Source organism: Mucilaginibacter kameinonensis (genome assembly GCF_003675385.1).
Lineage (GTDB): Bacteria > Bacteroidota > Bacteroidia > Sphingobacteriales > Sphingobacteriaceae > Mucilaginibacter > Mucilaginibacter kameinonensis.
The window spans coordinates 230,687-346,029 of the sequence record NZ_RCWZ01000005.1 but is presented as its reverse complement, the minus strand read 5'-3'; the positions used below and the strand labels follow the sequence as shown (position 1 = coordinate 346,029).

General features: G+C 41.9%; 110 protein-coding genes, 1 tRNA gene, 2 pseudogenes and 1 riboswitch (2 of these 114 running past the window's edge). Of the genes and pseudogenes, 69 read left to right on the top strand and 44 right to left on the bottom strand.

The features are described from left to right. Nucleotides 1-339 carry the 3' portion of a hypothetical protein gene (locus EAH55_RS24650; RefSeq protein ID WP_121811998.1) on the top strand. It extends 219 nt beyond the left edge of the window, so 339 of the gene's 558 nt are visible here — the last part of the coding sequence; its start codon lies beyond the left edge, outside the window; it ends in the stop codon at nucleotides 337-339. A gap of 1,177 nt (nucleotides 340-1,516) precedes the next feature. Continuing rightward, a complete protein-coding gene (locus tag EAH55_RS24645) occupies nucleotides 1,517-2,386 on the top strand; it encodes a hypothetical protein (RefSeq protein ID WP_121811997.1) in 870 nt (289 codons plus the stop codon). Between the two features lie 378 nt (nucleotides 2,387-2,764). Here the strand turns inward: EAH55_RS24645 and EAH55_RS31565 are convergent. Together EAH55_RS31565 and EAH55_RS24625 are read right to left on the bottom strand one after the other, a co-directional pair. Beyond that, nucleotides 2,765-3,148: pseudogene (locus tag EAH55_RS31565) on the bottom strand (transposase); the annotation flags it as partial. Between the two features lie 369 nt (nucleotides 3,149-3,517). Continuing rightward, nucleotides 3,518-3,847 carry a transposase gene (locus tag EAH55_RS24625; RefSeq protein WP_121811993.1) on the bottom strand — a complete coding sequence of 110 codons (330 nt, stop codon included), beginning with the start codon at nucleotides 3,845-3,847 and terminating at the stop codon, nucleotides 3,518-3,520. Between the two features lie 1,494 nt (nucleotides 3,848-5,341). Here EAH55_RS24625 and EAH55_RS24620 point away from each other — a divergent pair. Both EAH55_RS24620 and EAH55_RS24615 read left to right on the top strand, forming a co-directional pair. Next, a complete protein-coding gene (locus EAH55_RS24620) occupies nucleotides 5,342-6,457 on the top strand; it encodes a hypothetical protein (protein ID WP_121811992.1) in 1,116 nt (371 codons plus the stop codon). Nucleotides 6,458-6,470: 13 nt separating this feature from the next. Further along, a complete protein-coding gene (locus EAH55_RS24615; protein WP_121811991.1) occupies nucleotides 6,471-7,469 on the top strand; it encodes a hypothetical protein in 999 nt (332 codons plus the stop codon). A gap of 72 nt (nucleotides 7,470-7,541) precedes the next feature. Here EAH55_RS24615 and EAH55_RS24610 read toward each other — a convergent pair whose 3' ends face one another. Next, nucleotides 7,542-8,009 (bottom strand): hypothetical protein, encoded by a 468-nt coding sequence (locus EAH55_RS24610; RefSeq protein ID WP_121811990.1) that lies wholly within the window; start codon nucleotides 8,007-8,009, stop codon nucleotides 7,542-7,544. A gap of 252 nt (nucleotides 8,010-8,261) precedes the next feature. On the opposite strand from EAH55_RS24610, the gene EAH55_RS24605 reads away from it, so the two are divergent. Both EAH55_RS24605 and EAH55_RS24600 read left to right on the top strand, forming a co-directional pair. Next, nucleotides 8,262-8,984, top strand: a complete 723-nt coding sequence (locus EAH55_RS24605; RefSeq protein ID WP_162997022.1) for an N-6 DNA methylase — start codon at nucleotides 8,262-8,264, stop codon at nucleotides 8,982-8,984. After that, nucleotides 8,959-10,890 (top strand): AIPR family protein, encoded by a 1,932-nt coding sequence (locus tag EAH55_RS24600; RefSeq protein ID WP_121811988.1) that lies wholly within the window; start codon nucleotides 8,959-8,961, stop codon nucleotides 10,888-10,890. The genes EAH55_RS24605 and EAH55_RS24600 overlap by 26 nt, the downstream gene beginning before the upstream one ends. Before the next feature lie 71 nt (nucleotides 10,891-10,961). Here the strand turns inward: EAH55_RS24600 and EAH55_RS24595 are convergent, their stop codons facing one another. Further along, the gene (locus EAH55_RS24595; RefSeq protein WP_121811987.1) at nucleotides 10,962-12,098 is read right to left on the bottom strand and encodes a S1/P1 nuclease; all 1,137 of its coding nucleotides are present in this window, start codon (nucleotides 12,096-12,098) and stop codon (nucleotides 10,962-10,964) included. A gap of 92 nt (nucleotides 12,099-12,190) precedes the next feature. On the opposite strand from EAH55_RS24595, the gene EAH55_RS24590 reads away from it, so the two are divergent. The 3 genes from EAH55_RS24590 to EAH55_RS24580 all read left to right on the top strand — a co-directional run bounded on the left by EAH55_RS24590 (nucleotide 12,191) and on the right by EAH55_RS24580 (nucleotide 13,548). Next, a complete protein-coding gene (locus EAH55_RS24590) occupies nucleotides 12,191-12,607 on the top strand; it encodes a hypothetical protein (RefSeq protein ID WP_121811986.1) in 417 nt (138 codons plus the stop codon). A 249-nt stretch (nucleotides 12,608-12,856) separates the two neighbouring features. After that, on the top strand, nucleotides 12,857-13,312 hold the full coding sequence (locus EAH55_RS24585; RefSeq protein ID WP_121811985.1) for a hypothetical protein: 456 nt from the start codon (nucleotides 12,857-12,859) through the stop codon (nucleotides 13,310-13,312). An 11-nt stretch (nucleotides 13,313-13,323) separates the two neighbouring features. Beyond that, entirely contained in the window at nucleotides 13,324-13,548 is a 225-nt protein-coding gene (locus EAH55_RS24580) for a hypothetical protein (protein WP_162997021.1), read from the top strand. A gap of 28 nt (nucleotides 13,549-13,576) precedes the next feature. Here the strand turns inward: EAH55_RS24580 and EAH55_RS24575 are convergent, their stop codons facing one another. Then, complete coding sequence (locus EAH55_RS24575) at nucleotides 13,577-14,179, bottom strand: hypothetical protein (protein ID WP_121811983.1); 603 nt, start codon at nucleotides 14,177-14,179, stop codon at nucleotides 13,577-13,579. 196 nt (nucleotides 14,180-14,375) lie between these two features. Between EAH55_RS24575 and EAH55_RS24570 the strand changes: the two genes are divergently transcribed. The 7 genes and pseudogenes from EAH55_RS24570 (at nucleotide 14,376) to EAH55_RS31435 (ending at nucleotide 19,589) form a co-directional block, all read left to right on the top strand. Continuing rightward, nucleotides 14,376-15,098: a PAS domain-containing protein gene (locus tag EAH55_RS24570; protein WP_121811982.1), complete on the top strand. Its 723-nt coding sequence runs from the start codon at nucleotides 14,376-14,378 to the stop codon at nucleotides 15,096-15,098. Between the two features lie 1,075 nt (nucleotides 15,099-16,173). Beyond that, the gene (locus tag EAH55_RS24565) at nucleotides 16,174-16,467 is read left to right on the top strand and encodes a helix-turn-helix domain-containing protein (RefSeq protein WP_121811981.1); all 294 of its coding nucleotides are present in this window, start codon (nucleotides 16,174-16,176) and stop codon (nucleotides 16,465-16,467) included. A gap of 103 nt (nucleotides 16,468-16,570) precedes the next feature. Further along, the gene (locus tag EAH55_RS24560) at nucleotides 16,571-16,951 is read left to right on the top strand and encodes a plasmid mobilization protein (protein ID WP_121811980.1); all 381 of its coding nucleotides are present in this window, start codon (nucleotides 16,571-16,573) and stop codon (nucleotides 16,949-16,951) included. Further along, nucleotides 16,899-18,116 carry a relaxase/mobilization nuclease domain-containing protein gene (locus tag EAH55_RS24555; RefSeq protein ID WP_121811979.1) on the top strand — a complete coding sequence of 406 codons (1,218 nt, stop codon included), beginning with the start codon at nucleotides 16,899-16,901 and terminating at the stop codon, nucleotides 18,114-18,116. The genes EAH55_RS24560 and EAH55_RS24555 overlap by 53 nt, the downstream gene beginning before the upstream one ends. A gap of 298 nt (nucleotides 18,117-18,414) precedes the next feature. Further along, nucleotides 18,415-19,380, top strand: coding sequence for a conjugative transposon protein TraJ (gene traJ / locus EAH55_RS24550; RefSeq protein ID WP_262707313.1), 966 nt, complete (start codon nucleotides 18,415-18,417; stop codon nucleotides 19,378-19,380). After that, nucleotides 19,326-19,451, top strand: a pseudogene (locus tag EAH55_RS31465) (hypothetical protein); the annotation flags it as partial. The gene traJ and the pseudogene EAH55_RS31465, both read left to right, overlap by 55 nt. 12 nt (nucleotides 19,452-19,463) lie before the next feature. Beyond that, the gene (locus tag EAH55_RS31435; RefSeq protein ID WP_262707312.1) at nucleotides 19,464-19,589 is read left to right on the top strand and encodes a hypothetical protein; all 126 of its coding nucleotides are present in this window, start codon (nucleotides 19,464-19,466) and stop codon (nucleotides 19,587-19,589) included. 133 nt (nucleotides 19,590-19,722) lie between these two features. Here EAH55_RS31435 and EAH55_RS24545 read toward each other — a convergent pair whose 3' ends face one another. Next, nucleotides 19,723-20,064 carry a hypothetical protein gene (locus EAH55_RS24545; protein ID WP_162997020.1) on the bottom strand — a complete coding sequence of 114 codons (342 nt, stop codon included), beginning with the start codon at nucleotides 20,062-20,064 and terminating at the stop codon, nucleotides 19,723-19,725. A gap of 51 nt (nucleotides 20,065-20,115) precedes the next feature. Beyond that, nucleotides 20,116-20,502 carry a helix-turn-helix domain-containing protein gene (locus EAH55_RS24540; protein WP_121811977.1) on the bottom strand — a complete coding sequence of 129 codons (387 nt, stop codon included), beginning with the start codon at nucleotides 20,500-20,502 and terminating at the stop codon, nucleotides 20,116-20,118. A gap of 139 nt (nucleotides 20,503-20,641) precedes the next feature. Here EAH55_RS24540 and EAH55_RS24535 point away from each other — a divergent pair, with 139 nt between their 5' ends. After that, nucleotides 20,642-22,096 (top strand): HEPN domain-containing protein, encoded by a 1,455-nt coding sequence (locus tag EAH55_RS24535; protein WP_121811976.1) that lies wholly within the window; start codon nucleotides 20,642-20,644, stop codon nucleotides 22,094-22,096. Between the two features lie 626 nt (nucleotides 22,097-22,722). On the opposite strand, the gene EAH55_RS31185 is transcribed toward EAH55_RS24535, so the two are convergent. Beyond that, nucleotides 22,723-23,286, bottom strand: a complete 564-nt coding sequence (locus EAH55_RS31185) for a transposase (protein WP_208644927.1) — start codon at nucleotides 23,284-23,286, stop codon at nucleotides 22,723-22,725. Then, nucleotides 23,267-24,004 (bottom strand): IS110 family transposase, encoded by a 738-nt coding sequence (locus EAH55_RS31180; protein WP_208644926.1) that lies wholly within the window; start codon nucleotides 24,002-24,004, stop codon nucleotides 23,267-23,269. Before EAH55_RS31180 ends, EAH55_RS31185 begins: the two co-directional genes overlap by 20 nt. A gap of 170 nt (nucleotides 24,005-24,174) precedes the next feature. Here EAH55_RS31180 and EAH55_RS31430 point away from each other — a divergent pair, with 170 nt between their 5' ends. The 10 genes from EAH55_RS31430 (at nucleotide 24,175) to EAH55_RS24475 (ending at nucleotide 36,044) form a co-directional block, all read left to right on the top strand. Next, the gene (locus EAH55_RS31430; RefSeq protein WP_262707311.1) at nucleotides 24,175-24,300 is read left to right on the top strand and encodes a hypothetical protein; all 126 of its coding nucleotides are present in this window, start codon (nucleotides 24,175-24,177) and stop codon (nucleotides 24,298-24,300) included. A gap of 61 nt (nucleotides 24,301-24,361) precedes the next feature. After that, entirely contained in the window at nucleotides 24,362-24,631 is a 270-nt protein-coding gene (locus tag EAH55_RS24515; RefSeq protein ID WP_162997019.1) for a hypothetical protein, read from the top strand. Nucleotides 24,632-24,913: 282 nt separating this feature from the next. Next, a complete protein-coding gene (locus EAH55_RS31050; protein WP_162997018.1) occupies nucleotides 24,914-25,096 on the top strand; it encodes a hypothetical protein in 183 nt (60 codons plus the stop codon). 64 nt (nucleotides 25,097-25,160) lie between these two features. After that, nucleotides 25,161-28,646 carry an RHS repeat domain-containing protein gene (locus EAH55_RS24505; RefSeq protein ID WP_162997017.1) on the top strand — a complete coding sequence of 1,162 codons (3,486 nt, stop codon included), beginning with the start codon at nucleotides 25,161-25,163 and terminating at the stop codon, nucleotides 28,644-28,646. Between the two features lie 20 nt (nucleotides 28,647-28,666). Then, the gene (locus EAH55_RS24500; RefSeq protein ID WP_121811970.1) at nucleotides 28,667-29,371 is read left to right on the top strand and encodes a hypothetical protein; all 705 of its coding nucleotides are present in this window, start codon (nucleotides 28,667-28,669) and stop codon (nucleotides 29,369-29,371) included. A gap of 4 nt (nucleotides 29,372-29,375) precedes the next feature. Continuing rightward, on the top strand, nucleotides 29,376-30,425 hold the full coding sequence (locus tag EAH55_RS24495) for a hypothetical protein (RefSeq protein ID WP_121811969.1): 1,050 nt from the start codon (nucleotides 29,376-29,378) through the stop codon (nucleotides 30,423-30,425). After that, nucleotides 30,422-31,306, top strand: a complete 885-nt coding sequence (locus EAH55_RS24490; RefSeq protein ID WP_121811968.1) for an AAA family ATPase — start codon at nucleotides 30,422-30,424, stop codon at nucleotides 31,304-31,306. Before EAH55_RS24495 ends, EAH55_RS24490 begins: the two co-directional genes overlap by 4 nt. Nucleotides 31,307-31,337: 31 nt before the next feature. Next, nucleotides 31,338-35,084: a DUF6443 domain-containing protein gene (locus tag EAH55_RS24485; protein ID WP_121811967.1), complete on the top strand. Its 3,747-nt coding sequence runs from the start codon at nucleotides 31,338-31,340 to the stop codon at nucleotides 35,082-35,084. 1 nt (nucleotide 35,085) lies between these two features. Further along, complete coding sequence (locus EAH55_RS24480; RefSeq protein WP_121811966.1) at nucleotides 35,086-35,853, top strand: hypothetical protein; 768 nt, start codon at nucleotides 35,086-35,088, stop codon at nucleotides 35,851-35,853. After that, nucleotides 35,850-36,044: a hypothetical protein gene (locus EAH55_RS24475; RefSeq protein ID WP_121811965.1), complete on the top strand. Its 195-nt coding sequence runs from the start codon at nucleotides 35,850-35,852 to the stop codon at nucleotides 36,042-36,044. Before EAH55_RS24480 ends, EAH55_RS24475 begins: the two co-directional genes overlap by 4 nt. Nucleotides 36,045-36,094: 50 nt before the next feature. Here EAH55_RS24475 and EAH55_RS24470 read toward each other — a convergent pair whose 3' ends face one another. After that, the gene (locus EAH55_RS24470) at nucleotides 36,095-36,448 is read right to left on the bottom strand and encodes a helix-turn-helix domain-containing protein (RefSeq protein ID WP_121811964.1); all 354 of its coding nucleotides are present in this window, start codon (nucleotides 36,446-36,448) and stop codon (nucleotides 36,095-36,097) included. A gap of 144 nt (nucleotides 36,449-36,592) precedes the next feature. On the opposite strand from EAH55_RS24470, the gene EAH55_RS24465 reads away from it, so the two are divergent. Next, nucleotides 36,593-37,369: a P-loop NTPase family protein gene (locus EAH55_RS24465; RefSeq protein ID WP_121811963.1), complete on the top strand. Its 777-nt coding sequence runs from the start codon at nucleotides 36,593-36,595 to the stop codon at nucleotides 37,367-37,369. A gap of 109 nt (nucleotides 37,370-37,478) precedes the next feature. Here the strand turns inward: EAH55_RS24465 and EAH55_RS24460 are convergent, their stop codons facing one another. The 7 genes from EAH55_RS24460 to EAH55_RS24430 form a co-directional block, all read right to left on the bottom strand. Next, nucleotides 37,479-38,672 carry a site-specific integrase gene (locus EAH55_RS24460; RefSeq protein WP_317127600.1) on the bottom strand — a complete coding sequence of 398 codons (1,194 nt, stop codon included), beginning with the start codon at nucleotides 38,670-38,672 and terminating at the stop codon, nucleotides 37,479-37,481. Nucleotides 38,673-38,896: 224 nt separating this feature from the next. Further along, nucleotides 38,897-38,983, bottom strand: a tRNA-Ser gene (locus EAH55_RS24455). Between the two features lie 98 nt (nucleotides 38,984-39,081). Continuing rightward, nucleotides 39,082-40,062, bottom strand: a complete 981-nt coding sequence (locus EAH55_RS24450) for a YihY/virulence factor BrkB family protein (RefSeq protein WP_112566793.1) — start codon at nucleotides 40,060-40,062, stop codon at nucleotides 39,082-39,084. A 10-nt stretch (nucleotides 40,063-40,072) separates the two neighbouring features. Continuing rightward, nucleotides 40,073-40,480, bottom strand: coding sequence for an acyl-CoA thioesterase (locus tag EAH55_RS24445; RefSeq protein ID WP_121811961.1), 408 nt, complete (start codon nucleotides 40,478-40,480; stop codon nucleotides 40,073-40,075). Next, nucleotides 40,480-41,532 carry an endolytic transglycosylase MltG gene (gene mltG, locus EAH55_RS24440; protein WP_121811960.1) on the bottom strand — a complete coding sequence of 351 codons (1,053 nt, stop codon included), beginning with the start codon at nucleotides 41,530-41,532 and terminating at the stop codon, nucleotides 40,480-40,482. Before mltG ends, EAH55_RS24445 begins: the two co-directional genes overlap by 1 nt. Nucleotides 41,533-41,563: 31 nt before the next feature. Further along, nucleotides 41,564-41,872, bottom strand: coding sequence for a rhodanese-like domain-containing protein (locus EAH55_RS24435; RefSeq protein ID WP_121811959.1), 309 nt, complete (start codon nucleotides 41,870-41,872; stop codon nucleotides 41,564-41,566). After that, on the bottom strand, nucleotides 41,850-42,644 hold the full coding sequence (locus tag EAH55_RS24430; protein ID WP_112566804.1) for a PASTA domain-containing protein: 795 nt from the start codon (nucleotides 42,642-42,644) through the stop codon (nucleotides 41,850-41,852). Before EAH55_RS24430 ends, EAH55_RS24435 begins: the two co-directional genes overlap by 23 nt. 240 nt (nucleotides 42,645-42,884) lie before the next feature. On the opposite strand from EAH55_RS24430, the gene EAH55_RS24425 reads away from it, so the two are divergent. The 3 genes from EAH55_RS24425 (at nucleotide 42,885) to EAH55_RS24415 (ending at nucleotide 45,727) form a co-directional block, all read left to right on the top strand. Then, nucleotides 42,885-43,868 carry a D-alanine--D-alanine ligase gene (locus EAH55_RS24425; protein ID WP_121811958.1) on the top strand — a complete coding sequence of 328 codons (984 nt, stop codon included), beginning with the start codon at nucleotides 42,885-42,887 and terminating at the stop codon, nucleotides 43,866-43,868. A 114-nt stretch (nucleotides 43,869-43,982) separates the two neighbouring features. Further along, a complete protein-coding gene (locus EAH55_RS24420) occupies nucleotides 43,983-44,618 on the top strand; it encodes an ABC transporter ATP-binding protein (protein WP_121811957.1) in 636 nt (211 codons plus the stop codon). Then, nucleotides 44,618-45,727 (top strand): hypothetical protein, encoded by a 1,110-nt coding sequence (locus EAH55_RS24415; protein ID WP_121811956.1) that lies wholly within the window; start codon nucleotides 44,618-44,620, stop codon nucleotides 45,725-45,727. The genes EAH55_RS24420 and EAH55_RS24415 overlap by 1 nt, the downstream gene beginning before the upstream one ends. On the opposite strand, the gene prmC is transcribed toward EAH55_RS24415, so the two are convergent. Beyond that, nucleotides 45,724-46,590 carry a peptide chain release factor N(5)-glutamine methyltransferase gene (prmC, locus tag EAH55_RS24410; protein ID WP_121811955.1) on the bottom strand — a complete coding sequence of 289 codons (867 nt, stop codon included), beginning with the start codon at nucleotides 46,588-46,590 and terminating at the stop codon, nucleotides 45,724-45,726. The genes EAH55_RS24415 and prmC overlap by 4 nt on opposite strands. Before the next feature lie 33 nt (nucleotides 46,591-46,623). Between prmC and ribD the strand changes: the two genes are divergently transcribed. The 5 genes from ribD to bioB all read left to right on the top strand — a co-directional run bounded on the left by ribD (nucleotide 46,624) and on the right by bioB (nucleotide 51,789). Then, nucleotides 46,624-47,679: a bifunctional diaminohydroxyphosphoribosylaminopyrimidine deaminase/5-amino-6-(5-phosphoribosylamino)uracil reductase RibD gene (ribD, locus tag EAH55_RS24405; RefSeq protein ID WP_121811954.1), complete on the top strand. Its 1,056-nt coding sequence runs from the start codon at nucleotides 46,624-46,626 to the stop codon at nucleotides 47,677-47,679. After that, nucleotides 47,680-48,558, top strand: coding sequence for an EamA family transporter (locus EAH55_RS24400; RefSeq protein WP_121811953.1), 879 nt, complete (start codon nucleotides 47,680-47,682; stop codon nucleotides 48,556-48,558). Between the two features lie 9 nt (nucleotides 48,559-48,567). Continuing rightward, a complete protein-coding gene (locus EAH55_RS24395) occupies nucleotides 48,568-49,182 on the top strand; it encodes an IMPACT family protein (protein ID WP_121811952.1) in 615 nt (204 codons plus the stop codon). Between the two features lie 92 nt (nucleotides 49,183-49,274). After that, complete coding sequence (mgtE, locus tag EAH55_RS24390; RefSeq protein WP_112566828.1) at nucleotides 49,275-50,630, top strand: magnesium transporter; 1,356 nt, start codon at nucleotides 49,275-49,277, stop codon at nucleotides 50,628-50,630. Nucleotides 50,631-50,781: 151 nt separating this feature from the next. After that, the gene (gene bioB / locus EAH55_RS24385; RefSeq protein ID WP_121811951.1) at nucleotides 50,782-51,789 is read left to right on the top strand and encodes a biotin synthase BioB; all 1,008 of its coding nucleotides are present in this window, start codon (nucleotides 50,782-50,784) and stop codon (nucleotides 51,787-51,789) included. A gap of 79 nt (nucleotides 51,790-51,868) precedes the next feature. On the opposite strand, the gene EAH55_RS24380 is transcribed toward bioB, so the two are convergent. Continuing rightward, nucleotides 51,869-52,360, bottom strand: a complete 492-nt coding sequence (locus tag EAH55_RS24380; protein WP_121811950.1) for a YajQ family cyclic di-GMP-binding protein — start codon at nucleotides 52,358-52,360, stop codon at nucleotides 51,869-51,871. Between the two features lie 193 nt (nucleotides 52,361-52,553). Here EAH55_RS24380 and ppk1 point away from each other — a divergent pair, with 193 nt between their 5' ends. From ppk1 to EAH55_RS24360, 4 genes are all read left to right on the top strand, one after another. After that, complete coding sequence (ppk1, locus tag EAH55_RS24375; protein WP_114937816.1) at nucleotides 52,554-54,599, top strand: polyphosphate kinase 1; 2,046 nt, start codon at nucleotides 52,554-52,556, stop codon at nucleotides 54,597-54,599. A 2-nt stretch (nucleotides 54,600-54,601) separates the two neighbouring features. After that, nucleotides 54,602-55,480, top strand: coding sequence for a Ppx/GppA phosphatase family protein (locus EAH55_RS24370; RefSeq protein ID WP_114937817.1), 879 nt, complete (start codon nucleotides 54,602-54,604; stop codon nucleotides 55,478-55,480). A gap of 173 nt (nucleotides 55,481-55,653) precedes the next feature. Then, the gene (locus tag EAH55_RS24365; protein ID WP_208644925.1) at nucleotides 55,654-56,217 is read left to right on the top strand and encodes a UbiX family flavin prenyltransferase; all 564 of its coding nucleotides are present in this window, start codon (nucleotides 55,654-55,656) and stop codon (nucleotides 56,215-56,217) included. 45 nt (nucleotides 56,218-56,262) lie between these two features. After that, complete coding sequence (locus tag EAH55_RS24360) at nucleotides 56,263-56,760, top strand: DUF6265 family protein (protein WP_121811949.1); 498 nt, start codon at nucleotides 56,263-56,265, stop codon at nucleotides 56,758-56,760. A gap of 47 nt (nucleotides 56,761-56,807) precedes the next feature. Here the strand turns inward: EAH55_RS24360 and EAH55_RS24355 are convergent, their stop codons facing one another. Continuing rightward, nucleotides 56,808-58,307: a malate:quinone oxidoreductase gene (locus EAH55_RS24355; protein ID WP_121811948.1), complete on the bottom strand. Its 1,500-nt coding sequence runs from the start codon at nucleotides 58,305-58,307 to the stop codon at nucleotides 56,808-56,810. Nucleotides 58,308-58,610: 303 nt separating this feature from the next. Here EAH55_RS24355 and EAH55_RS24350 point away from each other — a divergent pair, with 303 nt between their 5' ends. Further along, nucleotides 58,611-59,141, top strand: coding sequence for a hypothetical protein (locus tag EAH55_RS24350; protein WP_162997016.1), 531 nt, complete (start codon nucleotides 58,611-58,613; stop codon nucleotides 59,139-59,141). A 3-nt stretch (nucleotides 59,142-59,144) separates the two neighbouring features. On the opposite strand, the gene EAH55_RS24345 is transcribed toward EAH55_RS24350, so the two are convergent. Next, nucleotides 59,145-63,440, bottom strand: a complete 4,296-nt coding sequence (locus EAH55_RS24345; RefSeq protein ID WP_121811946.1) for a hybrid sensor histidine kinase/response regulator — start codon at nucleotides 63,438-63,440, stop codon at nucleotides 59,145-59,147. A gap of 174 nt (nucleotides 63,441-63,614) precedes the next feature. On the opposite strand from EAH55_RS24345, the gene EAH55_RS24340 reads away from it, so the two are divergent. After that, nucleotides 63,615-63,827 carry a VF530 family protein gene (locus EAH55_RS24340; protein ID WP_114937822.1) on the top strand — a complete coding sequence of 71 codons (213 nt, stop codon included), beginning with the start codon at nucleotides 63,615-63,617 and terminating at the stop codon, nucleotides 63,825-63,827. A 72-nt stretch (nucleotides 63,828-63,899) separates the two neighbouring features. Here the strand turns inward: EAH55_RS24340 and EAH55_RS24335 are convergent, their stop codons facing one another. From EAH55_RS24335 to EAH55_RS24320, 4 genes are all read right to left on the bottom strand, one after another. Then, nucleotides 63,900-65,198: a DEAD/DEAH box helicase gene (locus tag EAH55_RS24335; RefSeq protein ID WP_121811945.1), complete on the bottom strand. Its 1,299-nt coding sequence runs from the start codon at nucleotides 65,196-65,198 to the stop codon at nucleotides 63,900-63,902. Nucleotides 65,199-65,280: 82 nt separating this feature from the next. Beyond that, the gene (locus tag EAH55_RS24330; RefSeq protein WP_121811944.1) at nucleotides 65,281-66,078 is read right to left on the bottom strand and encodes a tRNA pseudouridine synthase A; all 798 of its coding nucleotides are present in this window, start codon (nucleotides 66,076-66,078) and stop codon (nucleotides 65,281-65,283) included. A 109-nt stretch (nucleotides 66,079-66,187) separates the two neighbouring features. Next, entirely contained in the window at nucleotides 66,188-66,412 is a 225-nt protein-coding gene (locus EAH55_RS24325) for a CDGSH iron-sulfur domain-containing protein (protein WP_121811943.1), read from the bottom strand. 99 nt (nucleotides 66,413-66,511) lie between these two features. Continuing rightward, nucleotides 66,512-66,739 (bottom strand): hypothetical protein, encoded by a 228-nt coding sequence (locus EAH55_RS24320; RefSeq protein WP_121811942.1) that lies wholly within the window; start codon nucleotides 66,737-66,739, stop codon nucleotides 66,512-66,514. A 147-nt stretch (nucleotides 66,740-66,886) separates the two neighbouring features. On the opposite strand from EAH55_RS24320, the gene EAH55_RS24315 reads away from it, so the two are divergent. The 4 genes from EAH55_RS24315 (at nucleotide 66,887) to EAH55_RS24300 (ending at nucleotide 72,027) form a co-directional block, all read left to right on the top strand. Next, nucleotides 66,887-67,918, top strand: coding sequence for an aldo/keto reductase (locus EAH55_RS24315; RefSeq protein WP_121811941.1), 1,032 nt, complete (start codon nucleotides 66,887-66,889; stop codon nucleotides 67,916-67,918). Between the two features lie 180 nt (nucleotides 67,919-68,098). Continuing rightward, nucleotides 68,099-68,917: a peptidoglycan-binding domain-containing protein gene (locus EAH55_RS24310; RefSeq protein WP_121811940.1), complete on the top strand. Its 819-nt coding sequence runs from the start codon at nucleotides 68,099-68,101 to the stop codon at nucleotides 68,915-68,917. A gap of 275 nt (nucleotides 68,918-69,192) precedes the next feature. Beyond that, complete coding sequence (locus tag EAH55_RS24305) at nucleotides 69,193-70,524, top strand: Gfo/Idh/MocA family protein (protein WP_121811939.1); 1,332 nt, start codon at nucleotides 69,193-69,195, stop codon at nucleotides 70,522-70,524. A gap of 141 nt (nucleotides 70,525-70,665) precedes the next feature. Beyond that, nucleotides 70,666-72,027 carry a 3-keto-disaccharide hydrolase gene (locus EAH55_RS24300; RefSeq protein WP_121811938.1) on the top strand — a complete coding sequence of 454 codons (1,362 nt, stop codon included), beginning with the start codon at nucleotides 70,666-70,668 and terminating at the stop codon, nucleotides 72,025-72,027. Between the two features lie 137 nt (nucleotides 72,028-72,164). Here EAH55_RS24300 and EAH55_RS24295 read toward each other — a convergent pair whose 3' ends face one another. The 4 genes from EAH55_RS24295 to EAH55_RS24280 all read right to left on the bottom strand — a co-directional run bounded on the left by EAH55_RS24295 (nucleotide 72,165) and on the right by EAH55_RS24280 (nucleotide 76,929). Beyond that, nucleotides 72,165-73,193, bottom strand: a complete 1,029-nt coding sequence (locus EAH55_RS24295) for a GntR family transcriptional regulator (protein ID WP_121811937.1) — start codon at nucleotides 73,191-73,193, stop codon at nucleotides 72,165-72,167. A 123-nt stretch (nucleotides 73,194-73,316) separates the two neighbouring features. After that, a complete protein-coding gene (locus tag EAH55_RS24290; protein ID WP_317127596.1) occupies nucleotides 73,317-74,327 on the bottom strand; it encodes a cytochrome d ubiquinol oxidase subunit II in 1,011 nt (336 codons plus the stop codon). Between the two features lie 2 nt (nucleotides 74,328-74,329). Further along, on the bottom strand, nucleotides 74,330-75,646 hold the full coding sequence (locus EAH55_RS24285; protein ID WP_121811936.1) for a cytochrome ubiquinol oxidase subunit I: 1,317 nt from the start codon (nucleotides 75,644-75,646) through the stop codon (nucleotides 74,330-74,332). 251 nt (nucleotides 75,647-75,897) lie between these two features. After that, nucleotides 75,898-76,929, bottom strand: a complete 1,032-nt coding sequence (locus EAH55_RS24280) for a LacI family DNA-binding transcriptional regulator (protein ID WP_114937831.1) — start codon at nucleotides 76,927-76,929, stop codon at nucleotides 75,898-75,900. A 130-nt stretch (nucleotides 76,930-77,059) separates the two neighbouring features. Here EAH55_RS24280 and EAH55_RS24275 point away from each other — a divergent pair, with 130 nt between their 5' ends. From EAH55_RS24275 to EAH55_RS24245, 7 genes are all read left to right on the top strand, one after another. Then, nucleotides 77,060-78,535, top strand: coding sequence for a xylulokinase (locus EAH55_RS24275; RefSeq protein ID WP_121811935.1), 1,476 nt, complete (start codon nucleotides 77,060-77,062; stop codon nucleotides 78,533-78,535). A 105-nt stretch (nucleotides 78,536-78,640) separates the two neighbouring features. Next, complete coding sequence (xylA, locus tag EAH55_RS24270; RefSeq protein ID WP_121811934.1) at nucleotides 78,641-79,969, top strand: xylose isomerase; 1,329 nt, start codon at nucleotides 78,641-78,643, stop codon at nucleotides 79,967-79,969. Between the two features lie 48 nt (nucleotides 79,970-80,017). Beyond that, entirely contained in the window at nucleotides 80,018-81,724 is a 1,707-nt protein-coding gene (locus EAH55_RS24265; protein ID WP_112575560.1) for a sodium/sugar symporter, read from the top strand. Nucleotides 81,725-81,934: 210 nt separating this feature from the next. Further along, nucleotides 81,935-83,335, top strand: coding sequence for a glucuronate isomerase (uxaC, locus tag EAH55_RS24260; RefSeq protein ID WP_121811933.1), 1,401 nt, complete (start codon nucleotides 81,935-81,937; stop codon nucleotides 83,333-83,335). After that, nucleotides 83,336-84,367: a sugar kinase gene (locus EAH55_RS24255; protein WP_121811932.1), complete on the top strand. Its 1,032-nt coding sequence runs from the start codon at nucleotides 83,336-83,338 to the stop codon at nucleotides 84,365-84,367. Beyond that, a complete protein-coding gene (locus tag EAH55_RS24250) occupies nucleotides 84,364-85,026 on the top strand; it encodes a bifunctional 4-hydroxy-2-oxoglutarate aldolase/2-dehydro-3-deoxy-phosphogluconate aldolase (RefSeq protein ID WP_121811931.1) in 663 nt (220 codons plus the stop codon). Before EAH55_RS24255 ends, EAH55_RS24250 begins: the two co-directional genes overlap by 4 nt. 19 nt (nucleotides 85,027-85,045) lie before the next feature. Next, nucleotides 85,046-86,356, top strand: coding sequence for an MFS transporter (locus EAH55_RS24245; protein WP_121811930.1), 1,311 nt, complete (start codon nucleotides 85,046-85,048; stop codon nucleotides 86,354-86,356). Nucleotides 86,357-86,409: 53 nt separating this feature from the next. Here EAH55_RS24245 and EAH55_RS24240 read toward each other — a convergent pair whose 3' ends face one another. Continuing rightward, nucleotides 86,410-86,646: a hypothetical protein gene (locus EAH55_RS24240; RefSeq protein WP_121811929.1), complete on the bottom strand. Its 237-nt coding sequence runs from the start codon at nucleotides 86,644-86,646 to the stop codon at nucleotides 86,410-86,412. 165 nt (nucleotides 86,647-86,811) lie between these two features. Here EAH55_RS24240 and EAH55_RS24235 point away from each other — a divergent pair, with 165 nt between their 5' ends. The 3 genes from EAH55_RS24235 (at nucleotide 86,812) to msrA (ending at nucleotide 88,766) form a co-directional block, all read left to right on the top strand. Continuing rightward, entirely contained in the window at nucleotides 86,812-87,747 is a 936-nt protein-coding gene (locus EAH55_RS24235; protein WP_121811928.1) for an MBL fold metallo-hydrolase, read from the top strand. 36 nt (nucleotides 87,748-87,783) lie between these two features. Then, the gene (locus tag EAH55_RS24230; protein WP_112575553.1) at nucleotides 87,784-88,035 is read left to right on the top strand and encodes a DUF3820 family protein; all 252 of its coding nucleotides are present in this window, start codon (nucleotides 87,784-87,786) and stop codon (nucleotides 88,033-88,035) included. Nucleotides 88,036-88,109: 74 nt separating this feature from the next. After that, entirely contained in the window at nucleotides 88,110-88,766 is a 657-nt protein-coding gene (gene msrA, locus EAH55_RS24225; protein WP_121811926.1) for a peptide-methionine (S)-S-oxide reductase MsrA, read from the top strand. Between the two features lie 275 nt (nucleotides 88,767-89,041). On the opposite strand, the gene corA is transcribed toward msrA, so the two are convergent. Together corA and EAH55_RS24215 are read right to left on the bottom strand one after the other, a co-directional pair. Then, the gene (gene corA, locus EAH55_RS24220; RefSeq protein ID WP_121811925.1) at nucleotides 89,042-90,166 is read right to left on the bottom strand and encodes a magnesium/cobalt transporter CorA; all 1,125 of its coding nucleotides are present in this window, start codon (nucleotides 90,164-90,166) and stop codon (nucleotides 89,042-89,044) included. Continuing rightward, nucleotides 90,167-90,778, bottom strand: a complete 612-nt coding sequence (locus EAH55_RS24215) for a WbqC family protein (RefSeq protein WP_121811924.1) — start codon at nucleotides 90,776-90,778, stop codon at nucleotides 90,167-90,169. A 35-nt stretch (nucleotides 90,779-90,813) separates the two neighbouring features. Between EAH55_RS24215 and EAH55_RS24210 the strand changes: the two genes are divergently transcribed. Continuing rightward, a complete protein-coding gene (locus tag EAH55_RS24210) occupies nucleotides 90,814-91,698 on the top strand; it encodes a lysophospholipid acyltransferase family protein (RefSeq protein WP_121811923.1) in 885 nt (294 codons plus the stop codon). Then, nucleotides 91,695-92,729 carry a glycosyltransferase family 2 protein gene (locus EAH55_RS24205; RefSeq protein ID WP_121811922.1) on the top strand — a complete coding sequence of 345 codons (1,035 nt, stop codon included), beginning with the start codon at nucleotides 91,695-91,697 and terminating at the stop codon, nucleotides 92,727-92,729. Before EAH55_RS24210 ends, EAH55_RS24205 begins: the two co-directional genes overlap by 4 nt. Here the strand turns inward: EAH55_RS24205 and EAH55_RS24200 are convergent. Together EAH55_RS24200 and aroQ are read right to left on the bottom strand one after the other, a co-directional pair. Beyond that, nucleotides 92,701-95,241, bottom strand: coding sequence for a mechanosensitive ion channel family protein (locus EAH55_RS24200; RefSeq protein WP_121811921.1), 2,541 nt, complete (start codon nucleotides 95,239-95,241; stop codon nucleotides 92,701-92,703). The genes EAH55_RS24205 and EAH55_RS24200 overlap by 29 nt on opposite strands. Before the next feature lie 79 nt (nucleotides 95,242-95,320). Next, nucleotides 95,321-95,740, bottom strand: a complete 420-nt coding sequence (aroQ, locus tag EAH55_RS24195; protein WP_121811920.1) for a type II 3-dehydroquinate dehydratase — start codon at nucleotides 95,738-95,740, stop codon at nucleotides 95,321-95,323. Nucleotides 95,741-95,780: 40 nt separating this feature from the next. Here aroQ and xerD point away from each other — a divergent pair, with 40 nt between their 5' ends. Beyond that, nucleotides 95,781-96,680: a site-specific tyrosine recombinase XerD gene (xerD, locus tag EAH55_RS24190; protein WP_121811919.1), complete on the top strand. Its 900-nt coding sequence runs from the start codon at nucleotides 95,781-95,783 to the stop codon at nucleotides 96,678-96,680. Nucleotides 96,681-96,683: 3 nt separating this feature from the next. Here the strand turns inward: xerD and EAH55_RS24185 are convergent, their stop codons facing one another. Continuing rightward, nucleotides 96,684-97,106, bottom strand: coding sequence for an acyl-CoA thioesterase (locus tag EAH55_RS24185; RefSeq protein WP_112575544.1), 423 nt, complete (start codon nucleotides 97,104-97,106; stop codon nucleotides 96,684-96,686). A gap of 18 nt (nucleotides 97,107-97,124) precedes the next feature. Continuing rightward, entirely contained in the window at nucleotides 97,125-98,279 is a 1,155-nt protein-coding gene (locus tag EAH55_RS24180; RefSeq protein ID WP_162997015.1) for a serine hydrolase domain-containing protein, read from the bottom strand. A 122-nt stretch (nucleotides 98,280-98,401) separates the two neighbouring features. Between EAH55_RS24180 and EAH55_RS24175 the strand changes: the two genes are divergently transcribed. After that, the gene (locus EAH55_RS24175; RefSeq protein ID WP_121811917.1) at nucleotides 98,402-98,758 is read left to right on the top strand and encodes a response regulator; all 357 of its coding nucleotides are present in this window, start codon (nucleotides 98,402-98,404) and stop codon (nucleotides 98,756-98,758) included. A gap of 82 nt (nucleotides 98,759-98,840) precedes the next feature. Here EAH55_RS24175 and EAH55_RS24170 read toward each other — a convergent pair whose 3' ends face one another. The 4 genes from EAH55_RS24170 to EAH55_RS24155 all read right to left on the bottom strand — a co-directional run bounded on the left by EAH55_RS24170 (nucleotide 98,841) and on the right by EAH55_RS24155 (nucleotide 102,648). Next, entirely contained in the window at nucleotides 98,841-100,517 is a 1,677-nt protein-coding gene (locus tag EAH55_RS24170; protein ID WP_121811916.1) for a lectin, read from the bottom strand. Nucleotides 100,518-100,843: 326 nt separating this feature from the next. Beyond that, nucleotides 100,844-101,620, bottom strand: a complete 777-nt coding sequence (locus tag EAH55_RS24165; protein WP_112575540.1) for an HAD-IIA family hydrolase — start codon at nucleotides 101,618-101,620, stop codon at nucleotides 100,844-100,846. A gap of 30 nt (nucleotides 101,621-101,650) precedes the next feature. Next, nucleotides 101,651-102,034 carry an SRPBCC domain-containing protein gene (locus EAH55_RS24160; protein WP_121811915.1) on the bottom strand — a complete coding sequence of 128 codons (384 nt, stop codon included), beginning with the start codon at nucleotides 102,032-102,034 and terminating at the stop codon, nucleotides 101,651-101,653. A gap of 23 nt (nucleotides 102,035-102,057) precedes the next feature. Continuing rightward, nucleotides 102,058-102,648 carry an acetate uptake transporter gene (locus EAH55_RS24155; RefSeq protein ID WP_121812437.1) on the bottom strand — a complete coding sequence of 197 codons (591 nt, stop codon included), beginning with the start codon at nucleotides 102,646-102,648 and terminating at the stop codon, nucleotides 102,058-102,060. 104 nt (nucleotides 102,649-102,752) lie between these two features. On the opposite strand from EAH55_RS24155, the gene gpmA reads away from it, so the two are divergent. Further along, entirely contained in the window at nucleotides 102,753-103,442 is a 690-nt protein-coding gene (gpmA, locus tag EAH55_RS24150; protein WP_112575538.1) for a 2,3-diphosphoglycerate-dependent phosphoglycerate mutase, read from the top strand. An 88-nt stretch (nucleotides 103,443-103,530) separates the two neighbouring features. Next, nucleotides 103,531-104,013, top strand: coding sequence for a hypothetical protein (locus EAH55_RS24145; protein ID WP_121811914.1), 483 nt, complete (start codon nucleotides 103,531-103,533; stop codon nucleotides 104,011-104,013). A gap of 75 nt (nucleotides 104,014-104,088) precedes the next feature. Here EAH55_RS24145 and EAH55_RS24140 read toward each other — a convergent pair whose 3' ends face one another. The 3 genes from EAH55_RS24140 to EAH55_RS24130 form a co-directional block, all read right to left on the bottom strand. Next, complete coding sequence (locus tag EAH55_RS24140) at nucleotides 104,089-105,324, bottom strand: homoserine dehydrogenase (RefSeq protein WP_112575536.1); 1,236 nt, start codon at nucleotides 105,322-105,324, stop codon at nucleotides 104,089-104,091. Further along, nucleotides 105,324-106,379, bottom strand: coding sequence for a homoserine O-acetyltransferase family protein (locus EAH55_RS24135; protein WP_121811913.1), 1,056 nt, complete (start codon nucleotides 106,377-106,379; stop codon nucleotides 105,324-105,326). Before EAH55_RS24135 ends, EAH55_RS24140 begins: the two co-directional genes overlap by 1 nt. A gap of 92 nt (nucleotides 106,380-106,471) precedes the next feature. Then, nucleotides 106,472-107,791: an O-acetylhomoserine aminocarboxypropyltransferase/cysteine synthase family protein gene (locus tag EAH55_RS24130; protein WP_121811912.1), complete on the bottom strand. Its 1,320-nt coding sequence runs from the start codon at nucleotides 107,789-107,791 to the stop codon at nucleotides 106,472-106,474. A 246-nt stretch (nucleotides 107,792-108,037) separates the two neighbouring features. Next, nucleotides 108,038-108,148: riboswitch (SAM riboswitch) on the bottom strand. Between the two features lie 169 nt (nucleotides 108,149-108,317). Between EAH55_RS24130 and EAH55_RS24125 the strand changes: the two genes are divergently transcribed. Continuing rightward, nucleotides 108,318-109,433 carry a hypothetical protein gene (locus EAH55_RS24125; RefSeq protein ID WP_121811911.1) on the top strand — a complete coding sequence of 372 codons (1,116 nt, stop codon included), beginning with the start codon at nucleotides 108,318-108,320 and terminating at the stop codon, nucleotides 109,431-109,433. Here the strand turns inward: EAH55_RS24125 and EAH55_RS24120 are convergent. Beyond that, nucleotides 109,430-110,545 (bottom strand): trans-sulfuration enzyme family protein, encoded by a 1,116-nt coding sequence (locus EAH55_RS24120; RefSeq protein WP_121811910.1) that lies wholly within the window; start codon nucleotides 110,543-110,545, stop codon nucleotides 109,430-109,432. The two genes, EAH55_RS24125 and EAH55_RS24120, sit on opposite strands and share 4 nt — an antisense overlap. Before the next feature lie 98 nt (nucleotides 110,546-110,643). Between EAH55_RS24120 and EAH55_RS24115 the strand changes: the two genes are divergently transcribed. The 6 genes from EAH55_RS24115 to EAH55_RS24090 all read left to right on the top strand — a co-directional run. Beyond that, complete coding sequence (locus EAH55_RS24115) at nucleotides 110,644-111,162, top strand: hypothetical protein (RefSeq protein ID WP_121811909.1); 519 nt, start codon at nucleotides 110,644-110,646, stop codon at nucleotides 111,160-111,162. 92 nt (nucleotides 111,163-111,254) lie between these two features. Beyond that, on the top strand, nucleotides 111,255-112,448 hold the full coding sequence (gene mqnE / locus EAH55_RS24110) for an aminofutalosine synthase MqnE (RefSeq protein WP_121812436.1): 1,194 nt from the start codon (nucleotides 111,255-111,257) through the stop codon (nucleotides 112,446-112,448). A gap of 89 nt (nucleotides 112,449-112,537) precedes the next feature. Further along, nucleotides 112,538-113,170: a histidine phosphatase family protein gene (locus EAH55_RS24105; protein WP_121811908.1), complete on the top strand. Its 633-nt coding sequence runs from the start codon at nucleotides 112,538-112,540 to the stop codon at nucleotides 113,168-113,170. A 7-nt stretch (nucleotides 113,171-113,177) separates the two neighbouring features. Beyond that, a complete protein-coding gene (locus tag EAH55_RS24100) occupies nucleotides 113,178-113,921 on the top strand; it encodes a menaquinone biosynthetic enzyme MqnA/MqnD family protein (RefSeq protein ID WP_121811907.1) in 744 nt (247 codons plus the stop codon). A 149-nt stretch (nucleotides 113,922-114,070) separates the two neighbouring features. Continuing rightward, complete coding sequence (locus EAH55_RS24095; RefSeq protein ID WP_112575529.1) at nucleotides 114,071-114,883, top strand: SDR family oxidoreductase; 813 nt, start codon at nucleotides 114,071-114,073, stop codon at nucleotides 114,881-114,883. Between the two features lie 225 nt (nucleotides 114,884-115,108). Then, nucleotides 115,109-115,343 carry the beginning of a hypothetical protein gene (locus EAH55_RS24090; RefSeq protein ID WP_112575528.1) on the top strand. Its footprint extends 242 nt past the window's final position, so only the first 235 of its 477 coding nucleotides appear in the window; its start codon is at nucleotides 115,109-115,111; its stop codon lies off the right edge, out of view.

Here is a 115,343-nt window from a genome sequence, read left to right as displayed (position 1 = left end):
ACCCCGGCCGGTAACGATAAAGACAACCCGTCGCAAATGGCGGGAGATAATAATGCCTATTTTAACCGCATCCAACCAGCCGAAGAGCATCCCGAAAACAGTAATTTTAAAGATCCCAATCAGGCTGGTAATGCCAATTACAGCGATGCGATCAATGCTTCACAAAACGGAAGATCGGACGAAGATACGGGCGAAGAGAAAACCAGCGACGGCAAACCAAATCCACAGCAACCATACCAGAAAGGTACTGCCGATGATGATGGAGATAGCGATAAAGAGCAGAGGGCAAATATCCCAGGGCCTAATGAGATACCTGATCAGCAGAAGGTAGGGGAGTAATCCAGAAAAAGGAAGGGGCTGTGCGATTTCCTCCCTTGGAAGCTACAGTGTGTACACATCTTTTGAGTTATAATCTTGAAATAGTAACCATCCTTCATATACATTATAGAATTTAGCCAGGTCCTTTTGTAATACAATAGGACCTGGTTTTCTTTGCGATGTATAACCTTTCCAACTGCCTGGCGCAAAAGATCTGCCCTCTAAGATAAACCTTACGGGTTCCTTTTTACAAAATCGCGATAAGCTTTAATACATGATTTGACAGCCAGTCCATAATTTGTACATAAATAGGTTTTAAGCGAAACATTGAAAGCTGCATTGACCAACCCGGTTGAGAGTTTAAGAAATGAATAATCGCTCGGTCCAAGCGAAAAAAAACATTAGCCTTTTTACTAAGCCGTTCCTTTTGAGTGTTTTCAATGGGTTCGAACCTGTAAAAGATTTAAAAGAAAATTGTTCTTTTCAACTGCAATAATTTTTTCTGGTTCAATTGAAAACGGGTTAGATATTTCAAATCCACCTCAAATATCAAACAGAGTGGCAAAACGTTTCAAATCATCAATAAATTGGTTCGTGTAGACGACGGTTTTGAGTACAGAGAGTAGATTTAAAAGCCTTACCATACTGATTGTTAAGTCTACACTCTTTTAAAAAAATCTTTGAACCACTATAAAATCGACGACCTTTACTATTTTTATTTCATTAATAATCCGAAAATCAGCATACTGGCAAATTTACATTTTCAGCACTCTGTGGTCAAAATACCGTAACCAATTGATTTACTTTTGATTGAAAACACGCCCACTAAAACCCCTTAAATTATAATTTTTTCATTTTCGCTTTGAGAGGTGAATTGCTTTTATTTTGTGAGTCACTTTCATCTTCCATTTCTTCATCGCGGTTTATTTCAACTATCGCGATCGCGGCAATTATTTTAGCTATTAATGTCAAAAGTGGTTTTTCTTACTCGGAGACCTCGTTCTTAGTCCTTCGGTAAGCTATTCTTTTCGCTCGTCTTTTATCCATTCGGTAGTTTTTATTTCTTGACTTAATGTAATAGTTATTCGTGTGTCCGATATTGAGTTAATATTAAAAAACGCATCAAATTCAACTGTTTCTATGTATATATTTGAAATACATAAACTATTCACAAACTATCTTAAAGGATAATCCATAAATGGGAACTTGGGGCATAGGTATAAAAGATAACGATGCATTCGCGGATGTTTACAGCGAGTTTTTTGATGAGTACAATAAAGGAGGCGACCCGGGTAAAATCTCAAAAAATATAATTGAAAAGAACTGGGAGATTTTAGAAGTTGAAGAAGAACGTAATAGTCTTTGGTTTGCTATCGGATTAGCTCAATGGGAAACAAAATCGCTCGATGCGGAAATATTAAAGAAAATAGAAAATATTATTTCTACCGGTGATGAGCTAAATGTTTGGCTTAATCTTGGGGCAACTAAAAATGATATTAAAAAGCGCCGAACCGTCCTTGAGAAATTTTTAGAAAAGTTAAAAAGTGATCGCCCGACAGCGAAACCAAGAAAAAAAGCCAAGCTAAAAACTCCAGTATTTGCAACAGGTGATTGTTTAACATTCAAAATGTATAACGGCAATTATGGTGGTGCCGTGGTAATAGCGACAGACAATAATCCTGAAACAGCGTATAATTTAGTAGCAACAACCAGGATTAATCAAACAACTAAGCCAACTATTAATGATTTTGAACAGTCTGAAATATTGGTTTGCAATTTTGCCAGTTGGCAAGATAAAGTAGAAGTTACGTGGTATATGCCAGACCTATATTTCAAAGACTATTCTCACATCTATGAAGTTGTTGGTAGTATGGTCATTGATATTGAATATGATATAAAAAATCGTCTTGGTGAAGGTTACTTATTTAAGCCTTCGTTTACTTCAGGCTGGAAAATGAATTATATGATAGAAAGGCAATTGGAATCTGAAAATTCCAAACCTAAACCGATCAAATCTGTAAGTTTAAAACAACTGATCAGAAAAGATAAATGGTGGAAGCTATGGTAAACTATCAGGAATTAATAGAACCAGGAGAATCTAAAGTCATAACGGTAAGGACAATAATTAACAGAATCAAAACCGCACATATGATCGATTTTTTAACAACGCTCTATTATCATCTCGACTCTAACTTGATGGTTGAGGTCACTACATTCCAAAATGACAACGAGACATTCTGTAACCCTCCCTTAGTTCGGACTGATGTTTAAAAGACTAAATATATGTTATTTATGTCTTCTCCTTATTAAATAAATTACCAAAATAATAACAGCAATCACTGTCAAGATCTGCCACCCTTTGACTTTGAAGTAAACGAAGTAATCATTTAATGCGAGGCTAGCTAATAGAACTGTATCTAAAATAATTTTCATTGTGAAATTGTTATTAATTCATTTTTTGTCGCTTGTATAGGTTTGGCGTTACACCTCCCAATGCTTCATGGGGCCGACTGTAATTGTAATCTTTCATCCATTCATTAGCTAGTACCTGTACCTGGTTTATGTCTTCAAATAAGTAAGCATCTAGTATGTTTTCCCGGAACGTTCTATTGAACCGTTCGATATAGCCGCTTTGCATAGGCTTGCCGGGCTGTGTGAATTGCACGGTTATACCTTTGTTCTCACACCAATCCTTAAATTCCTTACTATTAAACTTCGGTCCGTTATCTAACCTGATGCAGTTTGGTTTACCTTGCTCATGAATAGTTCGCTCTAACATCTGAGTCGCCCGTACGGCTGGCATAGAATAAGCTGCCTCTACGGCGATAGCTTCCCGGTTATATCATCGATAATATTTAGCGTTCGAAACCTTCTTTTGTTCATTAGCACATCACACATAAAGTCCATTGACCAGGTATCTCCAGCTTGCTCAGGCACGATCAGTGGCACTTTAACCCGTGAGGGCACGGGTCTGCGGACCTTTCTGCGGCGATTCATGCCTAATAACAGATAGACTCGTCGTACACGTTTATAGTTCCACTTGAGGCCCTGATGGCGGATTCTGCTATAATAAAGATCCTGATCCTCAGTGGGATACTTTTCAGCAAGTTCCACTAACTTATTTATAGTTTCAGAGTCATCACGAACGTTCTTGTAGTAAAACATGGATTTGGGCAGCTTTACTACCCGGCAAGCCCTGCTAAATACTTACTTGACGGAACTCCATTAAGTAAGTAACCATGTCCTTGCGCTGGCAGGGCTTCAGAACTTTTTTGAAAGCACGTCTTTTAAAAGGCTGTGATCTAAAGCCAGTTTCTGCATACATATGCTTCAGCTTACGGTTCTCGTCCTCCAGCTCTTTCAGACGTTTCAGTTCCTGGCTATCGATGCCGGCATACTTTTTACGCCAATTGTAAAAGGTTGATTTGTGCACGCCGAGTTCGCGGCATACATCGTTTAGCTCACGGCCACCGTCATATTCTTTGATGGCCTTGACAATCTGTGCTTCGGTAATAATTGAGTTCTTCATTGTTTGACTGTTTAAAGTTAAGACTTTTCGTCCTTTAAGCAGTCCGGTTTTTAGGAGGGGTTACAATTCATATTGATGAATCTTTTCAATGATGAACCTCGATTAAACTATCTTATTGAGCCTTGGTGCAGCCACATGCGCGATGTGCTGATTAGTAATGTAATGACATATGGCAAAAAATAGGACGTGGACTTAGCGAAGGCTTCACTCTTTGACATTGAACCGTCCAGAAGGGCAATCGTTGAAGTGCTCAATCAAACCCCAATTGCTAAAGAGCCGATAAAGAAGCCTTTCTGGAAGATCTGGTGACGAGTTGTATCGATTTTGCGAACAAATCTAACTTCGGGCAATTCAAGTTTTCAACAAAACCGCGTTTCGAGGCTATTTACAAGCATTTTAACAACTTTCTTGTGGAGAAACTTTGATTAATATATTTGCATTAATCTAATAAAGTTGCCAAATTTGAAACATAGCGAAGAAATATTAACGGTTTAAAAAAGGAAACCCCGAAGGTACGAACTTCGAGGCTCCCCAGAATTGACCACATTAATTGCATTTAATGTGTTTAGTCCCTACTTAAATCGGTCTTGCAAAACCTATCTTCAGATGAAAGTTAAAAGGGAGCGAACGTTCCCTTTTGCGTTCTAGAGCAAAGTTAATGTTTGAGTTGTGTACTTGTAAACGATAGTTTTTCACAAATACCCGAGTTATCAACACTCCTTTTGCCACAAAATGTTAATATGTTAGTTATTTGCATTTGGCATTATTCTTTAAATTCACCATTGGTTATACACTCATTTTCAACTCGATACATAAGCCTCATTTGCCTTTCCCGCTTTCGGTTGCTTATACCGACAAAGGCAGGTTCTGCTTATGCCTGTCGCTCGGTTAGGCCACCACACCAGGCCCATCGGTGTTCTTCACTCCTAAGCTCCTCACAATATCACGCCAAGCTTCGTTACGCTCTATAAGCTTTCAGCACATCTCGCTACACCGCATCTTTATGCCAGTGAAATTGACTCCGCACATTATTTATTTATAAGGTATACTTTGTATATGATTGGTTTATTAATGTGCGGATGTTATGCCAACGCACAGATGCGGCTTGTCATGCTATTTGATGTCGCAAAGTCGTTCATCACATGAGCTCTCCCTGTCTTCATTAACCTTTCTCTTATGCTGCGCTTCCACTTGGTCTATTCGACCAGGTGAGCTTGCAACGCTCAAGATTAATTCAGCCAGCCGCTCATATTGTTTGGCTCGCCTGCGCCATCGCAAAAGGCTTCAGCCTTGTCACGGCTTTTGATAGGCCGTACACACTATCCAGTTGTTCAAAATCAGCGCCAAGGCTTTGTGAAGCATTCTGTGAAGCCGCTGCTTTGCAGCTTTCTCTTCCCAGACCTTTTGCTCAACTCGCAAGGCGGCTCGGAGAAATCACTGATTTGTTTATCGAATTAATAAAAAGTACATTTATATTTAACTTACAACCTTAACATGAGTTATTTTGAAAATAATGACTATTCTGAAGACGAGAGAAGGTTCGCAGCTTTCACAGCGGCAAAAGCTATACGTGAATCTGTTAGCTTAGCAAGAAGAGCACAGAATCCAATAACGTATGAGACCGCTTTAGGATTTGTTCAAGATGTTAACCCGGATGCATACGCCGGAATCAAAGACTTATTATTAGGCAAGAACGAAAGTGAAATAGTGAGACTTTATAAAGAAAAGGCTGCAGCTATGTCTGACGACTTTAACGAAGTAAAACCAATAGACCTTCTTGATAAAGAGATCGCTGAAATAGAGCCATTAAGTAAAAACGCGCAGGAAAAAAAGTCACTAAAAACATATTTGATTAACTTAAAAGCTGCTCGGGAATATTTCGCACCAGTGAAATTATCAGAGCATAAGATATTAAATCATGATTTTTACTTGGCTGATAGGTCCAAGATAATTAGTGATCCAGGTTATTCTCAAGATGATTATAAAGATTACAGATTAGACAAAACAAGACTTTTGCGTTTGAGACTTCTACATCCAGATAAGCCCGAAGCAATCTTGGGAACTGATCTAATCTATGAACAATTTGATCTGCTTCGCGAAAGGGTAAGGTTTGTGCACTTACAGTATAAGATGTGGGATAACGATACGATTTACTTTTCAAAGGGAAGTATTAAAGAACAAATCGAAAAGCTCGAATCTAAATTGTGTTCAACTGGCTTTTGCTGCGATCAAAATGGTAAAGGACATGGAGGAGGCTTTAGATTTCCCCATTGCTCTGCTTTCTTTAGACCAACAGAAAAATTAGTTGCAGCCGATAGTAAACTTGTTTCTAATGGAATACATATTCCTATATGCACAATAAAAGGGATTAAGGACAACGATACGAAACTTTCAAGAAAAAACACGAGAGAATCAGGAGTAACCAGCAAGATTTTCGAAGAATTATTCATCGGAAATTTTATTGGCTCGAGATGGATGTCGTTAGATGAACTTGACGCTTTTTATGCCTCGAATGACATTCCAAATCTTACAAACTCAATCCGTGTTCATGCTCAGGAAGTGATTACTGCAACGGAAGAAGAAATGGACAAACGGAACTACATAATTTGATAAGCCTTAAAACATGAATGGCATAACGTACACCAACACTAAAACAACTATACCAAGATGGACAAATGAGTTGCATTTAAACTACCCCTTAGGATATGCTTATGAAACAGACACTCACTTTGTCCATATGTTTGGAAACGGAAATGGTTTTTATCCTATTCAAATTGGTCTGACGGCCATCGAAAAAAAGCAAGGGAACCTAAATGACTGGGTACTAAAAACCTTTGGTGCGACAAACATACAGCCCCTTACTATCGAAATCGGTCGATCAATCGAAGGTGTATGGAGGCCTTCTTTGTATTTTGCCAACGATGTTCACCAAGCTTTAAACAATTCGCCTGTTGAAATGAGGTTAGCTCAGCAATCTCTACGTTTGTTAATCGATAAACTTGACGAACTATTCTTATACATAGAACCTGATTATACTTGCCTCGATACCTATAGTCATAAAAACAGGGAACTATTGATCTTAGCTTGTACTGAGGTTGAGAACGGTTGGAAATCGTACTTCTCAAAGTCCTCTACCGCACCTACAAATGGTAGAATGCATACTACAAAAGATTACGTAAAATTGTCTGATAAACTACACTTGAATGAGTTCCGATTTAAACTAAAGGCTTATGAAAACTTAGGTTGGTTTAGTCCATTCATAAACTGGGATATTGCCGCTCCTTCCACGTCATTAGTATGGTATGATGCGTATAATAAAACTAAACACGATAGAACTTCCCATTTTTCAACAGCAACACTTCGTAATTGCATAGATGCAGTTGTGGCCAATTTAACACTACATTGCACAAAGTTCGGCCCATGGAGTATGTTTGAAGGGAATGATTTTTTTTCGTCTTTGATAAATCAACATTTTACTGGCGAACTTGTCAATCCACGAACAACCTCATTCTACGTACATCATTTTGAAGTCAAAGCTGGGACTAGAAACGATCTGTTCATTTTTGATCTACATCGTGAAGGGTGGGCTAAAAAATTCCAAGTGGATCAATTAGTGTTATAGAGTATTCTTCTTACAAAGTTAGCTGATACATCAGCACATAGTCGTTTCAAGATGGTACACATAAAATGTTAGTTAATCTTCGCTATGAGATATCTGCAAATTCTTTAGATCATTTAGTTTCATAGCGGCATTTCCTTTGTAGTGGATTACCCAACCCAATACAGTTATTGTCTTGCCCAATAGCGATATCTCGGGGTGGTCGAACTTAGCCCTATACTTGTTTTTAATAATGATTGTGACTCTTTCGACTGCACGCTCATTCCCAAGACTTAATAGTACCGCGTTGCTCTTTAAATCAACATGAGCATCGTAAACCTTACCTTGAGTAAAAACCTTTTCATTAACGTGATACTGTAATTGCTGCGGTAGAATCATTGGTGTAAATGCACCATAGATATAGATATCAGGATTGAATGCTGGTGTATCTAACATTAGCATCACCGGTCGGAAGGAGATATTACTATTACATCGCTTAGCGGCCAATGCCCATTGCGAGGAAAAGCAAGCGATTATGAGAGTATATATTAAGAGTTGCTTCATGTTTAGGTTCTTTTAAGTAAAGTTAAGCACTTTTCTCATCACTATAATAGTGGTTTAACGATGAATGTTGAAGATTCTCATCACAAAGTTAGCTGATAAGTCAGCACATAGTTCAACTTCGTTTCAAGCTAGTATCTCGCAATTGGGTGTCCCAAAGGGAACCCTCCACAATTACTCAATCTCCACCTTGCCTTAGTGCTGCTGATCAGCAGTGAGTCGTTCGAGAATTCACTCGACATAAAACTTACTGCTATGACAGAATTTAAACAGCTACTAACTGCATTTGAACGATTTGCTTATGGGCAATCTTTACACTCTGCCTTTGTTGAACTTTTAGATTGGGCGCTGTTACCTTTTAGGAAATGGGACGATGCAGAATCGCAAAACATTGCACTCGAAAAGTACCGAACACATCCCAAAGCACAACAACTGGTTACTCTCATTACACTCATTGGCGACCTCTCAGAGGACTTCAATGACCCTATCGGTGAGCTTTATATGCAAGCAATTTCCAATGGGTTTCAAGGTCAGTATTTCACACCAACTCCAATATGTGATATGTTAGCTATAATGAATCTTGGAAACGATACAAAGCCAGGGCAATCAGTTTGTGATTGTGCATGCGGTTCAGGTAGAATGTTATTGGCGGCTGCTAAAATTAATCGCCATTTACATCTATATGGTGCAGACCTTGATATTACATGCTGCAAAATGGCATTGTTAAACATGCTGCTTAACTCACTAACCGGTGAAATTGCATATATGAACTCATTGAGCAATGACTTTTATATTGGCTATAAAGTTGCTACCGTATTGGTAAATGGCTTTTACTACCCCTATTATGTTGAGTTCACAGAGCCTGAACAAAGCTACATCTGGTTACATGATTTAAAAGGTAATGAAGTCAATGATAAAACATTTGAAGCTTTAAAGTCTTTACAACCGATTAATGGCATACAAGGTAGCTTATTTTAAAGCGACCTATTTGTATCGCATGTGTCAACGGAAATTATATGATAAATATATATATTCGTTATATAATAATAATAATAATAATAATCCTATGGATCGTATCACTAAATCTCTGCTCGAGGAGTTTGTCAAGCAAAACGACTTGGGGCTTCTCCCTGAGGAAACCGCATTCGAACATTTTACTGGATATCTTGTAACGTCAAACCATTTTACTGAAACCTTCTCCTCAGAAGATATACATATTGGAGCTGGTGGTGATGGAGGAATCGACACGATTTCAATTATAGTAAACGGCTGTTTGATAACCGATGCCATTGAGATTGAAGACCTCGCAGAGACAAACGGGTATCTAGATGTAACATTGATATTCAATCAAGCTGAACGTTCCAGTAGCTTTGATACTTCTAAAACAGGACAATTCAGCTTTGGTGTATTAGATTTTTTATCCGCAACGCCGGCACTCTCCCAAAATAGACATCTAAAAGCGAAGTATAAGATTGTTAGCGAGATATTTAACAGAAGCAGTAAATTCAAGAAGGGGAACCCTCAGTGTTTCTTGTACTATTCTACTACTGGAAAATGGGTTAATGATGCTAATTTAGTAGCTCGTCGAGCAAGTGTCTTAGAGGATATAAGGGCTTTAACACTATTCAGAAAAGTTGAATTCGAGTTTATAGACGCTGAACGCATTCAAAAATTATTTCGAGAATCTAAGAACGCTATTTCTACGGAAATTAATTTCCCCCAAAAGACTGCTCTGCCCGAGTTGCCTAATATAGAGCAGGCTTACATTGGTCTACTGAGCTCAATTGAGTACTTAAAGCTAATTCAAAATAACAACGAGGAAGTGATTACATCACTGTTTTATGACAATGTAAGGCATTGGCAAGAATGGAACGCAGTAAATAAAGAAATAAAAGAAACTTTGGAAGATCCGAACTCGAAGATCTACTTTCCTTTATTAAACAATGGCGTCACCATCATTGCCCGCCGGATTATACCAACAGGTAATAAGTTTGTTCTGGAAGACTATCAAATTGTAAATGGCTGTCAAACTAGTTTTGTGTTATATGAATCTAGAATGTATCTAAATCCCGACGTTCTTGTACCTGTCCGAATTGTGGCTACTGATAACACCGAAGTTCGTAATTCAATTATAAAAGCGACAAATAGGCAAACTGAAGTTACTCAGGAGCAGCTATTTGCTTTGGCCGATTTTCCTAAGAAGCTTGAAACATACTTCCCAACATTTGAAGGGACTAAGCGTTTGTATTACGAACGGCGATCACGGCAATATAATTCAGACGAAACGGTTGAAAAGGTTAGAGTGATCAATATGACCATTTTAGTCCGCTCCTTTGCGTCCATTTTCCTTGAATTTCCCCACAGGACGACAAGGAATTATAAGGCACTCTTAAAATCGATTGGAACGGAAATATTTTACATAGACCATAGATTAGAGATGTATTATGTATCAGCTTATGCTTATTACAAACTCGACTATCTATTTAGAGTTGGTGCTATTCCACCTGCTTTTAAACCAGCTCGATATCATCTTCTTTATGTATTTCGTTGCTTGTTAATGTCCAGTCAAAAATCTTTGCCACGTTTCAACTCAAACGACATGCTTAAGTATTGCGAAGGTTTGATGAATGTATTATGGGACGACACGTTAGTAAAGCAAAAGTTTCAAGAGGCCGCTGGTATCGTTTATGAGGTAGCAGAAGGTGACTTGGATAGGGACATAATCAGAACAGAGCCATTTACAGAACAGATCAAGTTAGCACTCGGAATCGGTACTAATCAAAATCAAAGACCTTCAAATGATCAACCCCCCAAAATAGACTTTGAAATCACTGTAAACCCGTCTATTGACATAGACGACGCGGGACAGTTAGGGTTGTTTTAAATAGATAAAAACAATACAGAACGCCAGGCTTGATCAGCTTGGCGTTCTTCATTAACATCTATTTAAAAGACTTATTTTCCGATGGTAATTGACTCCTTATCTGTAACTACAATTTCCGGCTTGCCTTTAAAGTCAATAACTTTTCCTAACACTGTTATGGTCTTATCTTTTACTTGACCAGCCAATTGCTTAGCGTCACCTTTTAATACAACAGTTAGCAATTGATTTGGATAGGCAGCTCCTAAGTTTACAAGCACCATACTACCGATATCCTTAACACTATATACTTTACCGCTAACAGCTACATCTTTTTGCAGGAAATCCTTTACATCTTTTAACTCGATCAGTGGTGCTACCGAATCTTGTGTAACATCAATTTTCTTATTACTAGAAGTTGCAACCGTCTTCAGTGAAGACACAGGAGCAACGCCACCTTTAGCGTCTTTTAGTAACCGGTTAAGTTCACCGGCTAATCTAATACCAGCCTGGTCTATGCGGAGGTGAATAGTTTGAATGTATTTCTTGTAATAAGCCTCGTTAATTTGCTGCCCTGGCTTAATGTCTGCATATAGCTCACTACTGATTTGGTAACTTTCCCAAAGCCATTCCATAGGACTACTATCTTGCCATTTCTTGATTTGAGCCTCATTAGCCCAATCATATTGCTTTGCGATTTGTTCCTCACTTAATCCCTCGTGATCTATTAGTTTGCTATCCCAAAGACTATGCAGATTAGTACCGGCATTATCAAAACGCAACTGTATAGTATTACCGCCTTTATCTTCGGCACGACTAATGTGCATAGGCTGATGGGCATCTCCAACTAAATGTATAAGGTACTTTAGCGCATTGTTAAGTTGGTCGGGCGTTGAAGCTTTGTCTTTTATAATAGCCTCTTCTTTGAGGATGGCACCATATACGTTATCATTGCTTTGCTGATTAACGAAGTCTACAAACTGTTGATGGTTTAATCCTAAAGGCAAGTTTAGAAAGTGCCATTTACCTGTTGTGGGATTGCGATGATCGTCTGCCCACGTGCTTACATCGGCCATGCTTTCACCCTTTAAATAAGCTGAAACTGCATAAGCGGTGTTAGCGGTTAAATGCTTTTGCGCTATCGTTGCAACGGCTCTATGACCTTTATATCCCCATGAAACTAAAGCCGCCGAAATGGCTATCAATGCTACTGATAATACTTGTTTTCTCATATGGCAAATGTATGAAAGCAAATGAGAGGTGGAAATCTTTATTTGACTTTTTACTAATTATTTTAGCAAGTTTGTTTTATAATTGATGGTGTATGACAGAGCATTCAATAGGCAAGTTTTACGAGGTAGTACAACAAAACCTCATTAGATGGATAGAGGATAACCCAAAGCTAAAGGACAAAATCACCGCACATGACCTCAAATATCTGTTTGAGTTTCATAGCCGTAGAGGTCTGTCAATTGACTTGTGCCGCTTTGATTTGACCTATTACAATGAGGTATTCTTTCCTCCTGAAGAGAAGAAGCCAATGATCGATGAGTTTGTCAGAAAGGTTTGTATCATCATTAAAGCCACACTGATTGGTATGGGCAAAGAGAAAGTCCATATAACTGTAACTGTTCGTCATAAGGTTTCACAGATAAGTCATTGGCATACATTTTATCTCGACCAAGAATACAACATAACGAAAGCTGCGCTACTATCTCGTAAACAGAATGATTGGCTTTGATATGTCATAAGTATTTATTAGGTTTATAAAGACAACCTAATACAGTTATGAAAAGACACCTTATCATCCTCAGCCTGGCTGTTGGAACTCTATTGAGCACAACCAGCTTCAACCCATCCTCCTCATCAACAAGCAAAGCCTTTGCAACATGCAAAGGTGAAAACCCATGCCGTGCTTGCAAAAACTGCAAGTATTGTAAACGCTGTGCTAAGCAAGGTTTAACATGTGGTGTTTGTAAAAAGTAACGAAATGAAAGCCTTCATAACTACTAAGCAATGGCTTCAAGTATGTTGCTTAAACCTATTTTTGATGCTTAACAGTTCGTGTTTATCACCGGATAAGTCAAAATCAGAAACTGAGCCAAGCGACCCAGTAGCTGTAAGTCCACCGGCTTATACACCAACGCAATCAAGTTCAACAAGGAAACAATCGTTAGACAGTGACGATGATGAAGATAAGGAGTCAGGCGTTATCTCGGATGGCAGTTATAATGCAACCGTCGACTATTCAAATCCTAATACGGGCTATTCAGCAACTTATACATTATCCGTTGAAGTAAGTGATGGTCAAGTAATTCAAATAAACTTCCCTAATGATGGGTATTTGGACGAAGATCACATTAGCCCCGCAGACGTTGACGAAGACGGGAACGCATCTGTTGAAGGTGAAGAAGGTAAAACCTACGATGTTCATATTGATCTATGATTACTAAGCTTATGGCTAAACTAACACAACGCGAAAATCTTGTAAAGGAAGAGCAATCGTTGATGGCCTTAATTGAAAGCTATCAGGACGAAATCGATGACTATAGTATAGATCTTGCACACGCCCGAAGGCTATTAAAAGAACACGATGAAGGTATTAATGATAATCCTTGGGAAGAGTACAAGGTTTTGATACATGCAGACCCGGAAGACGAATGGCCAACTTCAGATAAGTGACAGTTTTTGCCGTAAAAGGGAAGTCCGCTTATAACTGAAAACCTTTTAGCAACTCGTCCTTAACTTTATTCATGTCACTGGCAAGAATATCATAAACAGCATCATATTGGCTACAGAGGTCGAAGATGGCAACGCTATATTGACCAATTAAGCGCTCTCTATCTTCTTCATCATCACTCGCCTCTCGTATTTTACTCTCGATATCAAGTACTTTTAAATACAACTCATGCGATTTATTGTTAGCAGCAATTAGTTCATCATAGGACAAGGTAACGTTGAAGTAAAGCCCGATGAGGTTGTGTTTCCAGTTATCAATATTCATTTGCTTCAAGCGAGCATCAGCTTCCTTTAAACTATCAGACATTGATTTATAACTAGCCTCACTACGCTGTATGTTTCTGCCTTTCCATAGCTGAACGCTTTTCTTGAGGATGGACATCGTCTCACCGGTAACGTAGTAGTAGTTCTCTACAATCTCGACCTGCTTGCTCCTGTATTGATTCTTAAGTTCAGTTTCTGCTTTCCGTTTATCCCCAAAGTAGGCGAACAAACCAGTTAATGCCTGGGATATCAAAGCACCTGCAAGCCCTGAAAATGCGCTAACAATTAAAGTAGTATGTTCCGTCGCCATAAGTTTATTATGATAACTACACTTGACACAAGAAAACGTTTTAATGTTGTTTTACAAACCTTAGCTTTCGCACCCGCAGTCCATAATGATTAAAAGTTAATCAGGGAATTGTAATTTAACTATTAATGGGTGTTTAAACGGGTTGTTATAGCTAATAGGAATAATTACCTTGCATTATTATTTGCCGACACCTATCATGAATGACAACATCTTCCATACCTTCGAACTCCTTATCAAGTCCCTTAGCGTAGGGTCACCACTACAAAACATTTTGTTTTACACTTTTATTTTATTGCTTCTATCAATAAATATCTTTTTAATAAGGCGAAAGCGTGATGTATCAACGAATAAACTTGCAGATGCTGATCAGATTAAAATAGACCGAAATACCGCTGAAAAGAAACACCCCGACTATGAACGGCTATATCAACAAAGTAAAGATTTGGAAGCGGAAAATGCTTCTTTAAAAGCTGAACTATTAGCTTTAGGTGAGGAATTAGAATTATCCTACAATAAATCTGATAAGCTTAACGAACAGTTAATGGACATATTAGAGTGTTTAGACTTAACCATATCGTATGATGAATACTTATGGGACTGGTCGATTGATGTTGCCAACAACCAGCTTACCTTATCTGAATATGGTTTGAGGGTTCGCGGATACCCTCCGGGAACGAAGCTAACTTGGATAGATGCCCTTGATATAGTTAGTGATGATTATAGGAAGCAAGTCGAAACAGCTTTAACCATTTCGTTAAATACAGGAGCCGATTTCTCAATGGTCTATAAGATTACGCCGATAAATGGAACTCGTGAAAGATGGGTGAGTTCGTTCGGCAAAATGATCTTCAGAGCTGATGGAACCCCATTAAGATTAAAAGGAAAATTTACGTTTACATATAACGATCAAATGGTGTAAGCCATTAACTATTATCGTCTGCTGCTTTTATTAAAAGGTAACTGATGATTATTCCCTTTAAAATCTCTTGATAGATGTTGCAATGTATCGGATTCAGTAACCTTTTAGAGCGAGTGGTTGGAAGAGCCATTCCCCAATCCTTAAATAGCCAATCAAACTAACAGTACAACTTCATTCTAAAGTTCTAACTTTTCCAATACTTTGACTTTATATAGGGTAGTTACAAGATCACAAGAAAAATTAGAAGTGCCGTTGTAAGACGTAACTTTCGACTCATGATGATTAAATGACTTCCATTGCTTCATGTTGCAATATGAAGTTTTACCTGTTTTTATAGTGGTATTAATTTTATAGGGGTAGGTACAAGATTTCGAGAAAAAACAGAAAAGTATCGCAGATGGACTTAACTTTAGGTATAAACTAATCGCGTTAAGGATTATTCCCATTACGCACATTTTAGATGACAAGGGTATAGTATATAAGGAAGTTGAAAGAAAATGTGAGGTGTTATGGACGAGGAGTATAGAATGAATTATTGAGCAAAGTTACGCTCATAGCTGCTGAAGCGTTGCAAGGAACTACGGCATAAACACAATCCAACACACAGGCTATCATTTATTCCGTTCCTCCTTGCACTTGATTGCTATAAGCGTGCATGGGCGTCATAATTCATAATCTCAATTAACAATATGCGCCAAAAGTGCGCCAAAATACACCGATAAAACATCAAAACACGAAACAGAAAGTCTAAATTAGCAAATCACCAATCCACTCAATTAATTAACTAATAACTATCAAAAACAGCGTTAAGAGTATCAATAGCCCGTTTTAGCCCACAAAAAAGCCCCTTAGATAAACTAAGAGGCTATACAAGATGTGATCCCATTTGGATTCGAACCAAAGACCTACAGATTAGAAATCTGTTGGTCCGACTCGGATGACATCGGATAAAATTAATCTGCTATTCACTCAATTTTGTACCAAGGCATCGCAATAAAAAGTGGCGAGCCGAAAATTAAGCTCTTTTCAGCAACAATGAGCTTAAGTGATCAACAACAAAACAAAATTGAGTATTATGGCAACAGAAATTATTACCAGAGAAGACTTGGAGGCATTCGGCGAAAAGCTGATAGGCCAGTTCAAAGCATTAATTGGCGGTGGTTCACCGGAGGGTGAACGACCAAAGTGGCTCAAGAGTTACCAGGTCAAGAACCTGCTTAAAATCTCCAGCAATACCCTTCAAACATTACGGGACAACGGTACGATCCCATTCACAAAAATTGGAGGTATCCTATACTACAATTTTGAGGACATTCAGAAAGTCCTCAAAGGAGAAGCGCAAAGTAAGCGCATCAGGTTAAGCAGATAAGACTGTCTTTCTGGTATGGAGCAAGCCATGTTTTCGCTACGCTTAAACGGCTTGCTCCCTCCCGGGAGTGCAGTGCATCGTTCACTTCGTTACACGATCAATCATGGGAAGACCAGCGGCAAATGAGGAAGACAAAAGGATCGTCCAGGTCAACATTAGGCTGACCATTTCTGAAAACGAAAGGGTGACTACCTGTGCCGAAGCTTCGGCCATGACACCCGCGAACTGGATCAGGCAGAAGATATTTACAGGCAAATTCCCGCAGGTAAAAGTATCGCCGGTAACGGCGGCGATGTACCGGGAACTGCATAAGATCGGAGTCAACCTCAACCAGATAGCCAGGCAAATGAATGCAGGCAAGCAACCCAATTTTATCGGAGTGATATCGGAGCTTGGCAGGCAGCAAACATCTATCCTTAAACATTTGATCCATGACAGCAGACCAGGTAAAAGGGAAGGGATTCAGGGGAGCACTGAACTATAACTTTGAAAAGGTAAGCAAGGGCAAGGCAGAACTGCTGGATATGTCATTTGCAGAGCTAAAGGCGCAGACGATTATAGATGAGGTCAGAATGGTCAGGCTGCAGCGCCCAAACCTGGCCAAATATTTTTATCATACCTCGCTCAACTTTCCTGTAAACGAAGACCTGGACAATAAGCAAATGAAGGTCATTGCCCATGATTATCTCGATGCTATGGGATTTAAAGGCAATCAGTACATGATATTCCGGCATTATGATGCCGATCACCCGCATTTGCATCTCCTGGTCAACCGGATCGGCTATGATGGCTCATTGGTTTCGGACAGCAATGATTATCAGCGCAGCGAAGCTGTCCTTAGAAAGCTGGAAAAGGAATATGGCCTTACGCCGGTAATATCCAGCAAACAGGCGCAGGAGCGGGCCATGACGAAGAATGAACTGGAAATGATGAAGCGGACAGACGCGCCTTCCACGAAAATGAAATTGCAGGTTATCCTTAAAGAGGTACTCAGGCAAAGACCCACAACAGCAGAATTTATTCAGGCACTTGAGGCGAAAGGTATCAACGTACGGTTCAACCAAGCAAATACAGGCCTTATCAGCGGGATATCGTACGGAATTGAAGGTATGCAGTTCAAAGGACAGCATTTAGGGAATGCCTATAAATGGTCATCAGTAAAAAACAGTATCGGTTATGAACAAGAAAGAGATCGCGCAGCAGTTCACGAAGCAAATATTAGGACAGGAGCAGGACAAACAACCGGAACCTCGATCAATATCGGAGGCGGAACAAGACCTCCAGACATTACAAAAGGAAATCGAAAAGTCCAGAAAACTGCATCAGAACCTGGAGTTATTAAGCCTCAGAGCACAGGACAATTACAGGAAACGATCGGAAAAGCAAATAGCGGAGACCGTTTACAGGTTCAGGGAACTGGATACTTTAACCAAAAACATCGCATTCCAGATCAAAATGACGATATCAGTCGCCGAACAGATCAGGCGAGACAACAACAGGGTTGGCAGCAGGTGGCTGCTGCGGGTTTACCTGATCGCAGTCTTATCAGCGATCTGCTCGGCACTGACAACCCTGATGGCGGTATGGCTGATATGGCACTGACCGGACTGCGAAAGAAACGCAAAAAGAAAAGGAGGTTGTCCCTGTGAATTTGACTTTGAATAAATCTACATATGCACAAATACAGATCTCTGCAAATACAGAAATGTAGATATCTGGAATTATACAAATATATAAATGCAAGAATATAGCAATGTAGTAATGAAGAGTTCTGCATTTGTACAAATGCAGAATTACATAAATGAATAAATGCAGTAATAAAGATTTGTACAACTCTATAATTACAGATAGAGGAAAGGGTATCTGATAAGTGTCATATGATCAGTGCTCATAAACCAAGTTCTTATTTACAATTCCGTTCAATAATCACCGTTAAATTGAAATTCTATGAAAAAGAAATGGATGTACGTTTTAGCAACTGGATTGCTTTTCGTTTGCCTTCCGCATTTTTCTCATGCAGAAGGAATAGCTGACAGTATCCACGGCCTTCAGGACACACTCGACAAGGTTTATGACGATATGATGCCAATGTGCAGCCAGCTGACAGACGCAGCCAGGGCTATCGCCGGGTTTGCTGCGCTTCTTTTTATCAGCGCACGGGTGTGGCGGCAGATCGCATCGGCTGAGCCTGTCGATTTTTACCCTTTACTGCGCCCTTTTGCCCTCGGAATAGCTATTACATTTTTTCCGGCAGTGATCGCGGTCATCAATGGTGTCATGAAACCTGTGGTTACCGCGACACAAAGCATGGTACAAAACTCAGATGCTTCGATTGACCGGCTGCTCAAAGCCAAAGAGGAAGCGCTGAAAAGCAGCGAAGAGTGGCAGGCCTATGTTGGCGATGACGGAGATGGCGATGAAAAGCGATGGTATAAATATACCCATCCCGATGATAAGACCGGCAGCGGTAATGACGGTATGATCAATGGTGTGACCAATGACGTGAAATTCTGGATGGCCAAACAGCGCTACGCCTTTAAAAACAATATCAAACAATGGCTGTCCCAGGTTCTTGAAGTCGTATATGAATTGGCAGCATTATGTGTTAATATGATTAGAACGTTTGTCCTGATCGTACTCGCCATTCTCGGGCCCTTGGTATTTGGGCTGAGCGTCTTCGATGGATTTCAGCAAACGCTGACCCAATGGTTAGCCAGATACCTCAATCTATTTCTTTGGCTGCCTGTGGCGAATATATTCGGGGCTATCATCGGGAAAGTGCAGCAAAATATGCTGGCGATCGATATTGCCCAGGTTCATGAGAATGCCAGCACCTTTTTTAGTTCGACGGATACCGCATATATCATTTTCCTATCATCGGCATTGCCGGGTATTTCTGTGTACCATCAGTAGCGGGCTATATCGTCCACGCGGCAGGAGGGAACGGTTTACTTCAAAGGGTAAATACAATTGTAGTTCAAAGCACAAGGAGCGCCATGAATACTTCCTACCAGGCAGGTTCGGCTGTAGTAAAACAAGTGGGCGGCTGGTTTAGCGGGTGCAGTTTTAGCAAAGGAAATGCTGATCCTTACCTTGCAGAAAAACTCAGCGGGAAGAAATAGACCTCAGAAGTCTGGTTAAACCGCGAAAAACAAGCTTTGCTGATTGATACAAGTGACTACTTGTGTCAATCAGCAAACTAGCCGGTTACACCGGCGATTATTCGTGAAACACGTAGGAATTTACGGCAACAAATTATTGTAAGAGAAGCAGCGGCTTAAGATTGCCACAAAGTTGGGAGACAATGCTACTTATAAGTAATTGAGGGTAGCCCATATCGATCATATCTTTCAGTAAAGTAGTTGTAGCTATTTCCAGCCTGAATACAAAAAACTTGTCCCTGATAAATTCATGAATATCTTTCTTCAGCCATTTATGGCCATAAGTAAATGCTGCATGACGCATCTCATCGACGATCTGTTCATCTGATTTGGCGGCAGAATAGGCTTCCAATAGTTTTGCAAGAATGGGGTCAGCATTAAAAGCGAAGCAATTCTGAAAAGCGGTATGATCAAACCTGGATTTTGTGCTCCTCAATATGATTCCATATAATAGTTGCTGCTTTAAATCCATCCTGCCGGCAGTGAACTATTTCTTACTCAATAATTCGTTTTTTTCTTTTTCGGCTTGAAGTAGGCGTTCGTAGAGTTTTTTATTTTCCTCAACTAACTCCATTAACTTGTCTAAAGGGTTGAAAGTACAATGATGACGAAAATCGCCTGTGCTGTTATCGTGGAAATTATTGAAGTAATTAAAGACTGCCTCTTCAGTAAAATTCTTAATAGCTTCAGACGTAACACCAAGGGCTCGCGCGATCTTATCTAATGCAAGGTCTTCTACTTCAGGGCTCTGTTCGATTTTTGATATAGCCTGTTGACTGATACCCAACAAAGCCGCCAAAGCTTCTTGTTTTATTCCTTTTAACTCCCGGACTTTACTGATCTTTCTTCCTATGTGTGGGGTGGATTCTGTCATGTTTCAAAGGTATCGTTTACTTGTAAATGTACGAAACAAGCCGCTATTTGTGAAATACAACTGATTTTGGTTCGGTACGCCTTGCTTGGCATTTTATTTTGCATAACCGGTAAATGTTTGCCGGATAAACTTTTGAGTGATGGAAGCAAAGCAAAATAGCAATCAGCCTTTCTATTCGAAATTTCTGAACCGGAATGAGATAGCGTCGCCGATCGCTGTCATCGGCGACTTCTTTTCAGCTGACTGGCTGCCTGGTCACCTTGGCAAATTAAAGGAATGGCGGCAATTTGTGATTGAAGACGGTTTCTATACAGGAAAAAGTCCTGCCAGCCTTTTAATGACACATCAATTAAGCGCCCGCTTACTGGAAGCAATGTACCTGCTGATCAGAAGTAAAGCTGCAAAAAAGCGTTTGAGAACAATTCATATTAACTTTGATGAGCAGCTTGCACAGGAAGAACGCGAATGGCTTCATTACCCCGTTTTTCTCTCACCGTTGGAGCGAATCAACCCGTACCTGGCAATTAGCAATCTATTCGAGATTTATACGATAGATCAATACCTAACCTTTCTGTATGAATGGTTGGAGGCAGGATTGTCGGTAAGCACGATCGATGATGACCTGGATATGAGCGATGTAATTTACTTTTACGAAAATATGCAAAAGCTTTATGAAGCTGCATGGATCATTCACCAGCGCGAGATCAGGCCTGTCCTAAAGAACAGCGTTTCGGATAAAAATGCCGCCGCATTTCCACCGCAAACAGCAACACAAAATCTATCGCTGGTCAGTAGCAATTGCACTTTTAACGATCGGCTCAGTCCGGAAACGGCTTTAGGATTAGATCAGCTTGTAAAATTTATCGTGAGCAAGATACCAGCTGTTCAACTCATTAGCTGCCTGGGGACACATCCCAGCCCTTCGACTTTTTATTTACTGGTGGTTGTCTCCGATAATAATCAATCTCCTGAACATGAGATTGCGAATAGAATAGAGGATAGTTGCAGACAGTATGTGAACATATATGTCATTTTATCCAAAGCAAATCAATTTATCCAAGGGCTTGAAGAAGGCAACAAGTTTTTCACAAATGCGATGGTCAAATCCAAAATCTCATACCAGCCCGATGAGTTTTTTGAGCCACAATTAAAGCCTATTGATAATGAGGTTAGCATCAAAGAAATTGAAACAGACTGGAAAATGTGGGGAGGACAGGGCAGAGAATTCCTTGATTCAGCTTGGCATTGTATCAATAAAGGGAGTAACGGTATTACGCTGTTTCTTTTACATCAGGCAATGGAGAGCACCTTAAGTGCTATCATCCGCATCGTCCTTGGTTATCGCCTTACTGTTCATAACCTGTCAAAATTGCTTAGGTTAACGCGATTGTTTACCGATGACTTGGCCGGTGTATTCGATTATTCATCCGATGAGGATGTCAGGTTACTGGCTTTGCTGCAATCAGGTTATTATTCCGGCAGGTACAAGGATTTATTTGCACCGGATATTAACTGTATTAATATACTGGCAGATAAGGTATCCGATCTATTCGCGATTGCTGAAGAAATTTATCGGAAAGCGGTTATGTCCTGAGTACTTTTTATCACCGTTCCTGAACTTTCTACACATAGCAAAAGGCTCTCCGCGTAAGAAACTTTAATGATTTGAAAAAAAAGGCGACCTATTATAAAGCCATAGATGTCTCGAAAAATTACCCCCTGCATGGAGGCAGGCAGCTTAATTGCGCCACACTCTGTCGCTCTGGGTTACATTCGCTGCCAGCATCCATGCCGCTCGCGCAAAACTGTGATCCACTAGGCTCCTCACAGATTTGCTTCTTCCATCCGCATGATTAACCATCTCTTTCCATTCCACATGAACTCTCACATGCTATAAAACTTGTGTACCACCAGTCAATTGAATCCTATTTTCAACGAAAACGGATAAAAAGGACAGCGAAGGTGTTGCCCGCGACAAGAAAGACTGCTGTCATATCCGCAAAAGACTACGGCATAAACGGCCGCCTCCCCAAAGGGTCCCGTCCAATTATTCCGTTTCCTTTTTGCCTGGTGCGGGCACACTGGTTTGCTTTCTTTTTTTCCGTTTTTTCTTTTGAAAAATTAAGTTTTTTGTTCTTTGAAATAGTTTAATAAAACGCCAGATAATTAAATTTTCTTCTGCGTGCTCATGGCAACAAGTGTTTGTTCTAGCGTTCGGTGTCAATTTCTTTTTGGGGTTACCTTTGTCCATCCAGTAAAAGTCGACCTTTGTAATTGGATAGCGGTTATTTCAACCGACACACCCAAAATCCTTAATTTATCCAAGTAGGACTGTACCTGATTGGTTTTTCGTCGTGCATCCACATAGTCATAGCCTAATTCTTTGTAGGCTACTTTATCTTTAATAATATGGTAGGCTGCAATTAGAATCTTGTGGCAAACAGCTATAAGTGCTCGCTTTTCCCTTCTGCCAACCAGGCTCTCATATTTTCTTCGCAGATAACAGTCTTTAACCCGTGTAGCAGACCATGCACATTCGACTAGTGTTGGTTTAAGATACTGATTGCCCTTGGTAATTCTGCCCGACATGATACGTCCCGCACTTTCATTATTACCGGGGCATATACCGGCCCAGGATGCTAAGTGATGAACAGTTGGAAATGTGCTCATATCTGCACCGATTTTAGAAAGCAGGCAGGCGGCACTTATACTGTTATGCCTGGGATAGTTTGCAACATTGCTAATTCTGTCCTTTAAGGGCTGGCTATACTTGTATTTGCGCATCAATCATATCGATCTTGCTCATCATAGCATACAAGTTTTGCCTGATAGTGGTTAACATATACTTGTGATGTACAGTCAGTTTGCCCATTAGTGATTCCCGCAGGATATCTTTCTTTTTCTGAATGCGGCCGTGGCATAACTGATACAAGGTGTCAAAGTCGGTCGTGTCATTTAATAATGCATCGATCAGTTTCATGCCTGATATGCCGAAAATGTCAGTTATAACATTGCTGATCTTGAAATTGGCATCCTGTAAAATACGTTCCAAGCGATTTCGATCGGCTGTGGCTTGCCGAACTAACTTCTTGCGGTAGCGGGTAAGGTCACGCAGATTCCGAATCACTTTACAGGGGATAAAGCTTGCTTTAAGCAAGCCGCTTAATAGCAGTTTTGCTAACCAATGGCTGTCTTTCTTATCTGTCTTATGGCCGGGTATGTTTTTTACATGGCTGGCATTGATCAGGATAACCTCGAAGTCGTCTTCAAGAATGTTACATATAGGCTTCCAGTAAATCCCAGGGCTTTCCATGGCAAGGTGCGTAACCCCAACTGACAATAGCCATTCGCGCAATTTGTATAAATCGTTCGTATAGGTGGTATAAGTGCGTGTTTCGATCGAAACGCCAACGCCTGAACCGGTGGCAACTACCGTGTCTCTGTGTACATCCATGCCACAACCCCTTTCAATTATCTGAGGAAACGATACTTCGTGCTTCATAACAAAATCTATTGAGTAAATCACAAAGGTAGCGCGCCATCACCGACATGCTTTTTCATGTGTGTTTGTGACCAGATGTTTTGTCATGACTATTTCTTTTGAAAATAATTATCAAGCAAAGGCTCCGGAAAGAAAGGGAAACAGAAAACAAATTTTTAAACCATTTAAAAATGAAAACCGCAGAAAAAAATGGTACAGCATCCCAAGGTATTGCAACAAAAGCAAACGAAGCAACAAACGGAATTTCAAACCGCCCAAGCTTAACAGGAAAGGAGGCCAAAGATGCAACCACATAAGATCAAGCACCTGCCCAAGCTCCACAAACCGGGAGCGCCGAAGCTGCCACCGCCAAGGCCAGTGGTCCAGCTGCAATGGATAACCAACCCGCAAACCCTGCACCCGGAACAGGAAGTAAGCCACGAAACGGAAAACTCAACACTCAAAAACAGCGAACAGATAAAACCCGAACTACCTAAGAAACCGGCTTTGAACTTAGAACAAACTTTAAGGTCTGTCGGTGACCTGCACCGCTTGAGCGTTCAGCGATACACCGCTTGGCCTGGCACTGGGGCATTTTTGGAGTTCGACTACAACAACTGCCGGGTATGCATGGTGCTTGGGAACTGATGCCATTACTGATACTCGTGACAAGTTTCTTATCTCCGGTTATGCGACTGTGTGTTCGGTGCGGAGCTTTTAATACCCTGTTTAAAATATGCAAGCAGAGTATATTGTAATTCCATTGATGTAGTAATAATTGAATAATATTTGAGGGGAATCAGTGTTTATACGGAGTCATTTACAGTTAAAACACCTATTTATTTTCTTGAATTTTTATAACTATCTTCGGTAGCGACTTAATACTATTTGTAAAAACTATCTGCAAATAAATCTAATCTGCTTATCACAATGATCAAAACAAGGCGTCCTGGCATATTTATGCTTCGTTTGCTCTATCAGAATTTAAATGACCTGTTGCGCAAACCAAATATGGTCTCTAAAATCGACCGCGTCACAATGCTTTTGACGCAACCTCTTTATACTGGCTTTGCAAAAAACAACGTTGGCTTTCGTGGCGCCGTTACGCTATAACAAGCATAGCATTCATCCACTCGTTTGACATTAAATCACTATAGGAATTTATTAATATAATCTCATGCATAAAAAACTGTACCTCTTGGTGCTGGCGTGTTCTTTACTCTTTAAAGCGAACGCCCAGTCATTAGCTGAAATCAATGCCCCCAGGATAACTCCTCCCCCCCCGGAAGCAGCCGCTTTGGGTAAATACGGACAAATTCCCGTTGATAAGAGTACCGGAATACCATCTATCTCGATTCCGCTATATGAAATTAGTACTCCGCGATTTAAAGTCCCTCTTTCCTTATCGTACCATGCCTCTGGGGTAAAAGTTGATGAAATGGCAACCTGGGTGGGCACCGGATGGTCGTTAAATGCAGGAGGAGTAATTACCCGGAGCATTGTCAACATGCCAGATGATTATGGCGGCTTTCTCTCGACAACATTGAAAACCACTGCACAGATTTACAACACCAATGATGAAAATTATGTTAAGGAAGCAACAAACCACACCGCAGGATATGATACTCAGCCGGATAATTTCTTCTACAATTTCCTTGACAAATCTGGCGCATTTGTGTTTGGGGCCGATAAACAGCCGGTAATTACACCCTATAAACCGATAAAGATCCAGTTCACAACAAATGCTAATCCGATGCTTGGCTCTTTCAAGGTGCTTGATGAAAATGGTAATACGTATATTTTCAACGACACAGAAAAAACAGCAAGCAGCATCAGTGAAACCCTTACCGGGGTCTCAAGCTGGTACCTGAGTCAAATGATATCCGCCGACAAGTCTGACACAGTGAAATTCATTTATCAGAATGACCCTCAGGGCTATAATCAATACTCGTATAGCTTCAGCCAAAATTATGGCACGTTGTATAACGATAATGGGTGCGGTGCAGTGCAATTATGGCCAATGAATAAGTCAATGAACATTAGCAGCCCCATAGCACCGCTGTATATCAAAACAATTTTATTCAAAAACGGCAAAGTTGATTTCGTAACCAAAAGTGGTCGGTTAGACGGCATGCATTTGTCCCTCGATTCGGTGATTGTTTCAAATTACAACTACAAACTGAAACAATATAGTCGGCTCAAAAGCTTTAAGATACACACCGGATATTTTTATAGCAACCTGGATCTGCCGACAGGAAACCAGTTCAATACTGGCAGTAAATACCGGTTACGGCTGGACAGTCTTGCAGAAAACGATGCGACTAATGCCCGGGTCAACGTGCATAAATTTGATTATGATCCTGTTAGCCCTCCTCCCGTAAACTTCTTCGCGCAGGATTATTGGGGATATTATAATGGAAAATATGGCAATAAAACCCTTTTACCAGCATTACAACAATATGGTACGGGCAATACGGTCTATACCGTCGGCGGTTCTGAAGGAGCTGACAGGACACCCGATCCTAACTATATGAAGGCCGGGATGTTAGAAAAGATCACTTACCCAACTAAGGGGTATACTACCTTTACCTACGAACCGCATAAATTCACGTACCTTTATCAAACACCTACTCAAAACACCTATTCCGCCGCTTCCGCCGGCTACTATCACGAAACCCAGGCAACCCTCTTTACTACTGATGCGACTGCCGTAACTGCTACTGTGACCGTGTTGCTAAAGCACACCAGTGGATTTCCCGGATCGTTGCCGGAAACGCCGTATGTGCAGATTGTAAAGGTCTCAAACGGTGCTGTGTTATACAATCAATACGCGAACTACAGTACTGATATAAACACGACTTTTTCTTTCCCATTGGAGGCCAATACCCAATACAAGCTATATTCACTGGCCCGCGGAGGTAATATGTCCATGAGTACCGATGTGATTCCCACCGCCAATATTAGTATTACCTATGCCGGACCACCTAGCAGTGTACCAACGATCATGGCAGGAGGCGGCCTGCGCATCAACGCCATAAAGCACTATACCAATTCAGGCAGTCTGGCATCGTCGGAGACGTATCAGTATGGGCCAGGGAACAACGGTATAGGTGATATCATGGGCGGGCGTTTGCAATTTGTCAATACCACCACAAGGACCTTTTATAATCAGTACTATCCGGCTGGCAGTTCAACATATGATGTCTGTACGGGCTCAAATATTACTTACTCAAGCAGCTCTGTTTATTCGTTGTCTTCGCTTAGCGGAAGTCCTGTGAGCTATTCCGGTGTTACTGTATTCCAGGGTGATAGTGTCACAAATGCAGGTAAAAGCGTATATGCATACACCTCGTTTCCGGATAGCCTCTTAACTGTAGATCAGGCGTATCAAAACGGAGTAAAGCCTATCGCGGTGGGGTGGAAGAACGGGCAGCTGTCTTATGAAGCGCATTACAGAAACGCTGGGAGCAATCAGTACCTGTTGGTGCAAGAGAAGTATAACGACTATTATAATTACGCCCGTACGGCAGGACTCGGAGTATATATCGGACAGCGGTTTGAGTTGCGTAATATCAATACCTATGCATTGCCCAATAATCCATTGGCAAATTATTGCTTTTTCGATTATCCGGTCTCTTCCGGTAGCCGTGTACCGAAGCAAACTATCACCATCAATTACGATACAGATGGCATAAAAAAATTGGTGCAGGACACTGTTAACTACTATTATGACAATTTAAATCACGTCTTTCCAACACGGATTATACAAAAAAGTAGTAGAAGTGAAACGCTGCAAAAACAGATCAGTTACCCGCAGGATATGGTTAATGCAAGTAAAGATCCAACCGGGATTTATACAACGATGACAACAGCCAACATGATTAGTCCAACCATTGAGTTTACCGAGTCAAAAAACGGCACGCAGTTAATGAAGTCAAAGACCAATTATGCCCTTACAAATAATGTAATAGAACCCCAAACGGTCGAACTACAAACCATGGCTAATCCTTCAGAAGTACGGTTGAATTATCAAAAGTATGACACCAAAGGCAATCTGTTAACCGTCTCCAAACAAGGAGGGCCAACCCAACGATATATTTGGGATTATCAAAAAGCGTTTCCGATAGCACAGAGTATCAATGCTGGCACTGACACCATTGCATTTACCAGCTTTGAGGCTGACGGTACGGGGAATTGGACTATTGCTTCTACGCAACGCGACGGTACGACAGCCTCTACAGGTGTTAGGTCTTACAATCTCTCCAATGGAAACATTACCAAAAGCGGCCTAACGGCTGCAAACGTTTACGTCGTGACATATTGGACGCGAAACGCCTCACCGTTAACGATTGCAGGAACTACAAGTGGATATCCCATTAAAGGCAGTACAACTAATGGGTGGACATATTACGAACATCAAGTAACTGGACAAACAACGGTAACAGTTTCAGGAGCTGGGAATATAGATGAGTTACGACTTTATCCCAAAGGAGCACAAATGTCTACCTATACTTTTGCGCCATTCATCGGAATTACTAGTGCCACTGACCCAAAAGGAGAGACGATATTTTACGAATATGATAACTTCCTGCGATTACAAAATATCAGGGATAAAGACCAAAATATAATCAAGCATTACGATTACCACTACATCGGACAATAACCGTTTTAAAGACCAATCACGTGAAAACACTATTTATATCTGCCATTCTGTTGGTGGCCTGTTGCTCACATTTACACGCTCAAAATACTTTCCCATCTACAGGAAATGTCGGAGTAGGAACGACCGGGCCTGCCGCCGTTTTAACAGTAACCAATGCGACCCCGGTAATTCAGTTATTCGACAAAGATGTTAATCCACATGATGGAAGTAGTTTGGGAAAATTGGCTTTTGGTTCCGGGGCCAACGAATTGGCATCCATTGATGCAATGCGGTTTTCAACTAATTACGATGATGTCACTAATATCTTATTTAGAACAAGCTGGGCGACTGGAGCCGGAGGGGACGGCGCAAATATCGAGCGAATGAGAATCAGTTATACCGGCAATGTAGGTATCGGTATAGCCAATCCTCAAAACAAGCTGGACGTAAATGGCACAATTCATTCCAAGGTTGTCTTGATCGACCTGAATGGATGGCAAGATCGTGTGTTTAAAAAAGAGTATCAGTTGTTGCCGTTAACAGAGGTCAAAACATACATCGACAAAAACCAACACTTGCCAGAAATCCCTTCGGAACAGGACATGATCAAAAACGGGCTTGACGTGGGAGAGATGAACAAGCTGTTGATGAAAAAGGTGGAAGAACTGACGCTATATCTTATAGAACTAAAAACCGAAGTGAGCCAACTCCAAAAACAAATCAAAACACCAGTTAAATCTAATTAATCCTATGAAAATATTTTCACTTTTATTGCTGGCAGGAAGTTTATTCATGGTATGCTCAGCCAATGCGCAAACCAAGACGGTGACAGTCGATGCGAATGACGTGCTAAATAACAATACAAAGATTGTCGCGCAGACCTCTTCTGGACAGGTTTTCTTTACGGGCCACCAAATTGGGACAGGCTATTATTATCCCGCGGGCATCTTTCGTGCTATTACTGACAATAATAACAATGCAGCCAATTACTATTTTGACGGTATAACGAACGGTACAACCAATTTTAGTGTGAGGGCTGATGGACAGGGTTATTTTGCGGGGAATTTAGGAATTGGCAACTCCAATCCTGATGCCAAACTAACAGTATACTCGCCTATACCATTGGGCGGTGTCGCTAAAAACGCAGTACTAGTAAGTTCAATTGGCGGCACCTCGGGTACCAACTACTTCAAAAATAACTTGTGGCTGGTAAGAAATTCTGCCGGGAGCGATTGGGTTACTGCCCGGCTACACGATGGCATTTCTATTGATGTGTCATTTTTAAACCCGCAAACAAATACCAGAACATGGTGGGAAAGAGATCCGAATCAGGATGTTCAATCATGGGGAACATCAGCCAATACGTATATGACGATTGTTCAAGGCAATGTAGGCATTGGTATAACTAACCCAGCGAATAAACTGGATGTTAACGGCACAATACATTCTAAATCGGTATTGATTGACCTGAATGGCTGGGCGGATTATGTATTTAAGCCGACGTATCAACTCCGTCCGTTAACAGAAGTAAAAACTTTTATCGATCAACATAAGCATTTACCAGAAATTCCTTCCGAACAAGAGATTGTTAAGGATGGATTGAACCTTGGGGAAATGAATAAGCTGTTAATGAAAAAGATAGAGGAACTAACGCTGTACCTGATAGAGAAAGACAAGGTGGAAAAGGAGCAAAAGAAAATCAATCAAAATTACGCTACTCAAATAGAAACGCTTACCCAACATCTCGAATTACTGACTAATCAACTTAATGCCTTCAAATCACAAACTTCAAACAAATGAAAAAGCTATATCTGGCCTTATCCGCATTGCTGTTTTCGGTAAGCGCCTTCGCGCAAAATACATTTCCCGCCGGTGGAAACGTTGGAATTGGAACCTCAAGCCCAACAAGTGGATTGGAAGTACATACAGAAGGTTCGAATGTGAATGATGGGGCGCTATTTCTGGTCGGTGGAGTCAATGCCGGGTTTGGCGGGGGCGCTACTTTGGCCGGAATCAAGACCATTGCGGGCGACGGCGGACAATACAACCTGTTCAAAGTTCAAAATGCCGCGGGTCTTAAATTCCTGATCAATGGGTTGGGCAATGTTGGCATAGGTACGGGATCACCGCAAACCAAATTAGATGTTGTAGGCGGCATTACTGCATCTGGCGAGTCCCATTATTATTTGGGCAGCTATGTTGATCCGCTTGTTGGTGCTGGGTTTGCAATAAAGGTGGGATCAAGCGGCATCGCAGTAAACGGAAACTCCGTTTTTAACGACGGTATCAGTATCGGTACGAGTACTTTACCTACAGGTTACAAGTTTGCAGTAAATGGTGGTGTAATCGCGAGTACCGTAACTATTAAACTCTATTCCCAATGGCCTGATTATGTTTTTAAACTAAACTATCAACTTCCATCTTTAACAGAAGTTAAAACCTATATCGACAAGAACCAGCATTTGCCTGAAATTCCCTCAGAGCAGGAGATCGCCAAAGCCGGCCTGAATCTTGGCGAGATGAATAAGCTCCTGATGAAGAAAGTGGAAGAGCTGACGTTGTACGCGATAGAGAACGAGCAAAAGGATAAGGAAAAAGACAAACTGCTTACGACACTCCAGAAACAGATCGACGCGCTAAAAGAGCAACTGACGGCTGTTCAAAAGGAAATAAAAAAATAACCCAACCTGATCACACTTTAATACCAAAGGCATGAAAAGAAATGCTTACCACAAAAGCTATTTTGCGGTTTGTTTGCTGCTATTGCTGCTCATAGGCAGCATGCGCGCATCGGCACAAACCTACCTGGCACCGCCGGTAACGTTAACTACCGCACCGGCACCAGGTTCTTATTATAACAACACGGGCATCACGCTGACCCCAAACTTCAGTTTCACAGCAGCATCTGGTAGCAGCTTGAATTTTTACATTACAGCTCAAGATTGCGTTCCTCAAACAATAGCGCTGAGCAATACCCAGAACTATATCCTAACCTCGGTGCCACGGACAAAGGGTTTGACAAGCAATACCATGCTTGCCGGCCGGATGACCTGCGAGCTGATGCAGACGGTACAATATATAGACGGGCTGGGCAGGCCGCTGCAAACCATACAGATCAAAGGCTCGCCGTTGAAAAAAGATCTTGTGCAGGCATTTGCGTATGACCCGTACGGGCGGGAAGCGATGAAATACCTGCCGTATGCGGCCACCACTACCGACGGCAGTTATAAAAGCGACGCTCTGACCGGGGCGCTCACCACTTTTTATAACCCTGGCAATACCGGAGCTACCCAGCAAACCAATGGTATACCCAATACCTCGTATCCATTCGCGCAAACAGGCTTTGAGCCCTCGCCGCTGAACCGGGTGATTGAGCAGGGAGCGCCGGGGGTGGCCTGGCAGCTGGGCACAACACCCGATGCCGGCAGCAGCAGCCACTCGGTAAGGATGGTATTTACTACCAATGACCAGAGCAGCACTTTTAATACGGCAGTAACAGGAAACAACGGTAGCCGGATAGCAGCGTTGTATACAGCTGGCATCAACACCAATCAAAGCCGTACCTTAAGCCGGGCAGGCAACAATGCCACCTACAGCCCCAACCAATTATCGGTTACCATTACGCGTAATGAAAACTGGCAACCGGCAAATGGTTGTTTTAACACCACCGAAGAGTATAAGGACAAGGAAGGGCACGTGGTACTGAAACGTACTTATAACATCAAGGGCACGACAGCCGAAGAGCTCTCGACCTATTATGTGTATGACGATCTGGGCAACCTGAGCTTTGTATTGCCACCGGGAGCCAATCCGGATGCCCCGGCAGTTATTTCCCAAACAACGCTTGATAACCGCTGCTACCAGTACCGTTATGATGCCAGGAACAGGCTGGTGCAAAAGAAGGTGCCGGGCAAAGGCTGGGAGTATACAATCTACAATAAACTCGATCAGCCGGTTGCAACCCAGGATTCGGTGCAGCGGATGAAATCACCGCAGGAATGGATGATCACTAAATATGACGCGATAGGCAGAACGGTGCTCACCGGCATTTATCAGCATACAGGCAGTACAGCGGGAACGGATATCCATGCCACGATCCAGGGGCTTGTTGATGGCCAGGCGGCGCAATGGGAAACGCCTGTAAACACCGGCAACGGTTATACCACCAACAGCTGGCCGGGTACCAACCTGGCAACCACGCTAAGTGTGAACTATTATGACAGCTATACCGGTATCCCAAGCTTTCCCGGGGCCTATGACCAAACGGCTAATCCCGCGTTCAGCAAACAAACCACAGGGCTGCTTACCGCTTCCAAAACATTGGTGCTGAATACTACCGGAGACTATTTGTGGAGCGTGCCGTACTATGATAACGAAGGGCAAGTGGTCAAATCATTCACACAGCATTATGTGGGCGGAGGCTCATCGCTGAGCATGTATAACTATGATGCCGACAGCACGGTATATAACTTTGTTAAACAGCCCACGCTGGTACAACGGAAGCATTACCTGAAAAACACCAATGGCACTGCCGGTGTGCTTACCCTGACCGAACGGAGCAGTTATACCTATGACCACATGGGGCGTAAGCTAAATACGATTCACCAGCTACAGGATGGCAGTAATGCTGCGCAGGATTCGGTGATCCTGACCCGGAGTGATTATAACGAAGTTGCCCAGCTAAAAACAAAAGGGCTGCATTCAAAGAACGGTGGAACAACCTACCTGCAAACCATCGACTACCGTTATAACCCGAGGGGCTGGCTGAGCAGTATCAACAATGCCAACCTGAACAGCGATGGCGGCCTGACCAACAACGACAGCAATGATAAGTTTGGCGAGGAGCTGAGCTATGACGGTGCTACCACGGCAGCCAAACAATACGGCGGCAATATTGCCACCGCGGTTTGGAAATCGGCACCAATTGTTATCGGCGGAACAACCATAACACCGGTTAAACAAACCTATGATTACGGCTACGATAACCTGAACCGGCTTCGCTCGGCGGTATCCACCAGCAGCACGGCTAAAGATAACCTGTACGGGGAGAACGTGACCTATGACAATATGGGTAACATTACTAACCTGGGCAGGTATGATAACATTCCTGGTCAGGGCAGAAAGCAGATCGATACGCTGACCTATACGTATAACCATTACCAGGTAAATCAGGTAGATGATGCTTCAACCTATTCCGGGCTGTTCGGTTTCCAGGACCCGGTGAAGGTAGCGAATGAATATACCTATGATGGTAACGGCAATGAGCTGAAAGACCAGAACAAAGGGATCAGCAGTATTACCTACAATATGCTCAACCTGCCGCAAACCATCAACAAGACGGATGGCAGCACAGTGACCTACGTGTACAGCGCGGCAGGCAACAAGCTAAGAAAGATATTGGTAGCAGGCGGTAACACCACAACCACCGAATACGAGAACGGTATAGAGTATGACAACAGCACCAATACCATCGCGTTTATCCAGACCGAGGAGGGCCGGGCAAGAAAAAGCGGCAGCAATTATGTGTACGAGTACGACCTGAAAGACCATTTGGGCAACACCAGGGTAACGCTGACACCTGATCCGAATGACGCTACCCAGCAAACAGCAAAACTGTTACAGATGAATGATTACTATGCCTTTGGGTATGGAATCCAGTCTACACAGCAAACCATTTCTCCTAAAAATGAATATCTTTATAACCATAAGGAGTTGCAGGAAGAGACTGGGCTGTATGATTACGGTGCACGTTTCTACGACCCTGTGATAGCAAGATGGACAACGGTTGATCCGTTTGCGGAGAAAGGAAGAAGGTGGTCGCCTTACGCCTATGTCTTCAATAATCCGATGCGCTTCATTGACCCAGACGGCATGTGGGGTGATATTTATAATCTAAATGGAACCCATGTTGGTAACGATGGCGTAAAAGACGACAAGGTTTATGTTCAAAAGAATAAGGACGATACTCAATTGACAAAGGAACAGTCACTTGCAGCTGAAAAGTCTGGTGCAGTTCAAAAATTAGACATTGGTGAAAAGGAACTTGAACATTTCGCAGCTAACGTATATAATGAAACGCCGGGACTCGGTAAGACAGAAAGTGATAAAGTTGCCAGCGCAATGGTAAATAGGGCGAAATCACATAAACAAAGCATTATGGTGATGCTGAATAATGTAATGTTTAATGGTGATAGCGAGGAAAAGAAGATGTCAGAAACATGGAGAAATACAGATTCTAAAGGAAAATATCCCGGACACAAGTTCCCAATAAGAAACGTTGCAACGAATAATTATCGTGAATTCATGAATACTTCGGTAGATGGCAGAAATAGCGTGCCCGCTTTCAAAACTGCCGTTAGATCAACAGTAATTCAGTTCACCTTTGGTGTTGACTTAGTTAATGGAGATGACTCGTGGCGAGGAGATGGACAGCATAATCATTATTCTAAAGGGAACTAATATGAAAAATATACTCTTAATCTGTATGCTTTTTACATTGGCTAAAAGCCGAGAAATAAGCAGTTTAGCAACAATTGACAATAGTAAAAAACCGAATTATAGCATGATCGTTGATAGTAGCTCTATTATCAACGGTCTTTATAAAAATCTTAAAGTCATTCCTTCGATCGATGGGTATGCATTCAGCTATAAACACACTTACAGCCCCAAAAGTAAAATCATAAAAATTGTGTGTACAAAAAAAATTGATGGCACCAATGTGGAATATGATGTGGAATTGAAAGATACCAAAGGTGTGTACAATCGAAATTCCTTTTCTATAGGGGATGATTATAAATACATCACGAGTTATTTCCTATTTGACGGCATAAAGCTATCTCTTAATAAAGTACATGCCTTAAATAGCGAAGATGACTTTTTAACCCAGATTAGCAATATTTGGAGCGGTGATAAAACCTTTGCCACCACAAAATATTACAGTATCAAAAAAAAGAAGATCATTCTAATCAAAGGAATAGACCCTTTTTGTAATGGACATAATTGTACAGATTATGTGGTTTATGTATTACAAAAAGAGAATGGTAAGGGAAGTGTAAATGCTATACATTTTGATGGCACAAACGGCCCTTATGACTTTAATAACTTCAAATTGTTTTATGATGCGGATGGTGTTAATACAGCCATGTTGATACCTAAAAATAGCCGTCCTGTTAAATCAAAACATGATGTCGATATGTACAAAATCAACTTCGACAGTATAAAAAGATGAAAAGCATAAGCGTAATAATATTGCTAAGCATTGCTTACACCGCAGGAGCACAAACCGTAAAACAGGACAGCGCGCACCGCGCCTACCACTTGATGCATAAAAAAGACCCCAAACAGCATAACCCTTATGCGTTTGCGGACAGTGCAAAAGGCAAAAAGCCAGCGGCAAAGCCAAAGAAAAAAACAAACTGATATCAAATGACGAAGCCCCTGAAAAGGGGCTTTGCTCGTTATATTGGCCTTTACTTGACCAGTTCCTGGATATGCCTTTTCGTGATAAAGGCATCAATAAAAATCTTAACAACCTGCTTATCCTCTGCACTGAACTGTTCCACTTCTTTAAACTGTTTAAGCAACTCCCGGTCGGTCAGTTGCGCCGTTACTGACGCATCGTTCACATCATCATTTACCAGGTAATCGGTCGTAGTATCTAATGCTTTAGCCAGCTTAGAAAGCATGTCAGCTGCGGGCTTGGCCTTGCCTGTCTCATAGCGGCCAATCTGTACATAGGAGTTCAGGCCGACGATCTCGGCAAGCTCTGCTTGCTTCAGTCTTTTTTGGGTACGTAGCTCCCTGATCCGGGTTCCTAAACTCATTATTCCTTTATTCCTATCTCATCAAAAATACTAAGAATGATACATAAAGTGCGTGGTAAAATACAAATGGGTATCACTTGCGTTTCTGCAAATGCCATACTTATTATTGTAAAATAAAAAAGTAGTTATAAAACATCATTTACAATGAATATAGTACCTAAGCTTATTGTTGATAATCCTGAATTGTTGCTTTATATCGATGGCAAATTGCATACAACCGTCCTGGGCGGCATTAAGCTGACCGGCTTTGACCGCTTAAAAGTAACATTGAAGATAGTCAGCGGTAGCAATACTAACAGAGCCTTTCGCCACAACCTCGATCTATACAACAGTGTCCAGGCGGAGCAGTTGATTGAGAAGGCCGCCGATGCGCTGGATGTGGCTGCTGCTGAACTGGCCGGGGCCATCAGCCGCCTGACGACTGCCCTGGAAGACTACCGCTCTGAACGGCTGGAAGCTATGAAGCCTAAGCAGGCAGAAAAGAAACAGCTTACCGAGGCCGAGCGTAAGATCGCCCTGCAATACCTCAAAGCGCCCGGCATGCTCGGACGGACCCGGCAGGCGATCTCGGCCAGCGGCATTATCGGCGAGGAAGTGAACAGCCTGATCGCCTACCTGGTCTATATATCAAGAAAGCGGAATACGCCGCTGCACCTGATGTGCCTGGGGCCGTCCGGCACCGGCAAGACCTGGTTACAGGAAAGGGTCAGCGAACTGATCCCGGAAGAAGATAAGCTGGAGATCACTATGCTGTCCATGAATGCCTTTTACTACTTTGGTAAAGATGAATTGAAGAATAAGTTATTGCTGATCGAGGATATGGACGGCGCTGATAATGTGCTGTACCCGCTCCGGGAACTGCAAAGCAAGCGCCGGATCAGTAAGACGGTGACCCTGAAAGACTGTTTTCACGCGGTATAACTCTGCAAGATCAAAATCAAACATGACCTTTTGATTCCTTACCTGGTAGATGCTATAGATCACTATTTCGTTCGAAATAATATTCATCATTTCATTTTAAATTTAAGTGTTAGACGATAGCTAATTTAGATCTCAGTATTTCCATATCTTCACTTACCCTCGCATCAAGGATTTTTGCATAATGCTGTGTCGTGCGGATATTTTTATGGCCAAGCATTTTAGAAACACTTTCAATAGAAACGCCATTGGCCAGGGTTACAGATGTAGCGAACGTATGTCGGGCGATGTGATAGGTCAGTTCTTTCTTTATTCCGCACAAGTCTGCGATTTCTTTTAGATAGCTATTCATTTTTTGGTTTGATAACACCGGCAACAACCTATCCTTGTGGAGGCATTCAGCGTTATCCTCGTACTTGGACAATATCTTTAATGCGATCGGTAGCAAGGGTATGCGGGAAGGAGAATCCGTTTTTTGTCTGCTAGTAAAGATCCATTGTTGTTTATCAAGTCCAACATTGAGCTCTGATCTTTTGAGTTTCTTGACATCAGCATAAGCCAAGCCTGTAAAACAGCTAAAAAGGAATATATCCCTTACCTGGTTAACCCTTTCGCTGACAAACGCTTTGTCGGCCATAACCTGTATTTCATCCCTCGTGAGGTACTGTCTTACTACTTCTTTTACCTTCGCCTTGTAGTTGATAAATGGGTCTTTATCCAGCCATCCGTTAGCTATACAAATCCTAATTATCTTCTTAAAATTCTTGATGTATTTTACAGCGGTATTATTGCTGCATTTACATTCTGAACGGAGATAATAATCATAAGAGGTTATAAACTCATGATCGATATCAGTAATATCGATATCGCTTTTTTGATATTGCCATTCCATGAAGGCAACCGTGTGTTTTAAGCTGGTCTCATAGCGCTCCAAAGTACCGCTTGCATATTCTTTGCCAACGAGAGACTTAATACGGCGATTGTGTTCTTTAAAAATCGGTACAAGCATCTTTGCGCGTTTAACATCCGGCGTCCCAAGTAATCTATCTCTTAAGTTTGCTGCAGTCAGAGGAACTTTGCCATCAATCATGAGGCGGTGCTCTTCAAAGACTTTTTGTTCCAAGGTTTTGAGATAGTTGTTGAATACGCGAGCTTCATCATTGGTGCCGTTCATCTTTTGAGTGTTTCCATTCCAGCGTTCAGGTTTGATATACCTTCGAGTAGTGAACTCAACACGTTCCCCGGAAACGGTAAGCCGGAGATAAATAGGAGCCGTCCCATTGGTCAGGGTTTTGCTTTTTTTCAAAGAAAAGTTTATACAAACAGTTCTGATCATCGCTTTAACAATTAAAGGTTAATAAATAAACATTTAGCGGTTTAGCGAGACCTAAAATTAGGAGACTGAAACAGGTCCCGCAAGAGGTCTCGATCAGATTGAGAAGCATTGCGTTTGGATGCGTAGCCTGTAAACAAGAAACGCCCCAAATCCTATGATTTGAGGCGTTTTACAAAAACTTTATTCACTTGATGCGGAGAGTTAGGGATTCGAACCCCAGGAACCTTTCACAGTTCAACAGTTTTCAAGACTGCCGCAATCGACCACTCTGCCAACTCTCCGGCGACAAAAGTACAAATCTGAACCGAATTGCCAAATTTGAATTGTACTTTTTTTGATTTAATTAAATAATCTATATAAATTACTGATTAACAGAAAGTTAATTTTTAATCTGAGTGACTTTTTTCGTCCGAAAAGTGTTAAAACGAGGTTTTACGATGCGGATTGTACGCTTGGAAAGCTCCACGGACGCGTTTAATTCGAACCCGATGATCAAAATTAATGAGTTTATATACATCCAGATCATTACTACGATAAGTGTTCCTATCGATCCATAAACTTTATTATATGACGAGAAATTATTGATGTAGTACGAGAAGCCGAGGGAAGTTAAAACCGCCAACGCTGTAGCCAATATAGAACCGGGGTTTACGAAGTTCCACTTCTTTTTGTGTGCAGGCGCATAACGGTACAAGCAACCTATGGTAACAAAAATAATCACCACGATAATCACCCACCTGAACAGCATCACAGGGTATACCCAAAAGTGATTTTCGGAGGCTACGTGCGATTGAATAAACTTAATAATAGATTGTCCCAATATGAGGATAGAAATTGCCAGTAGTAATGCAAAACTTATAGCAACAGTAATACCGGTGGCTACTAAACGGCGTCGGAGCCAGGTCCGCTTATCTTCAATTAACGAAGATTTGTTAAACGCCTTCATAAGGTTAATAACGCCGTTGGTTGCAAAATACAGGGTGGACAGGAAACCGAATGAAAGTAATTTGCCGTTTTGATTGCTCACGATATCAAAAAGGGTTTCCCTGAAGGCCATATAAGCATTTGTAGGCATTACAGAGGCCAGAACCATCATCAGGTTACCCCTGAAATGCTTAATGGGTACATAGGGGATAAGCGTAAACAAAAAGATGGTAGCCGGAAAAATGGCCAGCATAAAACTATAAGCCAACGCGTAAGCCCGGTTAATGAGCGAATTGTTGGTGATTTCCTTAACAAAGAAATCAATAACAGTATAAAGCGGCAACGGCCTGAATCCCGGGATAATGACAGATTTTGTCCACTCGATGATGTACCTGTAGAACCTAAACCGAAGTAAAAAGCGGTGCAGCCATTTCATTTACCCAAATTTACTTAAAAAAGGGCATTAATCTATCTGTAAAATCTTGCGGCGGCAAACACGGGCGATTGGTTTTCATATTGATGAACACCAGCAGTGTTTCACCTGTATTGATAAGCTCGCCTTTCGGGTTTGAAAGCTCATACCTAAAATGAATACGAATGCCCGGCAATTTATCCATGATTACCCTGATGCTGATCTGTTCGTCGTACAAAGCAGGTTTCAGGTACTTACAGTTCAGTTCGAGTACGGGCATCATAATGCCCGATTCTTCCATGCCTTTGTAGGTGAGACCAAGGCTCCGGAGCATTTCTACACGGCCAACTTCATAAAACTCGGCATAATTACCGTAATACATATAACCCATCTGATCGGTTTCGCCGTAGCGCACCCGTATTTTGGTGGTGTGCTCAAACATTACCTGAGGATCTTACGTTCGTTAAGGGCTTGTTGAAATTTATGAGCATTAACCAAATGGTCGGCTACATTTGTTGCGAAAGCATGGTAACCCGAAAAATCAGCTTTGGCGCACATATAAATGTAATCGTTCTTCTGATAGTTGAGCACTGCCTTTACAGCATTTACCGATGGCATCATGATAGGTCCCGGAGGTAAACCTTTATGCAGATAAGTATTGTATGGCGAATTGTATGAAAGGTAACGGGTAAGTACACGTTTTATAGTAAAATCATTCATCGCGAAGATCACTGTAGGATCGGCGTCCAGCGTCATGCCTCTTTTTAAACGGTTAAGATATAAACCCGCCACGGCAGGCATTTCATCATCATGCAGCGCCTCGGCATCAACTATCGACGCCAGGATAGATACTTCCTGGGGAGTCAGATTTATAGCAGTCGCTTTCTGCTTCCGTTCAGCAGTCCAAAAGGCTTCGTAGTGATCATACATCCTTTTAAAGAATTTCTCCGGACTTGTGTTCCAGTACATCTGGTACGAATCGGGCATGATCACCGTATACACGTTATCGGTAGTAAAGCCATATTTACTTACAAAACTTGCCGAATCAAGCAGCCTGATAATTGCCATTGAATCAGGTTCTATCTTTTTGGAAATAAAACCGGCAAATTGCTCCTTAAGCCTCAAGCCATGAAATTCAACCTTAACGGGCTCCTGGGTACCCGATGCCAGCATATTGATAAGTTTACGGTTACCCAAACCTTCATGCAAACGGTATTTACCCGGCTTTACACGGGTAGTATAATTCATGTTACGGGCTGCCCACGCAAACGATGCGGTATCTTTAACAATACCTTCATCCTGGATAGTTTTAAAAACATCGTTAAAAGTTGCGCCGGTGTGTATATATAAATATTCCTGCTTACCGGTAACGTTGGGGCCGAAGTACTTAAGGTAATAATTAAATCCTGTAAAACCTAAAAGCACTACGATAACGACAACCAGTGCTATGATAAATTTTTTGAGCATGCCTGATCCTTGTTTTTTCGCGGTCATGATATTGAATAGATAGTGTGTTTTCTTGTATTTATTTTAGTTTTTGAACAGCTATTAACCCGCCGCTTAAATTGCGCACATTACTATAGCCATGCTGTTCCAATATGGTTTGTGCCGTTTCACTCCTCAAACCAACCTTGCAGATAACGATTATCTCATCGGTTTTGTTGTAGCTTAAACTGTTAAGCGTGCTTTCCAGTTTTGACAAAGGAATATTGCTACCTCCTATATTATAAGTGAGATATTCAATAACCTCGCGCACATCAATCAGGTTAAGGCTTTCACCTCTATTTAAGCGCTCAATCAGTTCTGTTGCTTTAATTTGCCGGTGGGGCTGCATCTGTTTTTGTACCTTGTGAAACAGTAAGGTTTATACGCGTACCAATACTTGTTTTGCTTAACGAATCGGTTTTCATTGGGTATTGCGAAACAACTACAACGTTTGTCGAGTCGGTAATAGTACCCTGATAAGTAATGATACCTACGGTTAATCCGGCACCTTTAATTGCAAAACGGGCAGCATCAAGGTCGAGGTTTACCAGCTCCGGGATTTCCACTTCACTTGCGCCTTCGCCATCACCCAAAACGAGGTCAATTCTTGAGCCTTTTGGAATTTTGGTACCCGGTTTTATAACCTGGCCGCCAAAACGCACTTCAAGGATTCTGTCTCGGGCAATATCCGAGCGGTAAGTAGTGTCACCAACTTTTAATCCGTAGTTTGATATCGTGGCGATGGCTTCGCGGTAATTGCTTTGTTCAAGATCGGGGAGGGCTACGTTTGGCGCCTGTAAAGTAACCATAGTAAGGTAAATCACACGATTTTCCTTAACGTTGGTTCCCGGATCGGGATCCTGCTCAACAATAGTTCCGGGGGCTACATCCTGTACATAAACAGAATCTATTTTATAGCCAAATCCCTGTTCTTTTAAAATATCCATAGCCTTATCAATGGTAAGGCCCTTAAGCTTTGGTACAGGTATGCCCGAACCATGGCGGGTATAATAACCAAGACTAAAAAATGCTATTAAAACAACAGCTATCACTGTAACAATAGCCATTAATAAGTTATTCCGGAATGATTTTGATTTTAAGTAAGCCCCAAATTTGCTCATCAGTATATATAAGGATAAACCTTTTAATTAAGTATCAAACATAGGAATTATTTTGTTAGCCGTAAAGTTTTAAAGTTGTCCGCCAGTCGGTAAAGTCCGTAAGTCAGCAAGTTAATTTCATGTTGATTTTATTGCCGGGATGTTCAGAAAAAATTATGACCGCATCATCTAATTACTAAATTTGGGGGTCTGCTTCCGGCTTTCGGACTTTACCGACTTTCGGACTTTCTGACTATAATCATGAAAAATATAGCCCTTTTGGCCGGAGGTTTTACCGGCGAATATGAAGTATCCCTTAACAGTGCAAAAAACATTGCCGCTAACCTGGCGTCAAATAGTAATTATAAAGTTTATACCATATTAGTTACCCGCGACAGGTGGTTTTTTGAAGCTGATGACACTACAGTTGATGTAGATAAAAATGATTTCACCATTACCCTTAACCAGGAAAAGATAAAATTCGACTTCGCTTTCATCACCATTCACGGAACCCCTGGCGAGGATGGCAAACTGCAAGGCTACTTTGACATGCTTGGCATTCCATATAATACCTGCGATGCCACAACATCGGCCATTACCATGAATAAGGCTTATACAAAAGCCATTGTAAATGGTATTCATGGCTTACATACCGCACATTCCATGCGTTTATTTGAGCGCGATGTACATGATGTTGCTACTATTGCCGCCAATTTGAAATTCCCGCTATTTGTTAAGCCAAACAATGGTGGCAGCAGCGTGGGTATGAGCAAAGTACAAAACATTGCAGGCTTACCCGAGGCATTGAACAGGGCATTTCAGGAAGATGCACAGGTATTGGTTGAAGAATTTATAAAAGGCCGCGAGTTTAGCATTGGCATAGCCCGTTTGCACGGCAAAATAAAAGTTTTGCCTGCTACCCAGATCATTACTTCAAAAGATTTTTTTGATTACGAGGCAAAGTATACCTCGGGCGTAACCCAGGAGATAACCCCTGCAGATCTGGCTCCCGAAAAAGTTCAGGAAATTGCCGGTATAGTTACCGAGGTATACACCCGCCTTAACTGCCGCGGCATGGCAAGGATTGATTTTATTTTGCTGGAAGGCAGTAACGATTTTTATTTCATCGAGATTAACACAACACCTGGCCAATCGGCTGCCAGCTTGATCCCGCAACAAGTTCGGGCTGCCGGCATGGACGTTGGCGAGTTTTATAGCGCGCTGATTGAAGGAGCAGCCTTGTAATTTTGGAACTGGGATTTTCGATTTCGGATTTATTTAGAATTCAAATTAAAGAAGACGCTTTTGATGCGTCTTTTTTAATGTAACAACGTATTCATTTTTTTATCAAAACCGACGATGCTGCAATTTCAAAACTTTAAAAAATCATACGGCAATTATCCTGCCTTAAAAGTTGAGGACCTTAGGCTTGAAGCCGGTATCTATTGGATAAAGGGAGTCAATGGATCGGGTAAAAGCACCTTGCTGAAATCAATTGCAGGTATACTGGCATTTGACGGTGATATTTTGCTTGCTGATCATATCAGCATTAAAAAGCAGCCGGTACCTTACCGTAAACTTGTGAATTTCGCCGAAGCTGAACCGGTGTTTCCTGATTTTTTAACCGGCACAGAAATGATAGCCCTGTTTGCTGATGCTAAAGATGCACCGACAGGCCAACAGGATCACTATATTAAAAGTATGGGTATGCAAAGTTTTGTTGATCGGCCGGTTGGTACCTACAGCAGCGGCATGATGAAAAAAATATCGCTGTTATTGGCCTTTTTGGGTAAACCGAAGCTGATCCTGCTTGATGAACCTTTAATCACCATTGACACAGCTTCATTAGCCATACTAAACAATTGGATACGTGAAAAACATGAACAGGAGGGAACCAGTTTTTTGCTATCCTCACATCAAATACTGGAGGATGGTTCGCTACCAGTATCCGGTGAACTTTTAGTTGAGGATCAAACCCTAAAGTTTATCAATTAATGAAGTCGCTAACCAATGTTTTGTTAAAAATATTTGCCGGTGGCTTTTTCAGGGTACACGCGGGGATTTTACTGTTTGTTTTCCTGGCGATGGTTGGTGTGGTGCCACCTCAATACCTAATAGGTTATCACAAAGCGTTGATGCTGGCAATGGATAGCAGCTCGGCAGTGATGGCAATTGTATTTGTGATCTGGCTTATCTACGCCATCAAAAGCTGGCATTATGTATCCGGGCAGATCTTTGCTGCCGGACAACACTTCTTGTTTTACAGCAGCAACTCATTAAGTAAACAAAAGCAATTAAAAAGTTGGTTTTGGGCACAGGCGGCGATACTGTCACCAATAATAGTTTATGCATTCATAACAATTAGTGTTGGTTTTGCCAACCATTATTATGTGTTGCCCGTTTGTATTTTCTTATACCTTTTGATACTTAGCTATTCGAGCGCGGTTATTTATGTAAAACAGATCAATAGACTGATTGACGGCAATAATCAATCGCTATTGTTGAAGCTAAGCAGCAAATGGCGCAAACCTTATTTCAGTCTGTACATTTATCACCTGTTTGATAAACGCAAGGTTCCTTATCTGATCACCAAAGGGCTTTCATGGCTTATTATTACCGGGGTGTTTTATGTATTTGCCGATGTAAAAACTGATGTACGGGTTGCCGGTATAGCCGTACTCGCTGTTGTGACCGCGCATATCGTTTTAATATTTGAGGAAAGAAAGTTTGAGGAAAACGCACTTAGCTTCTCCCGTAATTTGCCTTACAGCAGGAAAAGGCGATTTCTGAACTTCATTGGTGTCTATTTTGTTCTGCTACTCCCCGAAAGCATCTGGCTCTTTAGCAGATTTAAGCCGTTGATGGCCATTGAGCTATTGTTTTTAGCGTTAAGCATTGTAATGCTCTTCCATTGCCTGCTTTACTGGTTCGGGTTAAATATGGATAAATACCTGCAATGGATATTAGGGTTATTTATTGTACTGTTCTGGATTATCATGTTTAAGCTGCTATGGGTACTTATACCTCTAAACACGGTTATAGCTTATTGGCTATTTTATAATAACTATTATAGGTTCCAGGGAGTGGTAAGCGATAAGCTTTAAACTTCAGCTTTTACCATCCTGTCCCTGCCACTCATATCCTTTCTTAATTCGATATTTTTAAATCCTTTATCAGCTAATAAAGCTACTGTTTGTTTACCCAGATTTTCATTGATCTCAAAATACAGCAAACCCTCAGCTATTAAATTATTCAAAGCAAAATCGGCGATAGCCCGGTAAAATATCAGCGGATCATGCTCGGGGACAAACAATGCGGTATGCGGTTCAAAATCCGTAACGCTAGTATGCATCTGCTTTTTATCCTCAAGTGTAACGTAAGGGGGATTACTTACAATGATATTAAACTTCGGAAACACGTTGTCAGGTTTGATATTCAAAATATCGGCATGAATAAAATTAACCTCAACCTCATTTAACTGAGCATTTCCCTTAGCTGTTTGCAAAGCTCCCTCAGATATATCTATCGCTGATACGTCAACATTCGATAAATTCTTTTTCAGGCTAACTGCGATACAACCACTGCCTGTACCTATATCCAGAATAGAAAACCTTTCACCTTTAGCCTTTAGCCTTTCACCTGAAGACAAAATCCATTCCACCAGTTCCTCAGTCTCCGGGCGGGGGATCAACACGAAAGAGTTTACTTTAAAAGGTAAACCATAAAACTCGGTAATACCCAAAATGTATTGAACCGGCTTTCCTGTTTTTAGTTCTGTAAGGATATTTTTGATTTGATCGGCCTGTTCTGCAGTAAGTTCTCTTTCAGGAAAAGCCTTAATGGATGCCCTTGACAAGCCGGTAACCTCGGCAATAACCAACAGCGTAAGGGCTTCTGTTTCATTAATATCGTAAACGCCGTTTATCTGCTGCCTGTAAACTTCAAAAACATCCTTAATCGTAATCATGCAACAAAGTAACATAAAAGCTACTTTTGCAGCATGCTTGAACATGAAAAATATATGCGCCGCTGTTTGGAGCTTGCCGAATCAGGAGCCGGCTATGTTAGTCCTAACCCTATGGTTGGTGCAGTTGTGGTTCACGATGGTCAAATAATAGGAGAGGGCTATCACCAAAAATACGGTCAGGCCCATGCCGAGGTTAACGCCATTGCGCAGGTTACCCAAAAGTTTGATAACCATGCCGAATTGCTCAAAAACTCCACTATATATGTTTCGTTAGAGCCATGCGCGCACTATGGCAAAACCCCGCCTTGTGCCGATTTGATCATTAAGCATCAAATTTCTAATGTAGTAGTGGGCTGCCGCGACCCTTTTGCCCAGGTTGACGGTAAAGGCATCGAAAAATTACAGGCAGCAGGCATCGAAGTAATAACCGGCGTGCTTAAACAGGAATGCCAGCGGCTTAACCGTCGTTTTTTTACCAAAGTACAAAAACACAGACCTTATATCATATTAAAATGGGCGCAAACCCAGGATGGATTTTTTGCTCCTGCCAACGGTAGCCAATTTTGGATCACCGGCCCTGAATCGAAAAAACTGGTACACAAATGGCGCAGCGAAGAAGATGCCATTCTGATAGGCAAAAACACTGCACTGAGCGATAACCCACAGCTAAATGTGCGTTATTGGGATGGCCCATCGCCGAAACGTGTGGTAATTGACCGCCGGCTTGAGCTAAATAAAGGGTTGAATATATTTGATCAATCTGCCGAAACGCTGATCTTTAACGAGGTGAAATTTGATTTGGATGGCAAAAACAGGTACATAGCGCTTGAAGATTTTGAACGCTTTGTGCCTCAATACATTTTGTACCAGTTATACCTTCAGGATATTCAATCCGTTATTATTGAAGGCGGCGCCCGCACGCTTGAGTCATTTATTGAAGCCGGTTTGTGGGATGAAGCCAGGGTATTTACCGGCGATAAAGTTTTAGGAAAAGGTATAAAAGCCCCACAAATAACCGGTATACTTGCGGACGAATATACTGTAGGTGCCGATCGCCTGCAATTGTTATACAATAAGCCAGTTATATAAATGCTGTTCGTTTTTTTAAGTATTTGCTGTAGTGTTATCGTTTCTATTTTGCTAAAACTGGCAAAACGTTACCATGTAGATGTTTACCAGGCCATCACCTGGAATTATTCAATGGCTATTTTGCTCACCTGGTTCTTTTTTAAGCCTCAGTTAAGTATCATTCAAAACGCCCCTGTTTATAACTATCTTGCTCTGGGCATCTTATTCCCGTCGATATTTGTTATCATGGCTACATCGGTACGCAAAGCCGGTATAGTACGTACAGATGTGGCACAGCGCCTGTCACTCTTTATTCCTATCCTTGCAGCGTTTGTTTTATTTGGCGAGGCCACAGGCACTGTAAAGGCAATAGGTATTGTACTGGCGTTCATTGCTATTATCTGCTCTGTTCCCTGGCAAAAATCAGCCGGTAACAAAGTTGAAAAAGGTTCATGGATTTACCTGCTAATAGTATTCCTGGGCTTTGGAGTTATTGACGTATTACTAAAACAGCTTACCAAGGTTAGCAATGTACCTTTCACTACAGCCATATTTGTGATCTTCATCATAGCCTTTGTGTTAACCTTTATAGGACTGCTTTACCGGGTATCCATAAAAAAAACAAAATTCTCGCTGCCTCAGATAATTATTGGCTGGATCCTGGGGATAGCAAATTTCGGCAATATCCTGTTTTATTTAAAAGCACACCAGGCTTTGGCCAATAGTCCGTCGGCGGTGTTTTCCTCGGTGAATATCGGTGTTATCTTGGTAGGCACGTTGGTCGGCATCTTTGTATTCAAGGAGAAACTGAGCTTGCTTAATAAGATCGGTATTCTTGTGGCAGTGCTGGCCATTGTTATTATTTATTTCCCGCAGACATTGAGTTTTCTGCACCTGTAATATTTCTGAATGCTGTTTGACGATACTTATAAAACTATAGAAAATCCTGCCGAAGGCATTTTTCGAGACCGGGGCAGCAAGTTCCTGGCTTATGCTTATCCTATCAACTCTGAAAACGATATCAAGGCCATCGTTGCCCAGTTAAAATCGGAGCATCCTAAAGCCAATCACCATTGCTGGGCAATGCGTTTAACCATCGACCGCTCTGTGTTCAGGGTTAATGATGACGGAGAACCTTCGGGTACAGCAGGCCGACCAATTTTAAACACCCTGCTATCAAAAGATCTTACTAATATCCTGGTTGTAGTTGTGCGCTACTTTGGCGGTACTTTATTAGGCGTTCCCGGTTTAATTAATGCTTACAAAGTCGCTACTGAAGAAGCATTAAATCAGGCTGTTATTATTTCAAAAACGGTAAATGACCTGTACACGGTATCATTTGATTACCTGCAAATGAACGATGTGATGCGGATCATCAAAGAAGAAAACCTGATAGTACTTGGTCAGGTTTTTGATAATGACTGCAGCATTCAGCTTTCTATCCGTAAAACGCAGGTTGAACAAGCCCTTTTTAAAATAAGCAAGGTAAGCGGGACAAAGGTCAAGTACGATCATAGCATCTAACAGTTGCACCCTTTTATTTTACCACTTTGGGCACTGTTTTTGTGCCGATTTAATTCCTTAATTGTGGTGTAATTGTTTTAATTTAGTCGGGTATGCAATCTTTTGACTTAGATAAAACCGACCTGCTCCGCATTAAAACAGCGCTCGAAGCCGATGATGCTGAGTTAGAGAATGTTCTGAAGGAATATCACGCCTCGGAGATTGCTATACTATTTGAAAAACTTCAGCAGGAGGAAAAAGAAAGGATCATCAATATCCTTCCGGCCGACGTTGCTTCGGAAGTTTTATCTGAAATGGACGAGGAGCACGGCCCTGCCGAACTTTTGGTAAACCTCGACCCGGAGAAACGTACCGAGATAGTTGAAGAACTTGACTATGATGATGCCACCGACATCATTTCCCAGCTTGATGAAGAAGACCAGCAGGAGATCTTAGAAGATCTTGACCATGAAGATGCCAGCAGCATCCGCGCGTTGATGACGTACGCTGAGGATACCGCAGGTGGTTTGATGAACTCCGAGATCATCAAGGTAAACATCAACATGGATAAGAAGGATGCCCTTGATGAGATCATCCGTCAATCTGAAGAGATGGAGGAGTTTTATACCATCTGCGTGGTCGACAATAATGATATCCTAAAAGGGATCCTTTCTATTAAAACTGTCATCAAAGCCCGCGCCGATGCCCGCATCAGCGATCTCGTAACTACCGATTTTGTTTACGTAAAAGCGGAGCTTGACCAGGAGGAAGTGGCCCGCTTGATCAAGCAGTATAACCTTACCAGTATCCCGGTAGTTGACGACGACATGAAATTGCTCGGTCGTGTTACGGTAGATGATATCATCGACGTAATGGAGGAAGAGAACACTGAGGACATTCTGAAAATCTCCGGTGTATCTGAAGATGAGGAACTAAGTGGTAACTGGGTAGAAGCTGTAAAAAGCCGCCTGCCATGGTTGGTGATTAACCTCGGTACGGCGTTCCTGGCGGCATCCATCATCCGGACGTTTGATGATACGGTTGCCAAACTTTCTATAATCTCTGCGTACATGACCATTATAGCAGGTATGGGCGGTAATGCAGCAACTCAAGCGCTGGCGGTAACGGTAAGGCGTATTTCATTAAGTGATCTTTCGGATAAACAAGCTTACAATACCGTATTAAAAGAGTTTTTGGTAGGTATGATCAATGGTGCTGCTAACGGCATTATCGTTTTTATTGTAGCCTTCTTTTACGATGCAAACCCTATGCTTGGCCTGGTGTTATTTTTAGCCATGACCGGCAATCTAATTATAGCTGGTTTAACCGGAGCTTCTATTCCGCTGATATTAAAAAGGGTAGGGATAGACCCTGCAGTAGCATCGTCTATAATTATCACCACTTTTACAGATTGTATTGGCTTCTTACTACCCCTGTATCTCGCCACAAAACTGCTGTTAAAGAATTAAAGCCGGATAGCGTTAAATATTTAAAGTCTTGTTATATAGTTAGTTTCTTTTCGGGAACTATCAAAAGTTCTATATTTATAAATAATCTTTGAATATTTGCGTGTTTACAATAACTTAATAACATTGTTGGGACGAATTTAATCTGAAACTGATGACAGAAGTTAGACATAACTGGACTAAAGAAGAAATAGCTGAAATATATCACACGCCGTTGCTGGATCTTGTATACAAGGCAGCCACAATCCATCGTGAAAATAAGGATTATGCCGAAGTGCAAATCAGCTCGTTAATCTCTATCAAAACAGGCGGTTGCTCTGAGGATTGTGCTTATTGCCCGCAAGCAGCACGTTACAACACAGGTGTAAACGTACATGCCATGATGCCTAAAGATGAAGTGATTGCCGCTGCCGAAAAGGCAAAAGCCGGTGGTGCATCACGCTTATGTATGGGTGCCGCATGGCGCGAAGTTCGCGACAACCGCGATTTCGATAAGGTTATCGATATGGTAAAAGCGGTTAATGAATTGGATATGGAAGTTTGCTGTACCCTGGGTATGCTTACCGAAGCTCAGGCACAACGTTTGGCCGATGCCGGTTTATATGCCTACAACCATAACCTTGACACCTCTGAAGAAGATTATAAACGTATTATTACTACCCGTACATACGATGAGCGTCTTAAAACGCTTGAACACGTACGCAAAGCAAAAATCACCGTATGCAGCGGTGGTATCATTGGTTTAGGTGAGACTGTAGAAGATAGGGTATCAATGCTGAAAACTTTATCAAACCTGCCTAAACACCCGGAATCAGTGCCAATCAATGCCCTGGTACCTGTAGCAGGAACCCCGCTGGCCGACCAGCCTCGTGTGTCTGTTTGGGACATGGTGCGTATGGTTGCTACTACCCGTATCATCATGCCTAAAACTGTAGTTCGTTTATCTGCAGGGCGTACAGAAATGAGCACTGTTGAGCAGGCATTTTGCTTTATGGCAGGCGCCAACTCTATTTTTGCAGGCGAAAAATTGCTTACCACACCAAACCCGTCATTTGATACCGATATGGCTATGTTTGAATTGCTTGGTTTATCACCGCGTAAAGCATTTAAAAACGGCCGCCCTAACGAAGTTAAAAAAGAAGAGGTTGAAGTTGCAGGTTAAAGCTACTTTAAGATTAAAAAGAAAAAGCCGGGTAAACACCTGGCTTTTCTTTTTAAGAATGTTTTAATTATGTAGCCGACTAATCACGCATATTGATGTATTGTAATGGCTGTCCAAAATCATCGGCACGGCAAAGGCTGATAACTGCTTGCAGGTCATCAATTTTTTTTCCCTGTACACGAACCTGGTCGTCCATGATAGAAGCCTGTACTTTAAGACCACTGTCTTTTATCTTTTTTACAATCTTTTTCGCGGCTTCCTTATCAATACCTTCTTTAATTTTGATCTCCTTGCGGATCATGTTGCCTGATGCGTATTGCTCTTTGCCAAAATCCAGGGCTTTAGGGTCAAGGTGCTGTTTAACTATACGACTTATGATGCTGTCTTGTATGGCTTTAAGGCGCATATCGTTTTCGGTAACAATAGTTACTTCATTGGTCTTTTTATCTAAATCGATAGTACTTTTTGAATCGTTGAAATCGTAACGATTAAGGATTTCTTTTTTGGCGGTATTTATCGCGTTATCAAGCGTTTGTCCGTCTATTTTACTAACTATATCAAATGTAGGCATACGTGGTATATTGGTGGTAAATGTTTTGCAAAACTAATATATTGTTAACACAGATCGCAATTTCGCAACAAATTGTTTAATTTCTGCAATAAATAATGGTGAACGAAAACAGGTTAATTCCTCATGAGTTAATATTAAGTTAACAAATAAATAAGCAGATTTGTAACATCTGGCTGTAAAGCAAGAAATTCTTATGGATAAACAGGCTCCCTTAATTAACAGAGAAATAAGTTGGTTATATTTTAATGATAGGGTTTTGCAGGAAGCTGCCGACCCGACAGTCCCGCTGATTGACAGGATCCGTTTTTTAGCCATATTTTCATCTAATCTCGACGAATTTTACCGGGTAAGGGTAGCCACTTTAAGCCGCTTAGCAGCCCTTAACGAAAAGTCAAAAGAAATATTAGGTTACAACCCTAAAAAGGTACTTAACCAGATCAAGAACATCGTAGTAAGGCAGGAACGTAAGTTTAATAACCTTTATGAAAATATTATTGTTAAGCAACTGGCCGAAGAAAAGATCTTCATCCTGAACGACAAGCAGCTTAACGTAACCCGTGGTACCTTCGTGAAAAATTATTTCAGGGAGAAGCTGCTGGCTACACTGGTGCCTATCATGCTTAATGATACCCTGCCGCTCCCTGAACTTAGGGACAGGGCCGTTTACTTTTTTGTAAAGCTTACTACAAATAAAAAAACGCGGTTTGCGCTTATTGAATTTCCGGATAACCTTTCGCGCTTTGTTAAATTGCCCGATACCAACAACCTGAAGTTCATCATTCTGCTTGATGATATTATCAGGTATAGCCTGGAGGATATCTTTTTCATTTTTGAACACGATAGTATTGAGGCGTACTCCATCCAGCTTACCCGCGACGCGGAACTTGACCTGGACAAGGAGGTGAGTGAAAAGTTTGTGGACTCACTGGCCAAAAGCCTTCAGAAACGAAAAAAAGGCAAACCGATGCGTTTACTGTACGACTCGGAAATGCCTATGGACATGCTGAAGTACCTGGTGAATAAAATGGGATTACATGGCGAAAGCCTTATTCCGGGCAACAGGTACCATAACTTCAAAAACTTTATTTCGTTCCCCAACGTAGGCGGGCCGGAGTTGGAGTACAGCAAGTATATACCCCTGCCGGTTTCAGACCTCTCGTTCGGAAAAAGCCTTATCGACCTTATTGCCAAGAAGGATTATTTGGTTAGCACCCCTTACCAATCATATGACTATGTGATCCACTTTTTACGAGAGGCCGCCATCGACCCAAAAGTAAAAGAGATCAATATTTCTGTATATCGCTTAGCCGAAAATTCACGGGTAATTCACGCGTTGATCAACGCGGCCAAAAATGGTAAAAAAGTAAATTGTTTGGTGGAGTTGCGTGCCCGTTTTGATGAGCAAAACAATATCCACTGGAGTAACAGGTTGGAAGAAGAGGGCGTAACCGTACTTTATGGCGTTCCAGGCTATAAAGTGCATTCAAAAATTTGTTTGGTTAGCCGTACCGAAAAAGGGAAGCTGGCTTACTATGCTTGTCTTTCAACCGGAAACTTTAACGAAAAAACCGCCCAGATCTACGCTGATCATACCTTGCTTACAGCAAATAAAAAGATCACTGACGACCTGGTAAATGTTTTCAAAGCAATTAACCGCGGTCAGTTAGCTAAAGGCCTAAAAAGCCTTATCGTATCGCCAATTGATTCAAGGCCTGCAATTTACAGGTTGATTGATAATGAGATTAAAAACGCTAAAGCCGGCAAACAGGCATACATGATCCTAAAAATGAACAGCCTTGCCGACGAGGATATGATCAACAAACTTTACCAGGCCAGCAACGCCGGTGTAAAGATTAAAATGATCATCAGGGGCATGTGCTGTTTAATAGCCGGGGTAAAAGGCTACAGCGAGAATATTGAAGTGATCAGTATTGTAGATAAGTACCTTGAGCATGCACGTGTACATATTTATTGCAACGGGGGCAAGGAGCTGATCTATCTTACCTCGGCCGATTTTATGTCTCGCAATATTGATAACCGTGTTGAGGTTGGCTTCCCGATATATGACGAAAAGTTACAAAAGGAGATACGGGACATTATTGATATCCAGCTTTCGGATAACACCAAAGCACGGGAGATCAACAGCCAGAACACCAACAAATACCACAAAACAAATTCGCCCGAAAGCCACAGGGCTCAAATTGAAATATATAATTATCTAAAAAATAAAACCAAATAACATTGAGATACGCCGCCATTGATATAGGTTCAAACGCCGTGAGGCTGTTAATTGCCGACATAATTCAAAACACCGGATCGGTGTCATTTAAAAAAAACACATTGATCCGTGTTCCGTTGCGTTTGGGAGATGATGCTTTTATACAACAACACATCTCAGAGAAAAAAACTACGGAACTTGTTAAATCAATGGTTGCCTTCCGCAATCTGATGGATGTATATAAGGTTACAGATTATCTGGCCTGCGCAACATCGGCTATGCGCGAAGCCAAAAACGGGGACGATGTTGTTAAAATGATCAAGGATGAGGCCAATATTGACATTGATATTATTCATGGATCAAAAGAAGCCAGCATCATTTATGCCAGTCACGCCGAGCAAAACATCGATAAAAGCAAAAACTATCTTTACATTGATGTAGGCGGCGGTAGCACCGAGCTTTCGTTGTTTTCGGCTGGGGAGCTTATTGTTTCCCGTTCGTTTAACATTGGCACCATCCGCATTTTAGATAACCAGGATACCGAAGAAACCTGGAATGAAATGAAGGACTTTGTACGCGACAATACCCGTAATTTTAAGCAATTATCAGGTATTGGTACCGGTGGCAACATCAATAAGCTTTTCAGGCTGTCTGAAGAAAAGGAAGATATGCCCTTAACTTTCGCCAAACTGAGGTCTTTGTATACTTACCTAAGCTCGTTTTCATTAAAGGACAGGATCAACGTACTTGGCCTTAACCAGGACAGGGCCGACGTTATTATCCCGGCATGTGAAATTTACCTTACCTTAATGAAGAATGCCAACATCAAAAACATCTATGTACCACGGGTAGGTTTAGTTGACGGAATCATCCAAACTTTAATAGAAAAAAATCTCCAATAAAGGGGTTAAAATTATTTTAAGAAATTGTTTAAAAATTAAAAAACTGTTACTACATTTGTAGTGCCCTCTCAAGGGCATGTTTTTCATAGGTAGATGTAGGGTCGGGTACAAGTTATTCGACCCTTTTTTGTGCCCCTAACTTTTTGCGTGTTTGGGTTGTTGAAGGAGTAATTATGAAGAAAAAGATAGTTGTTGCTGTTACGGGTGCCAGTGGTTCAATATATGCCAGCCTGCTACTAAAAAAGCTAAATGAATTACGGGATCAAATAGCCGAAGTAGGTGTTGTAATGTCAGACAATGCCAAAGACGTCTGGAAATTTGAGCTTGATAATGAAGATTATACCCAGCTTCCTTTTAAGTTTTATGCCAAAAATGATTTCATGGCCCCATTTGCCTCAGGCTCGGCCAAGTTTGATACCATGGTAGTAGTGCCTTGTTCAATGGGAACACTCGGCCGGATAGCGGGAGGGATCTCTGATGATCTGATAACCCGGGCTGCTGATGTGATCCTGAAAGAACGTCGCAAATTGATTCTTGTAGCGCGCGATACGCCGCTTAACCTCATCCATATCCGCAACATGGCCACGGTTACCGAAGCGGGAGGGATCATTTGCCCGGCAATTCCTTCCTATTACAGTAAACCTCAAACCATCGAGGAACTGGCTATGACGGTAGTGAACCGGGTGATTGACCTGATCGGGTTAGAGAGCAAAAGTTATGAGTGGAAAGGCATGTAACTCCTGACAATTATTTCAGGAATGAATTATTGCTAAAATCATATTATGAACCTTAAATACATTCTCCCTGCAATCATTGGTTTTATCTTGATATTTGGTAATAGCTTCGCGCAAGTTAACAAAACAAGCGTTAAGCAACTGGCCTTTATGGCCGGTACCTGGACACAAAAGCACGAATGGGGCGATATGGAAGAATTTTGGGGTGAACCAATGGGAGAAAGCATGGTCAGCAGCTTCAGGGTAGTTAAGGATGGCAAAGCAGTATTTTACGAGTTTGTGGTTGTTGAAGAACAAAACGGGGTACCCGTTTTTAAGATGCGTCATTTTAACCGTGGCAGCATAGGATGGGAAGACAAAGATAAGCCGCTATTATTTTACCTCACCAATATTCAAAAAAACAACGCCGAGTTTGAACTGAAAGATAAATCGGTTCATTTAACCTATCAACTAACCGCACCTGATAAATTGGATGTAACAGTTATTGAAAAGGATAAAAAAGGAAAATGGCAAAAGGATGTTTTTAACTATGCTCGCAAGAAATAGTTTCTTAATTATATCCTTCTGCCAATTAGTATTTTAAAGGAAAGCTATTAAGCCAACCCCAACACTTTACTTGTTCTTGCCCTGGTTTCGTCGCTTAAAGCTTCGTTATTAGCCAACGATTGTCCGTACGAAGGGATCATTTCTTTAAGCCTTTGCTGCCATGCATCGGTTTTGATATGATTTTTAAAGCAACGTTCAATAAGCTGGATCATGATAGGTACAGACGTTGATGCACCTGGTGAAGCTCCTAACAAGGCTGAAATACTACCATCGGCAGAAGTTACAACTTCAGTACCAAACTCAAGTACACCGGTATGTTTAGCATCCTTTTTAATAACCTGCACACGCTGACCGGCAATATCCAGATCCCAATCTTCGGCTTTAGCTGTTGGCATATAATCTTTAAGCGCATTCAACCTATCGGCAGGTGATTGCATTACCTGAGAGATAAGATATTTGGTTAGAGGCCAGTTATCGCGCCCTACAGCAAGCAGGGGTAGTATATTGTTTAGTTTAATTGATTTGAAGAGGTCAAGCAAGGAACCTTTTTTGAGGAAACGGGTTGAAAAACCGGCATACGGGCCAAAAAGCAGCGCACGTTTTCCGTCTATCATACGGGTATCCAGGTGGGGTACCGACATAGGTGGCGAACCTACAGATGCCTTACCATAAACCTTAGCTTCGTGTTGTTTTACTATCTCAGGCTTATTACAAACCAGCCATTGCCCACTTACCGGGAAGCCACCAAAACCTTTACTTTCTGCAATGCCCGATTTCTGTAGCAAGTGCAAAGCACCACCGCCTGCACCAACAAAAACAAATTTGGCATTCAGCTTTCTTTTGTTACCGGTTGCTTTATCTTTTACGGTTACTTTCCATGTACCGTCAGCGTTACGTTTAAGGTCTTTAACATCATGGTTAAGACTTACATTTACGTCAGCTTTCTGTTTAAGTTCATCTATAAGCGCACTGGTAAGGCTACCAAAGTTTACATCAGTACCAATATCCATAAATGTTGCAGATACCTTTTCATCAGCATCGCGACCTTCCATAACCAACGGGATCCATTTTTTGATCTGAGCTTTATCCTCAGAATATTCCATCCCTTTAAAAAAATGATGTTTTACAAGGGCCTGCTGGCGTTTTTTCAGGTACTCAACATTTTCAGCTCCCCAAACAAAACTCATGTGTGGCACTTTACGGATAAAATTTTGAGGATCTTTTATCAGACCCTTCCCGATAAGATGGGCCCAAAACTCTTTGCTTGTTTCAAATTGCTCGGCAATTTTGATCGCTTTTTTTATTTCAACGCTACCGTCCGGAAGTTGTGGTGTATAATTCAATTCGCAAAAAGCGGAGTGACCGGTACCGGCATTGTTCATCGGGGCCGAACTTTCAGCCGCTATGACATCCAGCCGCTCAAAAATCTCAATCGTCAGATCGGGCTGCAGTTCTTTAAGCATTACACCCAGTGTAGCGCTCATAATACCTGCGCCAATTAAAACCACATCAACTGTTAAATTTGAACCTGTACCGTTATTAGTCATCTTAGTATTATAGCCTGCAAAGCCTGCAGTGTTATTTATTACAAGGTAAACCCCGTTTTTGAAAATTTGTTATGATGGTTTAAGTCCTGTCGGGCAACTAACCGACCGGGGCAAAATAAATCAGGCAATTTTAAGAATTTTTTATAGAAAAACTGTCCTTTAGTGCCCCAATTAATGCAATAAAATCTATGTTTAAATTGTTTAAACTTAATTTATAGATTAAACCCACGTTTGGTATATCCAAACACATCAACACAAAACAGTTAAAATGATGTATATAAATAAAGTGCTAATTTATAAACCATGAATCTGTTTAAACCATCTATTTATTTTTGTGTTTTGGTCATGACATTATCGGCCTGTAAACAAAGCAAACTCAAGCCTGTATCAAATGATATTTCAAAAACAACAGTAACGGTAGCCGGTAAAAAAGACAGCGTCATCAACAACCCGCGTAAAAAATATGGAGCAGCAACTGTAGCCGAACCTTGTGTCAAGTGCCTGCTGGCAGTTATACAGGATAGTAAAAGCTATAAAGAAAATACAGAAGGCCTTTCGGCACAGAATATAAATTATACCATTAACTGGGTTAAGGCATCGGCCCCGGCATTAACGCCTGACACAAGCAACAAAACCAATGGCATAAGGATAGATGTAAAGAAAGATGAAAACGGAGAGGATACCCGTTTATGCTCGTATGTATATAACAACAGCAGCGGTACCATGTACCTGCTCAACAACCAAAACAAGTATGAGCACGAAATTTCAAGTATCACACCTGCTATCCTCAAAAAAATCCGGAATAGCTGTTACTGGGGCGTAGCCTCGCGATAATGCTTAAACGTATTTACCTTTTACGTTTTTCATCATTTTGTACGCCCCTTTTAACACGTTAATGAGCGCGTCGGTTTTCATAGGCTTGGCAATGTAATCATCCATGCCTTCGCTTATGCACATATCGCGATCATCCGGACCTGCATTGGCGGTCATAGCAATAATGAAAGGTTGCTTAAAGGCATACTGCCTGATATGGCGGGTTGCCTCAAAGCCATCCATCTCTGGCATTTGTACGTCCATAAATATGACATCGAAAGTTGGGTTAGCTTTTAACTTTTCAAGGGTATCATAACCATTATGTGCCAGCTCAAAATCATAGCCAAGTTTCTCCAGCATCCGGCTGATCAGTTTTTGGTTAACTGTGTTATCTTCGGCCACGAGGATACTAAGTGGATGTTCATTGGCAAAGTTGGCATCAAAAAGCTTATCCGGTTTTGTTTCTACAATCTGAACCTGTGTTTTACCCTGAAACTCGGCCTGCAAACTTTTACCTAATTGAGATTGCTTAACCGGTTTGGTTAATATAGCCGAAAACAACCCGGGATATTTCTTCTTTGAACCATCACCAATAGAACTGAGCATAACCACCGGCAAGTTCTTGTAATTATCTTTTATCTCCCTGGCCAGTCCAACGCCATCCATTTCCGGCATTTCCATATCAGTAATAACAAGGTTAAAGCCGTTGTTAGCGCCCAGGATATCAAGCGCCTGCCTGCCCGATGCAGCAGCTATCGTTTGTATACCCCATTGTTCAAGTTGGGTTTGCAGGATAAAGCGGTTGGTTTTATTATCATCAACAATAAGCACTTTCTTGCCTTCAAGTTCTTCGGCATTAAAAACAATAGGGATTTGTTTTGATTGCTTTTTACTTATTGCCGACTTAATAGTAAATACAAAAACAGAACCTTCGCCAAAAACACTTTCAACCCAAATTTCGCCACCCATTAATTTTACCAGGCGCTCACTGATCACCAAACCCAAACCCGTACCGCCATATTTGCGCGTAGTAGATGAATCAACCTGCGAAAACGCGTTAAACAATGTTATTACTTTATCCTCAGGGATACCTATACCGGTATCCATCACGCTAAATCCGATTTCAATTTCCTTATCACCAATACTTTTAGATAAAAAAACCTTGATAAACACTTCACCACGTTCCGTAAACTTGAGGGCGTTACCCGTCAGATTAGTTAATACCTGCTTCAACCTCAAACTATCGCCAATAATTTGCTGGGGCAGGGCGGGGTCAATCTGATAAACCAGTTCCAGCTCACGCTTGGCAGCATTTTGTGAAAAAATGTCCATCACCTCTTCAATACACTGGCGCAGATCGAAATCTTCCTGCTCCATTTCCATCTTTCCTGATTCAATTTTAGAAAAATCAAGGATGTCATTGATCACGTTAACCAAACTATCGCCGCATGAAATGATGGTATCTGTATATTCACGCTGTTCGGTATTCAATTCGGTTTCGCCCAGCAGGGAAGCCATGCCAATAACGCCATTCATGGGCGTCCTGATTTCATGGCTCATGGTAGCTAAAAATATACTTTTAGCCTGGTTGGCTTTATCGGCTTCCTCTCGGGCTTCGCGCTCCTGTTCCTTCTGCAGTTGCAATTCTTCTGATTGCGCCTGCAATTCTTCATTCAGGGCTTGTAATTCTTCTGACTGATTTTGAAGTTCGATATTCAGCGTCTGCAGATTTTCGGATTGCGTTTTTAACTCCTCTGATTGTTGCATAACCTCTGCAGTGCGTTCAGTAACCTGTTCTTCAAGCAGGTTCTTTTGCTGTATGATGGCATTTACCCTAAGTCGGTGCCAAGTATAAATAACTACCGCCGTAACTAAAATAAGCAAACTGATAAACCACCATGTAAGCCAGAAGGGTGGGAGAACAGTAACATTAAGGCTCACCTCCCTTAACGACCATTTACCATCTGTACTGCGACTTTTTACCCTAAACACATAATTACCCGCCGGCAAATTGGTATAGGTTGCTGTATTTTTATTACCAACATAATTCCAGCCTTTATCAAACCCTTCAAGCTGAAAAGCATACGATTCTTTATTGCTCAAGCTGTAATCCATCGATACATATTCAAATGATATAACCGATTGATCGTGTGTTAATGTTATGGACTTGGTTTCCGCGATGTCTTGCTTTAAGGGCGACGGATCATCATTGTTTTGCGCTACATGGATAGATTTATTGTAGATCTGAAAATCAGTAAGCACCAATGGAGGATCGTAAACATTGTTCCTTTTTCCTGCCGGATCGAACATATTAAACCCGTTAACGCCACCAAAATACATGATGCCGTCGTGACCCTTTACTGCGGAGTGAGGTTTAAACTCTTCTGCCTGCAAACCATCCGCAACAGTGAAGTTTCTAAATTTATTGGTGTTAGGATTATACCTGGAAATCCCCCGGTTGGTACTGATCCATAAATTACCGGCTGCATCTTCTTCAATGGCATAAGTGTAGTCGTTCGGCAAGCCATCTTTTGCTTTAAAATTTGTAACCTTACCGGTAACCGGGTTTAATCTGTAAATACCACTATAAGTGCAGATCCAAATATTACCCAAATGATCTTCAAAAAGATCAAGTGCCGTATTATTGCCAAGCGCACTGTTCAGTTTTTCGTATTGTACCGGTTTAAATGAATTGGTGGCGGCATCATAAAGGTTTACACCACCATCATTAGTGCCCACCCAAAGGTTACCTTTTGAATCGCCGAGTAACGAATTGATGTTATCACTACTGATGCTTTTAGGATTGCCCGCATCATGACGGTAATGAATAAACTTGTTGGTTTTAGGATCAAACAGGTCAAGCCCGGTGCCAAGGGTACCAAACCACAATTTCCCATCAAGGGTTTTGGCTATGGCGTAAATGTTATTTCCGCTTATGCTTGTGCTGTCATCCGGATTATGTTTAAACGATCTGAAGGTACGGGTCTGCGGGTTCATCATGCTTACCCCATCGCCCCAGGTACCTATCCACAGGTTACTTTTAGCATCTTCCTGAATGGTTAAAACATAATCACCACATATATTGCTATTGCTTCTTTTATAATATTTAAACTCACCCTTTTCAGGGTTAAACAGATTTAAACCGCCACCGTCAGTGCCTACCCATATGTTGTTCTTTTTGTCTTCATATACACTCAGCACAAAATTATTGGACAAGCTAATGGATTGCGCGCCATGTTGATAGTGAGTAAAGTTCTCACTCGTTTTCTTGTAAAAATTAAGCCCCGATGCAAAAGCGCCTATCCACATATTCCCGCTTTTGTCTTTCAGGATCACATCTACCGAGTTATTAGCGATACTGCTGTTATCTACATCATCTTCCTGGTGGTTATTGAATGTATTGAGGGCGTAATTAAAAATATTCAGACCGCCGTTTTCCGTGCCGATCCATAAATCGTGGTTACTATCTTCGGCAAGGCATTGTACACTATTGTATGAAAGCGAATTCTTGTTGTTCGGATCGTTTTTATAATGAGTGAAAGTTTTGTCGGCCGGATTAAACAGGTTAAGTCCGCCATCGCTAACGCCAACCCATAAATGATGACTACTGTCTTCTAAAATTGCATTAACCTTATTTGCTGAAAGGGATGAGGATTTACTTTCATCATGAACAAAACGCGTAAAATTATGGCTTTGCGGATTGTAAAGGTCCAGACCGCCATAAGTGGTGCCTACCCATAATTTATTCTGGCTGTCTACGTATACAACCCGGACATTATTATCGCTTAAACTGCTGTTATCTGCTTCATTATAGCCGTAATGAGTAAATTTCTTTTGAGCGATGTTAAACTGATCAAGCCCTTCCTTTTGATTACAGATCCACAGGTTTCCGCCTTTATCAAGGGTTATCTTTACCAGGATATCACTTGCAATTGAATTTGTGTTTTTAGGGTTATGACGGTAATGGACAAAACGATCAAGCTTGCGGTCGTACATATTTAAACCGCCGCCGCTGGTGGAGATCCACAGGTTTCCATTCTTGTCCTCAACTATATCCTGAACAAAACTGTTACTGATGCTGTTATTATCGCCAATAATATTTTTAAATATCTTGAATTTGTTGCCGTCATAACGGTTAAGGCCGTCACGTGTACCAACCCATATAAAGCCGCGGCTATCCTGTATAATGCAATTAATATTTAATTCTGAAAGCCCTTCGCGACTGCCAATATGTTGAAAATGAATAGGGCGGTTTTGTGAGAACACGCATAACGAAATAGCTTGCAACAACAAAACAAGGTAACACTTATAGCTATTCATTAAAATATTTTTGGGCAACTTGAAGAAGTGGTTTTAAACGTGCTTTATTAGCTGCATTAAATTAAACAAAATTTACCATTTATTAAATATCAGCTAACATAATTTAGTAGTTAAACGACTTTGCGACAAATTTTGTTATGGTATTTTACCGAAACAAACCTTTACTTTTGCACCATGCAGCAACAGCCCAACAACCCTTTACATGGCAAAACGCTTGAGATGATACTCAATGAACTGGTAGCTCATTTTGGCTGGAAAGAACTGGGTATTCGGATCAGGATTAATTGCTTTAATGATAACCCGAGTGTAAAATCAAGCCTCAAGTTTTTGAGAAAAACAGACTGGGCGAGGAAGAAGGTTGAAGACTTGTATCTGGAGATAGCGTGATATTACTAAAGTTAAGACTTACGAAGTTTTAAAAACTTCGTAAGTCTGGGCAGAACTTAAAGGTGGAATTTCTTACCCGTGCTTTTTCTTCTTATTCATTTTAGCCTTGGTACTGGCGCTCAGGTTATATGTTTTGGCGTTTGACGCCTTTTTTTCGTGAAAGGCCTCACCAACACCTGCCGGTTTTTTATCTTCTTTTGCATCCGTTTTCTTCGGCTTCGATTCGGTTACAATCACCAGGTCTTCGGGCAACTCAGCTACCGGAATCTTATGTCCAATTAGCTGCTCAATCTTTTTTACCTGACCTAACTCTATATCAGTAGCAAAGGTCATGGCCAGTGTTTCTTCTTCGCTATCAGGATTATGATTTACTATGCGACTAATAAACAACTCGTTATCTGCCGGCAAATCAAATTGGATCAGGAAAGGGATATCACTCAGGTTAAGCTCCTCTTCATTTTCGTTAGTAACAATCAGGATTCTCGTAGCCGGATCAGCTTTAAAATCTTCAATATTTTTAAAACCCTTCGTATCGAAGAACTTTGGGTTTAAGTATGCAACGCCTGTACGTAAGCGACTTTTAAGACTTTGGAAAAGCTTTTCGGCGGTTGTTTGAGTATTCACAAACACAACAGTTTTTGTAAATAACTCTTCATCGTACATAAACAAATTGAGCAGGTTTAGCTTAGTGCCAAAGTTGGGCACATTGTATAAAAGCTGCTCGTGCGTTTCGATAACGGTATCACTTAATTCGTCAACCTCAATTATAGCAGCATCTCTCATGAACGGATCAAGCATTTTTTCCAGTTTAGCGTGAATAACCTCGGTAAACACAAGGTGCTGTGCTTTATCAATGCTATTGGCAAGTTCAACAACGGGTAATTGTAAGCCTTTTTTTACTATCTGGTCGGCATCATCAACCACCAGCAAGTCAACTTTATTTAGATTCAAAGCCAATTTGAGGTAAATGGCCCTTGCCCTGTCGGGGGTTGCTACAACAATATCAGCGCCGTCGGCTAAGTCATCCATCTGGCTTTCAAAGCCAGGGGTAACATATAAACCAACTATGCGGATAGATTTATTTTTATTGAGACGGTCAAACTGTTCAATAACCGCAAATACGTTCTCTTTTTCAGGGACAAGTATCAATACACGCGGAACACCTTCCGGAGCATAGTTGAAGCGGTTTAAAACGCCTAACACATAGGTAGTGGTCTTTCCGCTGCCTTCGGGGCCAATAGCTATAATGTCCTGCCCACCAATTATACGGTTGATGGTTTTTAGCTGCAACTCTTTAGGGTTTGTAAAACCTACTTCATTTACAGAACGTAACAGTTGCTTATTAAGCTTCAATTTATCAGACCACGCCATCAGGATACTTATTAAAAATTAAAATGAGGGTGCAAAAGTACCAAATTACCGCGTCATATTTTTAAAAATCAGCAGATAAGCATTATAGGGGATACCAATCAGTACTGTTAAGTAATGAAAAAGCCGACCGCGGTTCGAGATCAAGATAGCGATAAGTTACTTTTGAAAGGTATAAGCCTTGAGGATGGGCGGGGATAATGATTTTGGGTGTTTGTTTGTTGGCAAGATAAAATTCAAATTCATCTGTACTCATCTTCCCCTGGCCAATTTCAAGCAAGCGCCCTACAGTAATTCTGATCATCTTGTACAAAAAACGATTGGCGGTAATATTAAACCTTAATTTACTGCCATTGCCATCAATATAAAGCCCGGCAGATTTCACGTGACAAATAGTATGCTCTATTTTATCGGGCGTTTTACATAAGGCGCGGTAATCATTATAATTTGGCAGAATAGAAACCGCTTTTTTCATGACATCCAGATTAAGGTCCTGATCGGGATAGTGTGAGCTGAAACGGCTCAGGAACGGATCTTTATAATTATGGATGAAATAATCGTATGACCGAATCACTCCATCAAAGCGGGCATGCGGATCTCCCTGCATCGGGATAATATCAAATACGGCGATATCGTCAGGAAGCAGTTTATTTAGCCGGAACAACAGATCAAAGTCTAAATTATCGTCGATATCGGCATGAAAAAAATACTGGCTTGCGTGTACTTTCGCATCGGTACGGCCACAGCCGTTAATAGCAACGGGGTGTTTAAGGATTTTTTCGAGGGCTGTTTCAATTACCTCCTGTACAGTAATTGCTTTAGAAAGCTTTTGCCAGCCCGAATACCTTACACCATGATAACCAATATGAAAAAAGTAACGCATTGTTATTTATAAGTATAGTTTTCAAAAATGCAGATTATTTAAGAACACTGCACAAAACAAAAGCCCAATGTAATTAAACACCGGGCTTTATGTATATAAAAACAATTGTTTATGCTTTTTTAGGCGGAAGATCAAATGCAATGGCATTATGCTCGAAATGACCTTTGTGAGAGCCATCGCAAAATGGTTTATTAGCTGATAAACCGCAACGGCAGATAGATACTACTGTACGGCCTTGCAAACCGTAAGCATTGCCCTGCATATCCACAATTTCAAAATCGCCGTCTATTTTAACCGAACCGTTATTATTAATGGTAAGTTTAGTTTTCTCCATGTCTTAAATTTTGCGCAAAGTTAAAATATGGCGTCAGCCCCAACGGGTTTATTTGTTATTTAGAAGTGTTCCTGATTGGATAAAACAGGCGAAGATGCCCTAATTAAATGATTGGTTAAACGCAACCAGAACCTGTAAGAAAACATCCCTGTCGAGTGCGAAAGCAGCAGGTTGTTCAGGTTTTACAGGTTTGCCGTTTTTTATTTTGAGTGGAAACAGTGCAATAAAATCCCGGATAGTAATTTCATACCTCAGCATAGGGTCATGACGGTGGATCTCTTCCAGCCTCATTTCAAAAAGGGAAACGCTTAGCGGGTCTGCAATCATATATCAAAACTAATGTTTGTTTATCTCAACACGGTAGAACATCAACCATAAATGACAAACTTATGATACGTAAAAATGCCTTCAGCAATCGATTCCGCATAAATTTGTGAAACAGGCTACCGCCTTTTACATCATAAAATATACACTATGGAATACAGACAATTAGGTGCATCCGGCCTGCGGGTGCCTATCTTAAGTTTCGGCACGGCCACATTTGGCGGCGGCAACGAATTTTTTAAGGCCTGGGGCAACACCCAGGTTGATGAGGCAAAAAAGCTGATCAATATTTGCCTTGATGCCGGTGTTAATTTATTTGATACGGCCAATGTTTACTCGCATGGTACTGCTGAAGAAATATTGGGCAAAGCGTTGGAAGGCATTCGTAACGAGGTGCTAATTTCTACCAAGGCTACATTTACTATGGGGCAGGGTGTTAATGATTTCGGCTCATCCCGCTACCACCTGATCAAATCGGCAGAGGATAGTCTTCGTCGTTTAAATACCGACAGGATAGACATTTACCACATGCACGGTTTTGATGCCAATACACCCGTTGAAGAAACATTAAGAGCCCTTGATGACCTGGTAACCAGTGGTAAAGTACGATACATTGCCTGCTCTAATTTTTCGGGCTGGCATTTGATGAAATCGCTTTCGGTATCAGAAAGATATGGATGGAGCCGTTACGTAGCCCACCAGGCATATTACTCACTGCTTAACCGCGAATTTGAATGGGAATTGATGCCTTTAGGGATCGACCAAAAAGTAAGCACTATTGTATGGAGCCCGCTATCATCTGGTCAGTTAAGCGGTAAATTCAGGAGGGGAGTGCCAATTCCGGAAAGTTCCAGAACGGTACAGGGCGGCGCGCATGGCCCGGCCACAAACTTCGATCATTTATATAACATCGTTGACGCGCTTGATGAAGTTGCCGAAGAAACCGGTAAATCTGTAGCGCAGGTAGCGCTGAACTGGTTATTGCAAAGGCCGACAATAGCTAACCTGGTAATTGGTGCGCGTAACGAAGAACAACTTAAGCAAAACCTTGGCGCCATAGGATGGAATTTAACCCTCGATCAGATTAAAAAACTGGATGCTGCCAGCGAAGTTGATCCAATATATCCGTACTGGCACCAGCGCCAGAATTTAAAACTGGTTCCGTTGCCGATACAATATTAAGTACCGACATACGTTTTATAGCCTTGATTTAAAAAAGCTTACGTAAAACTACGTAGGCTTTTTGCTTTAAATACGTATCACTACGCTGGTTAAATTGCAGGCGTTGATTTAATTTCATCCCGTTGAGTAAAATATCCATCTTACTTCATCTAAACTTATCGTAATTAAACCCTGCAACCTATGATCAAAAAACAGTACCTCAAAGAAACAGTGATAGCCGCGACCCAACAAAAGGGCAGCGCCTCAAACAACCAGAAAGAAGTAGCTAAAATTCAAAGCTGGCTTAACTTGTATGCTGTTACCAACCCTTCCGCAGGAACAGCAACAGGCATTGATGGCAGCTTTGGCTCCGGAACGGAAACGGCAGTTAAGAATTTCCAAAAAGCGAAAAACCTTCCGCAAACGGGCATTGTTGACAGCAGCGTTTTCTCGGCCCTATCTCAACCTATGACAAACGCGTTTAAAAGTCCCGTTGCCGGTACCGGATTAAGAGAATTGATTGTAAATACGGCAATGCAGCACTTAAGCAACGCACCGTTTGAACTTGTAATTAAAGGTCAAAGTAATAGCGGTCCCTGGGTACGGGCTTATATGGATAATAACGAAGGCACCGAATGGTTTTGGTGTATGGGCTTCGTACAAACCATTATAGACCAGGCCGCAAGCCAGCTTGGAAAAGATTTCCGGACGCTAATGCCGCTTACCTATAGTTGTGATACCGTAGGTACTACCGGCATTAGCAAAGGTTTGTTAAGCCGTGTCGCGACAGTAAGAGCCAATCCATCTATAGTTAAGCCGGGCGATATCTTCCTGGTTCAAAAAACACCTAACGACTGGTTTCACACAGGTCTTGTAACCGGCGTTCATGGTGATCTTTTTGAAACCATTGAGGGAAACACAAACACAGATGGAAGCAGCAACGGAAATGGCGTATATAAAAGGGTACGTAACTTCCAAGCCTCAAAACTGGATGTATTTTCAATACAGCCACTTGTATAACGCTTTCCTGCAATTAATACCCCCTTGAGCCCCTTTAATGGGGCTTTCTGTTTTTGGAGCTTAAAGCCGAAGGCGGAAAGCTTAAAGCTATTGAATGTCTAATACAGCCTTTTTGCCTTAAGCTTTCCGCTTTCAGCTCCATTAAGTAACAGTTAAATTACAATTGCTTCATAAAAAAATTGCCCGATAGCTTTAGCCCTTTATAAATCTTAGCTAATTTGCGGCGCGGCCCGCCGGGGTACGCGTATTAAAACCCAATTAACCTGTTTTGAAAAATGATTAACCGTAGAAAGTTTATTCAATCAACCGCTGTTGCGGGTACAAGTTTTCTGCTTGCGCCACAACTATCAAAAGCTGCCGGATTTTTTAAGGGATCGCCCAACGAAAAAGTAGTATTAGGCATGATGGGGACCAATAGCCGCGGCCTGTACCTTGCCCAAAGCTTTGCCAAGCTACCGAACGTGGAGATTGGATATATCTGCGATGTTGATTCAAATGTAGTTGCTAAAACGATTGACGCGATCTACAAGCAAACAGGGAAAAAGCCGCAGGGCTTAACCGATATCCGAAAAATGCTGGAGATAAAAGATATCGACGCGGTTGTTGTAGCTCCTCCTGATCATTGGCATGCCCCCGCGACTATCATGGCCTGTCAGGCGGGTAAACACGTATATGTAGAGAAACCATGCAGTCACAATCCGCATGAAGGGGAAATGGCTGTAGAAGCAGCAAATAAGTACAAACGCCTGGTTCAAATGGGCAGCCAGCGCCGTTCATTTTCAAATGTGCAGGCTATGGTGAAGGAATTGCATGACGGTGTAATCGGTCGTACTTATTATGCCAAAGGTTGGTATACCAATCACCGCGCAAGCATTGGCAAAGGCAAACAGGTACCTGTACCGGCCAATTTAAACTATGATTTATGGCAGGGCCCGGCACCAAGAAAGCCGTATCAGGATAACCTGATCCACTATAACTGGCACTGGTTCTGGAACTGGGGTACAGGTGAGGCTTTAAACAACGGCACACACGAACTGGATGTAATCAGATGGGGGTTGGGTGTTGATTATCCTAATAAAGTGGTATCAACTGGTGGCCGCTTCCATTTTGATGACGACTGGCAAACTCCCGATACACAGAATATCCTTTATAACTTCCCAAATAACACGGCTGCAGAATGGGAATGCCGCAGTTGCAATGGTTTCGAAATCGAAAAGTTGAGCAGGGGCGTTGTGTTTTATGGTGATAAAGGAACCTTGTTTTATGACAGTGGTAACAGCTACCGGGTTTATGATGGCGATAACAAGCTTGTAAAAGAAGTTAAAGACGATACCAAAGTTGATGGCACCAACAAAGTAAGCCCTACAGAAGCGTTGGACGGCTTCCACATGAAAAACTTTGCCGATTCGATTCGCGGAACTGATAAATTGAACTGCCCGATAGAAATTGGCTTCAAATCAACCCTATTGCCGCAATTGGGTAATATCTCATACCGTGTTGATCGGGTGCTGCACATTGACCCGAATAACGGCCATATATTAAAGGATCCCGAAGCTCAAAAGCTTTGGAGCCGCGAGTATGAGAAGGGCTGGGAGGTAAAAGTTTAATGCCTGTGTTTTTTATGTCATTGCGAGGAGGAACGACGAAGCAATCTCGTAGTTGTGTATGCCGAAAAGACATCGGCCACGAGATTGCCGTGCTTTCGCTCGCAATGACATTTATTTATGAATAATTAGAAAATATCAATCATGAAAAAAATAATCTACCCTGCTATTATGCTATTAGCGTCAGCGGCATTAAGTCCGGCCAGCGCGCAAACCAAGTTATTTGATGGTAAAACGCTTAAAGGCTGGAAACAACTTGCCGGCTCTGCCGACTATAAAGTAGAAGACGGTGCTATAGTTGGTACTACCGTGCTTAACTCTGGCAATTCATTCTTAGTTACCGAAAAAGAGTATGGTAACTTCATACTGGAATTGGACGCTAAAATCGAAAGCGAACTGAGCAATTCGGGCGTGCAAACCCGCAGTCATTACGATCCGGAAGGCAACAAAGGTAAAGGCAAAGTGTATGGCAGGCAATTTGAAATTGACCCATCATCACGCAAATGGACCGGCGGTATCTATGATGAGGGCAGAAGAGACTGGCTGTATCCGCTTGATCTTAACCCAAAGGCTAAAGACGCGTTTAAAGTTGGCGAATACAATCACATCAAAATTGAATGTATCGGCAACGAAATGAAAACGTGGGTAAATGACGTGCCTGCAGGCGATGTGGTTGATACTGTTGACAGCAAAGGCTTTATCGCGTTACAGGTACACGCTGTAAGTGAAGAAAAACAGGCTGGTAAAAAAGTGTATTTCAAAAACCTTAACCTGAAAACTACCAATTTAAAAGCCACACCATTTCCAAAGGATGTATATGTAGTTAACCTTACGCCAAACAGCATAACAACTACCGAAAAAGCAAACGGCTGGAAACTATTGTATGATGGCAAAACCAATACAGGCTGGCATGGTGCAACCCTTAAAGCGTTCCCTGAAAAAGGTTGGGAATATGCTAACGGCACCATGCATGTGTTACCGTCCGCCGGTCAGGAAGAATCAGGTGGTGGCGATATCGTGACCAATGATAATTACAGCGCTTTTGACCTTTCGTTTGAATTTAAGCTTACACCAGGTGCCAATAGCGGTGTTAAATATTTTGTTACCCTGTCTGAAGTTACCAAAGGTTCGGCAATCGGTCTGGAATACCAGGTGCTTGATGATAAACTGCACCCTGATGCCAAACTTGGCCGTGATGGCGACCGTACTTTAGCCTCGTTATATGACCTCATCAAAGCTAATAAACAAGAACGTTTTGTACACCCAATAGGAGCGTGGAATACTGGCCGCGTGGTGGTATATCCTAACAATCACGTTGAGCATTATCTAAACGGTGTTAAAGTATTGGAATATGAGCGTGGTTCAAAAGCTTTCCGCGATTTGGTAGCTATCAGCAAATACACAATCTGGAAAAACTTCGGAGAAGCCCCTTCCGGTCACTTATTGCTGCAGGACCATGGCAATGAAGTGTTTTTCAGAAGCATAAAAGTTAGGGAACTGAAGTAATATCTTAAGCAGAAAAGCATTAATAAGCGCGTCATTGCGATACAATCCAGACTTACGAAGTTTTAAAAACTTCGTAAGTCTTAAAATCCCTTAAACTCTTCAGGTATTATTCCCCCCTTTAGGGGGGTAGGGGGCGCTCACAACGAGCTCCGCAACCTGACTGTAAACGGCACAGCAAAATGCTCATGGCAATTGTTCAGTGCAAACTCGGCCGCTTTGCTGCCCATCAATTTAAAGTCGGTTGAAATGGTGGTGATGCCATCAAGAATAATCTCTTTAAGTGCAGTTTCATTGTATGAGATCACACCTACGTCTTTGGCCACCTTTAAATCGGAGGCGAGAATCTTTTTGATGAGTTCAACCAGGTCATCCTCAGTAAGACTGATGTATACCGTATTTTTCTGAATAGCCTCGGTGGATAGCGTTTCAACTATATCATATTCAAAAGCATACTGCCTGCAAAAATTCAGGAAACCTTTCATGATCTCTTTGGAATGATAGGTTTTACCGGGGAAGATAAGTTTGAGCGTATGGTATTTGCTCAGGCTATCCAGCATACTTTTCAAGGCCTCATATACATCGGTAGCAAAGTTTTCATAAATGGCTGCAAATTTACCGCTTACGCCTGGCACCATGTTATCCAGTAAGATCAATTTATCCTTAGGGATAGTGTTAATGATCTCATGGGCTTTGGTTTCATTATCCAGGAAATGCGGAATAACGATGTATTTGGCATAGTCACTCTGGATACTTTCGGTAATGATCTTTTTGAAAAAGTAGAAATCGTTATTGTAGATATAAAAATCTATGGCCGCCTGCTCGCCTATAGTAGCAACAAAAGCATCATAAATGATCTTTTTATGCGCGCTGAGCTTGTTGAACAGCAGAAAGATCTTAAGTGGCTTCTGAAAATCGGTATTGGATATAAAAAAACCTTTACCCGGTACTGAGCTTACAATACCTTTCTCTTTCAATTCCTTGTAAACACGCTCAATAGTATTGCGTGAAGTATCCAGCGCATAACTCAAATCATTGATAGAGGGAAGCATATCATCCTTCACAATCTGCCCGCTTTCAATGGCCCTGATAATGGCATTAGATAGCTGCAGGTACTTAGGCGTAATCGAATACTCGTCTATTGATAAGATCTTTAAATAATTCTTCACAACACAAATGTAATATTTGACAGCACATCTTTATTATTAAAACCATGATGTGCCTGATTTTAGGATTTCATGATGCTATGTTCTAAATAAATCAAGCGAATCCTAAAATCAAGCGAATCATGGTTAAGCCTTCTTCTTAAACGCGTAATATAGATACCCCAATGCCGGCAATATAAACAAGCTACCAACCAGCAGGCCAATGCCCAGATCATCAATGCTGTTACTGTTAGCATGCTCTGTAAGCAACGACATCGAACTGCCATCTTTAAAAATAACAAACCTTGGGAAGCGCGAGAAACCAACCGATATCAGGATCATACAAACCTGGAATGCAGCCAACACCCTGATCCATTGCCTGTTTTTCCGATGCGATATGATCAGATAAAGCACTACCAATGAAATAGTTGCCGCTATTACCGCAACTAAACTTACCGGGTTGCCAAAAATCCAGTTGGCCAGATGAACACGCTCGAAATGAGAAGCTAAGAATACCAGCGCGCCGCAAATCACAGCAGCAATGTTCATAATTTTCGCTTTACGGATGTAACGCTTAATTTCGTCTATATCTTCCGTTTCACCAACTATATAAATAGCAGCAAGGAAGCCGCAAAGTGCAACCGTAAAGAGGCCAACTGATACCGAAAACCAATTAAACCAGCTAAAAATGTAAGCATGGGCAAAATCTGTAGCTTTAGGATCAATCTGTCCGGATAGCGCACTCCCTGCAATAATGCCTAAAAATAAAGGGGTAACAAAGCTTGAATAAACAAATATGTGAGTATAAAATGCCTGTGTTTTTTCGTCCTTAACAGCATCATAATTCCGGAACGAAAATGCGGTACCTCGGGCTATTACACCAAGCAGCATGATTAACAAAGGAATGTGCAGGTAAATACACATTTCGCTGTAAATTACAGGAAAACCCACAAACAGCACCACCACGGTAATAATGAGCCACATGTGATTGGCTTCCCAAATAGGGCCAATAGCCTGGTACATGATTTTACGGGTTCGATGTTTATTGTCGGTGGAGGTAAAAAGCTCGATTATGCCCGCGCCGAAATCAGCGCCGCCCAATAAAAAGTAAAGGGTAATGGCCGCGAACAGGAAAAGGATTACAATATAAAGCATCATGGTCAGGCGGTTTTACGGTCATACAATTCTGGCACCATCTGGATCTGCCTCTTTAATAAAAATATAACAGCTACACTCAGCGTAAAATAAATAAAGCTGAACAGGTAAAACGAATACTGGATTCCAGGCATAGGTGTAACCGCTTCGCTGGTACGCATAACACCCTGAATTATCCAGGGCTGGCGACCAACTTCGGTTACCGTCCATCCGGCCTCAAGAGCGATAAAACCAAGCGGGGTTGCCCATATGAAAGTTTTCAGGAACCAGGGTTTGGAAAGCAGATCTTTCTTTTTCCAGAGTTCATAAAAATAGATGATCCCTATCAGCATCATCAAAACACCTATACTTACCATAATTTGAAAGGCGTAATGGGTAACAGCTACCGGGGGCTGATTTTTTACCGGGATCTTATCCAAACCATTTACGGGCGTTTTGAAATTATCATGGACCAAAAAGCTTAACAAACCGGGAATTTCTATCCCGTAGTTAACTTTTTTAGCCGCTGTATCCGGTATACCTCCTATAACCAGCGGGGCATATTCCTGGGTATGGAAATAAGCCTCCATGGCCGCCAGCTTTGCAGGTTGACGCTTGGCAGCGTTTTTAGCCGAAAGATCACCACTAAAAGGCTGTAAAATGGCTGCCGCCGCGCCAAAAATGATAGCGATTTTAAAAGCCTTGGTATGGAAAAGCACATTCTGTTTGCGGTAGATCATCAGCGCGTGAATACCAGCCACCGCAAAACCCGTTGCCGAAAAAGCCGCTATGATCATATGCAATGACTCTGAAAACCAAGCCTTGTTGAACATGGCTTTTACCGGGTCAATATTAATATACTGTCCGTTCACGAAATCGAAACCCGAAGGGCTGTTCATCCATGAATTAGCAGCTACTACTAAGATGCCCGATGCGACGCCACTTACACCTACAATGATCCCGGCTGTCCAATGTACCCAGTTGTTGAGTCGGTTCCAGCCATACAGGAACAAGCCCAGCGCTATTGCCTCAATAAAAAAGGCTACTCCTTCAAGGGAGAATGGCATCCCGAAGATAGGCCCGGCATGCTTCATAAAACCAGGCCAAAGCAACCCGAGTTCAAATGAAAGCATCGTGCCGGATACGGCGCCGGTCGCGAAAAATATAGCCACGCCCTTGCTCCAGGCAACAGTAATATTTTTATAGACGGGATCCTGCGTTTTTATCCATTTAAAGTGGGATATAGCCATAAAAACAGGCATCACCATACCGATACAGGAATATATGATATGAAACCCTAACGATAAGGCCATTTGGGATCTGGCCGCTAAAAAATCATCCATACGTATTATAATTAAATAATGGCTGAAATTAAAGCTTAATGTAACAAATATGTAACTAAATGCTTATCGATATTGAATTTAAAATGAAAATACCAATCCAAAAAAATTGGATTAATGGGGATTATTTACTAAAAATATCATTGCGCGGAACGCTGCCGACAGAGTATAAAGTGACCAAGCACGTCGCTCTGTGACGTTTGGGATTGCTTCGTGCCCCGCAATGACGATTGTTGAGAAGAAATGGTGAAGAACTATCCCTTCTTCGCTGTAGATCCTCTGATGATCAATTCTGGTTTTATGCTGATGATCTTAGGTTTAACCGAAACCTCAGTATTGCCAATCTCCTGAAAAAACAGGTTGCCTATGGTTTTACCCATGTAAACGCTAAACTGATCTATCGATGTTATGGACGGACTGGTTATTTCTGTAAAAGCTTCGTTAGAGTAACCGCAGATGCCAAGTTCTGATGGTACTTGTATTTTCATAGCATTAGCTACCTCCAAAACACCCAGTGCGGAAAAGTCTGAGGTCGAAGCAAATATCGCGTCAGGAGGCTGGGGGAGGTTAAGCAGTTTGCGCGTAGCTTCGGCACCAAGTTCTTTTGTCCAGGCGTTTTCCACTACCAATTCATCAATAACGGCAACTTTATGAGTTTCTAACGCCCGCAGATACCCAGTTTTTCGCTGGCGGAAGATGTTCAGGTTTTGCGGACCTTCAAGCAGTGCAATACGTTTGTAGCCGTTTTCAATCAAGTGCGATACCGCCTCGAACGAAGCCTGCTCATTATCATTGATCACTTTAAGGGTTTCCAGCTCTTCGGCAACGCGGTCAAACTGAATCAGTTGAATGCCGTGATCCAGCACGTTTTGCAGATGCTGGTAATCGTAACTATCAGCTGATACTGAGATCACTATACAATCCACATGCTGATTAATAAGGGTATTTACGCATTGTATTTCCTTATCATGTACCTCGCCCGATTGGCAGATGATCAGGTTATATCCTTTTTGATAGGTTGTTTCCTCAATCCCGGCTATTACATTGGCGAAAAAGTTCTGGTTGATGCGGGGTACCACAACGCCAATGGTTTTTGAATGCCCCTTACGTAGGTTGGAGGCAAGCGTATTACGTTTATAATTGAGCTCATCGGCGGTTTTAATGATCAGCTCGCGGGTCTTTTCATTTACCTGGCTGCTGTTGTTCAGCGCCCTTGATACCGAGGATGCAGTTATGCCGAGCTTGGCGGCAATGTCATAAATGGTTGTGCGTTTTACTTTCTTCATTGGTGAGTGCAATTTGGAAAAAATATTTTACGCAATCGATTGCAATTTTTATTTATTTATTTATTTTCGTTGCGTTAAGTTACCAATTAATAAATACAACCAAAAAATCACACAAAAATCTGAATAGGCTATGCTATTATTAGGGATTGATATAGGTACTTCGTCGGTAAAAGTAAGTGTTGTGGACGCTGCTACACAAAACACAGTTGCGTCTGCGCAATATCCCGATGAGGAGTCACCAATAAAAGCATTGCATCCCGGCTGGGCCGAGCAATCGCCGTCCATGTGGTGGGAACAGGCACAAAAGGCACTTGAGCGCTGCCATGCCAAAGGTGGTTATAATTCAAAGGATATCGCTGCAATAGGCATAGCTTATCAAATGCACGGTCTTGTACTTGTTGATAAAGATCAAAACGTATTACGTGATAGTATTATATGGTGCGATAGCCGCGCTGTTGAAATAGGCGATAAGGCATTTGCTGCAATTGGCGAAGAGCATTGCCTTTCGCACCTGCTTAATTCTCCCGGTAACTTTACCGCTTCAAAACTGGCCTGGGTAAAAGAAAACGAACCGGAGATCTATAATAAGATCGATAAGATCATGCTACCCGGCGATTATATCGCCATGAAACTTACCGGCGAGATCACTACATCAGTATCAGCACTTTCTGAGGGGGTATTTTTCGATTTCAAAACCAACGGCATCTCTAAAGAGATCGTTAACTACTTCGGTTTTGATGAGCGTTTATTCCCGGTTATCAATCCTGTGTTTTCATCGCACGGAACTTTGCAGGCATCGGTTGCCGAAAAACTGAATCTAAAGGAGGGTATCCCGGTTACTTATAAATCAGGCGATCAGCCAAACAACGCCTTATCATTAAATGTGCTTAATCCCGGCGAAGTAGCCGCCACAGCGGGTACCTCCGGTGTTATTTATGGTGTAGATGATCAGTTAGTTTATGACCAGCAGTCACGTATCAATACATTTGCGCATGTTAACTACACCAACGAGCAAAAGAGGCTTGGCGTGTTGCTATGCATTAACGGAACAGGCAGTTTATACCGCTGGGTAAAAAACACATTCGGCATAGGATACAGTTACAATCAGATGAACACTGAAGCCGAAAAAGCGCCGTTAGGTGCTGATGGCTTACAGGTGCTTCCTTTTGGCAACGGTGCCGAGCGCATGTTAAACAATAAACAGGTAGGCGCACATTTTCAAAACATCGATCTTAACCTGCATACGCCTGCTCATATTTTCAGGGCTGTACAGGAGGGTATAGCTTCATCGTTCCGTTATGGTTTTGACATTATGCGCGGGAATGGTATGAACCCAACTGTAATCCGTGCAGGCAAAAGCAACCTTTTCCTGAGCGATTTATTTACCCAAACGTTTGTAAATGCAACCGGTGTACCTGTTGAGCTTTATAATAATGACGGCAGCGTTGGCGCTGCTTTAGGAGCAGGAATCGGAGCAGGCATTTTCAAATCGCCATCTGAAGCATTCAGCAATATCAAAGCTATTAAACTGGTAGAACCTACAACAGATCAGTTTGAACCTGTTTACCAGGAGTGGAAAGCTCTTTTAGACGCAAAACTGAGGTAAAAGGAAAAAGGTTAAAGGCGAAAGGTGTTTTCTGTAATAACTCAACAACTACCAAATAAACAATTCATTAAATCATTAATTCGATAATTAAATAATTAAAATAACATGAGCATAGTAACAGGCGAAAAGGAATTTTTCAAAGAAATAGGCCAGGTAAAATTTGAAGGCCTTGAATCAGATAACCCGCTGGCGTTTCGCTGGTATGATGCGGATAGGGTAGTAGCAGGCAAAACCATGAAAGATCATTTGCGTTTTGCAGGAGCTTACTGGCATTCGTTCTGCGGTACCGGTGCCGATCCGTTTGGCGGCGCTACGCATGTTTTCCCATGGGATGAAAAGGCGGATGCCGTTGAGCGTGCTAAAGACAAAATGGATGCAGCGTTTGAGTTCCTTACCAAAATGAACCTGCCATATTACTGCTTTCACGATGTTGACGTGGTTGACTATGGTAACGATGTTGCTGAAAACGACCGTCGTTTACAGGCTTTGGTTGAATATGCCAAACAAAAACAGGCTGCCAGCGGCGTAAAACTGCTTTGGGGCACTGCAAACCTGTTCAGTCACAAACGTTACATGAATGGCGCTTCAACCAACCCTGACTTTCATGTATTGGCCCATGCAGGCGCGCAGGTAAAAGCTGCACTTGACGCTACAATTGCCCTGGGTGGCGAAAATTATGTGTTCTGGGGTGGCCGCGAAGGTTATATGAGCCTGCTTAACACCAACATGAAACGCGAGCAGGAGCACCTGGCTAAGTTTTTACATACCGCTAAAGATTATGCCCGCAAACAAGGCTTTAAAGGCACTTTCTTTATCGAGCCAAAACCTTGCGAGCCAACAAAGCACCAGTATGATTATGATGCGGCTACAGTATTGGGCTTTTTACAGAAATACGACCTGATTAATGATTTTAAACTGAATCTTGAGGTTAACCACGCTACTTTAGCTGGTCATACTTTCCAGCATGAATTACAGATTGCTGCCGACTCAGGGTTATTAGGTTCGATAGACGCTAACCGCGGAGATTCGCAAAATGGCTGGGATACCGACCAGTTCCCGAACGACATCAATGAGATCACGGAATGCATGCTGATAATCCTTGAGGCAGGCGGTTTCCAGGGTGGTGGTATTAACTTCGATGCCAAGATCCGTCGTAACTCAACCGATCCGGCAGATTTGTTCTATGCCCATATTGGTGGTATGGACCTTTTTGCAAGGGCATTGGTAACTGCTGATAACATCCTGCAAAAATCAGAATACAAAAAATTACGTACCGAAAGATATGCCTCATTTGATTCAGGTACGGGAAAAGATTTTGAAGAGGGTAAGGTTTCTTTGGAAGATTTGCGTAACTATGCGATAGCTAACGGCGAACCTAAAGTGACAAGCGGTAAACAAGAATACATCGAAAATTTGATAAATCGATATATATAGTTTATAATTGTCAATCATACATATTAAACCCAAAGACAAACCAAAACAATGAACCTCAAAACCCTCTCGAATGGCGATTATGCTGTTTTCTTTATCTACTTTATAATTGTTGCCAGCTATGGCTGGTGGGTGTATAAGCGTAAACACAACGCCGATGCCACTTCAAAAGACTATTTTTTGGCCGAAGGGTCGTTAACCTGGTGGGCCATTGGAGCATCATTAATCGCTTCAAATATCTCTGCCGAACAATTTATAGGTACAAGTGGGTCTGCGTTTAAAATGGGCTTAGCTATATCTACCTACGAGTGGATGGCTGCTATTACCCTTATCATTGTGGCGGTTTTCTTTATCCCGGTATATCTTAAAAATAAGATCTTTACCATGCCACAGTTCCTGCACCAGCGGTACAACGGAACAGTAGCCATGATCATGGCTATCTTTTGGCTGCTGCTGTATATTGTGGTTAATTTAATGTCAATCCTTTACCTTGGCGCCTTGGCCATCAGTGGTATCTCCGGTTTGGATATACACCTGTGTATCTGGTTGCTTGCTATATTCTCGGCGGTTATTACGCTGGGAGGTATGAAGGTTATTGGATATACCGACGTTATTCAGGTAGCTGTACTTATACTGGGTGGTTTAATGGCATCTTATCTCGCACTTACGTTGTTAAGCGAAAAAGAAGGTACCACAGGCTTACTGAACGGTTTCAAAATTCTGCACAGCGAAGCTACTGATCACTTCCATATGATCTTCAAAAAGGATAATCCAAACTATATGGACCTGCCTGGCTTATCAGTATTGATAGGCGGTATGTGGATCACCAACCTTAACTATTGGGGCTGTAACCAGTACATCACCCAAAGGGCTTTAGGTGCAAACCTAAAAACCGCCCGCGGTGGTATCTTGTTCGCCGCCTTCCTTAAATTGCTGATGCCGGTTATTGTGGTGTTGCCGGGTATTGCCGCTTACCTTTTATATCAAAAAGGCATGTTCCACCAGGAAATGGCGAGCTCATCGGGTGTATTGGATCCTAACAAAGCATATCCATCGTTGTTAAACTTATTGCCTACCGGTTTAAAAGGTCTTTCATTTGCCGCCTTAACTGCTGCAATTGTAGCCTCGTTGGCAGGTAAAGCAAACAGTATTGCTACCATCTTTACGTTAGATATTTACAAAAAAGCTATCAACCCTGAAGCTACCGATAAGAAACTGGTTAACCTGGGTAAGATCTCTGTTCTTGTAGCCTTATTATTAGGCATCCTGTTATCTGAGCTTATTGGTAAAGCATTAATGGGCGAAGGTAAACAAGGCTTCCAGTACATTCAGGAATACACAGGCTTTGTATCTCCGGGTATTTTTGCCATGTTCATTCTTGGTTTCTTCTGGAAAAAGGCTACATCAAACGCGGCTTTATTTGCAACAGTTGGTGGTTTCATCTTCTCATGTTTCTTTAAACTTTGCCCAAGGTTTATTGATCTGAGCTTCCTTTCTCCATATGGATTTTCGAAGTTGGCGCTACAGGATGATAAGGTAACCCAGCTTTATGAAATCCCTTTCCTTGACCGCATGGGCTTTGTATTTATCATCTGCGTTATCGGTATGTACATTATATCGAAAATTGATCAGGCCAGGGGCGTTACTACAAATGGTCTTGAAATTGAAAGTTCAATGTTTAAAACTTCAAGAGGATTTTTAGCCGGTGCACTAATTGTAACAGGTATCGTAGTAGCATTGTACTCAATTTTCTGGTAGCATAAATTTTACCAATAGCTATAAAAGGCGATGGGTTTAGTACCTGTCGCCTTTTTTTATTATAATAAATGTGTTTTAACGTTGAACGAAAACGTTTGCGTGGATTGTTTGGACTTATTACTTCCAACTTGCCTATATGATGTGTAATTTGCCCCTTACAAGTATAAACTATAATACCATTGAGCCTGGTATTACATCTGTTAATAACCAATGAAGAATTTTTTAGATCAGGATTTTTTACTCCAAACTAAAACGGCGCAGCGAATATACCATGAGTTCGCCAGTCATCAGCCTATAATTGATTACCATTGCCATCTGCCGCCAGACCAGATTGCCGACGATATCAATTTTAAAAACATAACCCAGATCTGGCTTTATGGCGATCATTACAAATGGCGCGCCATGCGGGCAAATGGGGTCAATGAAGCCTACATAACCGGCAATAAAACCGACGAGGAAAAATTTACAGCCTGGGCGGCAACAGTACCATACACATTAAGAAACCCGTTATATCACTGGACTCACCTCGAGTTACAGCGTTATTTCGGCATCACCGAATTGCTTTCACCTGCATCTGCACAAAAAATATACGCTCAGTGTAATGAAAAACTGCAATCGCCGGAGTTTAGCATCCGTAATATTCTTAAAAATAAAAACGTAGAGGTTGTTGGCACCACGGATGATCCGCTGGATAATCTCAGCCATCATCAAAAGTTGAAACAGGACAATTATAGCGTAAAGGTGTTACCGGCATATCGCCCGGATAAAGCCATGAACGCTGATGATATCTCGGGACTTAACAAATACATCGACCAGCTGCAAGTTGTTGCCAATATTGATATCTCAAACTTCGATGATTATTTAAAAGCGCTTAAAAGCCGCCATGATTATTTTGCAGAGAATGGCTGCAAACTATCGGATCATGGCCTGGAACAGATCTACGCTGAGGATTATACCGATGCGGAGATAGCTGCGATCTTTATTAAAATAAGAAACAACGAAGTGTTATTGCCGTTGGACATCCTGAAATTCAAATCGGCTATGTTGTATTACTTCGCTGTTTGGGATCACGAGAAGGGCTGGGTTCAACAGTTCCACCTCGGAGCGCTGCGCAATAACAATGCCCGTGCTTTAACCAATCTGGGACCAGATACCGGTTGGGACTCTATCGGCGATTTTACACAGGGCAGGGCATTATCTAAATTCCTGAACAGGCTGGATACTACCAATCAACTGGCGAAAACCATTATTTATAACCTTAATCCTGCGGATAACGAGTTATTTGCTACCATGGTAGGCAATTATAACGATGGTTCGGTAGCGGGTAAAATGCAGTTTGGTTCGGCATGGTGGTTCCTGGATCAGAAGGATGGCATGATCAAACAGATGAACGCCTTATCAAACATGGGCTTATTAAGCCGCATGGTGGGTATGCTTACCGATTCACGGAGCTTTATGTCGTTCCCGAGACATGAGTATTTCCGCAGGCTGCTTTGTAACCTTTTGGGTGATGATATTGAAAACGGGGAACTGCCAAATGATATTGAATGGACGGGTAAGATCGTGAGTGATATTTGCTATTTTAACGCCAAAAACTATTTCAATTTTTAAATGAGCAATATCGAAAATACAAAGGGGAGCATCCTGTCATTCGGTGAGTTGTTACTGCGCATGTGCCCGGACGGCGAAGGCCAATGGCTGGCGAAAAACAAGCTGCCATTTTTCATCGGTGGTGCCGAACTAAACGTTGCCAATGCTTTGGCTTTATGGGAGCAGCCCATAAAATATTTTACCGCCCTGCCCGATAACGCATTGTCAGAACAGATCATGAGTTACCTGCAGGACAAAAACATTGACACATCTGCCATACATAAAAGCGGTAACAGGATAGGGCTTTACTACCTTACCCGTGGTAAAGATGTAAAGAACAATGCCATTGTATATGATCGTGCGGGCTCATCCTTTGCCAATCTTAAGCCAGGCATGGTTAACTGGGATGCCGTGCTTAAAGGCGTAAGCTGGTTTCATTTCAGCGCTATTTGCCCGGCCCTAAGCCAGCTGGCTGCTGATGTTTGCGAGGAGGTTTTACAGGCCGCAAGCAGGAAACATATCACCATATCGGTCGATCTTAATTATCGCCCCAAATTATGGCAGTATGGCAAAAAGCCAGTAGAGATCATGCCGAAACTGGTTCAATATGCTGATATCATAATGGGCAATGTGTGGGCCGAAGAAACTATGTTAGCCATTCCGGTTACGCCGGATATCCACGAGTCGGGCCAGCAAAGTATTTATCTGAAAGAAGGACTTTATTCCTCAGAAAAGATCATGGATGCTTACCCGCGCTGCCGGGCTGTTGCCAATACATTTCGTTTTGATGCAGGTAAAGGTGTTGAATATTATACTTCACTTTTTACGGGAAACCGCTTTTATCACTCGGCAACTTACACTACCGAAACGGTGGTTGATAAAGTAGGCAGTGGGGATTGCTTTATGGCCGGACTTATTTACGGCTTTTATAACAAGCAGGATCCGCAGCAGTTACTGGATTTTGCTACAGCAGCCGCTTTTGAAAAGCTGTTTATTGAAGGCGACGCGACCACCAAAACAGTTGATGAAATTTATAATGCTATGAAACAATGAGTAAAAAAGATATAGTACTTGATGCCATATTAAAACAGGGAACATTGCCGCTGTTCTTTTATAAAGATCCGGAGGTGAGCCTGCAAATAACCCGTACACTGTACAAAGCAGGGATAAGGGTATTTGAATATACCAACCGTGGCGAAGCGGCCCTCGAAAATTTTAAAGTTTTAAAACAAGCCCTGGCCAACGGTGAAATGCCCGGCCTTGAATTGGGCATAGGAACGATTAAAAGTGTTCAGGAAGCTGAAGCCTTTATTGCCGCAGGAGCTGATTTTATCGTATCGCCAATTGTTAACCCGGAAGTAGGAAAACTAACGGCACAGCATAACCTTTTATGGATTCCGGGCTGTATGACGCCAACCGAGATCTATTTAGCTCAGCAAAATGGTGCAGCTTTAATAAAAATATTCCCGGCCAATATTTTAGGGCCGGAGTTTGTATCCTCTATCAGGGATTTGTTTGCCGGTCAGCTGTTCATGCCAACAGGTGGGGTTGATTTGAACCATGACAGCATCAGTACCTGGTTTAAGGCTGGGGTATGCGCGGTGGGTATGGGCAGTAAGCTCATCAGCAAAAACGTGCTTGAAAACCAGGAGTACGATAAGCTGTATAATGATACCTTGAAGCTGCTGGAAATAGTACAAACCATTAAATAGCCAGTTAACCTAAATTATAATGAGAGAAGAAAAAGTTGGGAACTACCGCTGGGTGATCTGCTCGCTGGTGTTTTTTGCAACAACTGTCAATTATCTTGACAGGGCAGTGATCAGTTTACTTAAGTCAGACCTTACAAAAGAATTTAAATGGAACGATGGTGACTATGCCAATATTGAAATAGCATTTAAAATAGCGTACTCTATAGGCCTGCTCGCCGCCGGCCGCATCATCGATAAAATAGGCACCAAATTAGGATATTTCCTTTCAACGCTGTTATGGAGTATTTCGGCAGTGTGCCATGCATTCGTCGGTAGCACCTTTGGCTTCGGCGTAGTACGTTCGGCATTGGGGATCAGTGAAGCAGGTAATTTTCCCGCAGCAATTAAGACTGTCGCCGAGTGGTTTCCCAAAAAGGAACGAGCTTTTGCGACCGGTATCTTTAACTCGGGTGCAAACGTCGGTGCAATAGTTGCCCCTTTAACAGTGCCATTTATCGCGGTTACATGGGGATGGAGATGGGCCTTTATCATAACCGGCTCAATAGGTTTTATATGGCTTGTACTATGGCAGGTTATCTACCGCGCGCCTTCTAAACACAGCAAAGTATCAAAGGCCGAGCTTGATTATATTAACAGTGATCACGACAGCCAAGCAGAGATACTGCAACCCGCTGAGCAAAAGAAAATATCATGGGGCAAGCTGTTATCCTTTAAACAAACATGGGCGTTTGTTATTGGCAAGTTTCTAACGGATCCTATCTGGTGGTTTTACCTGTTTTGGTTACCTGATTTCCTGGAAAGCCAGTATAACTTGAAAGGCACAGCAATAGCTATCCCCGTAGCATTGGTTTACACCATGTCTACTTTCGGCAGTGTTGGAGGCGGTTGGTTGCCCATGAACCTGATTAAAAATAACTGGCCCGTATTTAAGGCCCGCAAAACTTCCATGTTTATTTATGCGCTGGCGGTAATACCAATCATATTCGCACAAATTCTTGGCGGCATAAATATGTGGCTTGCGGTAATCGTAATCGGGATAGCTGCATCGGCACACCAGGCCTGGAGCGCCAATATTTTCACAACAGTTTCGGATATGTTTCCGAAACGTACAATTGGCTCGGTAACCGGGTTGGGAGGGATGTTTGGCTCTATCGGCGGAGTATTCTTATCGCTTGCCGTACAAAAAAATCTGTTTGTATACTATCGTTCTATCCATAAAATTGAGATAGCCTATTACATCATGTTTTTTGTTTGCGGTAGCGCTTACATTTTAGCATGGCTTATCATGCACTTTTTAGTGCCTAAAATGAAGCCAATTGAGCTGGACTAAACAATAAGTTCTAAAAGAGAAAGCCGGGTCAAATGATCCGGCTTTCTCTTTTATTAGGCATGACTTGTTGCTTGTTCGGCAAGCTCATCAATCCAGCTTGACAAGTAAGGCTCGGTGCCATCAATCCTTATCCATTCGCCATCCTCATCTTTGGCAATCACCAAATGCAGCGTGCCATCTATCGATCTAAATTCAAAGGCTTCTGAGTAATCAGCATGTGTTATTTGTTGGGCAGTTCCGTCTATTTCACTGTCGGTTCCGGTAAGTGTAGCATCAAATTGCTGTTTCATGGTATCTATAATTTTTAACCTAACACGGTTTGGATAATTTCTGTTTGCATTGAAACCGTTCAGTCAGGTATCTTATTTATTTTTAGGCTGATAAAAATTGTTCTTAAATTTAACTCACCTAAAACTTTTAATACAGGAGTTATGTTTTGTTAACAATTATAAACCATGAACAGAAGGCTCAGTACAAAGTATTTCCAGGTATCGCAAAGGGTATGGGGAACCAAATTACTATTCGTTAATATTTATATGATTGCAAACCGTCCCGGAGCCGCCAAAGGCTGGGTTTTGGTTGATACCGGGTTAAAGGGCTCGGCAAGCAAGATCATTGCTATGGCCGAAGATCTTTTTGGCCCAGGGACAAGGCCGGCCGCCATTGTACTTACACACGGCCATGCCGATCATGCCGGAGGCCTTGAAGAACTTTTAAAAATCTGGAACGTTCCTGTTTATGCTCATACGCTGGAATTGCCGTATTTAACCGGCTTATCATCATACCCACCTGCCGATCCTTCATTGAGGGATGGGATGATGAGCCTCCTATCTACATTTTTCCCTACCGCGCCAATAAACCTCGGTAACAAAGTAAAGGCTATCGATATGAACGAAGGGATTCCGGAACTACCTGAATGGAAGGTAATCCATACTCCCGGTCATACACCCGGACATATTTCTTTGTTTCTGCCGATAAATTCAACCTTGATAGCCGGCGACGCGTTTTCTACCACTAAAGCCGAATCCGCTTTATATTCTTTTAGTTCGCTCAAAAAACTGACTGGCCCGCCGAGGTATTTTACTACCGATTGGAAAGCCGCAGCCGAATCAGTTCGCAGACTTACTGCGCTTGAACCACGTACGGTAGCGGCCGGCCACGGCCCGGTGATGCGTGGTCGTGAGTTGCGTGACGAATTGCATGAACTGGCGGATAATTTTGAGCAGGTAGCAATACCATCTGACGGACGCTATGTTAAGCACCCGGCCGTTGCTGATGAAATGGGCGTAAAATACATTCCTCCATATGTAAGCAGCGGCATTTTAAAAGCGTCCGTTGGTTTAGCGGCAGCACTGGCAACATTTTTTATTATACGCGGATTTCAGGAATAGGATGTAACCATGGCGGTTTGTTTTTACCTTTACCCCGTGGAAAATTTACAACCAGACCCCAAAATCCTCATCGATATTGTGCAAACCCGAATGCCTTATGGTAAATACAAGGGGACTATTATAGCCGATATACCTGTATCATACCTGGAGTGGATGGCGGGCAAGGGCTTTACTAAAGATAAAATGGGGATGCTGCTTTCCACCACATTTGAGATCAAGACCAATGGCCTGAGCGAAATCCTTTTTATGGTGAAAAAATCGCTTATGCAGCAGGCAAAAAGGCCCTAAGCTTGTTTACACGGGCGTGACCATCTGCTGGTGTCAAGGCATCGTATATTAGTAAATTAATAGTGATATCCATTATGAAAAAGTTGCTCTTATACGCTGCAGGCATATTCCTGTTTTTAAGCAGTTGTGCCGATGGACAAGCATCAAAAGGCGATAATTTTGCCGTGTTACCTCCACCAAAAACGGGAGAGGCGGTAGCAACTTTTGGAGGCGGCTGTTTCTGGAGCATGAGCGAAGCCATGTCTGAACTAAAGGGCGTTAATAAAGTAGTATCCGGCTATGCGGGCGGCAATACTAAAAACCCAACTTATAGGGAAGTATGCTCTGATAACACCAACCATGCCGAGACGGTGCAGGTGTATTATGATCCTAAAGTGATTAGCTTTGATAAATTAGTTGAAGCATTCTTTTCGGCGCATGATCCAACTACGCTTAACCGCCAGGGGCCGGATGAAGGAACAGATTACCGCTCAATAGCTTTTTATCGTAACGACGCGGAAAAAAACACAATTGAGGTAACCATAAAAAAGGTGAATGAATCAAAGCATTACGCCAATCCCGTAGTTACCCAGGTTGTGCCTTTCAAAGTTTTTTATCCTGCTGAGAACTATCACCAGGGATATTACCGATCTCATCCCGATCAGCCGTATATCCTTGCTGTTTCAGAGCCCAAAGTAATAAAGTTCAGGAAGGCAATGAAAGCGGAACTTAAGCCTGAGTTTGCCCCCTAACCCCCTAAAGGGGGAACAATCCTCTGTTACCCAAATATACTGCTTACTCTCCCTTTAGGGTTAGAGTAATATCCAAAAAACGGCTAGTAGGCTCTCAGTGGGTGGGATTGTGCGATTCCCTCCCTTGGGAGGGTGTAGGGAGGGATTTCAGCGAGATGCCTTATCGTTGCAAAGACGTATAAACCCCGCCCCGCCAACGCGCAATCTTAACGCACCCCTCCCAAGGGAGGGAACCGTCAATTAACAGGTTACTCCCCCTTTTAGAGGCCGGGGGGCTACAAACGATTAAACCATCCCTTTTTCCAAAATACAAAAACCTGTATAACCGCGATCAACAGCATAAATACAATAGCATATACATAGCCATGACGCCAGTAAAGCTCGGGCATATTATCCGGAAGGACATGGCCTTTATCATCCTGGCGCGAAAAGTTCATGCCGTAAATACCGGCAATAAAGGTAAGCGGGATAAAAATCACCGAAATAATGGTAAGCACTTTCATGATCTCATTCATGCGGTTGCTCACCATCGATAGGTACAGGTCAATGATACTTGATGTAACCTCTTTATAGTTTTCGATAAGGTCCATAGCTTGGATACAATGATCATAGGCATCGCGCAAAAACAATTTAACTTCCGGTGTTATCAGTGGACTTTCCGACCGGATCATGTCGTTGATCTTATCCCGCTCTGGCCAGCTGGCGCGGCGTACAACAATAAGCGTACGTTTTAGTTGCTGGGCATCAAACATGATCGTTTTATCGGCACTTTCATAAAGTTTATCTTCAAGCGCGTCCAGATGATCGCCAATCTGCGCAAGCAGAACAAAATAGTTGTCGATTATTGTATCGGTAAGTGCGTAGCACATGTAACCCGGCCCAGCAGTACGAATGGCCCCTTTACCGGCTTTCAACCGAGCCTTTACCGCATCAAAACGATCTGTGTGATCTTCCTCGAAGCTTACAATGATGTTATCTTTAATAATGGCCGAAAACTGGCAGTTAATAATCTCATTCTCTTTATTGAAATGAACTATCCTGCTGGTACAAAATGCATAATCATCATACTCATCAAATTTGGGGCGTTGATGGGTATTGGCTATATCCTCCAAAACCAAAGAATTAATATTACAATGCAAGCCAATTTGTTCAATCAGATCGGCATCGCCCAAACCATTTATCTTAATCCAGTGGGTGTGATTATCACATTTGTTAAGTTGTTTTAAGGCCGTTTTTATATCCTTGCCTTCGCAGGTTACCAGCTCATCCTTATTATACGAATAAACTGAGACAATGGGCTTAAGCGCATCGCTGGGCACGTTGATGGTGCCTGGTCTGTCGCCTACATTGCCTGCACGTTTATGTTTTTTAAAGCGTAAACGCTTCAAATTGCCATTCATTTACAAATAGTTTATGGTTTGCGGCCCCTGGTTAAACAGCAGGTCAATGATGCTCAGGTTTTTCATAAAGCCCCCGCGGTCTTCAAATACCTGAAAATATGGTTTCTGCTGCATTTCGCTTTCTTTTTTTGGATGGATAGAAAACCGAAAATCGTGCAGGTTAGGATATTCGGCCTGATATTCATCCGTAAAATTTAATTCCGTTTTTATTTTGGTAAGCTTTAGCAGCAGGTTCAAAAGCTCCTGATTATAATCAAATAAATAGGTAATTTGTTTTTCATAAAAAGGCGCAAAATCGTCTTCGTAAAATTCAAAATAAGCCGAACGGCGATAACAGGCCTGTAAGCTTTGCCAGTGCAGGCGCTGCCACATAAAGTCGTAACTTATTTTTACATCTTTAACTTTCGTATGATTTTTTGAACCTTTAATCACCGGCACTACCAATGCCAGTACGCCATCGGGCGAGCAAATATTTGCCCGGTTACGATAAGTTTGTTTAGGAAAATGCTCTTCTCTTTCTATCAGTATATCAGGCTTATACGTATTTATCTGTACAAAATAATCTACCGGTGGAAGATAAAACATCGGTAACACAGCGCCTTTTTCAATCATATATTTTATGTTTGTGCTCGAAATTTGCAAAAATAATGATAAAAAAGGGCTTTACTAAGTTAGGTATATTAATTTTATACCTTATATCGCTGCTTCCCTTTTGGCTTTTATACATTTTATCTGATATAGCGTTTGTTTTTGTTTACTACATTGTTAATTATCGACGCGATGTTGTACAGCAAAACCTGCGCAATGCTTTTCCCGAAAAAACAGACCAGGAGCGGCATGATATTGAGCGTAAATACTACCGTTACCTGGCCGATCTGATTGTGGAAACCGTTAAAATGATTACCATATCAGAAAAACAGATCAGGAAAAGGGTAGTGGCCACTAACTCCGAGCTTGTATTTGAATACTTTGCTAAAGGTAAGAGTATTATTGCAGTTGCCGGTCATTATTGCAACTGGGAAATGGCGGCCCTCAATTTTAACTTTGTCACCGATAAACGGTTCATGATTGTTTACAAACCTTTAAACAACCATACGTTTAATGATTTCTTTATCGAGATCCGGTCGAGGTTTGGCGGACAACCCATAGCAATGAAACAAACCTTACGTAAAATGATCGAATACCGCAAGGAACTTACTGTTACTGTACTGGTGGGCGATCAAACACCGGTGGCGAGCGATACGCACTATTTCGCTAATTTTTTGAATCAGCCAACTGCTATGTTTTTGGGAATTGAAAAAATTGCTAAAACAATAGATGCCGCTGTTGTTTTTTACGACATGAAAAGGGTAAAGCGCGGATATTATGAATATACACTGGTCCCGCTTACCGAAACACCAAAAGAAACTGCCGAACACGAAATAACAGATATGCACGTGAAATACCTGGAGGGAATGATTAAACGAGAACCGCAATATTGGTTATGGTCGCACCGGAGATGGAAGTTTAAGCCGGAGGATTTACATAGATGACCCATACACCCAAAGTTGCTGTAGTTATTTTAAACTGGAACGGCCTAAAGTACCTTAAACAATTTCTTCCATCAGTATTATCATCAACATATCCTAACCTGGAGATTGTGATGGGCGACAATGCCTCATCCGATGATTCTGTAGCGTTTATGCGCGAAAACTATCCTTCGGTAAGGATCATACAAAACGATAAAAACTACGGCTTTACAGGTGGCTATAACAAGGTATTGGCCCAGGTTAATGCTGATTATTATATCCTCCTTAACTCAGACGTTGAAGTTATACCCGGCTGGATAGAGCCTGTCATAGCGTTAATGGAAAGTGACAGCTTAATAGCCGCTGCTGCACCTAAAATCAGGTCATATGCTCAAAAAGATTACTTTGAGCATGCCGGTGCTGCCGGTGGTTTTATTGATAAACATGGTTACCCGTTTTGCCGTGGCAGGATCTTTTATGAACTGGAGAAAGATAATGGGCAATATGAGCAATCAGGTGAGGTTTTCTGGGCTTCAGGCGCTTCATTATTTATCAAAAAAAGCATCTGGGATGAGGTTGGGGGCTTTGATGAAAGCTTTTTCGCCCACATGGAAGAAATTGACCTTTGCTGGCGTTTAAAAAACATGGGCTACAAGGTGATGTATTGCGCGCAATCAACCATATACCATGTTGGCGGCGGCACGCTTAATGCCGAAAATCCTTTTAAAACTTACCTCAACTTCCGGAACAACCTGTTTCTTATAAAAAAGAACCTTCCATTCGGTCGGGCCTTTTGGGTGATCTGTATCCGTTTCATGATGGATCTGCTCGCTTTGATCCGGTTTTTAATGGAAGGCAAGCGCAAAGATGCCTGGGCAGTAAGCAGGGCACACCAAAGCTTTGTATTAAGCTTATTTAAGCCGAAAGGCAAAAGGCAAAAGGCGAAAGGTGATGCACCGCAAAACACTGCCGGTATATTCAAAGGCAGTATTGTTTGGGCTTTCTTTGTGAAAAAGAAAATCCATTTTACTGATCTTGATCCTTCGGAGTTTTAGTATCGTCTGTACCCTGCTCTTCTTCAGTGCTACTTAGTCCCGGCGCTTCTATTTTAATAGGAGGCAAGCCTTTAGGCCATATTACCCGCACATCCTGCTGGCGGAATGGTATATCAATACCCTCCCTGTTGAATGCATCATAAATATTGCCCAATACGCGGCTTTTTAGTCCCAGCCAGGTATTGATGTCGGCGGCCCAGAAAAACACCCGGAAATCAACCGAGCTTTCGTTCAGGTTATGCAGAAACACAGATGGTGAAGGCTGGGACATGATATCATCATGGTTGGTCAATACGCTCAACAATACTCCTTTTACTTTTTCTATGTCCGAACCGTATGCCACCCCAATAATTAATTCAACCCGGCGGTTATTATTACTTAAGGTCCAGTTAATTACGTGATGCGATATCAGGTCGCCATTTGGAATGATCACTTCCGCACCATCAGCTGTAGCTATCTTGCTGGCACGAATGCCAATATCCATAATAGTACCTGAACGGCTATCTACCTCGATAATATCGCCAACCTGAATAGGTTTCTCAAAGGCCAATATCAAGCCCGATACCAGGTTGTTTACAATGTTCTGTAAACCAAAACCGATACCTATACCAAAAGCACTGATTATGATGGTTATTTTATCAATTGGGACCCCCGAAGCCGCAACGGCCAGGAAGAAACCTAAAGCTATCACTCCAATACGGATCAGCAGGGTAGAAGTTCGGTTCTTTTTCTTGGCTACATCGATATCATTGGCGTGCTTGGCGGCAACATCATATAAATAGCTGATGATCTTTGAAGCGATAGAAGAAAGCCAGATCACAGCCACGAATATGATTACGCTTTGAAAGGTGAATTGCGTATTGGTACCACCTATACTCCGGCTCTTGGTCAGGAAATCGCCCAGGGAGTCAAATACAGTATCTTCAATATTCAGGTTTTGGGTGAGCATAACCAGCCAAAGAATGGTAGCCAGTATACTCAATACGCTTCTGAACTTATTTTGCAATAATTTGTAATCGATGAACGAGGTGAGGTTGTTGCTTTTTTTGCCTGCTTCCAGTTGCAGGAAAAGTGCCTCCATAATGATGTGCACAATGTAATACATTGCCAGGGCAAGCCAAAGATTGTATACTATGCTAACACCAATGATCTTAGCCAGACTTACGCGGCCAAAAACATTGCAAAAAAAGGAGGCTCCCTGGAAAAATATAAAAACCTTAAGTATAAAGCTGGTATATGGCAGGTACTCATCCTTAGCCCTACGCACTTTTGATAAAAACCTGAAACTTACTACCGATGCGGCAAAGCCTAAAATCAAAATAGCAACCCTGTCGAAATTAGTTACCTGGATATAAAGATTGCTCAGGCTGTAAAGGATAGTAATGCCAAACAACTGCAGCATAAAGCGGAACATAGTTGCCGGGCACGATTTTTTCACCATGTACAGTATGGCTATCATCAGGACCAGCAAAAACATTTCCAGTACAACCACAGGCGGGTGGTCATAAAAATTAGGAAGCAGCGTGAACGTAATGATAAGCGACGATACAAAAGGATGATTTACAACATAACTGGCCTGACTGAACACACTTTCGGGCGTATCATTATCACGTAGTATTCTGCGCCTGCTGGCACGTACCCAGGCAAAAAACGCGAATAACAACACTAAACCTCCAATGTGGATCAGGATATCCCGGCCGATGAAAAAGTTAAAAAGCTTCGCGTTCATGTCGGCAGTAGCTTTGGTGGCTGTGCCGAAATCACTGCCCTCATCGGCATTCATGTTCCAGATGTTGCTGTACTCCTGCGACATGGCCCTGATACTAAAATCCCGGATTTTGGTATCAATCTGGTCTTTAAGGTCGAGTATCGAAATATAAACGGCCGAAGTACGGTTTTGCAGCAAGCCTATCTTTACCATCACCTTTTTATTGGTGGTGTCCAAACGATGATATTTGCTGTCGATAGCTATTTTCTGAATAAGATAAGTAGTAGCCAGCGAACTATCAGCCGGCAGGATCTTTAAAACACTATCACGGGATATGGCATCAAGATCATTCTGGTTTTGAACAAGTTTGCTGTTAATATCTGCAAGTTGCTCCTGCCACAAGTCAAGCTGGTCATCACTGCGGGTGAGCACGTCCCTTATGGTATATAAGTACCTCAAGGTACTTGATTTATCGTTATCAATAAGCGATTTAATAAGGGTAACCCGCCTTTCAAACGACGGCAATTTCGTACTGATATCGGCAGTATCTAACTTTTTTGAAAGATTGCTTTTAATCTGATTAAAGGCAGATGTATAATATTCAACCTTTTGCAGCAAGTTATTTACGGATGTATCCGAGCGTTTAAGCGCCCGCATCATCGAGTCGCGAGATAGGATAGAGGCGCGAAGCGAATCCCTTACCGAATGTGTTTTTTTCTTTTTGGTTTGAGCAAACGTATCAACACTGGATAACAGTGTAACAAAAAGTAAGGTTAGCGCGGCTACTTTGAATATTTTAGGCATCTGAAACTATAAGCTAAAAGCAAAGTTTAAACGCTTTAATTGCAAAAGCGTTTTATCAAAATGATAAAATATTTTTATACTATTTAAGCATCAGATTTTCAAGGGCCAAGCGATAGCTGTCCATCCCGAAACCGGCAATTACGCCACGACAATTGGCCGCTATCATTGATTTATGCCTGAACTCTTCGCGCTTATGAACGTTAGAGATATGCACTTCAATAACCGGTGTGTTAATAGCTGCAATGGCATCAGCAATAGCTATGGAAGTATGGGTATAAGCCCCTGCATTCATCACAATGCCATCATAACTAAAACCAATTTCATGCAGTTTATTTATAATTTCGCCCTCAATGTTACTTTGATAGTAATCAATGGTGATGTTTGCAAAGCGCTGGCGCAGGGTTTCAAGGTAGGTTTCAAAACTGGCATCGCCATAAATTGATTTCTCGCGAACGCCTAACAGGTTCAGATTTGGGCCGTTTATAATTTGTATCTTCATTAGTTCAAACTTAGCTATAAATCATCAAAACTAAAATCAATTGGATTGGCGTTCGGCAATAAAAGGTTTTCAGGCATATTTAAAATTAGAGAAGTCGCTGTCCGACAACTCCATCCAGGCTTATAGCAGGGATATAGAAAAACTGTATCAATACTCAGATTCACAGCCTGTTAAATTAAAACCCGAATTAATTACTTTAACTAATTTGCGGGGATTTATAAACTGGATAAACGAGCTGGGCATGATCCCTTCATCACAGGCCAGGATCCTTTCCGGTATCAAAGCCTTTTATAAATACCTGCTGATGGAGGATATCATCCAAACCGATCCGTCAGAATTGCTTGAATCGCCAAAAATCAGACGAAAACTACCGGATACGCTCAGCTATGAAGAGATCAACAAGATCATAGCGGCCTTAGATCTTTCGAAACCCGAGGGCATGCGCAACAAGGCCATCCTTGAAACACTCTATGGCTCAGGCTTGCGCGTGTCCGAACTCACCGAGCTCAAACTCTCAAATTTGTACCTCGATATTGAATTTATAAAAGTAACCGGCAAAGGCAATAAAGAGCGGTTGGTACCCATAGGCAGCGAAGCTATAAAAGCGCTTAAACTCTGGATAGAAAATGTACGGGTGCATAACCCTATAAAAAAAGGAGAAGAGGACTACGTTTTCCTGAACCGCCGCGGTACCAGGCTAAGCCGGCAGATCATCTTTTTAACCATTAAGGACTTAGTTGAAATTGTGGGGCTAAAGAAGAAAATCAGTCCTCATACCTTTCGGCATTCCTTTGCAACGCATTTGGTTGAAGGCGGCGCCGATTTACGCGCAGTACAGGAAATGCTGGGCCACGAAAGTATTACTACAACAGAGATCTATACTCACCTGGACAGGGAATATTTAAAAAGCACGATAAACCAGTTTCACCCCCGCAGTTAATGATCAGATAAGGTATTGGTCAATTACATCCTGCGGGATCTTCGCGCCACGACCGGTTGCCATATCAATCATCACATAATCAAACCAGCCATCGCAGCATATTTTTTTAGTGGCTTTATTGGTGATGGTAAACTTTACACGGCAGCCTTTGTCGTCTATACTTTCGATACCGGTTTTCACAACAAAGTGATCGCCCATGGTTAAGGCACGCTTATAATCAACGTGAGCGGTGCGCACCACCCAACCGAAGCCACGTTCCATAAATTTCTCCATGGCCATGCCGTAACAGCGCTCCATTTGATCATAACGGGCAGCTAATACATAGTCAAAGTATTTACTGTTATGCACATGCTGAAACATATCTATATCATCGGGGCGAACGCGAAATTCAGATTCAAAAGTGGAAAGTTGGAGTGGTGTATCCATGCAACAAATATAGCAATCCTATTTAAGCGAAAGGAAAGCTTCCAGTTTCTCATTAAAACTGTTGCCATGGTCGCAATTGGTAAAAAACACATAGCCGCATTGCCGGGTTTTATCCATCAAAAAAGCGGATTGAAAGTTGCCGTTATTACCCGAATGGACATAAAAGGTATCTGATTGCTTTTGCTCAATTGCTACACCCAATCCCCAGGTTGAATAACCGGCTTTACGGAAATCCACAGGAAGAGGAACATTCAGTTGCGGGCGATACATCTCCCTGATGCTTGCCGGGCTTAACCCTTTATCTTTCATCAATGCTATGATGAGTGCAGCGTAGTCCAGGGCGTTAGTATGTAGTGAGGCTGCCGGGTTAAATGTATTTGAATCTATCCCCATAGATGGCAATACCGGCCAGTTTAATCCATTAGCAGGGTCTATATGTCCACCCTGGTGGCCCTTTACTTTATGTTTCAAAATATAAGGATTAGCGGTGTACGAACTGTGGGCCATGTGTAGCGGAACAGCCACTTCTCTTTCAAACACAGGCTCCATATTTTGTAATGACAGATTAAGCAGATGCGCTACCACCTTGCCCAGGTAAAGAAAACCTTCACCAGAATACCCGAACGAAGTGCCCGGTTTAAAATTCAGGTAAAGCGCGCCCGGTTTAACGTGCAATGCAGAATCGGCAGTATTGAAACGCCAGTTCGGAAGCCCCGATTGATGGGAAAGCACCATGCGGGCAGTGATTAACTTGTATCGCTCATCCTTCGCGATATCCGGATAGGGAAGATATTTATACAACGGGGTATCAAGGTTTAGTAGGCCCCGGTCAACCAATTTCATAACCCAATAGGTAAATACCGGTTTTGAAAGTGATGCCGCCTCAAAAATAGACTGCTCGTCAATCGGTGTTTTTGTTTTAATATCCGTCACCCCAAAAGCACGGTGATAAACAATTTTACCTTTATTAATGAACGCGATTGATAGCCCCGGAAGTTGAAGCGAATCCATCTGTTTTTGCAGAAAACTATCCATGGCAGTACTACTTATAACCTTTCCGTTTGGAGTTGTTATTTGAGCGTTCAGGCTAATACAGAAGGCGAATGAGGCTAATATGATAAGTAAAAATGAACGGCTGAATTTATGGTACAAGTATTGTATGCTATTTTTCATGGCGGTGTGTGGCATATGCTTTTCAACTAAGACGCAGAGATTAAAGATCTGGTTACAGATTTTAGCATACTTTCGCGACCGTGCAACTACTAAAGCAATAATATCGTAGAACAGGGTAATTTATGGGTAAACATATTGTATTAATAGAAGATGAGGCAGATATACTTGATTCCACAACCTTATTGCTTGAGCACGCGGGTTTCCGGGTTTCAGGATTTAAAGCTTTCACCACGTTGGAAGAAATAGTTGCCCTGCAGCCTGATTGCTTTTTGCTTGATGAAAACCTGCCAGGCATAAGCGGGCATATCATGTGTATACTATTTAAATCCAAGCCTCCAACAAAAGATATACCTGTTGTATTGATCTCAGCGAACCCGGCAATCAAACAAATGGCCGCCATAGGCGAAGCAGATGCCTATATAGGCAAACCTTTTGAAATTAGAGAATTGATAGATGTATTGACGAGAGTGATGGTATAAAACCGGGAGATTTTTCAAATCCTTTATCGGTTATATAAAAAAGAGGCTGTCATTCCAACAGCCTCTTTTTTATTAAATAAGTCTATTGATTCACCCGGAATGACTCCCATCCCCCAATGGTGGCACGGTTACAAGTCATGGCCTGTGTACCATTCTCACCTGATATATACTTGCCATTGCTTCCACGGAAAGAGACAGTACCATCGGCATTGCTCACCCAATCAAACTGTTCCCAAGGGCCTACAGATGTGCGGTTACAGTTAATAGCCTGGGTGCCATTTTCAGATGATACATATTTACCCGAATTTAACAAGGCAACTTTACCGCTGCCTGCATTAACAATGGTAAACTGTTCCCAACCACCTGCAGTAGGCCTGTTACAGTTCATAGGCTGTGTACCGTTTTCGCTGCTTACGTAATTGTTGTTTGAGCCTTTTAATGTTATAGTTTGCCCGATTGGAGGCGTGCCTGGATTGCTGCCACCTGCCATCGGGGCTGTCGGGCGCACGGCGGTGAGCGCTATTTGTCCTTTTAACATCCGGCCACCGTCACCTGTTAACCGCAGGTAATAATCGGCAGAACAAATGGTGCCATCCTCATCCAGCGATAAGAAGTTTGATCCGGCAGGCACAAATGATGAGTTTTCTGTTGTTTTGGCAATCTGGTTACCTTCATTATACTCATCAAACATTGATATATACAATCCCTGCGCACCACCACGGATCAGGTTATAAAACTGTGTCCACATCAGGTCGCCGTGTACGCGCTGCCGTAACTGCAGATCGCCGGGCAAAACACAGGGCTGGTAATCAATACCATTGGCGTTACAATACGCCTGATCGCCAACCTGTGTATTGTTATAAAAATTATTGGCCTCAGTTATAGTACCAATCTTGCCAATCATCCAGGGCGAGATCATATTTAACGCGTTAAAGGTCGGCAAAAAATTAGGCCGCACCTCACTGGCATTAGGATCGCGCCAATAAGCAGGTACGCCACCTATAACGTAGCAGCCCTGGCTTTTAAACCAGTTGATCACGTCAAGGCAAACGGCTGCCGAAAACGGATGGTTATCGTCATTAAAACCAAAGCCCCAGATACATACTACCGGTTTACCGTTCTGTTTAGCATAAGCTGATGACGAAGTATAGGCCGACATTTTGGTTGTCCAGTCGGTTTTTATTTCCGATTGCATGTTTGTCCACCCGCCAACATCGTACATGATATAAAATTTACGGCCCGTAGCCTCGGCTGCGGTTTTTACTTTGGCAGTTATGGCATCGCGTACAGGACCTTCACCGCCGGTTGGGTTAAAACGCTGCAGCGCGGCGCAGTCGATATTATTTTGCTGCATCCACTGAAACTGCACATTTACCGTTTGATCATTAAAGGAAGAAAACAGTTTTGCCGGGCTGCCATTATTCAAATTGGCAAAACCGGTTTGATAAGTGCTGGTATATTCCCGCACATCCGGCCATGATTTTACCCCGATATTATTGGCATTAGGGGCCTGGTTATTGGGGTTTGACCAATGCCACCACAAATTAATGGGGGAACCATCGCCAATAGCGGCAAACCAGCCCTGGTAGCCTACGGTGATTTTACCCACAACATCACCGGCAGGTGAAGCGGCAGTTTTTATTTTGGATTGATTGTTATTAGCATTAGCCGGATTTCCTGCCAGTTCTTTTTTTGAGCAGGCACTTAGGATGCCAATAATAAGCGCACAGCTTAAAACATAAAGTTTTTTTAAGTTCATAAATTCAGATGTAATTGTTTGATAGATTGGTTTGTTAACAAAATACAGGTGCTACCTGCCATAAGCCTTACGGTGGCTTAAAAACGAGTGAAGGCATAAATAGCAATATTGGTTTAATAGTTAACCGCAGCCTTATAGGGCAGGCATTAGTTTAATTGGTTGGGAGCAAATAAAGCCTGACACTATTAAAAAATACTTAAAAAAAGCTTAATGATATTAGGTTTCAGTTAAATATTCTTCCAGGTTTTAACCATAGGATATTGCTATAAACAAAAAGCGGACGATCTTTTTGGACCGTCCGCTTTATTATAAAAAAGAAGATTATCTTATTGCCACCACTTAAGCGGGAAAACTATTTTGTCAACCGAGCTGGCTACCATGTCAGGTTTAAACGCATAATGGCTTAACTGATCTTTGCTGGAAATACCCGATAAAACCAAAATAGTTTTATATCCCATTTGCACGCCGCCCTGAATATCGGTTTCCATGGTATCACCAATTACGGTTGTTTCGGCTGTTTCAAGGCCCAGGAATTTTCTCGCCGAGCGCATCATCACCGGGCTTGGTTTACCCGTTACAAATGCCTTACGACCGGTTGCTTCCTCAATCATAGCGGTTGTTGCCGCAATACCCAGGTTATTCCATCCCGGTTTTTTAGGAGAAGGGTCCCGGTTGGTTGTTATAAATTTGGCACCAGCCAGGATCATATCAACCGCACGCTGTACCATCTCCAGGGTAAAGTTTCTGCCTTCACCTAAAACAACAAATTCCGGATCGGAATCAACCAATGTGATACCGTTTTCATGCAGACTGGTCAACAAGCCACCTTCGCCCAATACAAACGCCGTACCATTTGGGCTTTGATCGCCCAGGAATTTACCGGTAGCCATTGCACTGGTATAAACATGTTTAGTTTCAACGGTTATTCCCAGCCTTTTAAGCTTACGTACAACCTCCAGACTGGTACGCTGACTGTTGTTGGTCATAAAAGTAAACGGGATATCATTATCAATAAGATGCTTGATGAACTTATCAGCGCCGAATATCAATTCTTCGCCGCTGTAAATCACCCCATCCATATCAATCAAAAGGCCTTGTTTCATGGGTATAAAGTATTTTGTTTTTAGAATGTATTAAGCGCCCTCAAAAAAGTCTATCAGGCCTCCGAAATAACTATCATTCCAGCCTTCAACAATGTCGTTATAATCATCGTCGGGTATGTTGGTATGCCTTAGCTCTGCCGATGTGCCATTTTTATCAGCATGCAGTTTGATGGTCACGATAGAGTTATCGCTCTGTCCCTCAAAATACCATTGCTGAACAACCTTTTTATTGGGCTCAAACTCGAGGTTTTTACCTACAATGCTACCATCCCACATAGAAAATTCGGTGCCGGGTTCGGTAGACATTTCCGCTACTTCGCCAGTCCAAAGTTCGATGGTAATGGGATTGGTGATGGCCATATAAATCTCTTCGGGAGTGGCCGGTATGCTGTAATATTTTTTATAATCTTTCACCCACGCAATTTAGCTGAAAAAAATTAAACCTTCACCGGGCCAATAGGTAAAACAGTTTTTCCGTAAACTTCATTCAGCACATTGGCAATACCGGTATATATAGCCGAAGCACCGCAAATGATACCTTCATATCCAGCCAGATGCTTGATACTTGCATTTCCGGTAGCATCGCCCGCTACCAGCAGGAAAAACAATACGGTTAACGAAGCAAAAACAAATTGTAATGCGCGGTTGAGCTTTAGTGTACCAAAAAACAACAGGAAGGTAAATACGCCCCAGATGCTAAGGTAAGCAATCATAGCTCCTTCAGACGGAGCAACGCCCCAGCCAAGCTTAGGCATCACCAGTAATCCAACTAACGAAAGCCAGAAAAAGCCATACGAGGTAAATGCTGTCAGCCCGAAAGTATTATTCTTTTTTGCTTCGATAACACCTGCAATTACCTGTGCCAGTCCGCCATAAAATATACCCATGGCCAGGATCATGGTATTCATTTCAAAAAAGCCGGCATTGTGAATGTTTAATAAAACGGTTGTCATACCGAAAGCGCACAGGCCAAGCGGCGCCGGATTGGCAATGCCATCCTTCACCGGTACTGGTGTAGTAGGGATCATAATAGGTTTTAGTTTATTTGGTTTGTACCGCAAGCTAACTGATTTATAAATATTAAGCAAGTTTTTCACAACCCTTAACTTACTTTTGCGTTAACTAAATACCTATGCAAAAATTAGTATTAATCCGCCACGGCGAAAGTGTTTTCAATCAGCAAAACCGTTTTACAGGCTGGGAAGATGTAGACCTATCAGACAAAGGGTACGAGCAAGCCCACAACGCCGGAAAAATCCTGAATAAAAATGGCTATAACTTTGATATCGGCTTTACATCGTACCTGAAACGGTCGATCAAGACATTACATTACATGCTTGAGGAGCTTGATCATCTTTGGATCCCGGTTGAAAAATCATGGCGTTTGAACGAACGTTTTTATGGAGCCTTACAGGGACTGAATAAAGATGAAACTATTGCCCAATACGGGGAAGAGCAGGTATTAAAATGGCGGCGTGATCCTAATGAACATCCGCCGGCGATAACAAAAGAAGATCCCCGGTATCCGGGCCATGATCTTAGATATAAAGATTTAACCGAGCGTGAATTGCCCTTAACTGAAAACCTTAGTGAAACGATGGATAGAGTGCTGCCGTTTTGGAATGAAAGAATTGTGAGGGCTATGCGGCGCAATCAAAAGGTTATTATAGTGGCGCATGGCAACAGCCTTAGGTCGCTGATAAAATATATTGATAATTTAAACGACGAAGAAGTAACTTCCCTGGAAATACCTACCGCCGTACCCCTGGTTTATGAACTTGATGAGGGTTTGAACAGGATCAGGCATTATTACCTGGAATAATTACCCCCCGGACCTTCATTTCTCTTTTACTTGTGGTACAATTGTTTACCTTGTAAGCCATAAACCAATTAATCCCTAATTAAAGCGAATGAAAAAATCCGACATCTATGAGGTCGCCATTAAAGTATTGGGCATCTACCTGCTGGTAGCCGATATCTCTAAACTTCCGAACCTAATCACTTTTATAGGCAATCATACGGGTTCGCCTGGTGAACAGCCTACCGACCATGAAAATTTAGTACTTGTAAATTCTTTAAACTTTATTTTCCTGATGGTATTGGCGATACTGCTGATTGCCGGCACAAAAAGAATTACCCGCTGGATCACCCGGGAAAGTGATTATAAAGAAAACGCGAAGCTTTTTGCAGAGCGAAATATTATTTACGAAATATCCCTGGTGATAATTGGCGGACTCCTGTTAGTTAGCACCGCGCCTGATTTCTTATATCACATGTATACGCTTATTAATGGTAACGAACAAAGCAACATTATAGCTGAGGGCTCAAAAATATTCATCGGCATAATTACAGTAGCTTTTGCCAGAAGAATAGGAGCGTATTTTGCCAAATGAAATTAACCGGCATGTAACTAAAAAGGCTTCCCGTTTGGAGAAGCCTTTTTATATTAAAACAACCGAAGGAATCTACTAAAAAACTTCAGCTGTCTGTTTAGCTGCCGATGCTAAGCTGACCCCCGTAAGCTGATCGGCAAAGGCTACGAAAGCCTTGCTGTCAGATATACGTTGTTGGTTGGCAATCAGATTTTGTAAATTGATTTTTCCTATAACAAATTTATAATTACCTGAGTAGTAGCGCTCATTAATGTGTTCGAAGTTCAGCGCTTCAACCAGTTCTTCATCATCATAACGCAGATAAACCGTTAATTCAATGTTATTGGTAAAATTAAGATCTGTTTTTTCTTTTGCCTTTTTGTACTCGTACTGGTAGTTATAGCGTAAAGCCGCTATATCCGACAGTACAGCAGAGCCGGTAGGGTGGCCACCAGCGCCTTTTCCGAAAAAGAATTGCTGATCGGCAAAAGCTGCCTGTACCGTTACGCCGTTGTATTCGTATTCAACGTTGTATAAAAACTCTTTATCGTTTACAAATTTTGGCAACACGAACAGGGCAACGTTGCGGTCGTCAAGTTCTTTAGCTACGGGTACCAGTTTAATTTTGAGGTTCTTTTCGCGGGCATATTGCAGATCTGCAGCGGCAAGGTTTTGGATTCCCAGGTTAAATACCTCGTCCGGCTGTACCACCACACCGTAAGCATGGGCAGCCGCGATAACCAGTTTATATTTGGCATCAAAACCGCCAACATCACTGGTTGGATCAGTTTCGGCAAAACCAAGGTCCTGGGCTTGTTTTAAGGCACTGTCATAATCCAAACCTTCGATAAAACCTTTTGAAAGGATATAATTTGATGAACCGTTGAAAATGCCGCTTATAGAGTGCAGTAATTCGTTGTCATAATATTCCTCAAGATTACGGATGATAGGGATACTACCGCAAACTGCGCCTTCATATAGTAACGAGGTTCCGTATTGATGCTGGATCTCGATCAGCTCATCTAAATGCAGGGCAATCATTTTTTTACTGGCCGATACTACGTTCTTGCCAGATTTCAGGGCCCTTGAAACAATTTCAAAAGCAGCTTCGGTATCATTAATCAACTCAACTATCGTGTTGATCTCGGGGTTATTAAGCAGTTCTTCTTTATCGGTAGTAAATAAATGAGCCGGTAAAGAACGTTTTTTGGTTGGGTCTTTAATAGCAAATTTTACTATCTCAATGTTTAGCTTTTTTGTTTTTACGATATCATATAAACCCTGGCCCACAACTCCAAATCCGAAGAGGCCGATATTTAACTTTTTACTCATTACGCTGTACGTTGCAGTTCTATAATTTTTCCTTTCACATCGGTTTTAAAAAACGATGTAAATATGTTTGTTAATGCTTCTGTTTCAATTAAAAATCCGTCGTGCCCATAAAACGAATCAAGTTCGGCAAAGGCAGCTTTCGGGATATGCCTGAAAAGGTATTGCTGCTCCTCGATAGGGAATAACACATCCGATGAAATACCGATAACCAATGTTTTAGCCTTGATCAGGCTCAATGCCTTGTCAACCCCGTTACGGCCACGGCCCACATTGTGCGAATCCATCACTTTTGTCAGATACCAATAGCTATAGGCATTATAGCGGTTCACCAGTTTCTCGCCCTGGTAGTTTTGGTATGACGATGAGCGGAAATTATCTTTCACATCATCGCTTTCTTCCTGCTGGGTAATACCATAGGTTTTATAAGTACGATAGCTTAAAAGCGCGATGCTCCGGGCTGCTTTTAAGCCTTTTTGACCACCTTCCGGCGTGTTGCTGTAAAAAGTACGGTCGGCCTTAATGGCTAAGCGCTGCGACTCATTAAACGCAATGCCCCATGGTGAGTGCTTGGCATTGGTAGCAATCAGAATAAGATTTTTGATGCGTTCCGGCTCAATGATTGCCCATTCCATAGCCTGTTGGCCACCTAATGAACCGCCTATCAATACACTGATATTATTGATCTGTAAATGGTCGGCAAGCAGTTGGTGCGCCTTTATCATATCCCTTGTAGTAAACTGCGGATAGGATAGGTAATACGGCTGCCCCGTAACCGGGTTAACACTCAGCGGACTTGTAGTACCATACGGCGAACCCAAAATATTAGCACAAACTATAAAATGCTCTTCCGGGTTAAAGAAATAACCCTCACCAATAAGGCCTTTCCACCAGTCAAATACGTCGCTGTTGGCAGTAAGCGCGTGGCATACCCAAACAACATTATTTTTTTCTTTATTTAACCTGCCATAGGTATGAAAGCCTATCTCTAAACCTTCAATCGTGCGGCCGGATTCAAATTCAAAAGTATCAGTGTATTTAAATATCTCTGCGTTCATTCTTCTGTTTGTTATTCCGGACGCAACCAGATTTTTTCTGGCTGCTACCCGTAATAACGTTTACTATATCACTTAAAAAAAACTATACATTGTTAAACTAACTCACCCTCACTTTGCTTAATTTTTGCAAAAGCTTGTTCAAAATCAGCTTTAATATCATCTATATGCTCAATACCAACGGCTACGCGTAATGATGTCGGTGTAACACCGGCAGATAGTTGCTCTTCATCAGATAATTGCTGATGCGTTGTTGCCGAAGGCTGTATGATCAATGTTTTCGCGTCGCCCACGTTAGCTAAATGACTAACCAGTTTCAGGTTATTGATTAACTGGCTGGCCTGTGCTTTATCACCTTTGATCTCGAACGACAATACGCCTCCAAAACCATTCTTTAAATATTTTTTTGCAAGGTCATGGTATGGAGATGATTCCAATCCAGGGTAATTTACCGTGGCCACTTGTGGATGCTGCTCCAACCATTTGGCCAGCTGCAAAGCATTATCTACATGGCGTTGCACCCTTAACGACAAGGTTTCCAGTCCCTGGATATTCAACCATGAATTAAACGGCGATTGTGAAGGGCCGAAATCCCTTAAACCTTCAACACGGGCACGGATAATGAACTGAATGTTACCAAATGGGCCGCCAATGCCAAAAACATCGTTAAATACCAATCCGTGGTAACCTTCACTTGGTTCAGTAAACTGCGGAAATTTGCCGTTACCCCAGTTATAATTACCGGCGTCAATAATAGCACCGCCAATACTGGTACCATGACCACCGATCCATTTAGTAGTTGACTCAACAACAACATTGGCGCCATGTTCAATAGGGCGGAAGAGGTAACCACCTGCGCCAAAAGTATTGTCGACAATTAAAGGGAGGTCATGTCTTTTGGCAACTTCGCTAACCTTTTCAAAATCAGCAATGGTAAAGCCAGGATTACCTATTGTTTCCAGGAAGATGGCCTTGGTTTTATTATCAATAAGCGCTTCGATATTCGCCGCAGTATCATCTTTGGCAAAACGCACATCGATACCCAGACGCTTAAATGCTACTTTAAACTGGTTATAAGTACCGCCATACAGGAAAGGAGAAGTAACAAAGTTATCGCCCGCCTGCAGGATGTTATTTAACGCTATAAATTGTGCCGCCTGACCAGATGCCGTAGCCAAAGCTGCAACACCGCCCTCTAAAGCCGCGATGCGTTTTTCAAACACATCGGTAGTAGGGTTCATGATACGGGTATATATATTGCCAAACTCTTTTAGCGCAAACAAATTGGCGCCATGTTCGGCACTGTTAAATACGTATGAAGTAGTTTGGTAAATTGGTACTGCGCGTGAACCTGTTGTTGGATCAACTTCCTGACCGGCATGTAATTGTAAGGTTTCGAATTTCAAGGTAGACATAGTTGTAATTTTTAATGTGTTTAATTTAGATTTTTTGTTAAGATGGATTTGACAAAACCGGTTTGATATAACCGGTTTAACATCACACGCGCCTTTTCAGAGAAATGAAAACAGGGGCATGCTAAGCATCAACAGCAGCAACACATACAAATACAGCCAATAGAGGAGCCAATATGTTGTATGTTACCGTTTAAGGTGTAAAAAGTGTTGCGTTGCGTAAATTTAATTAAACTTTTCATGGTTATAAATTTATATTCCCCGGTGTTATTTGCCGGGACAGGAATTGGCACCTTCTTCAACATTGAAGGGTTGCCAGCGGGTCATTGAGCCTGATCTCTCGCCGCTTCTTTATAAATCAAAACCCGAACTATGTGCGGAGTATTGATCGACGTTGGTATCGCTACCAAATAATGTTCCAAATATAAGGGGTTATTGGGTTAAGTACCAAATTTTATTTTCAAAAGCAGTGTTCTTGATACAAATGAAAACTTTATACCTTAGCTGATATTTTTTATGCCTATCCCTTATGCAGGAAACTTTGCTTCGAAAATCATTTCTAATCGTTTTATTTTTATCTGTTTTTTATACGGAAGGTTTTGCGCAGACAGATAATTCAGATCTCGCAAAAAAGGTAATTATAAATAATATCTGTTTGTGTCAAACCACAATTGCTGATTTAAAAAAGTCAGATCCGAACCTGAAAGATACGGTGCTTGAAGAAATGGATCTGAACGCGGTTTGTGTCGGAAATGATCCGAGATATATCGCAGGTAGCGGATATTCAACGTCAAAATATCCTGGAATGATATTCCAGCAAGATCAAAAAAATGACCTTATCAGCAAAATCAGGCTGACTAAAGCATTTGCTGGAAAACTACCTGACGGAAAGGAAATTGATCTTAGTAAGTTATTACTTAAGGACTTGTTTAAACTATATCCTGCATTTAAGGAGCAATGGTACACAAGAGGCTGTTCCGATTACTGGAACTTCTCTAATGATACTTTATCCTTTTATGTTAAGATAGATTCGGCCAAAAAATCGGTATTCCCAATAGATGAAGCTTATTATATGGATAAGCCTGTGGAAGCAGCTGATTTAATATTGTCTTGTCACGGGGCGGTCAAGGAAGATACTCAACAGTATGTTACAGGTGAGACTGAAAACAACGAACCTGTATATTTTATTGACAGTGTGCGCGTAACCGGAGAAGGTCTAAACAAGTTAAATAGTAATGATGTAGCCACGGTTTCTGTTTACAGGGGTGCAAACGCTATAATAAAATATGGCCGCGAAGCGAAATATGGACTAATTTATATAGAAACTAAGAAATTTGATATTCGCCGGTTTCAAAACTATTTTAAATCGAAATCTGCTGATTACGCCAAGCTAATTTCCACACCAGCAAACGCCTCCAAGGTTCAATACATTCTTAATAAAAAGGTATTGATCAATAATTACGAAGGTAATTTAGCCGGGATAAATGATAAAATATTCAAGGGGCTCACAATTATAAACAAGCGTCAGCTTGTGAAACAATATGGGATCACGAATAAAGATTATGGTGTAATAATAACTGCCGATATACCGGTTAATTCATTTAATAAAGACAAGGAAAAGGAACAAGAAAAAAACAAGCACTAAGCCAAAGCCTGTTCCATATCAGCGATTAAATCATCAATATGCTCTAATCCAACCGAAACCCTGAGCAGGTTGCGTGGGGTTTTGGTATCGGGGCCTTCAACGGTGGCTCGGTGTTCTATTAAACTTTCCACGCCTCCAAGACTGGTAGCTTTTATAAACAGCTTCAATTTATTAATGATCTTATGCGTGTCGTTTTCATCGCCTTTAATAATAAAGGATAACATGCCTCCAAAAGCCAGCATCTGATCTTTTGCTATATCATGCTGTGGGTGCGATGGTAAGCCTGGATACATTACCTGTTCAACATTGGGATGTTGTTCAAGATATTGGGCTAATAGTTGTGCGTTTTGTACGTGACCTTTTACGCGGTACGGCAAGGTTTTAATACTACGTACCAGGTAATAACAATCCATAGGCGAGGGGATAGCGCCCCCCATTTCCTGTACCTGACGGATCTTTGTCCACCAATCATTTGTTTCGCCCGTAATTAAGGCTCCGCCCATTAAATCGCTGTGGCCGCCGAAATATTTGGTGGCTGAGTGCATTACAATATCTACGCCCAAGTCAAATGGTCGTTGGCAAATTGGCGTCGCAAAAGTATTATCGCACAAAACTTTAATGCCTTTTGCTTTGGCTATTGCTACTACCTTTTTTATATCAGTTATCTTAAGCAGTGGGTTTGATGGGGTTTCAATCCATATTAAGCCTGTTTCGGGTTTAATATATTGCTGCAATACTTCCGTATCGTTTACATCGATAAAATCGAACGTTAATATCCCTGCAAACAGGTTTTTAAGCTGATTACGCAAGCCATGATACATATCATCTGGAGCAATAATATGAGTCCCCGGCGCAAGTGATTGAAATACGGACATTCCGGCCGCGTTGCCTGACGAAAATGAAGCAGCCTCAACGCCGCCTTCCAATTTAGCCAGTAAATGCTCAAGCGCATGCCTGTTAGGATTAGCTGACCGACTATAAATATAACCTGCCGGGAAACCACCGTCTTCGCCGCGCTCGAACGTGGTTGACATAATAATAGGTTGTATTACTGCTCGTGTTGCTTCATCAACACGGTTACCGGCGTGTATAGCTATAGTCTCTGTTTTCATGGTTCGAAATATGATATCGCCCAAAGTAAAAAAGAATATTTGTTATTAGCTGTAGCGTTTTTTCATTTTTAGCCGAATAGATTATAAAACCTATCCGCATGAAAAGAACCTTTATCCTGATCCTGCTTGCAATAACCGGCTTTACAGCCTGCAAAAAAGATGCTAACGAAACAGCTTACGACAAAAGTTATAAGGTATGGCAAAACTTTAAAACTGAAAGCAAAAACTCATACAGCTATACAGTCAATGCCGGGTCTGTATTCGGTTATGGATCCGAAACAAAAATTACTGTGCAAAATGGCGTGGTGGTAGGGAGAGATTTTCTATCATATACTTTAGAGCAAAATCCTAACAGCGCTCCCACTAAAAAAATAAGGGAACAGTGGCAGGAAGATAAAACATCATTGGGGCAACATAATTCAGGCGCCGCCTTACTTACGCTCGACCAGATTTATCAAAAAGCCAAAACCGAATGGCTTGCCGCTGATAAGAAAAAGAACACCATTTACTTTGAAAGCAACAATAACGGGATGATATCAGGCGCCAGTTATGTACCTAATGGATGTCAGGATGATTGTTCGATAGGTATCTCCATAAGCGAGATCAAGGCTCTGTAACTTTAATGTAATTTACCATCAAATTTGGACGATATGTGTCATAACGCATATTACTTTTGTGCTTTTTTGTACATTTGGCCAAATTTATAATGATGCATAATTCAGATAATTTACAGGTATTGCTCCAGGATCCGAATTTATCTGCTGACTTAAAGCACATTGCCCAAAAGGTACTAAATAAACAACGCATCACATTTGATGAAGGCGTTTTGCTTTATGAGCAGGGCGAGCTTGGATATCTTGGCACTTTAGCCAATTACATCCGCGAGGAGCGCCACGGCGATAAAACTTATTTCAATCGTAACTTTCATATTGAGCCAACCAATCTTTGTGTTTACGACTGCAAATTTTGTTCATACTCGCGCTTACTGAAACAAAAGTCAGAAGGCTGGGAGTACACCATGGACGAAATGTTTAATATGGTTGCCAAATATGACGGCGAACCGGTTACCGAGGTACACATTGTTGGTGGTGTATTGCCGCAATATGATGTACCTTTTTACCAGGAGCTTTTTGCCCGGATCCGGGCCCATAGGCCGGAACTGCATATTAAAGCACTTACCCCGGTTGAATACCATTACATTTTCAAAAAAGCCAAAATTGATTATGCTACAGGCATGCGCCTGATGCAGGAAGCCGGCCTGGATTCTATCCCTGGCGGCGGCGCCGAGATCTTTGACCCGGAAATCAGGGACCAGATCTCGAAAGATAAATGTACTGCCGATCAGTGGCTGGCTATTCATGAAGAATGGCATAAGTTGGGCGGTCGTTCAAACGCCACCATGCTCTACGGCCATATTGAAGAATATAAGCACCGTGTTGACCATATGGAGCGCCTGCGCCAGTTACAGGACAAAACAGGAGGTTTCCAGACATTTATTCCGCTTAAATTCAGGAATAAAGACAACCAAATGTCGCATGTACCGGAGGTTTCTGTGATTGAGGATTTGCGCAACTACGCTGTAGCACGTATCTACCTTGACAATTTCGATCACATTAAAGCTTATTGGGCGATGATCAGCCGTACAACCGCGCAGCTTTCGCTTAACTTTGGTGTTGATGATATTGATGGCACATTGGATGATACAACCAAAATCTACTCGATGGCTGGTGCAGAAGAACAGCACCCGGGCATGAGCACCAAACAAGTGGTAGAGTTAATTAAACATGTTGGTCGTCAGCCAATTGAACGTGATACATTATATAATGTAGTGACTGATTATACAGACTTTGTGTTTGGCGACGAACCGAAACCACAGTATTACAAGTTACCGGTTATTAATTAAGCTGAAAGCCGAAGGCTTAAAGCTGAAAGCAAAACAATAAATATAGCATAGATAAAGCAAAAAAGCTTTAAGCCTTTGGGCTCAAGAAAATGGCACAAAAAACCTTATATATAGTACGCCACGGCCAAACTGAGTTTAATAAACTTGGCATTATTCAAGGCCGCGGAGTTGATACCGATTTAAATAACGAAGGCCGCAAACAGGCCTGCCAGTTTTATGAAGCTTATAAAAACGTTCCGTTTGATAAGATCTATATATCGGCATTAAAGCGTACGCAACAAAGCGTCCAGCCTTTTATTGACCTCGGGCTCCCTTATGAAAAACTTTCGGGTTTGGATGAGCTGGCCTGGGGCGTTCATGAAGGACAAGCACCTACAGCTGATAATAAAGCGGCCTTTCTGCAAATTATGCGGGATTGGCTGGATGGCAAGCTGGATAGCAAGTTTGAAGGAGGCGAAAGTCCGCGGGAGGTTGAGGTTCGTCAGCGAGAAGCGCTAAAGGTGATCATGAGCCATCCCGAAGAAAGAAATGTGCTGATTTGTATGCATGGCCGTGCTTTACGCCTGTTGCTTTGCATCCTCACCGGTAAACCTTTATCTGAAATGGATAGCTTCCCACATCAAAACCTGGTATTATATAAGGTAAACTATGATGGCGAAAAATTTGAGATCGCGGATTTCAATAACGCCGAACATCTAAAAAATTCCGAAGAACAGAAATAGCGCATTTGTGAACAAGATCAGAATATCAGCGGTAAGCTACACTAACACCAAACCCTTTTTATACGGCATTCAACATACCGACATCATTAATAAAATTGACCTGAGCCTTGATATCCCTTCAGATTGTGCTCAAAAACTTATCGACGATGTAGTTGATATCGGTCTTATCCCCGTTGCAGCTGCCTTAAGCCTGCCACAATGGGAAATTGTTTCTGATTATTGCATTGGCGCGGTAGGTGCCGTTAACTCGGTTTTTATTTTTAGTAATTGTGATATTAAGGATGTAAAAACCATCCAGCTTGATCCGCAATCGCGCTCATCAAATAATCTGGCCCGTGTGCTTATGAAAAACCACTGGCGAGTAAATCCGGATCAGGTTATAAGTGCATCAGACTATGCCCAATCAGCAGAGGAGCATACTGCCTTTGTACAAATAGGCGACCGCACCTTCGGCAAAAAGCAACAGTATAAATACGTTTATGACCTTGCCGAAGAATGGCAAAACATGACCGGCTTGCCATTTACTTTTGCTGCCTGGATTGCCAACAAACCTATCCCGCAAGAGTTTATGGACGAGTTTAACGCGTCGCTTAAATACGGACTCGATCACCGGGAAGACCTGTTTAAGGAGTTACCTATGCGTGATGATTTTGACCTGGTTGATTACCTGATGGTTAAAATAGATTATGATTTAACCGAGGATAAAAAGAAAGCCTTGTTCATGTTTCATGATTATATAAAGGCGCTATAATCTCTGAACCGGGATTTGGGTGGATTTTTAGGATTACAGGACTATTATTGTTTGATTGTGTAATCCTTTAATCACATAAATCCCAGTTCAGACAAAAACAATCTTCCCATCAATTCAATTGCTTATATTAAACGCAAAAACGTTTATCTATGAGCAATAACCCCCAACTATTAAAAGGACAAGCAGCTTTAATAACCGGTGCAGATAGCGGCATTGGCAAAGGCGTTGCATTGGCCATGGCCGAAGCAGGCGCCAAATTGCTGATCAATTATGCGCATAACAAGACCGCGGCTGATGATGTAGTCAGCCAGATCAAAGCATCCGGCGGCGAAGCATTTGCATTTCAGGCCGATGTGAGCCATGAGGATGAAGTAAAGGCCATGTTTGCCGAAATATTTAAGCAATATGGCACCATCGATATCCTGGTGAATAATGCCGGCTTGCAAAAAGACTCCAAATTTGTTGACATGACACTTGATGACTGGAATAAAGTGATCAGTATAAACCTAACCGGTCAATTCCTTTGCGCCCGGGAAGCAGCAAAAGAATTTATAAAAAGGGGAATTGTTGAGGAGAGAAGTAAAGCAGCCGGCAAGATCATTTGTATGAGCAGTGTGCATGAAGTTATCCCATGGGCAGGGCATGTAAACTATGCAGCCAGCAAAGGCGGCATCATGATGTTTATGAAAAGTATAGCCCAGGAACTTGCCCCGCATAAGATCAGGGTCAACGGCATTGGGCCAGGTGCTATTCAAACACCTATTAATAAGGAAGCCTGGGATACCCCCGAAGCACTGGATAAACTATTGACACTCATTCCTTACAACCGGATTGGCCAACCCAATGATATCGGAAAACTGGCAGTTTGGCTGGCTTCAGACGAGTCGGATTACATTACAGGGGTAACAATTTTTGCAGATGGAGGCATGACTTTATACCCTGGATTCGCAGATAATGGCTAAATGACATTTCAATGACAACATAAATCGGTTTAGCAAATCAAAAACGCCATTATTTGGCGTTTTTTCTTTTAGATATTGTAAAATATACACTAAGGTCATTGACAAAATTTAAATTTTGAGGCTATAAAACGCTATAATTATTAAATATTCATAAAAGTTTCAGAAAATTTTAAATATTGATAAGTCTACTGTATTTTTGTTGCAGGATTTAAAATTTAAACGAACATGAAAAAGATATTTTTAACAATAGCAACTGCAGCCTTATTTACCGTTAACGCTTTCGCCGATGGTGGCAAAAAATATGACGGTGGTACAAACGTTTCTTACATCGCTTTACACGGCTTTACTGCTGATTTCGCTGAAGCTACCAACGTTAACTGGACTGTAACTAAAAACGTACAAAAAGCTACTTTCACTGTTGATGGCGTTCAAAAAACTGCTTTCTACAACTTACAAGGTG

Coding starts and splice junctions, on each gene's coding strand:
- EAH55_RS24320 (WP_121811942.1), bottom strand. CDS start 66,739: ATGATTGCAGACCCGCTAAGCGTTTCCCTTTTTGAAATGAGGCTGGAA.
- EAH55_RS24365 (WP_208644925.1), top strand. CDS start 55,654: ATGAAGAAAAAGATAGTTGTTGCTGTTACGGGTGCCAGTGGTTCAATA.
- EAH55_RS24275 (WP_121811935.1), top strand. CDS start 77,060: ATGCTATTATTAGGGATTGATATAGGTACTTCGTCGGTAAAAGTAAGT.
- EAH55_RS24255 (WP_121811932.1), top strand. CDS start 83,336: ATGAGCAATATCGAAAATACAAAGGGGAGCATCCTGTCATTCGGTGAG.
- msrA (WP_121811926.1), top strand. CDS start 88,110: ATGAAAAAGTTGCTCTTATACGCTGCAGGCATATTCCTGTTTTTAAGC.
- EAH55_RS24420 (WP_121811957.1), top strand. CDS start 43,983: ATGCTGCAATTTCAAAACTTTAAAAAATCATACGGCAATTATCCTGCC.
- EAH55_RS24130 (WP_121811912.1), bottom strand. CDS start 107,791: ATGTCTACCTTGAAATTCGAAACCTTACAATTACATGCCGGTCAGGAA.
- EAH55_RS24265 (WP_112575560.1), top strand. CDS start 80,018: ATGAACCTCAAAACCCTCTCGAATGGCGATTATGCTGTTTTCTTTATC.
- EAH55_RS24240 (WP_121811929.1), bottom strand. CDS start 86,646: ATGAAACAGCAATTTGATGCTACACTTACCGGAACCGACAGTGAAATA.
- EAH55_RS24480 (WP_121811966.1), top strand. CDS start 35,086: ATGAAAAATATACTCTTAATCTGTATGCTTTTTACATTGGCTAAAAGC.
- EAH55_RS24575 (WP_121811983.1), bottom strand. CDS start 14,179: ATGGCGACGGAACATACTACTTTAATTGTTAGCGCATTTTCAGGGCTT.
- EAH55_RS24380 (WP_121811950.1), bottom strand. CDS start 52,360: ATGCCTACATTTGATATAGTTAGTAAAATAGACGGACAAACGCTTGAT.
- EAH55_RS24605 (WP_162997022.1), top strand. CDS start 8,262: ATGACAGAATTTAAACAGCTACTAACTGCATTTGAACGATTTGCTTAT.
- EAH55_RS24175 (WP_121811917.1), top strand. CDS start 98,402: ATGGGTAAACATATTGTATTAATAGAAGATGAGGCAGATATACTTGAT.
- EAH55_RS24245 (WP_121811930.1), top strand. CDS start 85,046: ATGAGAGAAGAAAAAGTTGGGAACTACCGCTGGGTGATCTGCTCGCTG.
- EAH55_RS24310 (WP_121811940.1), top strand. CDS start 68,099: ATGATCAAAAAACAGTACCTCAAAGAAACAGTGATAGCCGCGACCCAA.
- bioB (WP_121811951.1), top strand. CDS start 50,782: ATGACAGAAGTTAGACATAACTGGACTAAAGAAGAAATAGCTGAAATA.
- uxaC (WP_121811933.1), top strand. CDS start 81,935: ATGAAGAATTTTTTAGATCAGGATTTTTTACTCCAAACTAAAACGGCG.
- EAH55_RS24280 (WP_114937831.1), bottom strand. CDS start 76,929: ATGAAGAAAGTAAAACGCACAACCATTTATGACATTGCCGCCAAGCTC.
- EAH55_RS24290 (WP_317127596.1), bottom strand. CDS start 74,327: ATGATGCTTTATATTGTAATCCTTTTCCTGTTCGCGGCCATTACCCTT.
- EAH55_RS24335 (WP_121811945.1), bottom strand. CDS start 65,198: ATGGCGTGGTCTGATAAATTGAAGCTTAATAAGCAACTGTTACGTTCT.
- EAH55_RS31430 (WP_262707311.1), top strand. CDS start 24,175: ATGAAAACCGCAGAAAAAAATGGTACAGCATCCCAAGGTATTGCAACA.
- mltG (WP_121811960.1), bottom strand. CDS start 41,532: ATGACCGCGAAAAAACAAGGATCAGGCATGCTCAAAAAATTTATCATA.
- EAH55_RS24435 (WP_121811959.1), bottom strand. CDS start 41,872: ATGCAGCCCCACCGGCAAATTAAAGCAACAGAACTGATTGAGCGCTTA.
- EAH55_RS24300 (WP_121811938.1), top strand. CDS start 70,666: ATGAAAAAAATAATCTACCCTGCTATTATGCTATTAGCGTCAGCGGCA.
- EAH55_RS24505 (WP_162997017.1), top strand. CDS start 25,161: ATGCATAAAAAACTGTACCTCTTGGTGCTGGCGTGTTCTTTACTCTTT.
- EAH55_RS24105 (WP_121811908.1), top strand. CDS start 112,538: ATGGCACAAAAAACCTTATATATAGTACGCCACGGCCAAACTGAGTTT.
- EAH55_RS24490 (WP_121811968.1), top strand. CDS start 30,422: ATGAAAAAGCTATATCTGGCCTTATCCGCATTGCTGTTTTCGGTAAGC.
- EAH55_RS24340 (WP_114937822.1), top strand. CDS start 63,615: ATGCAGCAACAGCCCAACAACCCTTTACATGGCAAAACGCTTGAGATG.
- EAH55_RS24325 (WP_121811943.1), bottom strand. CDS start 66,412: ATGGAGAAAACTAAACTTACCATTAATAATAACGGTTCGGTTAAAATA.
- EAH55_RS24350 (WP_162997016.1), top strand. CDS start 58,611: ATGAATCTGTTTAAACCATCTATTTATTTTTGTGTTTTGGTCATGACA.
- EAH55_RS24210 (WP_121811923.1), top strand. CDS start 90,814: ATGATAAAAAAGGGCTTTACTAAGTTAGGTATATTAATTTTATACCTT.
- aroQ (WP_121811920.1), bottom strand. CDS start 95,740: ATGAAGATACAAATTATAAACGGCCCAAATCTGAACCTGTTAGGCGTT.
- EAH55_RS24535 (WP_121811976.1), top strand. CDS start 20,642: ATGGAAGCAAAGCAAAATAGCAATCAGCCTTTCTATTCGAAATTTCTG.
- EAH55_RS24415 (WP_121811956.1), top strand. CDS start 44,618: ATGAAGTCGCTAACCAATGTTTTGTTAAAAATATTTGCCGGTGGCTTT.
- EAH55_RS24450 (WP_112566793.1), bottom strand. CDS start 40,062: ATGAAATGGCTGCACCGCTTTTTACTTCGGTTTAGGTTCTACAGGTAC.
- EAH55_RS24495 (WP_121811969.1), top strand. CDS start 29,376: ATGAAAATATTTTCACTTTTATTGCTGGCAGGAAGTTTATTCATGGTA.
- prmC (WP_121811955.1), bottom strand. CDS start 46,590: ATGATTACGATTAAGGATGTTTTTGAAGTTTACAGGCAGCAGATAAAC.
- EAH55_RS24115 (WP_121811909.1), top strand. CDS start 110,644: ATGAAAAGAACCTTTATCCTGATCCTGCTTGCAATAACCGGCTTTACA.
- EAH55_RS24095 (WP_112575529.1), top strand. CDS start 114,071: ATGAGCAATAACCCCCAACTATTAAAAGGACAAGCAGCTTTAATAACC.
- EAH55_RS24205 (WP_121811922.1), top strand. CDS start 91,695: ATGACCCATACACCCAAAGTTGCTGTAGTTATTTTAAACTGGAACGGC.
- mgtE (WP_112566828.1), top strand. CDS start 49,275: ATGCAATCTTTTGACTTAGATAAAACCGACCTGCTCCGCATTAAAACA.
- EAH55_RS24180 (WP_162997015.1), bottom strand. CDS start 98,279: ATGAAAAATAGCATACAATACTTGTACCATAAATTCAGCCGTTCATTT.
- EAH55_RS24345 (WP_121811946.1), bottom strand. CDS start 63,440: ATGAATAGCTATAAGTGTTACCTTGTTTTGTTGTTGCAAGCTATTTCG.
- EAH55_RS24590 (WP_121811986.1), top strand. CDS start 12,191: ATGACAGAGCATTCAATAGGCAAGTTTTACGAGGTAGTACAACAAAAC.
- xylA (WP_121811934.1), top strand. CDS start 78,641: ATGAGCATAGTAACAGGCGAAAAGGAATTTTTCAAAGAAATAGGCCAG.
- EAH55_RS24285 (WP_121811936.1), bottom strand. CDS start 75,646: ATGGATGATTTTTTAGCGGCCAGATCCCAAATGGCCTTATCGTTAGGG.
- EAH55_RS24475 (WP_121811965.1), top strand. CDS start 35,850: ATGAAAAGCATAAGCGTAATAATATTGCTAAGCATTGCTTACACCGCA.
- EAH55_RS24555 (WP_121811979.1), top strand. CDS start 16,899: ATGACAGCAGACCAGGTAAAAGGGAAGGGATTCAGGGGAGCACTGAAC.
- EAH55_RS24585 (WP_121811985.1), top strand. CDS start 12,857: ATGAAAGCCTTCATAACTACTAAGCAATGGCTTCAAGTATGTTGCTTA.
- ribD (WP_121811954.1), top strand. CDS start 46,624: ATGCTTGAACATGAAAAATATATGCGCCGCTGTTTGGAGCTTGCCGAA.
- EAH55_RS24615 (WP_121811991.1), top strand. CDS start 6,471: ATGAATGGCATAACGTACACCAACACTAAAACAACTATACCAAGATGG.
- EAH55_RS24355 (WP_121811948.1), bottom strand. CDS start 58,307: ATGACTAATAACGGTACAGGTTCAAATTTAACAGTTGATGTGGTTTTA.
- EAH55_RS24330 (WP_121811944.1), bottom strand. CDS start 66,078: ATGCGTTACTTTTTTCATATTGGTTATCATGGTGTAAGGTATTCGGGC.
- ppk1 (WP_114937816.1), top strand. CDS start 52,554: ATGGATAAACAGGCTCCCTTAATTAACAGAGAAATAAGTTGGTTATAT.
- EAH55_RS24135 (WP_121811913.1), bottom strand. CDS start 106,379: ATGAACGCAGAGATATTTAAATACACTGATACTTTTGAATTTGAATCC.
- EAH55_RS24155 (WP_121812437.1), bottom strand. CDS start 102,648: ATGATCCCTACTACACCAGTACCGGTGAAGGATGGCATTGCCAATCCG.
- EAH55_RS24595 (WP_121811987.1), bottom strand. CDS start 12,098: ATGAGAAAACAAGTATTATCAGTAGCATTGATAGCCATTTCGGCGGCT.
- EAH55_RS24610 (WP_121811990.1), bottom strand. CDS start 8,009: ATGAAGCAACTCTTAATATATACTCTCATAATCGCTTGCTTTTCCTCG.
- EAH55_RS24445 (WP_121811961.1), bottom strand. CDS start 40,480: ATGTTTGAGCACACCACCAAAATACGGGTGCGCTACGGCGAAACCGAT.
- EAH55_RS24315 (WP_121811941.1), top strand. CDS start 66,887: ATGGAATACAGACAATTAGGTGCATCCGGCCTGCGGGTGCCTATCTTA.
- EAH55_RS24400 (WP_121811953.1), top strand. CDS start 47,680: ATGCTGTTCGTTTTTTTAAGTATTTGCTGTAGTGTTATCGTTTCTATT.
- EAH55_RS24465 (WP_121811963.1), top strand. CDS start 36,593: ATGAATATAGTACCTAAGCTTATTGTTGATAATCCTGAATTGTTGCTT.
- EAH55_RS24250 (WP_121811931.1), top strand. CDS start 84,364: ATGAGTAAAAAAGATATAGTACTTGATGCCATATTAAAACAGGGAACA.
- mqnE (WP_121812436.1), top strand. CDS start 111,255: ATGCATAATTCAGATAATTTACAGGTATTGCTCCAGGATCCGAATTTA.
- EAH55_RS24185 (WP_112575544.1), bottom strand. CDS start 97,106: ATGGATACACCACTCCAACTTTCCACTTTTGAATCTGAATTTCGCGTT.
- EAH55_RS24235 (WP_121811928.1), top strand. CDS start 86,812: ATGAACAGAAGGCTCAGTACAAAGTATTTCCAGGTATCGCAAAGGGTA.
- corA (WP_121811925.1), bottom strand. CDS start 90,166: ATGAATGGCAATTTGAAGCGTTTACGCTTTAAAAAACATAAACGTGCA.
- EAH55_RS24470 (WP_121811964.1), bottom strand. CDS start 36,448: ATGAGTTTAGGAACCCGGATCAGGGAGCTACGTACCCAAAAAAGACTG.
- EAH55_RS24485 (WP_121811967.1), top strand. CDS start 31,338: ATGAAAAGAAATGCTTACCACAAAAGCTATTTTGCGGTTTGTTTGCTG.
- EAH55_RS31050 (WP_162997018.1), top strand. CDS start 24,914: ATGATCAAAACAAGGCGTCCTGGCATATTTATGCTTCGTTTGCTCTAT.
- EAH55_RS24200 (WP_121811921.1), bottom strand. CDS start 95,241: ATGCCTAAAATATTCAAAGTAGCCGCGCTAACCTTACTTTTTGTTACA.
- EAH55_RS24645 (WP_121811997.1), top strand. CDS start 1,517: ATGGGAACTTGGGGCATAGGTATAAAAGATAACGATGCATTCGCGGAT.
- EAH55_RS24305 (WP_121811939.1), top strand. CDS start 69,193: ATGATTAACCGTAGAAAGTTTATTCAATCAACCGCTGTTGCGGGTACA.
- EAH55_RS24600 (WP_121811988.1), top strand. CDS start 8,959: ATGGCATACAAGGTAGCTTATTTTAAAGCGACCTATTTGTATCGCATG.
- EAH55_RS24120 (WP_121811910.1), bottom strand. CDS start 110,545: ATGAAAACAGAGACTATAGCTATACACGCCGGTAACCGTGTTGATGAA.
- EAH55_RS24425 (WP_121811958.1), top strand. CDS start 42,885: ATGAAAAATATAGCCCTTTTGGCCGGAGGTTTTACCGGCGAATATGAA.
- EAH55_RS24395 (WP_121811952.1), top strand. CDS start 48,568: ATGCTGTTTGACGATACTTATAAAACTATAGAAAATCCTGCCGAAGGC.
- EAH55_RS24540 (WP_121811977.1), bottom strand. CDS start 20,502: ATGACAGAATCCACCCCACACATAGGAAGAAAGATCAGTAAAGTCCGG.
- EAH55_RS31185 (WP_208644927.1), bottom strand. CDS start 23,286: ATGCGCAAATACAAGTATAGCCAGCCCTTAAAGGACAGAATTAGCAAT.
- EAH55_RS24565 (WP_121811981.1), top strand. CDS start 16,174: ATGGCAACAGAAATTATTACCAGAGAAGACTTGGAGGCATTCGGCGAA.
- EAH55_RS24560 (WP_121811980.1), top strand. CDS start 16,571: ATGGGAAGACCAGCGGCAAATGAGGAAGACAAAAGGATCGTCCAGGTC.
- EAH55_RS24360 (WP_121811949.1), top strand. CDS start 56,263: ATGAACCTTAAATACATTCTCCCTGCAATCATTGGTTTTATCTTGATA.
- EAH55_RS24215 (WP_121811924.1), bottom strand. CDS start 90,778: ATGATTGAAAAAGGCGCTGTGTTACCGATGTTTTATCTTCCACCGGTA.
- EAH55_RS24145 (WP_121811914.1), top strand. CDS start 103,531: ATGAAAAAATCCGACATCTATGAGGTCGCCATTAAAGTATTGGGCATC.
- EAH55_RS24430 (WP_112566804.1), bottom strand. CDS start 42,644: ATGAGCAAATTTGGGGCTTACTTAAAATCAAAATCATTCCGGAATAAC.
- EAH55_RS24170 (WP_121811916.1), bottom strand. CDS start 100,517: ATGAACTTAAAAAAACTTTATGTTTTAAGCTGTGCGCTTATTATTGGC.
- EAH55_RS31435 (WP_262707312.1), top strand. CDS start 19,464: ATGAATACTTCCTACCAGGCAGGTTCGGCTGTAGTAAAACAAGTGGGC.
- EAH55_RS24620 (WP_121811992.1), top strand. CDS start 5,342: ATGAGTTATTTTGAAAATAATGACTATTCTGAAGACGAGAGAAGGTTC.
- EAH55_RS24570 (WP_121811982.1), top strand. CDS start 14,376: ATGAATGACAACATCTTCCATACCTTCGAACTCCTTATCAAGTCCCTT.
- EAH55_RS31180 (WP_208644926.1), bottom strand. CDS start 24,004: ATGAAGCACGAAGTATCGTTTCCTCAGATAATTGAAAGGGGTTGTGGC.
- EAH55_RS24625 (WP_121811993.1), bottom strand. CDS start 3,847: ATGAAGAACTCAATTATTACCGAAGCACAGATTGTCAAGGCCATCAAA.
- EAH55_RS24580 (WP_162997021.1), top strand. CDS start 13,324: ATGGCTAAACTAACACAACGCGAAAATCTTGTAAAGGAAGAGCAATCG.
- EAH55_RS24125 (WP_121811911.1), top strand. CDS start 108,318: ATGCAGGAAACTTTGCTTCGAAAATCATTTCTAATCGTTTTATTTTTA.
- traJ (WP_262707313.1), top strand. CDS start 18,415: ATGAAAAAGAAATGGATGTACGTTTTAGCAACTGGATTGCTTTTCGTT.
- gpmA (WP_112575538.1), top strand. CDS start 102,753: ATGCAAAAATTAGTATTAATCCGCCACGGCGAAAGTGTTTTCAATCAG.
- EAH55_RS24140 (WP_112575536.1), bottom strand. CDS start 105,324: ATGAGTAAAAAGTTAAATATCGGCCTCTTCGGATTTGGAGTTGTGGGC.
- EAH55_RS24165 (WP_112575540.1), bottom strand. CDS start 101,620: ATGAAACAAGGCCTTTTGATTGATATGGATGGGGTGATTTACAGCGGC.